The sequence below is a fragment of the Winogradskyella epiphytica genome (assembly GCF_003217215.1).
GTDB lineage: Bacteria > Bacteroidota > Bacteroidia > Flavobacteriales > Flavobacteriaceae > Winogradskyella > Winogradskyella epiphytica.
This window is the reverse complement of record NZ_QJTD01000001.1, coordinates 173,015-288,357: the sequence shown is the minus strand read 5'-3', so window position 1 is coordinate 288,357 and position 115,343 is coordinate 173,015. Positions and strand designations below refer to the sequence as shown.

101 protein-coding genes, 2 tRNA genes and 2 riboswitches (2 of these 105 running past the window's edge) are annotated in these 115,343 nt (G+C 35.0%); of the genes, 58 read left to right on the top strand and 45 right to left on the bottom strand.

The annotated features are described in order from the left end of the window. Positions 1-441 carry the 5' portion of an NAD(P)/FAD-dependent oxidoreductase gene (locus DFQ11_RS01265; RefSeq protein ID WP_110473819.1) on the bottom strand. 870 nt of this gene lie to the left of the window's left edge, so only the first 441 of its 1,311 coding nucleotides appear in the window; its start codon is at positions 439-441; its stop codon lies off the left edge, out of view. A gap of 118 nt (positions 442-559) precedes the next feature. On the opposite strand from DFQ11_RS01265, the gene DFQ11_RS01260 reads away from it, so the two are divergent. Then, positions 560-1,570 (top strand): glycoside hydrolase family 113, encoded by a 1,011-nt coding sequence (locus DFQ11_RS01260; RefSeq protein WP_110473818.1) that lies wholly within the window; start codon positions 560-562, stop codon positions 1,568-1,570. After that, entirely contained in the window at positions 1,570-2,301 is a 732-nt protein-coding gene (locus DFQ11_RS01255; RefSeq protein ID WP_189342969.1) for a metallophosphoesterase family protein, read from the top strand. Before DFQ11_RS01260 ends, DFQ11_RS01255 begins: the two co-directional genes overlap by 1 nt. A gap of 13 nt (positions 2,302-2,314) precedes the next feature. Here DFQ11_RS01255 and DFQ11_RS01250 read toward each other — a convergent pair whose 3' ends face one another. The 9 genes from DFQ11_RS01250 to DFQ11_RS01210 form a co-directional block, all read right to left on the bottom strand. Beyond that, entirely contained in the window at positions 2,315-3,070 is a 756-nt protein-coding gene (locus tag DFQ11_RS01250) for a TIGR04283 family arsenosugar biosynthesis glycosyltransferase (protein WP_110473816.1), read from the bottom strand. 40 nt (positions 3,071-3,110) lie between these two features. Next, complete coding sequence (locus DFQ11_RS01245; protein WP_110473815.1) at positions 3,111-3,836, bottom strand: DUF547 domain-containing protein; 726 nt, start codon at positions 3,834-3,836, stop codon at positions 3,111-3,113. Next, positions 3,833-4,714 (bottom strand): sterol desaturase family protein, encoded by an 882-nt coding sequence (locus DFQ11_RS01240; protein ID WP_110473814.1) that lies wholly within the window; start codon positions 4,712-4,714, stop codon positions 3,833-3,835. Before DFQ11_RS01240 ends, DFQ11_RS01245 begins: the two co-directional genes overlap by 4 nt. Positions 4,715-4,796: 82 nt before the next feature. Then, entirely contained in the window at positions 4,797-5,765 is a 969-nt protein-coding gene (gene arsM / locus DFQ11_RS01235) for an arsenosugar biosynthesis arsenite methyltransferase ArsM (protein ID WP_110473813.1), read from the bottom strand. A gap of 205 nt (positions 5,766-5,970) precedes the next feature. Then, positions 5,971-6,783: a purine-nucleoside phosphorylase gene (locus DFQ11_RS01230; RefSeq protein WP_110473812.1), complete on the bottom strand. Its 813-nt coding sequence runs from the start codon at positions 6,781-6,783 to the stop codon at positions 5,971-5,973. Next, positions 6,776-7,405 (bottom strand): TIGR04282 family arsenosugar biosynthesis glycosyltransferase, encoded by a 630-nt coding sequence (locus tag DFQ11_RS01225; protein WP_110473811.1) that lies wholly within the window; start codon positions 7,403-7,405, stop codon positions 6,776-6,778. The genes DFQ11_RS01230 and DFQ11_RS01225 overlap by 8 nt, the downstream gene beginning before the upstream one ends. Continuing rightward, positions 7,398-7,892, bottom strand: a complete 495-nt coding sequence (locus tag DFQ11_RS01220; RefSeq protein ID WP_110473810.1) for a rhodanese-like domain-containing protein — start codon at positions 7,890-7,892, stop codon at positions 7,398-7,400. The genes DFQ11_RS01225 and DFQ11_RS01220 overlap by 8 nt, the downstream gene beginning before the upstream one ends. A 53-nt stretch (positions 7,893-7,945) precedes the next feature. Beyond that, positions 7,946-9,001, bottom strand: a complete 1,056-nt coding sequence (gene arsS, locus DFQ11_RS01215) for an arsenosugar biosynthesis radical SAM (seleno)protein ArsS (RefSeq protein WP_110473809.1) — start codon at positions 8,999-9,001, stop codon at positions 7,946-7,948. 56 nt (positions 9,002-9,057) lie between these two features. Beyond that, a complete protein-coding gene (locus DFQ11_RS01210; RefSeq protein WP_110473808.1) occupies positions 9,058-9,393 on the bottom strand; it encodes an arsenosugar biosynthesis-associated peroxidase-like protein in 336 nt (111 codons plus the stop codon). A gap of 173 nt (positions 9,394-9,566) precedes the next feature. Here DFQ11_RS01210 and xdhC point away from each other — a divergent pair, with 173 nt between their 5' ends. The 3 genes from xdhC (at position 9,567) to DFQ11_RS01195 (ending at position 11,931) form a co-directional block, all read left to right on the top strand. Then, entirely contained in the window at positions 9,567-10,346 is a 780-nt protein-coding gene (gene xdhC, locus DFQ11_RS01205; protein WP_110473807.1) for a xanthine dehydrogenase accessory protein XdhC, read from the top strand. 89 nt (positions 10,347-10,435) lie between these two features. Next, the gene (locus tag DFQ11_RS01200) at positions 10,436-11,443 is read left to right on the top strand and encodes a hypothetical protein (protein ID WP_110473806.1); all 1,008 of its coding nucleotides are present in this window, start codon (positions 10,436-10,438) and stop codon (positions 11,441-11,443) included. Next, a complete protein-coding gene (locus tag DFQ11_RS01195) occupies positions 11,440-11,931 on the top strand; it encodes a nucleoside-triphosphatase (RefSeq protein WP_110473805.1) in 492 nt (163 codons plus the stop codon). The genes DFQ11_RS01200 and DFQ11_RS01195 overlap by 4 nt, the downstream gene beginning before the upstream one ends. Before the next feature lie 86 nt (positions 11,932-12,017). Here DFQ11_RS01195 and DFQ11_RS01190 read toward each other — a convergent pair whose 3' ends face one another. From DFQ11_RS01190 to DFQ11_RS01095, 21 genes are all read right to left on the bottom strand, one after another. Beyond that, complete coding sequence (locus DFQ11_RS01190) at positions 12,018-12,299, bottom strand: hypothetical protein (protein ID WP_110473804.1); 282 nt, start codon at positions 12,297-12,299, stop codon at positions 12,018-12,020. A gap of 2 nt (positions 12,300-12,301) precedes the next feature. Next, positions 12,302-12,661 (bottom strand): hypothetical protein, encoded by a 360-nt coding sequence (locus tag DFQ11_RS01185; RefSeq protein ID WP_110473803.1) that lies wholly within the window; start codon positions 12,659-12,661, stop codon positions 12,302-12,304. Between the two features lie 47 nt (positions 12,662-12,708). Further along, positions 12,709-12,802, bottom strand: a riboswitch (SAM-I-IV-variant riboswitch). Positions 12,803-13,007: 205 nt separating this feature from the next. Next, complete coding sequence (locus DFQ11_RS15230) at positions 13,008-13,238, bottom strand: hypothetical protein (protein WP_199446459.1); 231 nt, start codon at positions 13,236-13,238, stop codon at positions 13,008-13,010. Then, positions 13,239-13,532, bottom strand: a complete 294-nt coding sequence (locus DFQ11_RS15225) for a hypothetical protein (protein WP_199446458.1) — start codon at positions 13,530-13,532, stop codon at positions 13,239-13,241. It lies immediately after the preceding gene. Then, complete coding sequence (locus DFQ11_RS01175) at positions 13,505-14,074, bottom strand: GNAT family N-acetyltransferase (protein WP_110473802.1); 570 nt, start codon at positions 14,072-14,074, stop codon at positions 13,505-13,507. Before DFQ11_RS01175 ends, DFQ11_RS15225 begins: the two co-directional genes overlap by 28 nt. A gap of 9 nt (positions 14,075-14,083) precedes the next feature. Continuing rightward, positions 14,084-16,411, bottom strand: a complete 2,328-nt coding sequence (locus tag DFQ11_RS01170; RefSeq protein ID WP_110473801.1) for a xanthine dehydrogenase molybdopterin binding subunit — start codon at positions 16,409-16,411, stop codon at positions 14,084-14,086. Continuing rightward, on the bottom strand, positions 16,404-17,813 hold the full coding sequence (locus tag DFQ11_RS01165) for an FAD binding domain-containing protein (RefSeq protein ID WP_110473800.1): 1,410 nt from the start codon (positions 17,811-17,813) through the stop codon (positions 16,404-16,406). Before DFQ11_RS01165 ends, DFQ11_RS01170 begins: the two co-directional genes overlap by 8 nt. A 73-nt stretch (positions 17,814-17,886) precedes the next feature. Next, positions 17,887-18,360 carry a nucleoside deaminase gene (locus DFQ11_RS01160; protein WP_110474798.1) on the bottom strand — a complete coding sequence of 158 codons (474 nt, stop codon included), beginning with the start codon at positions 18,358-18,360 and terminating at the stop codon, positions 17,887-17,889. Positions 18,361-18,468: 108 nt separating this feature from the next. Next, positions 18,469-20,754 (bottom strand): translocation and assembly module lipoprotein TamL, encoded by a 2,286-nt coding sequence (tamL, locus tag DFQ11_RS01155; RefSeq protein WP_229791214.1) that lies wholly within the window; start codon positions 20,752-20,754, stop codon positions 18,469-18,471. Between the two features lie 2 nt (positions 20,755-20,756). Then, the gene (locus DFQ11_RS01150; RefSeq protein WP_110474796.1) at positions 20,757-25,844 is read right to left on the bottom strand and encodes a translocation/assembly module TamB domain-containing protein; all 5,088 of its coding nucleotides are present in this window, start codon (positions 25,842-25,844) and stop codon (positions 20,757-20,759) included. A 126-nt stretch (positions 25,845-25,970) separates the two neighbouring features. Then, positions 25,971-26,978: an alpha/beta fold hydrolase gene (locus tag DFQ11_RS01145; protein WP_110473799.1), complete on the bottom strand. Its 1,008-nt coding sequence runs from the start codon at positions 26,976-26,978 to the stop codon at positions 25,971-25,973. Positions 26,979-26,984: 6 nt separating this feature from the next. Then, positions 26,985-27,434 (bottom strand): OsmC family protein, encoded by a 450-nt coding sequence (locus DFQ11_RS01140; protein WP_110473798.1) that lies wholly within the window; start codon positions 27,432-27,434, stop codon positions 26,985-26,987. A gap of 145 nt (positions 27,435-27,579) precedes the next feature. Then, the gene (locus tag DFQ11_RS01135) at positions 27,580-28,878 is read right to left on the bottom strand and encodes an O-acetylhomoserine aminocarboxypropyltransferase/cysteine synthase family protein (protein WP_110473797.1); all 1,299 of its coding nucleotides are present in this window, start codon (positions 28,876-28,878) and stop codon (positions 27,580-27,582) included. A 140-nt stretch (positions 28,879-29,018) separates the two neighbouring features. Then, positions 29,019-29,142, bottom strand: a riboswitch (SAM riboswitch). 227 nt (positions 29,143-29,369) lie between these two features. Continuing rightward, positions 29,370-30,638, bottom strand: coding sequence for a threonine ammonia-lyase IlvA (ilvA, locus tag DFQ11_RS01130; RefSeq protein WP_110474795.1), 1,269 nt, complete (start codon positions 30,636-30,638; stop codon positions 29,370-29,372). A 52-nt stretch (positions 30,639-30,690) separates the two neighbouring features. Beyond that, on the bottom strand, positions 30,691-32,190 hold the full coding sequence (ilvC, locus tag DFQ11_RS01125) for a ketol-acid reductoisomerase (RefSeq protein WP_110473796.1): 1,500 nt from the start codon (positions 32,188-32,190) through the stop codon (positions 30,691-30,693). 68 nt (positions 32,191-32,258) lie between these two features. Beyond that, positions 32,259-32,792 (bottom strand): acetolactate synthase small subunit, encoded by a 534-nt coding sequence (ilvN, locus tag DFQ11_RS01120; protein WP_110473795.1) that lies wholly within the window; start codon positions 32,790-32,792, stop codon positions 32,259-32,261. A 67-nt stretch (positions 32,793-32,859) separates the two neighbouring features. After that, the gene (gene ilvB / locus DFQ11_RS01115; RefSeq protein WP_110474794.1) at positions 32,860-34,605 is read right to left on the bottom strand and encodes a biosynthetic-type acetolactate synthase large subunit; all 1,746 of its coding nucleotides are present in this window, start codon (positions 34,603-34,605) and stop codon (positions 32,860-32,862) included. A gap of 40 nt (positions 34,606-34,645) precedes the next feature. Beyond that, a complete protein-coding gene (gene ilvD / locus DFQ11_RS01110) occupies positions 34,646-36,325 on the bottom strand; it encodes a dihydroxy-acid dehydratase (RefSeq protein WP_110473794.1) in 1,680 nt (559 codons plus the stop codon). A gap of 389 nt (positions 36,326-36,714) precedes the next feature. Beyond that, positions 36,715-37,014: a cyclic-phosphate processing receiver domain-containing protein gene (locus tag DFQ11_RS01105; RefSeq protein WP_110473793.1), complete on the bottom strand. Its 300-nt coding sequence runs from the start codon at positions 37,012-37,014 to the stop codon at positions 36,715-36,717. A 20-nt stretch (positions 37,015-37,034) separates the two neighbouring features. Beyond that, positions 37,035-37,556 (bottom strand): YqiA/YcfP family alpha/beta fold hydrolase, encoded by a 522-nt coding sequence (locus DFQ11_RS01100; protein ID WP_110473792.1) that lies wholly within the window; start codon positions 37,554-37,556, stop codon positions 37,035-37,037. Positions 37,557-37,740: 184 nt separating this feature from the next. Then, a tRNA-Phe gene (locus DFQ11_RS01095) sits at positions 37,741-37,816 on the bottom strand. 103 nt (positions 37,817-37,919) lie between these two features. Between DFQ11_RS01095 and DFQ11_RS01090 the strand changes: the two genes are divergently transcribed. The 7 genes from DFQ11_RS01090 (at position 37,920) to DFQ11_RS01060 (ending at position 45,880) form a co-directional block, all read left to right on the top strand. Next, complete coding sequence (locus DFQ11_RS01090) at positions 37,920-38,648, top strand: type III pantothenate kinase (protein ID WP_110473791.1); 729 nt, start codon at positions 37,920-37,922, stop codon at positions 38,646-38,648. Then, the gene (locus tag DFQ11_RS01085) at positions 38,648-39,970 is read left to right on the top strand and encodes a hypothetical protein (protein WP_110473790.1); all 1,323 of its coding nucleotides are present in this window, start codon (positions 38,648-38,650) and stop codon (positions 39,968-39,970) included. The genes DFQ11_RS01090 and DFQ11_RS01085 overlap by 1 nt, the downstream gene beginning before the upstream one ends. Positions 39,971-39,984: 14 nt before the next feature. Next, positions 39,985-41,379 (top strand): tetratricopeptide repeat protein, encoded by a 1,395-nt coding sequence (locus DFQ11_RS01080; protein ID WP_110473789.1) that lies wholly within the window; start codon positions 39,985-39,987, stop codon positions 41,377-41,379. Then, a complete protein-coding gene (gene lptC, locus DFQ11_RS01075) occupies positions 41,379-41,954 on the top strand; it encodes an LPS export ABC transporter periplasmic protein LptC (protein ID WP_110473788.1) in 576 nt (191 codons plus the stop codon). Before DFQ11_RS01080 ends, lptC begins: the two co-directional genes overlap by 1 nt. 33 nt (positions 41,955-41,987) lie before the next feature. After that, positions 41,988-42,179 carry an LPXTG cell wall anchor domain-containing protein gene (locus DFQ11_RS01070; RefSeq protein ID WP_110473787.1) on the top strand — a complete coding sequence of 64 codons (192 nt, stop codon included), beginning with the start codon at positions 41,988-41,990 and terminating at the stop codon, positions 42,177-42,179. Between the two features lie 3 nt (positions 42,180-42,182). Next, positions 42,183-43,472: a hemolysin family protein gene (locus DFQ11_RS01065; RefSeq protein WP_110473786.1), complete on the top strand. Its 1,290-nt coding sequence runs from the start codon at positions 42,183-42,185 to the stop codon at positions 43,470-43,472. Between the two features lie 260 nt (positions 43,473-43,732). Continuing rightward, positions 43,733-45,880 (top strand): peptidylprolyl isomerase, encoded by a 2,148-nt coding sequence (locus DFQ11_RS01060; protein WP_110473785.1) that lies wholly within the window; start codon positions 43,733-43,735, stop codon positions 45,878-45,880. 123 nt (positions 45,881-46,003) lie between these two features. On the opposite strand, the gene DFQ11_RS01055 is transcribed toward DFQ11_RS01060, so the two are convergent. Both DFQ11_RS01055 and DFQ11_RS01050 read right to left on the bottom strand, forming a co-directional pair. Then, on the bottom strand, positions 46,004-46,939 hold the full coding sequence (locus DFQ11_RS01055) for a GYDIA family GHMP kinase (RefSeq protein ID WP_110473784.1): 936 nt from the start codon (positions 46,937-46,939) through the stop codon (positions 46,004-46,006). Between the two features lie 46 nt (positions 46,940-46,985). Continuing rightward, positions 46,986-48,332 (bottom strand): hydroxymethylglutaryl-CoA reductase, degradative, encoded by a 1,347-nt coding sequence (locus DFQ11_RS01050; protein ID WP_262508280.1) that lies wholly within the window; start codon positions 48,330-48,332, stop codon positions 46,986-46,988. Positions 48,333-48,614: 282 nt separating this feature from the next. Between DFQ11_RS01050 and DFQ11_RS01045 the strand changes: the two genes are divergently transcribed. The 4 genes from DFQ11_RS01045 to DFQ11_RS01030 all read left to right on the top strand — a co-directional run bounded on the left by DFQ11_RS01045 (position 48,615) and on the right by DFQ11_RS01030 (position 55,151). Then, entirely contained in the window at positions 48,615-50,789 is a 2,175-nt protein-coding gene (locus DFQ11_RS01045; protein WP_110474793.1) for a S9 family peptidase, read from the top strand. Between the two features lie 11 nt (positions 50,790-50,800). Continuing rightward, on the top strand, positions 50,801-52,387 hold the full coding sequence (locus tag DFQ11_RS01040) for a peptide MFS transporter (RefSeq protein WP_110473782.1): 1,587 nt from the start codon (positions 50,801-50,803) through the stop codon (positions 52,385-52,387). Between the two features lie 47 nt (positions 52,388-52,434). Continuing rightward, on the top strand, positions 52,435-54,516 hold the full coding sequence (locus DFQ11_RS01035) for a peptide MFS transporter (protein WP_110473781.1): 2,082 nt from the start codon (positions 52,435-52,437) through the stop codon (positions 54,514-54,516). An 86-nt stretch (positions 54,517-54,602) separates the two neighbouring features. Beyond that, positions 54,603-55,151, top strand: coding sequence for a thioredoxin family protein (locus DFQ11_RS01030; RefSeq protein ID WP_189342981.1), 549 nt, complete (start codon positions 54,603-54,605; stop codon positions 55,149-55,151). A gap of 7 nt (positions 55,152-55,158) precedes the next feature. On the opposite strand, the gene DFQ11_RS01025 is transcribed toward DFQ11_RS01030, so the two are convergent. The 5 genes from DFQ11_RS01025 to surE form a co-directional block, all read right to left on the bottom strand. Then, positions 55,159-57,189 (bottom strand): ComEC/Rec2 family competence protein, encoded by a 2,031-nt coding sequence (locus DFQ11_RS01025; RefSeq protein ID WP_110473780.1) that lies wholly within the window; start codon positions 57,187-57,189, stop codon positions 55,159-55,161. A gap of 32 nt (positions 57,190-57,221) precedes the next feature. Beyond that, complete coding sequence (locus DFQ11_RS01020) at positions 57,222-57,731, bottom strand: C40 family peptidase (protein ID WP_110473779.1); 510 nt, start codon at positions 57,729-57,731, stop codon at positions 57,222-57,224. 97 nt (positions 57,732-57,828) lie between these two features. Further along, positions 57,829-58,941: a lipid-A-disaccharide synthase gene (gene lpxB / locus DFQ11_RS01015; RefSeq protein WP_110473778.1), complete on the bottom strand. Its 1,113-nt coding sequence runs from the start codon at positions 58,939-58,941 to the stop codon at positions 57,829-57,831. A 1-nt stretch (position 58,942) separates the two neighbouring features. Continuing rightward, positions 58,943-59,227 carry a hypothetical protein gene (locus tag DFQ11_RS01010; protein ID WP_110473777.1) on the bottom strand — a complete coding sequence of 95 codons (285 nt, stop codon included), beginning with the start codon at positions 59,225-59,227 and terminating at the stop codon, positions 58,943-58,945. Positions 59,228-59,284: 57 nt separating this feature from the next. After that, on the bottom strand, positions 59,285-60,052 hold the full coding sequence (surE, locus tag DFQ11_RS01005) for a 5'/3'-nucleotidase SurE (RefSeq protein ID WP_110473776.1): 768 nt from the start codon (positions 60,050-60,052) through the stop codon (positions 59,285-59,287). Between the two features lie 255 nt (positions 60,053-60,307). Between surE and DFQ11_RS01000 the strand changes: the two genes are divergently transcribed. Together DFQ11_RS01000 and DFQ11_RS00995 are read left to right on the top strand one after the other, a co-directional pair. Then, positions 60,308-62,485 carry a carboxy terminal-processing peptidase gene (locus tag DFQ11_RS01000; protein WP_110473775.1) on the top strand — a complete coding sequence of 726 codons (2,178 nt, stop codon included), beginning with the start codon at positions 60,308-60,310 and terminating at the stop codon, positions 62,483-62,485. Positions 62,486-62,540: 55 nt separating this feature from the next. Continuing rightward, the gene (locus DFQ11_RS00995; protein ID WP_110473774.1) at positions 62,541-63,635 is read left to right on the top strand and encodes an ABC transporter permease; all 1,095 of its coding nucleotides are present in this window, start codon (positions 62,541-62,543) and stop codon (positions 63,633-63,635) included. Between the two features lies 1 nt (position 63,636). Here the strand turns inward: DFQ11_RS00995 and yihA are convergent, their stop codons facing one another. Beyond that, a complete protein-coding gene (gene yihA / locus DFQ11_RS00990) occupies positions 63,637-64,257 on the bottom strand; it encodes a ribosome biogenesis GTP-binding protein YihA/YsxC (RefSeq protein WP_110473773.1) in 621 nt (206 codons plus the stop codon). 113 nt (positions 64,258-64,370) lie between these two features. After that, positions 64,371-65,135 carry an alpha/beta fold hydrolase gene (locus DFQ11_RS00985; RefSeq protein WP_110474791.1) on the bottom strand — a complete coding sequence of 255 codons (765 nt, stop codon included), beginning with the start codon at positions 65,133-65,135 and terminating at the stop codon, positions 64,371-64,373. A 285-nt stretch (positions 65,136-65,420) separates the two neighbouring features. Between DFQ11_RS00985 and mraZ the strand changes: the two genes are divergently transcribed. The 18 genes from mraZ to DFQ11_RS00895 all read left to right on the top strand — a co-directional run bounded on the left by mraZ (position 65,421) and on the right by DFQ11_RS00895 (position 85,259). Further along, positions 65,421-65,891 carry a division/cell wall cluster transcriptional repressor MraZ gene (mraZ, locus tag DFQ11_RS00980; RefSeq protein WP_110473772.1) on the top strand — a complete coding sequence of 157 codons (471 nt, stop codon included), beginning with the start codon at positions 65,421-65,423 and terminating at the stop codon, positions 65,889-65,891. Then, positions 65,878-66,774, top strand: a complete 897-nt coding sequence (gene rsmH / locus DFQ11_RS00975; protein WP_110474790.1) for a 16S rRNA (cytosine(1402)-N(4))-methyltransferase RsmH — start codon at positions 65,878-65,880, stop codon at positions 66,772-66,774. The genes mraZ and rsmH overlap by 14 nt, the downstream gene beginning before the upstream one ends. A 46-nt stretch (positions 66,775-66,820) precedes the next feature. Next, on the top strand, positions 66,821-67,141 hold the full coding sequence (locus tag DFQ11_RS00970) for an FtsL-like putative cell division protein (RefSeq protein WP_110473771.1): 321 nt from the start codon (positions 66,821-66,823) through the stop codon (positions 67,139-67,141). 57 nt (positions 67,142-67,198) lie between these two features. Further along, entirely contained in the window at positions 67,199-69,157 is a 1,959-nt protein-coding gene (locus DFQ11_RS00965; protein WP_110473770.1) for a penicillin-binding protein, read from the top strand. After that, positions 69,154-70,617 carry a UDP-N-acetylmuramoyl-L-alanyl-D-glutamate--2,6-diaminopimelate ligase gene (locus tag DFQ11_RS00960; protein WP_110473769.1) on the top strand — a complete coding sequence of 488 codons (1,464 nt, stop codon included), beginning with the start codon at positions 69,154-69,156 and terminating at the stop codon, positions 70,615-70,617. Before DFQ11_RS00965 ends, DFQ11_RS00960 begins: the two co-directional genes overlap by 4 nt. Before the next feature lie 13 nt (positions 70,618-70,630). After that, a complete protein-coding gene (gene mraY / locus DFQ11_RS00955; protein WP_110473768.1) occupies positions 70,631-71,872 on the top strand; it encodes a phospho-N-acetylmuramoyl-pentapeptide-transferase in 1,242 nt (413 codons plus the stop codon). Between the two features lie 43 nt (positions 71,873-71,915). After that, entirely contained in the window at positions 71,916-73,253 is a 1,338-nt protein-coding gene (murD, locus tag DFQ11_RS00950; RefSeq protein WP_110473767.1) for a UDP-N-acetylmuramoyl-L-alanine--D-glutamate ligase, read from the top strand. Positions 73,254-73,297: 44 nt separating this feature from the next. Further along, positions 73,298-74,485, top strand: a complete 1,188-nt coding sequence (locus tag DFQ11_RS00945; RefSeq protein WP_110473766.1) for an FtsW/RodA/SpoVE family cell cycle protein — start codon at positions 73,298-73,300, stop codon at positions 74,483-74,485. Between the two features lie 15 nt (positions 74,486-74,500). Beyond that, entirely contained in the window at positions 74,501-75,604 is a 1,104-nt protein-coding gene (gene murG / locus DFQ11_RS00940; protein ID WP_110473765.1) for an undecaprenyldiphospho-muramoylpentapeptide beta-N-acetylglucosaminyltransferase, read from the top strand. Further along, the gene (gene murC, locus DFQ11_RS00935) at positions 75,605-76,957 is read left to right on the top strand and encodes a UDP-N-acetylmuramate--L-alanine ligase (RefSeq protein WP_110473764.1); all 1,353 of its coding nucleotides are present in this window, start codon (positions 75,605-75,607) and stop codon (positions 76,955-76,957) included. Next, positions 76,944-77,666 (top strand): cell division protein FtsQ/DivIB, encoded by a 723-nt coding sequence (locus tag DFQ11_RS00930; RefSeq protein WP_110473763.1) that lies wholly within the window; start codon positions 76,944-76,946, stop codon positions 77,664-77,666. The genes murC and DFQ11_RS00930 overlap by 14 nt, the downstream gene beginning before the upstream one ends. A 3-nt stretch (positions 77,667-77,669) precedes the next feature. After that, positions 77,670-79,007: a cell division protein FtsA gene (gene ftsA, locus DFQ11_RS00925; protein WP_110473762.1), complete on the top strand. Its 1,338-nt coding sequence runs from the start codon at positions 77,670-77,672 to the stop codon at positions 79,005-79,007. A 64-nt stretch (positions 79,008-79,071) separates the two neighbouring features. After that, positions 79,072-81,060 (top strand): cell division protein FtsZ, encoded by a 1,989-nt coding sequence (gene ftsZ / locus DFQ11_RS00920; RefSeq protein WP_110473761.1) that lies wholly within the window; start codon positions 79,072-79,074, stop codon positions 81,058-81,060. A gap of 161 nt (positions 81,061-81,221) precedes the next feature. After that, a complete protein-coding gene (locus DFQ11_RS00915) occupies positions 81,222-81,671 on the top strand; it encodes a GatB/YqeY domain-containing protein (protein ID WP_110473760.1) in 450 nt (149 codons plus the stop codon). Between the two features lie 30 nt (positions 81,672-81,701). Then, a tRNA-Arg gene (locus DFQ11_RS00910) sits at positions 81,702-81,775 on the top strand. A gap of 298 nt (positions 81,776-82,073) precedes the next feature. Then, positions 82,074-83,234 carry an alpha/beta hydrolase-fold protein gene (locus DFQ11_RS00905; RefSeq protein WP_110473759.1) on the top strand — a complete coding sequence of 387 codons (1,161 nt, stop codon included), beginning with the start codon at positions 82,074-82,076 and terminating at the stop codon, positions 83,232-83,234. A 176-nt stretch (positions 83,235-83,410) separates the two neighbouring features. Next, entirely contained in the window at positions 83,411-84,343 is a 933-nt protein-coding gene (locus DFQ11_RS00900; RefSeq protein WP_110473758.1) for a serine hydrolase, read from the top strand. A gap of 106 nt (positions 84,344-84,449) precedes the next feature. After that, entirely contained in the window at positions 84,450-85,259 is an 810-nt protein-coding gene (locus DFQ11_RS00895; protein WP_110473757.1) for an alpha/beta hydrolase, read from the top strand. A gap of 127 nt (positions 85,260-85,386) precedes the next feature. Here DFQ11_RS00895 and DFQ11_RS00890 read toward each other — a convergent pair whose 3' ends face one another. The 3 genes from DFQ11_RS00890 to DFQ11_RS00880 form a co-directional block, all read right to left on the bottom strand. Beyond that, complete coding sequence (locus DFQ11_RS00890) at positions 85,387-86,274, bottom strand: SdiA-regulated domain-containing protein (protein WP_158524972.1); 888 nt, start codon at positions 86,272-86,274, stop codon at positions 85,387-85,389. Between the two features lie 172 nt (positions 86,275-86,446). Then, positions 86,447-87,712, bottom strand: coding sequence for a sensor histidine kinase (locus DFQ11_RS00885; protein ID WP_110473755.1), 1,266 nt, complete (start codon positions 87,710-87,712; stop codon positions 86,447-86,449). After that, a complete protein-coding gene (locus tag DFQ11_RS00880; RefSeq protein WP_110473754.1) occupies positions 87,712-88,383 on the bottom strand; it encodes a response regulator transcription factor in 672 nt (223 codons plus the stop codon). Before DFQ11_RS00880 ends, DFQ11_RS00885 begins: the two co-directional genes overlap by 1 nt. Before the next feature lie 252 nt (positions 88,384-88,635). Here DFQ11_RS00880 and DFQ11_RS00875 point away from each other — a divergent pair, with 252 nt between their 5' ends. From DFQ11_RS00875 to DFQ11_RS00860, 4 genes are all read left to right on the top strand, one after another. Further along, positions 88,636-89,004 (top strand): hypothetical protein, encoded by a 369-nt coding sequence (locus DFQ11_RS00875; protein WP_110473753.1) that lies wholly within the window; start codon positions 88,636-88,638, stop codon positions 89,002-89,004. Positions 89,005-89,103: 99 nt separating this feature from the next. After that, entirely contained in the window at positions 89,104-89,613 is a 510-nt protein-coding gene (locus DFQ11_RS00870) for a hypothetical protein (RefSeq protein WP_110473752.1), read from the top strand. Between the two features lie 121 nt (positions 89,614-89,734). Continuing rightward, the gene (locus tag DFQ11_RS00865) at positions 89,735-90,175 is read left to right on the top strand and encodes a PepSY-like domain-containing protein (RefSeq protein WP_110473751.1); all 441 of its coding nucleotides are present in this window, start codon (positions 89,735-89,737) and stop codon (positions 90,173-90,175) included. Positions 90,176-90,303: 128 nt separating this feature from the next. After that, positions 90,304-90,948 carry a DUF2490 domain-containing protein gene (locus tag DFQ11_RS00860; RefSeq protein ID WP_110473750.1) on the top strand — a complete coding sequence of 215 codons (645 nt, stop codon included), beginning with the start codon at positions 90,304-90,306 and terminating at the stop codon, positions 90,946-90,948. Positions 90,949-90,993: 45 nt separating this feature from the next. Here DFQ11_RS00860 and DFQ11_RS00855 read toward each other — a convergent pair whose 3' ends face one another. Both DFQ11_RS00855 and DFQ11_RS00850 read right to left on the bottom strand, forming a co-directional pair. Continuing rightward, positions 90,994-93,243, bottom strand: coding sequence for an FUSC family protein (locus DFQ11_RS00855; RefSeq protein ID WP_229791213.1), 2,250 nt, complete (start codon positions 93,241-93,243; stop codon positions 90,994-90,996). A gap of 195 nt (positions 93,244-93,438) precedes the next feature. Continuing rightward, positions 93,439-95,028 (bottom strand): FMN-binding glutamate synthase family protein, encoded by a 1,590-nt coding sequence (locus DFQ11_RS00850; RefSeq protein WP_110473749.1) that lies wholly within the window; start codon positions 95,026-95,028, stop codon positions 93,439-93,441. A 440-nt stretch (positions 95,029-95,468) separates the two neighbouring features. Here DFQ11_RS00850 and DFQ11_RS00845 point away from each other — a divergent pair, with 440 nt between their 5' ends. The 18 genes from DFQ11_RS00845 to DFQ11_RS00760 all read left to right on the top strand — a co-directional run. After that, entirely contained in the window at positions 95,469-96,317 is an 849-nt protein-coding gene (locus tag DFQ11_RS00845; RefSeq protein ID WP_110473748.1) for an META domain-containing protein, read from the top strand. Between the two features lie 58 nt (positions 96,318-96,375). Next, positions 96,376-97,443: an AOC03_06830 family ribosome hibernation factor gene (locus DFQ11_RS00840; protein WP_229791212.1), complete on the top strand. Its 1,068-nt coding sequence runs from the start codon at positions 96,376-96,378 to the stop codon at positions 97,441-97,443. Positions 97,444-97,466: 23 nt separating this feature from the next. Next, on the top strand, positions 97,467-98,279 hold the full coding sequence (locus tag DFQ11_RS00835; RefSeq protein ID WP_110473747.1) for an SDR family oxidoreductase: 813 nt from the start codon (positions 97,467-97,469) through the stop codon (positions 98,277-98,279). A 73-nt stretch (positions 98,280-98,352) separates the two neighbouring features. After that, on the top strand, positions 98,353-99,360 hold the full coding sequence (locus DFQ11_RS00830) for an NAD-dependent epimerase/dehydratase family protein (protein WP_110473746.1): 1,008 nt from the start codon (positions 98,353-98,355) through the stop codon (positions 99,358-99,360). 10 nt (positions 99,361-99,370) lie between these two features. Continuing rightward, the gene (locus tag DFQ11_RS00825; protein WP_110473745.1) at positions 99,371-99,790 is read left to right on the top strand and encodes a DUF2141 domain-containing protein; all 420 of its coding nucleotides are present in this window, start codon (positions 99,371-99,373) and stop codon (positions 99,788-99,790) included. A gap of 73 nt (positions 99,791-99,863) precedes the next feature. After that, a complete protein-coding gene (locus DFQ11_RS00820) occupies positions 99,864-100,502 on the top strand; it encodes an HdeD family acid-resistance protein (RefSeq protein ID WP_110473744.1) in 639 nt (212 codons plus the stop codon). A 57-nt stretch (positions 100,503-100,559) separates the two neighbouring features. Continuing rightward, positions 100,560-101,018: a GNAT family N-acetyltransferase gene (locus DFQ11_RS00815; RefSeq protein ID WP_110473743.1), complete on the top strand. Its 459-nt coding sequence runs from the start codon at positions 100,560-100,562 to the stop codon at positions 101,016-101,018. A 691-nt stretch (positions 101,019-101,709) separates the two neighbouring features. Continuing rightward, positions 101,710-102,456, top strand: a complete 747-nt coding sequence (locus DFQ11_RS00810; protein WP_110473742.1) for an SDR family NAD(P)-dependent oxidoreductase — start codon at positions 101,710-101,712, stop codon at positions 102,454-102,456. A 13-nt stretch (positions 102,457-102,469) separates the two neighbouring features. Further along, positions 102,470-102,601, top strand: coding sequence for a hypothetical protein (locus DFQ11_RS15315; protein ID WP_262508278.1), 132 nt, complete (start codon positions 102,470-102,472; stop codon positions 102,599-102,601). Between the two features lie 11 nt (positions 102,602-102,612). Further along, a complete protein-coding gene (locus DFQ11_RS00800; protein WP_110473741.1) occupies positions 102,613-103,515 on the top strand; it encodes a DMT family transporter in 903 nt (300 codons plus the stop codon). Between the two features lie 285 nt (positions 103,516-103,800). Continuing rightward, the gene (locus DFQ11_RS00795) at positions 103,801-105,192 is read left to right on the top strand and encodes a flavin-containing monooxygenase (RefSeq protein ID WP_110474787.1); all 1,392 of its coding nucleotides are present in this window, start codon (positions 103,801-103,803) and stop codon (positions 105,190-105,192) included. Positions 105,193-105,336: 144 nt separating this feature from the next. Continuing rightward, positions 105,337-106,791: a cardiolipin synthase gene (cls, locus tag DFQ11_RS00790; RefSeq protein WP_110473740.1), complete on the top strand. Its 1,455-nt coding sequence runs from the start codon at positions 105,337-105,339 to the stop codon at positions 106,789-106,791. 358 nt (positions 106,792-107,149) lie between these two features. Next, on the top strand, positions 107,150-108,466 hold the full coding sequence (gene nhaA / locus DFQ11_RS00785) for a Na+/H+ antiporter NhaA (RefSeq protein WP_110473739.1): 1,317 nt from the start codon (positions 107,150-107,152) through the stop codon (positions 108,464-108,466). A 196-nt stretch (positions 108,467-108,662) separates the two neighbouring features. After that, positions 108,663-109,139: a GbsR/MarR family transcriptional regulator gene (locus DFQ11_RS00780; protein ID WP_110473738.1), complete on the top strand. Its 477-nt coding sequence runs from the start codon at positions 108,663-108,665 to the stop codon at positions 109,137-109,139. Between the two features lie 19 nt (positions 109,140-109,158). Next, on the top strand, positions 109,159-110,301 hold the full coding sequence (locus tag DFQ11_RS00775) for an efflux RND transporter periplasmic adaptor subunit (protein ID WP_110473737.1): 1,143 nt from the start codon (positions 109,159-109,161) through the stop codon (positions 110,299-110,301). Between the two features lie 39 nt (positions 110,302-110,340). Continuing rightward, on the top strand, positions 110,341-113,472 hold the full coding sequence (locus tag DFQ11_RS00770) for an efflux RND transporter permease subunit (protein ID WP_110473736.1): 3,132 nt from the start codon (positions 110,341-110,343) through the stop codon (positions 113,470-113,472). Between the two features lie 25 nt (positions 113,473-113,497). Further along, complete coding sequence (locus DFQ11_RS00765; RefSeq protein WP_189342968.1) at positions 113,498-114,904, top strand: efflux transporter outer membrane subunit; 1,407 nt, start codon at positions 113,498-113,500, stop codon at positions 114,902-114,904. 90 nt (positions 114,905-114,994) lie between these two features. Then, positions 114,995-115,343, top strand: the start of a protein-coding gene (locus DFQ11_RS00760; protein ID WP_110473735.1) for a mechanosensitive ion channel family protein. The gene runs 755 nt beyond the window's last position; the window shows 349 of its 1,104 coding nt (coding positions 1-349); its start codon is at positions 114,995-114,997; its stop codon lies off the right edge, out of view.

Genomic DNA, 115,343 nt, shown 5'->3' with positions numbered 1-115,343 from the left:
CACTGCACGTTGGCATACTTTATTGTTTGGCGCAAAGACTTCAAGTTGCTCTAAATCTTGTTTGTGATACATGCCCATTACACCTTTCAAATCTTGTCCAGGCCAACCAAATTTGTTAGGCTTACTTCCTGTGGCAATAATGAGTTTATCGTATTGAAGTGAATCACCTTCAGCAAAATACAAGGTATTTGTATCGGTGTCAACTTTGTTTACATAGGCTTTTTTAAGATTTATTCGATTTTTCTTCCAAAACCAATTTTCGTAAGGTTGGGTATGTTCAAATTTCATATGTCCCATATACACATACATTAGAGCTGTACGAGAGAAGAAATAGTCAGTTTCGGCAGAAATAATTGTAATCTTTTTATCAGATAATTTTCGAATGTGTCTAGCTGCTGTAACTCCCGCAATTCCGTTACCAATGATTACAATATGCTCCATGTTTTTCGTATGAGAAGTCGATTGAATTTAAATTCTTATTTTTTTATATGTCGAAGGTTTTGTTAAAACCTTAATCCTATAGTGCTTTTTCTTTAAATTTAGGAAATATTTTAAAGGTATGCGGTGTTTTTTCAGTTCCATTTTAGTGCTTATTTTAATTGGCTGTGCCTCAGCACCACTTCCTTTAAAAAAAATGAATGGTGTTAGCTTTGTAGCTTCTCGTGACACAATTTCACAACAACATGTTCAACCCGTAGTTCAACTGAACGCAAACTATGCTGCGATTATGCCGTTTGGTTTTATTAAGGAATTAGAGCATCCAGAAATAATACATAATACCGAAAGACAGTGGTATGGTGAAACACGATCTGGTGCTAAACAGTATATCGAAACTTTAAAAAGTGAAGGCATTAAAATTATGATCAAACCACAGATTTGGGTTTGGCGTGGTGAGTTTACCGGTTTAATAAAGATGAATACCGAAGAGGATTGGAAAACTCTTGAAACATCGTATACTGACTTTATTTTAGAGTACGCTGCTTTGGCCGAAGAAACTAATTCTGAATTGTTCTGTATTGGTACCGAATTGGAAAATTTTATTGCAGCACGACCAGAATTTTGGAAAGGTTTGATTACGAAGGTTAGAGAAATTTATAATGGAAAACTCACCTATGCTTCAAATTGGGATGAATATAAACGAACACCATTCTGGAAAGAAATAGATTATATTGGTATCGATGCTTATTTCCCATTGAGCGACAAACAAGCACCTACCGTTAAGGATTATATCGAAGGATGGAGCAAACATAAACCCCAAATTGAAGCATGGTCGAAACAACTGAATAAGCCCATCTTGTTTACAGAATACGGTTATCGGAATATGGATTATGCCGGTCGAGAGCCATGGTTAAGTGATCATAAAATTAAAACCCTGAATTTAGAAGCACAAGCGAATGCCACTGAAGCTTTGTTTGAAGTATTTTGGCATGAGCCATGGTTTGCTGGCGGATTTGTTTGGAAATGGTTTCATAACTACGAAAACAGTGGAGGGCAGGGCGATAATCAATTTACACCACAGAATAAGCCTGCAGAAGAGGTGATTAGAACTTATTATAAAACATATAAATAATGCGAACATTAGTTATTGGAGATATTCATGGCGGATTAAAAGGCTTGGTTCAACTTTTGGAAAGAGCGAAAGTGACGGCTAATGATAGACTTATTTTTCTGGGAGATTATGTAGATGGATGGAGTGAGTCGGCTCAAGTGATTTCATATTTAATTGAGCTGTCTAAGACCAATTCCTGCATTTTTATAAAAGGGAATCACGATTATTGGTGTGAGGATTGGTTGGCCTCGGGAATTGAAAGTAAAATTTGGTTAGAGCATGGCGGATTGGGAGCAATAGAAAGTTATAAAGATTTTACCAAAGAGGAAAAATCCAAGCATCTCGATTTTTTTGAGACTATGGAGCCTTATCATATCGATTCTGAAAATCGTCTTTTTATTCATGCTGGATTTACGTCTATGCATGGGGTTGAAAGAGAGGTTGATAGACGAAGCTTTTATTTTGATAGAACTCTTTGGGAAATGGCCCTAACCGTTGATAAACGAATTAAGAAAGATGCCGCTATTTATCCTAAGCGATTAAAACATTATTCGGAAATTTATATTGGACATACACCGACGATTAATTATCAGCAAGACCAACCTATGAATGCGATGAATGTCTGGAATATTGATACTGGAGCCGCTTTTACAGGACCTTTGTCGGCAATAGACTTGAAAACCAAAGAGGTTTTTCAGAGTGATAAGTTAATAGATTTGTATCCGAATGAACAGGGACGGAATAGAAAATAATGTTTGACTAGTCTTAATGAATATGTTTATTATAATAAGCCAGCAAATCCTCGGCTGAAGCACCCAACCATTTTTTTACATAAATAGTCCAAAAGTGATATTGAAGATTCCAAACACCATGGGTTCTATACAATCGAGCTGAGTTTTTTAATTTTTTATTGATGACTTTAAATTCCTGTCGGGCGTAGAGCTCGTTAATTAGAATATTGTCTTCATAGATAATATAATTTTCGTCGTATCCACCAATATCATCGAACAGTTCCTTGGTTATAAACTGACTTTGATCACCACCTCGGCAAGCACGCCAAGAAAATTGGGTTAACCAACTAGCAAGTCGTAACCACCAATGATTAGAATCAAATTGCATTCTAAAACAACCCGCTTTATTTCCTTTTTGAACCTCGTTAATAATAAATTGGTCAAAATCTTTAGGTGGAAAAGAATCGGCATGAAGAAAATATAAAATGTTCCCTTGGGCATTTTTGGCACCAAGATTCATTTGTTTTGCTCTTCCTTTTAAAGAGTCAATTAGAATAATGTTTGGTTGATGCTTTAATTTTGAATTCGCTATAGAATTGGTTTTTTCAGTATGATCTATTTTACTGAAAGATCGAACAAGGTCTAAAGTTCCATCTGTGCTTCCGCCATCAACCACAATGATTTCTGAAATATGTGTTGCGGTGGAATTGTTAGATAAATAACTCAAAAGATTTCCAATAATTTCAACTTCATTCAAAACAGGAATTATAATTGAAATTTGGTGAGTCATAGTCTTATCTGTTCTTGCTGGGAGTTACGAAAATTAAAAGTTAATCATTCAAATCCCAATTGTAATCAGTATATCCTATTCGTGCCTTGGCTGAAATGCTAATGTCAGAATACTGATTTAAAAAATCAATTAAACTGCCATGGTGTTCAAAGTCTTTTTTAAACCATCTAAATATTTTGGATATTTTGATCTTGTCTTTGGAAAGTTCATTCTTCGTTTTATCTGATAAAAACTCCTTGGTCGCTTTTGTTAATTGTTCATCCAGGTGAGATTCAGAAAATGCAGTATTCTGTAATTTAGGGCAAGAAACAGAAGCGCAAACTATGGCGAAGTGAATTCGAGGTTCATTCATTTTTCTGAGAATTTCGTGCTCTATATCAGAAAGGTTCAACCATTTATCGCCAAACTTCCATAAACGCTGATCCCATGGGTTTTTGATGTCTTTTATGCTTTTTAAAGGGTAATTCTGAAGGATTAAATCAATTGTTAAAGCATTATAAGCATTTATCCAATAGGCGAGTTTTTTGTGCTTAGACCAAGAGGCATTTGGCCTTTGCATTTGCAGTGATTCAATATATTTTTTTAGTTCTTTTGAATCGGATTGAAACCCTTCATAGTCTACCGTTCCTTGTTTTGAGACATGTTTTTCTAATAATCGATTAAAAATCGAATGATTGAAAATGTCAGGAATATTTTCATTATTAGGATGTCTTCCAAATGAAGTTGAAACAATTAGGGTAGATACTATGATTAAGAATGATTTCATTTTTTTAATGGATATAATTCCTGACTCACAAAGTCTTCCGGAAAGTTTTCGTCTCCTTCAAAACCTAATTCAATATCTCTACCATCGTGAGGAATATAGTCTGTTTTGAAGATATAATCCCATAGACTTAGAGTTATTCCAAAATTTACACCATATTTTCGTTCTTCAGGTAAAGCTTTTGAGTGATGCCAAATATGCATTTTTGGGTTGTTGAAAATGTATTTAAACCAACCATAATCCCAACCAATATTAGCGTGATTTAAATGTCCAATCGTAATATTAAAGAAATGGACTAAGGCGACATCTTGTGCCGAAAAACCACCTATAATAGCCAATGGAATATATTTTAAGGAGTTATAGACTACGGGTTCCATCCAATGATATCGTAAATGTGCAGCAAAGCCCATTTCTTTTACAGAGTGGTGAACTTTATGGAAATTCCAAAGAAATTCAGATTTATGTAATAGCCTATGTGTCCACCATTGTACAAAATCAATGACAATAAAAAAGATTAATATTCGAAGCCAAAAAGGAAGTTCGTTAATGTCTAACAATTGAAAACTTGAAACGGATAAACCAACCACGCTTAGAACATCATTAAATAGGGCTTCAGCCGTATTTGATAAGGCAATCAGTACAATTAAATTCAACAAAAAGAAATTGAAAAACATGTAAAAGGTGTCTAGCCAAAAGTCCTTACGAAACAACGATTGGTTTTTTCGCCAAGGAAAAAGTGCCTCTAAACCCCAAACAATAAGTGAGATGATAATTAATCCGTAGAAGTAATTCTCCCAGTTCAATTCCATTAAAACAGATTGTTTAATGTAATTCCAATAGCCGGAATAAGAATTTTTAATAATGTCAATATACTTTCCCATCATTAATTCCTTTAAAACGGAACAGTTAATTAGTATTTATATGAGTTCAATCTTTTTCTAAATGTTTAAATAAGTACATTGTTTAGCAGCATCCACCTCCATCATAGTGATAGGTACTTTCTGAAATGAAAATATCGTCTCTGCCTAATGCTTTTAAATCGCCAGCTGTTTTATCGCAAATAGCTAAAGGTTGATTTTTCAGTAAAACATGTCCAGCCTTATCGTCAAAATAATCCTCTTCGCCATAATATATAGCAGCTTTTCCAGTAAAAATACACGGTCCATCTGCAGGCATAGGATCCTTAATGGCTGCGACTTCTATAGATTCAATATATATTAAATCATCTGTAGGATAGTTTTTCGGATCCAAAATTCTATACGGTTTTCTAGCTCTAATTTCTATCGTTCCAAATCCTGCATCAGTTAAAGCCTTTACATATTCTGCAATAGGTAGGCTTCCACTTAAACATAGAGCGCGTAATCTTTCGTCGTTACGTAATTCTTCATTCATGTCTTGCTCACAAGTAGGGTCACTCATCACTAAACGTCCGTGAGGTTTTAAAACACGATACATTTCAGCAATAGCCTTTTTTAAATCATCAGCTTTAAAAATGTTGAATAAGCAATTTTGTGCAGCAACATCAACACTATTATCCTCTACAGGAAGATTCATAGCATCGCCTTTTTTTAAATCGACAAATTCCGATTTAAACCAAGGATTTAATTCTTCAGCGATTTTAAAATTTTTACGTGAAGCTTCAAGCATTTCGTCAACTACATCAATACCAATAACACCTCCTTTTTGACGATTGAAATAAGCAAATTGTAATAACTCCATACCGCCACCAACACCAACATAAAGCATTTTTGGATTGTTGGTTAGATCGCGCGCATGAACCGTAGAACCACAGCCGTAGTTCATTTCTTGCATGATTTTCGGGATTTTTAAACCAGGTAATTCCCAAATTGGATTGGTTGTGCAACATAGACCAACATCTGGTGTAAGTGCTGCTTCTTTATAAACGTTGTGTGTGGTATCTAAATAACTCATATTTTTTGTGCCTGCGTAGGCAGGAATCTTTTTTTTTAATTCTGTTTTTCTTTCCGTTCATTTAGTCTTGATAAGAAACAAATCAAATAATGTTCAAAGCTCGACAATTGATTTAGGACTGAAATCTAATTCTTAAAAGCCCTCTCTTATCTTAAAATAACAATTATTAACTTTTTCTGTAAACAATACTATGTCTATAAACTTTTTAAAGTGTTTTAATTATTTCCTTAAAAAGAGTGATCATATTCGGTTCTGCTTTTGCAGCCATGGCAATGATTTCACTAATATCTACCGGTTTTAAATCGTCTGGATTGCATTCGTCGGTTAAAACAGATACGGCAGCTGTTTTTAGTTTTAAGTGATTAGCTACAATAATTTCAGGTACTGTACTCATTCCAACAGCATCAGCTCCAATTGTTTTAAGCATTCGGTATTCTGCTCTAGTTTCTAATTGTGGTCCAACAACACTGGCGTAAACCCCTTTGTGCAATTGGATATTATTTGCTTTTGCAATACTTTCAAATTTGGAATTCAATTCAGAATCATAAGGCGCACTCATATCTACAAATCGTTCACCTAGTTCTGAAACACCTTTAAAAGCCAATGGTGAACTGCCTTGTAAATTAATATGGTCGTCAATCAGCATGATTTCACCTTTTTTGAAATCTAAGTTAATGGCTCCTGCGGCATTGGAAACTAATAGAGTTGTAATGCCTAGTTTTTCCATTATTCTTACCGGAAAGGTCACGTCTTGCAAGGAATAACCCTCATAAACATGAAAGCGACCTTGCATCACGACTACTTTTTTGCCTTCCAGAATTCCATATATGAGTTTTCCTTTATGGAACTCCACAGTTGCGGTTGGAAAGTTTGGAATATGATTATAACTGGCTTCGGCAAGTATTTCTATCTCACCAATAAGTTGCCCTAATCCCGTTCCTAAAATGATGCCTACTTCAGGAGCATCAAAACCTTTATTTTGTAAATATTCTGTGCTTTCGGTTATTGCTTTAATCATTGAGTTGCTGTATTTTTTCTTGTAATTTTAAATTCGATTTATAAAAATCAGAAGCTATTAAATCTTCATAAGTATCAATATCATTTAAAATGGCTAAGGTACTCACAGAAATTTCTTTGCTCTGTAACTCTTGTAACGTTTGCTTTAATAAATTAGGCTGACTCCAGGGTTTATTTAAGAAAATATCTCTGTTCATTTTAGATAAGCCAACCAAATAGTAACCTCCATCTTCTGCTGGACCAAAAACAACATCGTTAGTATCTAAGGCTTCAATTCCCATTTCAATGTGTGTCGAATTAATATCGGGTAAATCAGATCCTATTAAGACTATCTTTTCATAACCATCGTCAAATCCATCTTGAAAGGCATTCATCATACGCTCACCTAAATCAACACCAGTTTGAACGGTTTTAAAATCCTTAGGCCATTGAGAATCTACGACAGCATTAGAAAAGTATATGCGTTTGTCAAATTCGATTTCTTCGGTTGCTTTTTCAGTGATTTTAACCAATTCAGTATAAACTTCAAAAGCACCTAAGTCTCCTATAGTCTTGGCTAATCTTGTTTTTACAGTGCCTAATTTGATGTTTTTTACAAAAACGATTACCAGTGCTTTAGTCATAAATTTTAATACCTTTTAATAACCATTTAGCCCAATCCTTGGAGTGAACATGTACTTTTTCTGTTTCCTTATTGTCGGAATTATAGATTGGGAAATCGTTGTTTTTCCATTCAAAAATACCACCAAATAAATTATAAACATCGGTGTATCCATATTGTTTAAGTTGTTCTGCAATACGCTCGGAACGGACACCAATTGTACAATACACCACAATAGCAGTAGAGGTTTCAGGAATGTTTTTCTTTAGCGTTTTTAAATCAAAATTATCATAACCAACATGAATTGCGTTTTTAATATGACTAACGGCATATTCTTTATAATCTCTTGCATCGAGTAAAATGGCCTCCGTTTTCGGCATGGCTAATTCTTGTACAGATATATAAGGAACGCTATGGTTGTTATACTTTTCAAGCAGTTCTGAAATTGATTCTTGAGCAAAACTTATGCTAGAAAGACATATCAGTAGATATAAAATTTTGTTTTTCATAATATAAGTTGAGTTACGCTAAACCTTCCAAGTCCTACTTTTTTATGGATTACTTAAGCAACACTACCTTGACAACTGCTTCCTGCTCCTGCAGTGCAACCATAACAATGTTGCGAAATTACAATGTTTCGCCCTTCTAATAATTTTTCATTAAATTCTGAAATATGTTTCGACTTACTGTTCACCGGTAATTCTAACATTTGGTTAAAATCACAGTCAAATAAATAACCATCCCAACTTATAGATAAAGTATTTGTACACATGACATTTGTTACTGCCGCAGGATTATACGCTTCAACTAAAGAATACATATAATCTTCATAATTATCTGAAGCTATTAAGTAATCTAGAAAACGTGCAATTGGTAAATTGGTAATCGCAAATAAGTTGTGAAACTGAATTCCGAAATCTTCCAATAAGGCCTTTTTGAAATCTTTTTCCATCGAGGTTTGGTCACCAGGTAAAAAAGCACCTGAAGGATTATATACTAAATCCAATCTCAAGTCGCTATCTGGCATTCCGTAACCAATGGCATTTAAATCTTGTAAGGCTTTAATTGACTTGTCAAAAACACCATCGCCACGTTGTTTATCTGTTTTTCCACGTGTCCAGTGTGGCATAGAACTTACCACATGAACGTTATGCCTTTTAAAGAACTCAGGTAGGTCGTGATATTTTTTATTCGCTCTAATGATTGTCAAGTTAGAGCGTACGATAAAGTCTTTAATTCCAACTTTTGCTGCTTCTTCTACAAACCATCTAAAATCAGGATTCATTTCAGGAGCACCACCAGTTAAATCAAGCGTATGTGCTCCAGAATTTCTTATGACTTCAAGACATTGTTGCATGGTCTCTCTAGTCATAATTTCCTTCCGATCTGGACCAGCATCAACATGACAGTGATCGCAAACTTGGTTGCACATATAGCCAACATTAATTTGTAAAATTTCTAATTTTTTAGCTTTAAGGGGAAATTGGTTTGTTTCCGATATCTTGTCTTTAAACGTTGGCAGTTCACCATTTTTAAAGATACCATTGGAGAGTATTTCTAATTGTTTATTGCTTTGCGCTAAATCGCTTCCTAATTTATGTAAGGATTTTGTTGCCATTAATTGGGGTCTCTTATTTGTAATTCTTGTGAAATTATTTGGTTGAAGCTCGAATTCTAACCGTCTAATTTATTCACTTTATTCATCATCTGTACACCATGTACTAAGGTTGCTCCACTTTTTATAGCAGCACCAACATGAATAGCTTCCATCATTTCTTCTTTGGTAACACCGCGTTGTAAAGTGTCTTTTGTATAAGCATCTATGCAGTAAGGACATTGTTCTGTATGTGCTACAGCCAATGCGATAAGTGATTTTTCTCGTGCGGTTAAAGCGCCTTCTTCAAAGACTTTTCCGTAGTAATCAAAGAATTTATTTCCAAGTTCTTCACTCCATTCCGTGATCTTTCCAAATTTTCGTAAATCTGCTGGGTCGTAATATGTTTTAGACATGAAATTGTTTTTTATTTAGAAAAATCAATATACAGTATTCTGTCGAAGTTAATTCTTAAAGATTACAGAAAATTTCAAAAGATTACACTATTTAAAGGCTTTTACTCTAATTTGAAAATCAATTAGGACTTACCTCAAAAAGCCTTATTTTTAAATTCTCTTTTGTATTTAAAATGAATAACTGGATCGAACTATTATCAGAGTTTAAAAGAAAGCATACACCTGTGGCTTTTATAACTGTTACTAAATGTTTAGGCTCAACACCTTGCGTGGTTGGTTCTCGTATGTTGGTCACAAAAGACAAGCAAATTTACGGAACCATAGGAGGAGGGAAGTTGGAATTTAAAGCCACTGATGAAGCGATGCTCGCCTTAGATGAAAACCGAATAATAGAATCTTCATATACATTAGGTCCAGAATTTGAACAATGCTGCGGCGGAAAAGTAGAATTTATGATAGAACCTATGAATCAATCACCAGAATTATTTTTATTCGGCGCAGGCCATATCGGAATTGAAATTGTTAAGCTTTTAGAAGGCACTCCTTTTAAAGTAAATCTTATTGACTCTCGAGAAAATTGGTTTTCAAATTTAGATTTAAACGAAAGTGTTATTACCCATCAAGTCAGTGAAACCGATTTTAAAACATTTAAAGACGCAGTGAAATGGGGGACTAATTGTTATGTATTGGTATTGACTCATAATCATGCTATCGATTTTGATATTATTTCCATGGCTTTACAAAACGAAACTAAATTTCTAGGATTAATAGGAAGTAAAACCAAGAAAGTGCGATTTAATAATATGCTTATCAAGGAGATGAATATTCCTGAAGGAATGACAAATGTAGTTTGTCCTATTGGTTTAGATATTGGTGGCGATACACCTAAAGAAATCGCCATTAGCGTGGTTGCACAGTTACTGCAAGTGCATTATAAATCCGTTGCTAAATAATGTATAGCTAAGATGTTTGATGAGGATTGTTCCCTCGAGGGGACTTTAGGGAGTCATAAATTAGATTCATACTTTCACAGGAAGTAAACATGAAAAGAAACAAATCCATCATAGATAAATTAACTGCGCTTTGGGCTTTAAATGAGTCTGGATTAGGTGGTTTTTTACATGTGTTCAATTCGCCCTTCACAGGACTGATTGTAGGTGGTGTTTCAATTTTGCTCATTAGCTTAATCGCTTTTTATGCCGAAAATAAATGGCAATCCATATTAAAAGCATTGATTATAGTTTTAATCATAAAAATGGCGGTGAGTCCGTATTCGCCTTTTGGAGCTTATGTCGCTGTGAGTTTTCAAGCTCTTGTTGGAGCACTTTTATTATCGAATTTTTCTTGGAAAGGTTTGACTTTGCTGGTTTTAGGAATAGTGACTTTTTTAGAATCAGCGCTTCAAAAATTACTCATCCTGACTATTGTTTATGGAACCAATCTTTGGGATGCGATTAATATTTATGGCGCTTGGGTTCAAAAGAAATTAGACTTTGTTTCAGAAACGTCTACAACCACATTTTTAGTCACGCTATATTTAGTGGTTTACGGAGTGGCAGGACTGTTGGCAGGATTGTTCATTAAAAGCATCATCAAAATTATAGCAAATAAACCCGAAGAGGAGTTCTATCTAAAGTCAAAACCTTTAGAGGATTCTGATCGTAAGAAAAAAGTCCCTTTTAGAACCAAAGTTATTTGGGTTTGGTTAGGAACTGTGGCTGTTATGGTATTAGCATTTTCATTATTTGGCGGAACATTATTTGGTTGGCAAAAAGCCACTTATATCGTCTTACGGAGTTTCTTAATTTTAATGCTTTGGTATTTGGTGATTGGACCTTTTTTATTGAAATTAATTCGAAAATATCTGCAAAAAAAAGAATCTAAGTACGAAGAGGATATTAGTAATGCGATGGATTTATTTCCGTATTTCCGACAGATTATTGCCTTCACTTGGAAAGAAACAAAACACTTAAAAGGTTATACACGATTTAAGTATTTTATGGCGAATAGCATTTCTAATTGTATTCATTTTAAAATGTCATCAAAATGATTTACATCTTTACAGGAGAAATTAGATCAGGAAAAACAACGGCATTATTAAACTGGTCTAAAAATCGAACTGATGTCGATGGCTTATTATGCCCGGATAATGAATCGGGAAAACGATATTTCTTAAAAGTAAAATCTAAAGCTGAATTTGAATTAGAAGTTATAAATGAAGTTGAAGCTGAAGAGCTAATTCAAATAGGGAATTTTAAATTTTTAAAAGCGGCTTTTAAGCATGCCAATGAATATTTGATTTCTAGAGCGTCTAAATTGGAAGGAACCTATCTAATTATTGACGAACTCGGAAAGTTAGAATTGAAAAATGAAGGTCTGCATAGGTCAGCTGAAGTGTTAATTCCAAATTTCAGTACGAATAAGCACCAACATCTAATACTGGTCGTTAGAGACTATTTGCTTCAAGATGTTTTGACACATTATTCCATTTCTGACTATCATGTTTTAACGAATGCAGATTTGAAAACACTCAATTAAAACCTTATGTTATTTCGATACGGCTTAGCATGAGTGTTTTAAAATCTTTAGATTAAAGGTTTTTAGGCTCTAAACTTCAGCTTGGCCTAATTTTCCAATATTCTAATATGCCCATCGACCACTTCAATAGGTCCTACCAAACCTAGAATATGATTCAAGAGATATACAGGGCTTTCTTTTAAACGTTCTTTAAACTCTTGTCTTAAGGCTATTAAAAGTAATGCTTGCATATGCACGCCTACAATTCCGCATTTAACTTGTCTGTTATAAGAGTTCACTAATTCCTCCATAGTTTGAACTTCAAGTTTCTTTTTATAATCTGAAATAATCTTATCATCAGATTCTTTTCTAAAATATAAGTGTTCCATCTTTAAATATGTAAATTATTTATTTGATTTAATTCAATGTTGTGAGGTAGTCTTAAAAAAAGGATGTTCTTGTATTGTGTTTGTAAAGTAGAATTTCCATTGCCGTTTTTAATACTATAAGATGCGCCTTTGAAAAATAAGTCATCGTCAAAAAACAAGAGGAGATAAGGGGATACTTCTGTTAAGTTTAATGAGGTAATCATTTGGTGGTGTTCAAGTTTAATTAAGGCTCCGAAATAATCCTTGTTGAGATAATAGGACATATCCACAAAAGAAGAGTCTATGGTGATAATGGAATTAATGTCTACTTGTTGAGAGGCACTAATGGCGTTCTCGTTAAAATTAATTGTAATAGATGTCATAAATGCATAGTTTTAATTGTTATGCATCAGGATAGTTGTAAAACAGGGAGAAATCATTTTTTTGACCGAACTGTCCGTATTCTAAACCACCGTTGCTTTTGTGCTCGGTTGGTACGCCAAATGGCGTTCCTGATACTTGGTCAAACTTAATAAAGTTTATTATAATTCACAAGAATATCCACAGAAAATCTGTGAGAGTTAGTTGTGTAAGTCGTTAATTAGGAGTGATTTTGTTATTTCGACAGAGTGAAGATTGAGTGACGATTTACCTTCCGACTTTTACTAATATTCGAAGCAAAAAAGAGAATTTAATTCTTATTTATGAGTTTCCTGCTTTCGCAGGAATTTAACTAAATAGTGTCTCGCTTAAAGCATAATAAATTGCCATAAGAGCAGAGAATATAGCACTTCCAACAAAACGCCATTTTACTTTAAATCGATTTTGGATAATATAATTCGCTATAAATGATATTGGGATATTTACTAAAAACGACCAAAATGCGATTTCTAAAAGGTTAAATCCAATGGCACTCAACTCACCGGAAAACAATTTGATAAACAATAAATGTCTCGCCACTCATAAAGGATTAAAATACAGTATGGCCAGTATAGTTTTAGTTAAGGTGGCTTTAAGACCTTTTAAGCGGTAGGTCTTTTTTACAATCCAATCGAAATAATTCGGGATTTCAAAAGCATAAAAGGTGGCGCCAATAATCACCATGCCAACTAAGCGATGCCATGAAAACTCATTGAGTAATAGGGCAGCAATAGTATCACCAGCACTATAAATTAGTGCGCCTCTAAGGATGTTTTGTTTTCTGTAATGAAGTGCGATAATTGATGTTATTTTAAATCTGATTCTAACAAACAATAGATTTCACTATCCAAGAATTGACCGTTGTAATAGAAATTCTCTCTAAAATATGCTTCTAATTTAAATCCGAAGTTCAGTAGTAGTCGTTTTGAATTTTCATTGTCAATATTAACATTGGCTTCGTAACTATGAAGATTTAATGTCTTAAATCCAAAACGAATTAAGGTAGCCATAGCTTCCGTCATATAGCCTTTATTCCAAAAGTCAGGATGAAGAATATAGCCGATTTCACCTCTTGCATTTTTCTTATCGATGCGCCAAATCCCAAAATCACCAATATGTGTGTTGCTTTGTTTCTCAATAATAGCCCATATGATTCCGTTGTTCTCTGTAAAAGCTTTTTGATAAGTTTCAATTCGTGTTTTGGTATCATCAGAGCTTTTCGGAATATCCGTGTCCATATAAGTAGCAACCTCTTTATGGCTTCTAATTTTGAAAAGTGATTCTGCATCTTCTAATGTATAAGCTCTATACAAAAGTCGATCGCTTTCTAATTCTGGAAATGTATCAAAAACGCTTTCATTTACTTGAGTTTCCATGGCTTTAAATTAGGGATTCTGATAAAGAGCCATCAAAACTTTTTCAGCCGTCATTGGCGCATGAAACTCTAATTTATAATTAGGATTAAATGCTTTAATTGCATTTTGAAGTGCGAAATAAGCACCAATTCCATACATTAAAGGTGGCTCACCTACAGCCTTAGATTTTAAAATAGCTTGTTCATGACCTTGGGTTTCTAAAGGAATAGCTTCAATGCTTTTTGGAACAGAAAATACATCAGGAACTTTATATGTGGATAAGGCATTTGAAAGTAGTCTTCCATCCTCGTTATAAGCTATTTCTTCTAATGTCATCCAACCAATGCCTTGAACTAGTCCACCTTCAACCTGACCTAAATCAATACCTTCACTCATACTTTTTCCGTAATCATGAATAATTTTAACCGAATCAAATTCGTAAGTGCCGCGGGTGCAATCTACAGTTGTGGTAACGATAGCTGTTCCGTAAACATGATAAGCAAACGGATGGCCTTTTTCTTTGGTTTTATCAAAGTGAATTTCTGGAGTAGCATAATGTGCGTTTTCTGTCAATGCCACACGTTTCAGCATGGTTTTACTAATGAGTTCCGTCCAGTTTAATGTCGATTTTTTATCATTTACATAAACGAATTCATCTTTTAAATGAATGTCTTTTTCAGGAGCATTCAATTCTTCCGAAGCCACTTTTTTCAATCTTTCTAAAAGAGCTTTACAGGCTTTTAAAGTCGCTTTTCCATTTAAATCGGCTGTTGCACTCGCCGCAGAAGGCGAAGTATTCGCAACTCTAGTGGTATTGGTACTTTCAATTTTAATTTTTTCAATGGGAATAGAAAACACATGAGCCGCCACTTGCATAATTTTGGTGTTTACGCCTTGGCCCATTTCAACAGCTGCCGTACTGATGCCAACACTGCCATCTAAATAAATATGAACCAAGGCGCGAGCGTGATTCATTGGAGTGTTGGTAAAAGAAATTCCAAAAGTTATTGGCATTAAAGCAAGTCCCTTTTTGAAATTTTTATTCTTTAAATTGAAGTCTTCAACCTCTTTTTCTAAGGCTTCAATATTGAAAAGTGTTTTTGCCGAATGCCATGCGTTTTTGGCTTCGACTTGTTTGGCAATTTGGCCATAGTAAAATTCGTCATTCTCTTCGAGCAGATTTGCTTCCTGAATTTCACGTGGACTTACACCAATTTCGGAAGCAGCTTTCGCTATTGCCGATTCTATGACAAACATACCTTGTGGTCCACCAAAACCTCGAAACGCTGTATTGGGCGGTAAATTGGTTTTACAACTTAATACGGTTGTCGATACATTAGGAATAAAATAACTATTGGTCGCGTGAAATAAAGTGCGTTCTGCTATGGCAGGTGATAAATCAGCTGCGGCACCAGAATTTTGAAGAAACTCTGCTTGGTAGGCTAAAATTTTTAAATCTTTGGATAAGCCAATTTTATAGGAACTTTCATAAGGATGACGTTTTCCTGTCATTCTAAGATCGTCATGACGATTCAAAATTAATTTCACGGACTGATTCAAATGATAAGTAGCCAAGGCAGTCATCACCGCATATGGTGTTGCTTGATCTTCTTTTCCGCCGAATCCACCACCAAGTCGTGTGACGTCTATTTCAATTTTATGCATTGCTACTCCTAATACTCGAGCTGCAGTAGCTTGAACAGCTGTTGGACCTTGAGTAGAGGAGGTGATTTTTATATTTCCGTTTTCTAAAGGTTCGGCATAAGCACCTTGAGCTTCAATATATAAATGTTCTTGACCGTTTGAAAAGGTTTCGCCTTCAAAAACATAATCACATTCTTCAAAAGCTTTTTCAGTATCACCTAAACTAAATGATCTTGGTGCATTGATAAAACTGCCTTTTTCTTTCGCGTCTTTAGCAGTGGTTATAACCGGTAAATCTTCAATTTCTATATCAATTAATTGTCTAGCTTTTCGTGCAATAAATTCCGATTCGGCTACAATTAATGCGATTGGCATTCCCCAAAAATGAACTTCATCCTCAGCAAACAAAGGTTCATCGGCGATGATGCCACCAATCTGATTTTCGCCAGGAATATCTTTATAAGTAAAAATACGTTCCACGCCTTCTAAGGCTTCAGCTTTAGAATAATCGATATGTTTGATTTTTCCATGTGCTTTTGGAGAATTAAAAACAACAGCATGAAAGGTGCCTTGTCTTATATTTACATCATCTACATAAAGAGATTCACCACGAACATGCGTATAAGAATCTAAGTTTCTTATGCTCTTCTTTAAAGCATTGGAAACTTCATTTTTCTTAGATTCTAAAGCCGTATATGTCTTTTTCTTATGCATGTTGAACAAAATCGTTTAAGGTGAATTGTTTCGGGAAGGATTCTGTAAAATGGGCGAAGAATAATTGCCTTGCCAATAAACGTTTATAATCGCTAGACCCACGAACATCACTAATTGGTGAAATTTCATTTTGAAGGATATCGCTAGCTTCTAAGATCGTTTTTGAGGTCAACGATTTACCTGTTAAAAATTTAGAAGTTTCATGCAAATACTTCGGTATGGCAGCAACGCCTCCAACAGATACATGTGCTTCTGAAATTTTATCATTGTCAACTGAAATATGAATAGCAGAATTCACACTAGCAATATCTAAGTGAGTTCGTTTGGAGACCTTTTCAAAGTTGAAATACGATTGTTGTGATGGAAGTTCGAAGCTAATAGCTTTTAAAAGTTCACCTTCCTTTAAGTCATAGGTTTTATAACCTTGATAGAAATCTTTCAGGGCTAGAGTTCTTTCCGACTGATCGGGTTTTAAAACAGTGATATCACTATTTAGGGCTAAAAAGAAAATGGTCATATCACCAATCGGAGAAGCATTTACAAGGTTTCCGCCAAGAGAAGCCATGTTTCTAATTTGCTCTGATGACACTAGTTTTAAGTGTTTTTTAAAATTAGGAAAATAGCTATTTAATTCTGAGTGATTCCATAAGTCTGAAACGGTTGCATTTGTACCTATGGAACAGCTTCCGTTCTTGATAGAAATCCCTTTGAGGTATTCTTTTTCAGCAATGAGTCTAACAGAATTATCGATTAAATTATCTGCTTGCTGAACGTATAAATCGGTGCCTCCAGCAACATATTTTCCTTTAGGTTGATCTAAATCTTTAGCCTCAATATCTTTTAATCGTTGTGGAATGTTTTTGAAATAATCCGGAATAAATTCATTCTGAATCAACCACTCAAATGTGTTTTCTTTTTTATCCTGAAGTTTTTCAACGACTTCATTTGCGGCTCTTTCAATCGACTTATAGCCCGTACACCTACAAATGTTTCCGCTAATAGCGTTTAGTGCGTTTTCATAATTGTGATTAGAATTTGATAAAGCAAAACCTGTTAAAGCGACTACGAATCCCGGTGTGCAAAAACCGCACTGTGTCGCGTAATTTGACTTCATTGCATTTTGTGCAGTCGTTAATTTGATTTGAAGATTAGTCCCTTCAACCGTAACAATATGTTTGCCGTGTGCATTTCCTAAAGGAGAAATACAAGACGTGATACTTTGATACTCTACGTTATCATTTTTTAAAGTCCCAACTAAAACTGTACATGCTCCACAATCACCTTCACGACAACCAATTTTAGTTCCTGTAAGTCGCTGTTGGTAACGAGCAAAATCCAATAAAGTCATTCCGGAATTTTCCGACGTCTTTATGGTTTTGTTATTTAAGATAAATGTGATCATGCGATGTGTTTTAATTGAATTTGAATCATCCGGACAGAGATGTCGGGATGTTCAAACTGATAATATTTAGAGTTTAATACTCTGTTTTATCTTCCTTTTTACTCCAAAGTTTGAAAGCTTCAATAGCTACTTCAGGAGCGACTCTTTCAAAAGGAATACTTCTTTTTTCGTATGGTAAAGGGATTTCCTTGTAGATAAACTCATCATCAAAACCTATGTCTGCAGCTTCTTGTTGGCTACTTCCATAATAAACTTTGTCTGGTCTTGCCCAGTAAATGGCGCCTAAACACATCGGACAAGGCTCGCAAGAGGTGTATATTTCACAACCGTCCAATTGAAACGAACCTAAATTTTTACAAGCATCTCTAATGGCTGTAACTTCGGCATGAGCTGTTGGGTCATTGCTAGAGGTTACTTTATTGTTTCCTTTTCCAACGATTTTACCATCTTTTACGATTACGCAACCAAAAGGTCCGCCTTCGTTGTTATTCATTCCTTTTAAAGCTGCATTTACAGCTTCCTGCATAAATTTTTCTTTCTCTGTCATAATATAATAAGTGTCTGTTTTACGAAACAAGATGTTTCATAAAGATATTAAATTCAAATATAATGAGGTATTTGTTAGGCTTAGAATTTCCTGTAGGTAAACTTCGGATTAAAATGAATAACCAATAGCGAAGTTAAGGACGGGCTCATCAAATTTAAAGTCGAAGCGTTCGCCTTCTGGTAATGATGGATCGTGAAAAGGTGCGGCCAAATCAAAACGAATAACAAAACCTTGTACATCGATACGTAATCCAACGCCTGTTCCCATTCCTAATTCATTTATAAAATTGGAAGTGAATTTGTCCTCCCCATTAAATGCCGGATTAGGTTTAGAGTTCCAAATATTTCCAGCATCGGCAAAAACGGCACCTTTGAAATATGAAAATAGGGGAAAACGATATTCAACATTAGCTTCTAATCTAATATTTGCAGTTTGGTCAAAGTAGGTGCCTTCACCTTCTGTATCGGCAGCTTCGTTATAAGTTCCTGGACCTAAAGATCGAATTCGGAATGCCCGAACGCTATATGGTCCACCAGAAAAATACTGCTTTACATATGGAATCACTTCAGAATTACCATAAGGCAAGCCATATCCTGCAAATAATCGTGTTGCTATAGTATGATCCTTATTTTGTCCGAAATTGTGATGAAGTCTTAAGTCGACATCAGCTTTTGCATATTGTGCATATTGTAAGCCTAAAAACGATTTTGGTTCACCTGCTTGGCCTTCTTTGCCAAATAAACTCAGAGAATTACCTGCAACATCTAAAGTCGCATTTATAAAAAATTGATTGGTGGCATTGGCATCAACCATACCATTATATGTAAAAGAAAACATCAATCCTGAAATGAACTGCTGATCAAAACTTCGTTTTAAGAAAGGGTTTTCATCTAAGACGTCTTGAAATTCAGGTGAGGTTTTTAGCAATTCGGTATAGCTTATGGATATTGGGTTAAACTGATACGTGATGTACCGATTGGCATTCCATGTATAGCCGAAAAGGGCATTTCCAGAAATTAAGGTATATAATTTACTTCGGTTGAGGTAATTTATACCAAGACTTGTCTTTGTTTTTGGAACTGAATATTCAAAAAAGTCCTCATTTATTTTAAATGGGAAAAGCATTCGCGGGTAAACAACTTCACCTTTCATTCCTAACTCTAAACTACTTAAACCTGCATTCTTACCACTGCCAAACTGGTTTTCGTAACCAATATTAGCACTGAGATTTAATACTTCTCCACCATTGTAAAGGTTTCTGTTACTATAGGTTAAAGCTAAATTAGGTCCGGCAAAATTATTAGATTTTGTTACAGCTTGTAATTCAGCGCGAATAGCACGCTTAGTTAATGGTGATAAGAAAATGTTGGTTTCAAGCAGGCCTAAACTATCGGTTTGAAGCGAGTCAATTTCTTTATATTGAATATTAATATACTTATAAGCACCAATAGAAGATAGACGTCTTGATGTGTTTTTAGAAGCTGTAGGATTATAAATATCACCTTCATGTAATGTGATGAACTTATCGAGATACTTTGGTTTTAAAAACACCGTATCTTGTAGGTAGTTCTTATTATTGAAACGTTCAGATTTGTGATATGTTGAATCCGCTAGACTGTAATTAGGATAGACATTAATCTTTGAAATTTTGTAAGGGATAGTGGCTTTTTTTGGGACTTCAGCCTTAAGTTTTAGAAATAAGTCGAAACGCTTATTATCGTATTGGTTAGTATCAGCTTCGAAAATGAAGAAGTCCGGATTCATATTATAATACCCCTTATCTTTTAGAATCGCATCAATTCGTCGTCGTTCTAGTTTCATATTGGACAAATCAAAACGCATATCCTTTTGAAAAGGGGAGTCGTCTGTGGCTAATTTAACATCTTTGTATAATGGCGACGGCAGAGAGTCTAACTGATAGCTTGCCATTCTATAAGGTTTAGGAACTTTTAATTTATAGCTTATTGACGCTTCAAGTTCTTTTTCTATAAATGATGAGGTCGCCGAACTATAGAAAAATCCATTATTCTCTAGTCTGTTTCGTAAAACATCTTCGACTTCAAAAGGCTTGACGTCTGATTGGTACACGGGTTTTTGTCCAAATTTTTTATACAACCAACGATTAATGAAGCCGGGGTTTTTCTTTTGTGTTTTGTAGTAATAATATAATCCTAAATGCATGCCTAAGAACTTAGCATTAGGCTCTGGCCTTAGAATGGTTTGTAGTTCTGCTTTGAGTTCTTCTTTATTTTTTATTGAAGAATCGGCTTGAATTTCTATAGTGGCTCCTGTATAAAGTCGTTCGCCTTCTGGGATGTGTTTTTTAATACTGCAAGAGTAAAGTATACACCCTAAGACAACAAAATAAACACTATGTTTAAAGATTTTTTTCAAGTTTAGTTCTGTTTTTCTTCTATACTTTTATCTGTCGCTTTTTCTTTAGCTTCTTGCTTTTCTTCAGCGGCTTCTCGTTTAGCTTTTCGTTTTTCTTTTCTTGCATCTCTAGCGCCAATAATAGCATCCCAAAGCTGACTCACGTGGTTGAATTCTTGGGTAAATATCAGCGCAATGCCACTAACAATGGTTTGACCATCGATAACATTTTCAAATTCACTTTTTCTGAATCCTTTTAATCGATATCTGCCATCTTCGGTTATGGCATATTCTAAACTTACATTGCCAATTAAAGGTGCTTCTTCTCCTGTATTACTACTACCTTGAATATCGACTTCGCTACCAACTCTAACGGTTAATCTATCATTGAATAATTTCTTTTGTGCCGCAATATCTAGTTGAGTACGATCCGTTGGGGTATCACCTTGATAATCTGTATAACTATTAAGACCAAAATCGAGTTCTATACCAGAACTTCCAAGTAATTTGTCAGAAAACATATTTAGCTGATCGGAAACAGCGTCGTTTAAGTTGTTTCTTGCTATAGTTGCAAAACCACCTGAACTACCATCACTTCCGGAATCTGGATAAAATCTGTTGAGTACTAAAAGCGAAAATACTTGACGGTTGAGTTCTCCTTCTTGCTGATTTACCTGCTGTACTCGTCCGTAAACCTGTCCGCCAATGGCTCCTTGATTTTCTTCAGGCATATCTAATCCAAATGAAATTTTAGGTTGTAAGAGTTCGCCATCAATATTGAGATACACATTGAATGGTAGTACCTGTTTATATTTATTTTTTACTGAAGGATCTGCATTCACCATTTGTGGCGCCATCAGTGCAGAAGCTGAGGTTTCTAAATTATAAATGGCTCGTACGTCTAATTTGGCATCAAATGGGTCTCCAGACCAAGTCACGCGACTGCCTTTAGCAATTAAAAATTTACGATTCACTAAGTTGTACAAATTGAGTTCATAATGCCCATCTGAAATCTCATAAGAACCTGTAAGAGTGAGACGACCGTTAGGTAACATGGTGAAAATGAAATCACCTTCGCCTGACACTTTAAAATTATCACCAGTTTCTTCATCGATAACAATTGTAATAGCTGCGTCTTTACCTATATTTAGCAATGCTGAAATATCAAAGCCTTTAATTGTTGCTGTTTGCTCTTCGGTCTGAGTGAGAATAGCATCTGGATCTTCTCGATTGACAAAGGTGACCACACCATCTCGTTCTTCAATACTGGCTACTGACGAAGGCATAACATAAGTAAAATCAGTATCTGAGCTTAAGTTTAATTTGGCATCTAATTTCGGAATTTGTAAGTCACCTGTGAGTTTAGCATTGGCATCGAAACTCGCTTTTCCATAGAATGCTTCATTATCTTCTTTCGTGGCGTTTAAGACCTGAAAGTTAGTGGCATTTATGCTTAAATCGAAAGAAGGATTAACAAAACTCTCTGTTCCTATATTTCCGGAAAGCACTAAAGTATTCTCATTTTCATCTCGAATGGTAAAGTCGGTCATGGAAATCCCTTCATTATTAATATGAAGTGTTTCATTTGCCATAATAAACTTAGTGTTAAGTTTTGAGATATTAAAACCAGCATTATCAAAAATAAGTGTGCCATCATACCTTAAATCTGAAACAGAGCCAGTAACTTTAAAGTCGCCTGAAAAACTTCCTTCTGAATCTTTAACCTCGCCTAAAGATAAAGTATTGAGTGCTTTCATTTTAAACTCATTAATGTCAAAATCGAGATCGAGATTTGCTTTATTGTTGGTTACGGTATAATCACCTACTAGATCGAAATCGACATCACCGCCTTTAAGACCTGCATTGAAGGCGTAACTATCGTCACCTAATGAATTCCCATTAATGCTTAATGTGCCTAAATCAGTTTTAAGAACTTTGAATTGTTTAATACTTAAATCGGCTAAGATTCCTGTGTTTACAAATGGATCTTCAAGAATAAAATTTCCATTTAACTCACCCGTTGCAAGTTGTTCTTTGGGATTTAAATAATAAAAAACTTCATTGATATTAAATCTCTCAAACTGTAGCGCAATATGTTTACTTTCAATTGTACTTAGTTGATTTGTAAGTGCAATGGACTGGTTATTTCTCGTGATTTTAAAATCATAGAACTCAAGGTTCTTTTCGGTTAGAATAATTTCATTTCCTTTAGGAATGGTCCATTTTTCCTTATTGAGCACTAAACTATCTGGGTTTATAGAAAGTCTTAAGCGATCCCGATTACCCGTGATTTTGCTATTCACGTTCATTAGCTTTTCATCCTTATAATATCCCAAGAAGTTTAAAGATAACTCTTGATTAGTCTGATTCCCAGTTATAATAGTTTTAGGAACATCCAATGGTCCTGCATTGATATTTTTAAATCCAAGATAAAAGTTGAAATTGTCTTTATCTGTATTCATGGTAAACATGAGACTATCTAATGTATTGCCACTATAGTTAATATGAGGCGCTGTGATATTGGCATCAAGTTTTCTGGCTTTTTCGTTAAAATTAACATCAATATCGATGGTGTCTACATCTCTAGCGTTAACCAAAAACACATCATTAAGCAATGGCGATTGTGAAATATTACCAGTGAGCTTCAGGTTTACAAAATTGGTGATGCTGTCTGATAGGGTTTCATCTCTATAAAAATAACTCATCACATGTCGTCTGATAGCCTTGCTAAAATGTTGCGGATCAGAATTCGATTGTAAGTCCATATTTATCATCTTATTTTTTACAAAAACAGATGTGGTGTCTTTATCTACATGTGCCTGAGCGTTTACATCTCCTAATAAATAAGTTCTATTATCGTAAACAATAACGCCATTGTCAACAAATGCACTGGCATCATAGATTTCAGCATTACCTTTAAAGTTAGCTTTTACCTTCATAGCCGTTCTCACATTACGGCTCATTAAGCCGAGCGATTGAAGATTAGCGCCAATAACATCAAGTTCTAAATTGACTTCTGGTGAAATGGAATCTAAGACGATCCAAGCATCTAAATTTGCATTCAAATTATGGTCTTTATAAGCCGAGTGAATATGACCAGAGCCATCTTTTAATTTACCTGTAAGCTGAAGGTCTTTTATCTCATAATTATTCAGTTGGAATTTTGAAATGGACCCCTCGAATGTAGCATTAAGCGAATTCATGTCTTTCCCATTTCCTTCAGATGTTAAGCTTAAGCTTAGCGCACCAAACTTAGGATTATTTAGTAGTTCATTGACTTTATAATCATCAATAGTCACTGTGGCGTCATATTCAATAGTATCTGAATTACTAAAACTTCCATCTACCGTAGCAATACCTTGCGTGGTCGTTAATTTTGCATTAGTTGAAATAGATTCAAGATTTCCCTTGAGTTGCGCAATAAGTTGAACGTCTTCTGGTAAGCTGGCACCTAATTCTTCTTCACTTACAAATTGAAGGAGATCAGCTCGTTTCGTAATTGCTGTAAACTCAGGAATATTAAATGACAACAATTCCGGATTGCTTATATTTTGAAGGTTGCCATTAGCTGAAATTCGAGTTGTTTTTCCCCAGTTCAACCTTACATTGGTTAAATTAATTGAAGCTAATGTCCCTGTAGCGTTTAAGTGACCTGATAACTGTTTTTTACTTAGACTGTTGAGGTATTCATTATTTTTTAGGCTGGGTTGAAATTTAAATAGTTCCGATAATGACAGAGAAAGTGTTGGTAAATTGAGATTTACACGCGTCGATTCCGGATGTTCGATGAGCTGAGAAAGCGAATGATAATTTAAATGAGCAAAACCAGAAATTCGATTATTATTTAAACTGAAATTTAAGTTGTCAAACCTCATTTGATCATTTGTGGCTTTATAATTAACAGCTAATTGTTTGAGGTTTAACCCAGAAGTTTCATTGAAGTTAAACTGACTTATATCAAGTGTGGCTTTCTTGTCTTTTAAGGATAGATTTTTAGCCTGAAGCGTTAATTCAGATAAGGAAATAGCATTAGGATTAAAAACCCCTTTTTTTGATGTTGCACAGCCAACATTATAATTAATGCTGTTGTTTTCAAAATCTATAGCATCGACATTTAATTTTAGTTGCGGCCAATCGAAAGTAGCGATATCAGCTTTAGCTTCATCTTTTACTTCATCAATTTTTTGACTGAGTCCATTAAATTCGGCTTCAGTAGTTAAACTGATTTTAGAATTTTTAAGGGTTATTTTTTTAAGGTTGAAATCATTATCTACTAAATTAATAATCGGAACTTCAGTAGAAAATTCGGATATGTCTACATCTGCAATGATTCGGTCTGGTTGTGATTCGTAGTAGGCGACAACATTCTTTAGAGATATATTTTTAAAAGATAATCTTGGTAAGGGAACATCTGAAGTTGTGGTATCTATAGCCACGGGTTTTTGTATAAACTTAATAGTAGCATTGCTAAGCTCGAGGTTACTCGCCTGAAAAATCATGTCTTCAACATTGGTGGTTTCCATGTTGGCCTTCAACTTTCCTATTTTAAACTTAGAATCAATTCCTGCTACGGCATCATTAAATACGATATCAAAATCTTTGAAATTTAAATGACCAATAACCAGATTGAGTGGAGTAGAAGTAGTGTCCGTAGCAACCGTTGTGGTATCGGTTGTAGCAAATGCATCAATGAGGAACTGAAAATTATATCCTGAAACACTGTCTTTTCTAATAATGTTGGCACGAAGGCCATCCCAATCAAGAGCGTCAACACCAATGGCTCCGCCTTTAATCATTTTTAATAATGGAATATTCGCTTCAACCGATTTCGAATAGACTAAAGTATCGCCTTTTTTGTCTTCTAGATAGAGACCGTCGAGTTGGATATCGCCATCGAAAGTGATAAATAATTTATCTATGACAACTTCAGTACCTGTTTTATCAGAGATATAATTAATAGTTTTATCTACAATAATGCTTTGTCCCCAAGGACTTCTTACGAAGAGAACAATTAAAAATAAGAGTAAAGCGATACCTAGCAGAATACGTATTATTCTGCGAAACCAACGAAATTTTCGTTTTTTTGGTGCTTTGTCTTCGGTCTTATTCAATACGCTAATATATGCCAACAAATTTAGGGTATTTACTTTAATCAAAATCGATATTAACCCTTTTGTAAACTTATATATTACTTAAATTAATTTGAAAGGACCTTTTTTATAATTAGTTGTTCGGAGTCACGCTACAAATTTTTTCTTTAGAATGGCAACTTTGGCTTCAACCTTAAAAATAGGTTTCAAAAATCGAGCTAATTGATCATATTCTATCAAGAATGCATCATGACCATGAATAGATTTTATTTCGTGAATAAAAACGTTGTCTTTCAAACATTTTAATTCTACAAAAGATTCCCAATTATCATCTGGTTTAAAAAACAAGTCTGAGTTGATGGTTATAATATGAATATTACTTTCAATTTTTGAAGCTACAGCTAAGAATGAATTTCTGCTTCTCGTAATGTCTATGGTTTTTAAAATTTGGTTCATCAGTTTGTATGCCGTCACCTGAAAACGATTATCTAGTGCCTTACCGTGATATGATAACCAAGACTCAACATTAAAGAGAGCGTCTACTTTTTTAGAGCGTTCAAATTTTTCCTTTAATGATGCAGGAGTACGATATAATGTCATCGCGTGCATTCTTGCATCAACCAAGGGTTGAGAGGAATTGTTTAGAATCGCATCTTGAATGTGACAATTTGCAATAATCCAATCTGTAGATTTCCAATCAGTAGCAATAGGAATTAAATGTTGAATTAATCGTGGTTTTAAGGCTGCCAATTCCCAAGCGATTCCGCCTCCAACCGAGCCACCAATTAATGCGAATAACTGATGAATACCCAATTGTTCGAGAGCTAAAGCAAATAATTTAGCGATATCTCTAGCTGTAAAATCTTTGTAATTTTCAATCAGGTGTCCTGGAATATTATCATAGCCATTCCCTGGAATATTGAAGCTAATTATGGTATATTCATCTGTGTTTATGCATTTGTTTTTTCCGATAATATCATTCCACCAACCAGTTTCTCCAGTCACATTTGAATTGCCGGTAAGAGCATGGTTTACTAGAATAATTGGTGCGGTATATAATGCTTTGCCAAAAGTTTGGTAAGACAAATTTAAAGTGAACGTCTTAGCATTTTCAGTTCTGTAATTTTGAATTGTTATATAGTGTAGTTGTGCCATTTCTTATCAATTTTTAGCCGCAAACTCTTTTTCTACGGAAATTTTTAAAGCTGTTTTATATTGAAGGCTGTCTTTGATAGGGCAACGTTCCTCTACAATTTGAAGCCATTTTGCTAAATCTATAATACTGGCATTGCACTCAGGTATAAAATTGACATGAATCGATTTGAAACTTGCATCCTGATTAGTATATAACGATGGTTTCGGTAATAATTCGCCAGATACTTCAATTTTTAAATTTTTAATTGTGAACCCTAATTCATTAGCTGCTGAATGTCCAATCACATTAGCAGTACCTGCAAATCCAGCTAAAATATATTCTAAGGGATTCGCATTAGCGTCAGAGCCACTTAAATCTTTAGAGTCGTCAACTATTAAGGTAAATTGTCTTGATTGTCCTATGAATTGTGTCGCAGATAAACTGTCTCCTACGACAGAGAATTTTAAATCACTCATTGTTTGTTTAATTTTGAAGGTTGAAATTGAATACCAAAAGTCCTTTGAAATGTAACTGAGAGCTAAGTTGAAGCATAAGTTAATTGTGATGTTTCAACACTACTCAGACAGACATTACTTCAAGGAAGTTTGAAAGAAACTTTAATTAATGTTGAAGCTTTTTTTGTCGTTTTACGAAGGAAAAAGCATTTTTCAAATCATCTTTTAAATCTTCAATATCCTCGATGCCTACAGACAACCGAATTAAATCTTTAGTGACGCCAGCACTTTCTTGGGCTTCATCACTTAATTGCTGATGAGTTGTACTTGCAGGGTGAATGATGAGTGATTTGGTATCTCCTATATTGGCTAATAGTGAAAATACTTTAGTGTTGTCGGAAATAGTTTTTGCAGCTTCAAAACCGCCTTCTATTCCAAATGTTACAACACCACTTTGCCCTTTTGGTAAATACTTTGTGGCTAATTTTCTATATCTGCTTGATTCTAAACCAGGATAATTCACCCATTTTACTTCAGGCTGCTTTTCTAACCACTGAGCTAATTCTAATGCATTTTTACTGTGCTTTTGAATTCTAAGCTCTAAAGTTTCTAAGCCTTGGATAATTTGAAATGAATTAAACGGACTCAATGCAGCGCCATAATCACGTAAGCCTTCAATTCTAACTTTTGCAATGAAGGCAGCTGTGCCTATAGCTTCACTATAAATTAGACCATGATACCCGGCGGAAGGTTCAGTAAATTCTGGAAATTTTCCATTGGTCCAATCAAAAGTGCCAGCATCGATAATAATACCGCCCAGTGATGTGCCGTTTCCAGTAATATATTTTGTTAAAGAGTGAATAACGATGTTTGCGCCATATTCAATCGGTTTTAATAAATAAGGAGTGGCAACAGTATTGTCTACAATTAAAGGAACTTTAAAGCCTTTAGCTTCTTTAGAAATCGCTTCGATATCTAAAACATCTAACTTCGGGTTACCTAAAGATTCTACGAAGAATGCTCGGGTGTTTTCTTGTGCTGCCTTTTTGAATTCTTCAGGATTCGAGGCGTCAACAAATGTTGTAGTAATTCCATGCCTTGGCAAAGTAACGCTCAATAAATTGTAGGTTCCGCCATACAAACTGCTCGAAGCCACAATATGATCTCCTGCTTTTAAAAGTGTTAATAAGGTCGTTGAGATGGCTGAGGTTCCGGAAGCTGTAGCAACTGCTGCAATTCCGCCTTCTAGAGCTGCTAAACGCTGTTCTAAAATGTCTGTCGTTGGATTGTTTAAACGGGTGTAAATAAATCCTGGAACAGATAGATTGAATCGTCCGGCTGCATCCTCTGAATCGTTAAAAACATAAGATGAGGTTTGGTAAATAGGAACAGCTCTTGTTCCTGAAGTTTGACTTACGTCGTGACCTGCGTGCAACGCTTGAGTTGCAAATTTTTGTGTACTCATTTTTCTAAGATTTTGAGTTAATTAATAATTAAACCAAAAGCCAAATAAGCCTCAATGCCTTGATTATAATCGAAGGAAGAAGCATACTAATAGAAAAATGTTATAAAGAAAATGCTAATTACAGATGGGTAATTAGTCTTGAGTTATCTATCCAATATGTCGATAAATGAATCGATATATTAAGTAGAATTTAGCACCTTCTCAGTAAATCTAAGGGTTGCTAAGGCTTCGTTGGGTCTATCCCTCCACCTTTCTTGATAACATTTCAGTAAGTGTTTGAACTTTGTGAGCACAAATATTGCAATTCAAAAGTAACAAATCCAAATTTATTTGTTCTTTTATGAAATATTAAAAAATATGAAGTGCTCTTATTTTGATTTATTTGTTCGATTCTTATAGGGAAATCGGAGGTCTTTGCCGATTTCCCATATCAGAATCTTGTTTTTGATTTACTTGAAATTATTCCTAAATAGTCACAGTTGAATTCGGATTTATACCAAGAATTGGAATAAATCAGGCTTATTGTTAAGGTAATCTCCGTAAAAGTGATGCAGTTTCATCTTTGTGATTAAAGGCTCTAAGTCTGCAGGAGATTTTAGCTCTAAACCTACGACAGCAACTCCATTTTCACGGCTTCCTTTTTTAGTGTATTCAAAATGTGTGATATCATCTGTTGGACCGAGAATATCAACAACAAATTCTCTTAAAGCTCCTGCTCGTTGTGGGAATTTGACAATGAAATAATGCTTCAAATTGGCATATAAAAGGGCGCGTTCTTTTATTTCGGTTGTTCGTGTAATATCATTATTACTTCCGCTAATCACACAAACCACATTTTTACCTTTAATTTCTTCGGCATATTGGTCTAATGCTGAAATGCTCAACGCGCCTGCTGGTTCTACAACTATAGCTTCTTTATTATAAAGATCTAAAATCGTTTGGCAGGCTTTTCCTTCGTCAACTAATAAAATGTCATGAAGGTTGTCTTTACAGATATCAAAATTTAAATTACCAACACGCTTTACAGCAGCACCGTCTACAAAACTGTCTATCGATTTTAATTCGGTATTTCTGTTGTTTTTTATAGATGTAGACATAGAAGCTGCACCTTTTGGTTCAACGCCTATAATCTTAGTTTGAGGAGATAAGATTTTGAAAACTGAAGATAATCCAGCAGATAAACCACCACCACCTATTGGTACAAAAACATAATGAATAGGATGCGCTGTCGCTTGGTCAATAATTTCTAATCCAACCGTGGCTTGACCTTCGATGACTTTTTCATCATTAAAAGGATGAATGAATGTTTTATTTAAACGCTCACAAGTTTCCATTGCAGCGTGATAGGCATCATCAAAAGTGTCTCCTACTAAAATCACATCGACATATTCTTCACCAAACATTTTAACCTGTTCAATTTTTTGAAGAGGTGTCGGTGTAGGCATATAAATCGTTCCTTTTATTTTCAGAAGTTTACATGAAATTGCTACACCTTGTGCGTGATTACCGGCACTTGCGCAAACAATTTCATTTTCAATTTGAGTAGAATTTAAGGAAGAAATTTTATTATAAGCACCTCTTATTTTATACGATCGGACTTCTTGTAAATCTTCACGTTTAAAATAAATATGAGCATCAAATTGTTTAGAATATCGCGCATTTTTGAGCAGAGGTGTTACTATAGCAACGCCTCTTAATTTATCCGCAGCAGCTTCCACAGCTTCTAATGTGGGTTTGTAGGTTGTGGTGGTGTCTTTCATATACATTTTTTCAAAAGTTTGTGATTATCCGTATAACTTGTCACTGTTGAGATTATGCCAATACAGAATCTTCAACTTCAGCGGTTTTAATCACCTTCATCGCTGTCATTGCAGCACGTAAACGCTGACCAACAGATTCGATAGGATGATTTCTTATAGCGTCATTCACCCTTATTAACTCTAAATTATCTACGGCATTGGTATTAGAAAAGGGTTTTCCAATTAGAGACGAGTCTACCGTTTTCATAAACTCGGCTAATAGAGGTTTACAAGCATGGTCAAATAAATAGCAACCATATTCTGCTGTATCAGAAATCACACGATTCATTTCAAATAATTTTTTTCTAGCGATAGTATTCGCAATTAAAGGGAGTTCATGAAGTGATTCGTAATAAGCAGAATCTTCTATAATACCTGCGCTTACCATAGTTTCAAATGCTAGTTCTACACCCGATTTTACAAATGCCACTAGTAATAAACCATGATCAAAGTACTCTTGTTCCGAAATATGATCTGTAGTTAAAGGTGTTTTTTCAAATGCCGTTTCGCCTGTTGCAGCTCGCCATTTTAATAAATTCACATCATCATTTGCCCAATCTTCCATCATAGTTTTAGAGAAATGACCTGAAAGAATATCATCCATATGTTTCTCGAAAAGAGGACGCATAATATCTTTTAATTCTTCAGATAATTCATAGGCTTTAACTTTTGCAGGATTAGATAAACGATCCATCATATTGGTGATACCGCCGTGTTTTAATGCTTCGGTAATGGTCTCCCATCCAAACTGAATTAATTTAGTAGCATATTCGGCGTTCACACCTTCTTCAACCATTTTATCAAAGCTTAGGATGGCTCCAGTTTGTAGTAAACCACAAAGTATGGTCTGTTCTCCCATTAAATCCGACTTTACTTCAGCAATAAAAGAAGATTCTAATACACCAGCTCTGTGACCACCAGTGGCAGCTGCATAAGCTTTAGCTTGGTCCCAACCCTTGTTTTCTGGGTCGTTTTCAGGATGAACGGCAATTAATGTTGGTACCCCAAAACCACGTTTGTATTCTTCTCTAACTTCGGTTCCAGGACATTTTGGTGCCACCATAATAACGGTTAAATCTTCACGTATTTTTGTGGCTTCTTCTACGATGTTAAAACCATGCGAATAGCTTAATGTCGCTCCTTTTTTCATTAAAGGCATGATGGCATTAACCACGTTAGTATGTTGCTTGTCGGGTGTTAGGTTTAGTACTAAGTCGGCCGTTGGAATTAATTCGTCATAAGTGCCAACGTTGAACCCGTTATCCGTCGCGTTAACATAGGATGGACGTTTTTCATCTATGGCTTGTTGACGTAGAGCATAGCTAATATCTAATCCGGAATCACGCATATTTAAACCTTGATTTAAACCTTGTGCGCCACAACCGACAATCACAATTTTCTTTCCTTTTAATGCATTTACACCATCTTCAAATTCTGAAGCGTCCATAAATCGGCATTTTCCTAATTGTTCTAATTGTTTTCTTAATGGTAATGTGTTGAAATAATTTGACATTGTTCTATGTTTTTTAGATGTCTTAATAATTTTAAAAAATCTTCAGTCTATTTTCTTTATCTAGCATTCTAGTGATGCTGTAACTCCTGAAGTAACGTTGATATTTTCATTTCGTCTTTGGTTACCGCAATTCGTCCCGCACGAGTGAATTGCATAATACCAAAAGGACTTAATTCCCTGTAGAGTCGATCAATTTCTTCCTTTTTACCTGATTTTTCAATAACGAAGAATTCTGCTTCAACAGTGACTATTTGAGCCTTGTTTTCATTAATTATAAGCTGAATTTGTTTGCCATCAAATAATAAACTCGACTTCATTTTAAAGATACACGACTCTTGATAAATGGTTTCAGCTTCAGTATGATAATAGGCTTTAATCACTTCGACTTGTTTTTCAATCTGACCGATTATTTTCTTCATTCGAACTTCGGAAAGATTAACCACCATAATCCATTTAGTGACATTTTCAATTTCTGAAACCGAAGAATTAATACTTTCAACATTGATATGTCTTCGTTGAAAAATACCCGAAATTCGATTCAGTAATCCGATATTATTTTCAGTATATATAGTTACAGTATATAGTGTATTTTGTTCGCTCATTTTGCTTATTTGTTTTACTCGCCGTGCTTAGCTTTGAGTGATTTTTTTGATTTTTTAGATGTGTGGCTTATTCTAATCTCATATCTGAAACACTTGCTCCTGTTGGAATCATAGGAAAAACATTGGCTTCCTTTTCAACACGAACTTCTAAGAAATAAGGACCATCGTGGTCAATCATTTCATTAACAGCAGCTTTTAGATCTTTTCTATCCACTACTTTTTGAGCTTTAATATCATAGCCTTTTGCTATGACCACAAAATCTGGATTAACCATTTCGGTTGAAGCGTAGCGTTTATCGAAAAATAACTGTTGCCATTGACGCACCATTCCTAAAAATTCGTTGTTTAACACCACGATTTTTACAGGAACCTGCTGTTGAAAAATAGTTCCTAATTCTTGAATAGTCATTTGATAGCCACCGTCACCAATGACAGCTACAACCTCACGATCAGGAGCACCCATTTTGGCGCCGATTGCTGCTGGAAGTGCAAACCCCATTGTTCCCAGTCCTCCTGAGGTTATATTACTTTTACTTTGGTTGTAGTTAGCATAACGACATGTGATCATTTGATGCTGACCAACATCGCTCACTATGGCTGCATCTCCATTAGTTTTAATGTTGATTTCTTTTAGTACCTCTCCCATAGTAATACCTACTTTAGTAGGATGAAGGTCGTCTTGAATTACTTTTTCATATTCAAGAGCATATAAGTCTTTGAATTTCTGATGCCACTCTATATGAGAATTAGGGTTTAATAGAGGTAGCAAGTTTTTTAAACTGTCTTTAGAATCTCCTAGAACAGCAACATCAGTCTTTACGTTTTTGTCAATTTCAGCAGGATCAATATCAAAGTGGATCACTTTAGCTTGTTTGGCATAGGACTCTAAATTTCCTGTAACGCGATCGTCGAAACGCATTCCAATGGCAATAAGGACATCACACTCGTTGGTTAGCACATTGGGTGCGTAATTTCCGTGCATCCCAACCATACCTACGTTTAATGGATGTGTAGAAGGGATTGCGGATGCGCCTAATATGGTCCATGCGGCTGGTAATCCTGCTTTTTCGATAACGGCTTTGAATTCGGCTTCCGCTTTACCTAGAATTACACCTTGTCCCCAAACAACTAAAGGCTTTTTGGCATTGTTAATAAGTTCTGCTGCTTCTAAAAGCGCGTTTAAATTAGTTTCAGGCACAGGTTTGTAACTTCTTATGGTTTTACATTTTTTATAAGAAAAGTCAAATTCTTCAAATTGGGCATCTTTAGTGATATCAACCAAAACAGGTCCTGGTCTTCCACTTCTTGCGATATAAAATGCTTTAGCTAAAACTTCAGGAATTTGTGAAGCCTTTGTGACTTGATGATTCCATTTGGTAACAGGCGTTGAAATTCCAACGATATCTGTTTCCTGAAAAGCATCGCTTCCTAATAAATGTGATCCTACTTGGCCTGTTATGCAAACTAGAGGAGTACTATCTATTTGCGCATCTGCAATTCCTGTGATTAGATTGGTGGCGCCTGGACCTGAAGTTGCTAAACAAACGCCAACTTTTCCAGATATTCTTGCATAACCTTGAGCAGCATGTGTTGCCCCTTGCTCATGCCGTGTTAAGACATGATGTAATTGGTCCTGATATTTATATAATTCGTCATAAACAGGCATAATCGCTCCTCCAGGATAGCCATAAAGAATATCTACACCTTCTGCTAATAAACATCTTATAACGGCTTCGCTACCGGAAATTCGCTCTGTAGTTTGAGTGGATTTCTGAGCTTGTGTTTTGTTTTGTATGGTTTGCGTTGTTTTCATACGATTTGTATTGGAAGTTGGTTTGTTTTTAAGGATTTGATTAGAATTCATCGGTGACACAACCTTTTGAAGCTGATGATACTGTTTTTGCATACTTGTAAAGCACACCACGTTCAAATTTTAAACTAGGAGCTTTCCACTTGGCTTTCCTTTGTTGTAGTTCTTCTTCTGAAAGATCGACCGAAATTTTATTGGTTTCTGCATCTATAGTGATGATATCTCCATCTTTTACTAAGGCGATTGTTCCGCCTTCTTGTGCTTCGGGAGTGATATGTCCAACAACGAATCCATGAGTTCCACCTGAGAATCGACCATCTGTGATTAGTGCTACATCTTTACCTAATCCAGCACCCATTATAGCTGCCGTAGGTTTTAACATTTCAGGCATTCCGGGGCCACCTTTAGGGCCTTCATAGCGTATAACTACCACATCACCTTTTTCTACTTTACCATCTCTAATGCCATCGTTTGCTGCATATTCACCTTCAAATACTTTAGCTCTTCCTTTAAATCTTAAGCCTTCTTTACCTGTAATTTTTGCAACACTGCCTTCTGTGGCTAAATTTCCATAGAGCATTCTTAAATGTCCTGAAATTTTTATAGGCGCTTCGATTGGCTTAATCACATCTTGACCTTCAGTCAAATCAGCCACGTCTAATAAGTTTTCGGCTAGTGTTTTTCCTGTAACTGTTAAACAATCACCATGGATGAGTCCTTTCTTTAATAAATATTTTAAGACGGCAGGAATACCGCCAACACGATGAACATCTTCCATTAAATATTTTCCACTTGGTTTTAAGTCGGCTAAAAACGGAGTATTGTCACTTATATCTTGAAAATCTTTTAGCGTGAAATCTATTTGTGCTGCTCTTGCAATGGCTAAAAAGTGAAGTACAGCATTGGTTGAACCTCCAAGTATGGTAACTAATCGTACAGCATTTTCTATTGATTTTCTGGTGATGATATCAGAAGGCTTTATGTCCTTTTCTAATAATACTCTAAGAGCTTCACCTGCTTTTGCAGACTCTTGTTTTTTCTCGTCGCTTAGAGCTGGGTTTGAAGAATTGAAAGGTAGTGTCATTCCTAAGGCTTCAATCGCTGAAGCCATAGTATTTGCCGTGTACATACCGCCACAGGCTCCAGCGCCTGGACAGGCTTTTTCGACAATATTCTGATATTCCGTTTCGGTCATGGTTCCGGCAACTTTTCCACCCCAAGCTTCAAAAGCTGAAACGATATCTAGTTTTTTTCCATTATGACATCCCGAATCTATAGTACCTCCATAGACCAATATACTTGGACGATTTAAACGAATCATTGCCATTAAAGCGCCAGGCATATTTTTGTCGCATCCAACAACGGTAATTAAACCATCATAACTCATAGCTTGAACTACAGTTTCCATGGAATCTGCGATAATATCTCTTGAAGGTAGGGAGTAGCGCATTCCTGGAGTTCCCATCGAAATTCCATCACTCACACCAATAGTATTAAAAATAAGACCAACGAGATCTTCGTTTTTGGTTCCTTGCTTAACGAGTTTAGCTAAATCGTTGAGGTGCATGTTGCACGGATTGCCTTCGTAGCCAGTACTTGCAATTCCAATAAAAGGTTTGTTGAAATCTTCTTTCGTTAATCCTATGGCATGCAACATAGCTTTGGCTGCCGGTTGTGTTGGATCTTGAGTTACGTTTTTACTGAATTTGTTTAATGGATTCATGTTGTTTGTTATTGCAAATGTGATTTGTAGGATAATGATTCCGTATTACAAGTTGATGTAATGGGATTGATTAAATCTGAAATTTTGTTTGTGATAGTGATGTGGTGTTGTTTTCATTTGGCTTAATTTTTTGCATAAAAAAAGCCTTCCGAAAGGGAAGGCTTAAATAAATTTATATGTTTGAATTTATTATACCATCCCTTGGCAACGAGAAATAATCGCGATGCTAATAATAGAAATGATAATAATAACTTGCTTGTTCATAAGTGGTATAAATATTAAATTTTATTTTTTATAATCCTAAAGTATTTAGTTAATTATAAAAAAATAGTTGATTCTAAACGTATTTATGTTTGTACTAAAACCTTGAAAACAAAGAGGTAATTGTACTAATTCTTTGAGTTTAAAAATTTAATATAATTATCCAATAGTCCTTGAATTTGATTGGCGGCAACAGGATTTGAAGAATGTACTTTAAATTGAAGTCGTCTTAAATCTAAGCCTGATTCGTAGACCAACCACTTTGCAGCCGCTAATCCGTCGGGAGCGAGATTTCCATTTTCATCAAGTCCGAGATCGTTATCGAAACTTATAAATTCAGGAAGTCCATAAGTGGTAATGTAGTTGACAAAGTCATCATAGGATCTAACAATATCGAATTCCGATTCAAAGGTTTTTTCATAAACCATCTCTACGGATCGTATATCATCTAAAAAGAGTCTTTTTTTTTAGAAGTTTTAATGTTTAAGTTTTCGAAAAACAGCTTTACTTCTTTTTCAAAAACAGGGAGAGGAATCCGATGTGCTAAATCATTATGGATATTTATTTTGAATTCGGGATTATGTACTAAAGTTTTAGATAGAAAATTTAGCGTTTTTTTAGGATCGACGACATCATCTAAAGTTCCTAAAACAATTTGTTTGAATGCACTTGTTTTATGTTCTATGTCAGGAATATTCTGAAAAACTGGACGTTCTGCCAAAGCAGGATTAAACAGTAGAGCGGGACATTGAAATGCATTTGAAACATAATATCCGGAAAATCCTCCCATACTACTTCCTATGACGACGTCTATATCTTCTGATTGGAATGAGTTGATTAACCCGTTTATGGCACTTGAATCAGACATATAATCAATGGATGGTGAAAAGGCCTCGCCATATTTTTCTAAGATGGCCCTTTTTTCAGGGTTTAAACTGCCTTTTAAGCCGTGTATATATAAGATTTTCATATAAAGTAGTAAGTTTTAGGATATAAAATTCCGACTAATAAATTATTTATCCTAGATAAATTATTCAATTATTAAACAAGTTTATGGGATAAATGATTGCTTGTAAGTAAGGATAGGAGGTAATGGGTGTGCATAAGGATAGCTGTAAAAACCAAGAAACCCGGACGTTTGTCCGGGTTTTTAGTGGTGGTGCCTCCAGGAATCGAACCAGGGACACAAGGATTTTCAGTCCTTTGCTCTACCAACTGAGCTAAGGCACCAATTGCTTTGTTAAGCGGTTGCAAATATAGTTGCATTTTTAATATACACAAAAAGATTTTACTAAAATTTGATTTTATAAATTTGCAACTAATAAAAATTTATATGAATCTTATTGTAGATGTGGGGAATACGTATGTGAAATTTGCTGTTTACGACAAGCAAAATTTAATTCACAAAATGAGTTTTGAGCTTTCTGAGTTCGAAAACCAATACAAAATCGTAAAGAAAAGCTTCCCAGATTTAAAAAAAGCTATTATTTCTTCGGTGGGTTATTCGTCTAAAGAACACGTATCTTTTATTAAAAAGGATATGAATGTTCTTTTGTTAAATTCAGAATTAAACTTTCCTTTCATTAATAAGTATCAAACGCCAAAAACTTTAGGTGTAGATCGTATGGCTTTGGTGAGTGCCTCAGTGGATAAATACCCTAATAATAATGTTTTAATTATTGATGCTGGTACCTGTGTTACCTACGACTTTGTGACTAAAGAGAATCATTATTTAGGCGGAGCAATTTCACCTGGCATTAGATTGCGATATAAGTCTTTAAATAATTTAACAGCAAATCTTCCGTTATTAGATACTGAGCAACCAAAACATATTATTGGAGACTCTACGGAATCCTCTATTCATTCTGGTGTAATTAATGGCATTGTCCAAGAAATTGATGGTGTAATAGGTCAATATCAGGAAGATTACTCAGATTTAACAGTGATTTTAACAGGAGGAGACGCTAAATTTTTGTCAAACCAATTAAAAAATAGCATATTTGCGAATTCAAATTTTCTATTGGACGGTTTGAATTTCATTCTAGAATATAATTCAAAATAATGATAAAAAAACTCATTGTAATCTGTATTACAATTATAAGTTCAGCGGCTTTTGCTCAGCAAGGAACAGGTTCACCATACTCTTTTTATGGTATAGGAAGTCTTAAATTTAAAGGTACTGTAGAAAATCGAAGCATGGGAGGTATCAGTGTTTACTTAGATAGTACTCACGTTAATTTACGTAATCCAGCTTCATATGCGGGTAAAAATGTTGAAGCCTTTCCGTTTGATGGAGAGAGTAGACCAGTGAAATTTGCTGTCGCTGGTACCATGTCCGACGTTAAAATGAAAAGTAATTCGGCTGATGCTAAAACAAATAGCACAATGTTTGAATATGTGGCTATGTCAGTTCCTATTGGTAAATTTGGTTTTGGCTTTGGATTATTACCATTTACATCTGTAGGATATAAAATGGATGATGTTAATAATGACAATATTTTAGTTAACCGATTTACAGGAGAAGGAGGCGTAAATAGAGTGTTCGCAGGGGTAGGTTATCAAATTTCTAATTCACTTAGTTTTGGGGTTGACTTTAATTATAACTTCGGAAATATCCAAAACACAGCGGTAGAAGTAAAATATACGCCAGAAGGAGAACTTGTGCAATATCAAACAAGGGAGTATAATAGATCTGATTTGAGTGGACTTAATTTAAATTTTGGTCTAGCTTATAAAACGAAGATTTCTGATAAATTAGAGTTGTCGGCTACAGCAACCTATGCGCCAGGAAGTGACTTAAACTCAGATAATGAAAGAAGAATTTCTACAGTAGCGTTAGATGCTAATGATTTTGATGTAACATTTGAGTCTAATAGTATCGATGTTGATTTAGAAGCGCAAAATTTAGCTGAAACAAAACTCACTTTACCTTCACGTTTATCTTTTGGTGCGGGAATAGGTGAACCACAATCATGGTTTGTAGGAGCAGAATATACACTTCAAAATACAAGTGATTTTTCTAATCCAGTTTTTTCTAATCAAATTTCTAGCTTCGAAAATGCCTCTCAAGTATCCGTTGGAGGCTTCTATATCCCAGACTATAAGGCGTTTTCAGGTTACTTTAAACGTGTAGTTTATAGAGCAGGTTTTAACTTTGCTAACACAGGTTTAGTTGTAAAAGATGAAACAATAAAGGAGTTTGGCATATCTTTTGGTTTAGGTTTACCAGTTGGAGACCGAAGATTATTTTCAAATGCTAATTTTGGCTTTGAATTTGGTAAGCGAGGAACAACTAATCAAAACTTAATCCAAGAGAATTTTGTAAACTTCAGTGTAAGTTTATCTTTAAACTCTAGATGGTTTAAACAAAAGAAGTATAACTAACAATAAAACAAAAGATGATGACGAGAATTACTATACTGCTACTGGCTTTCTTTGCTAGTGTAAACATAGGGTTTGCTCAGCAAGATGAGGAATGTATGAACAACCTATCAATTTTTGATAGCTATGTGAAAAGCAAAAAATATGATGAAGCTTATGGACCATGGAAAATAGTCCGTGAAAAATGTCCAAAGTTCAATAGAGCTATTTATGTACATGGAGAGAAAATTTTGAAGCATAAAATTGAAAACTCAACTGGGGCAGAACAAGTGGCACATATTAAAGACTTAATGTTACTACACGATCAAAGTAGAGAGCATTTTGAATCGAGATATGAACTTGGTGAAGTTTTAGTTGATAAAGCAAATTTAGCTTATAAGTATAGAACAGAACTTCAAAAGACGGATAAGCAAGTTTACGATATGTTTGACGAAGCTTATAAAAAGGATGCTAAAAACTTTAAAAGTGCAGTAGGTCTATATACCTATTTCTCTTTAGCAGTAGATTTATATGATGCAGGTTCTAATTCGTCTGAAGAAGCGCAGAAAATGTTTGATAAGTATGATGACGTTAGTGAAATTATAGATGGGCTTATCGCTGGGTATACAACGAAATTAAACGAGTATGCTGAAAAAGAAGAGGCAGGTCAAGAGCTTAGTAAAAAAGAAGAAAGATATAGATCATCTTTTCTTTCAAATATAGAAGCGTTTGAAAACCAAATTCTTGGTAGTATGGATAAAAAGCTTGGTGATAGAGCGAATTGTGAAGTGTTAATACCATTATATGAAAAGGATTTTGAGCAGCACAAAGAAGATACGGTTTGGTTACAGCGTGCTATGAATAAAATGGGTGAGAAAGGTTGTACTAAAGAACCATTATTCGAAAAGTTAGTAGAGCAAAAGAATAAAGTAGAGCCAGATGCAAATGCTGCTTATTACTTAGGTGTATTAAAAGAAGAGCAAGGTAATATGGCTGAAGCGGATAAATATTATGCGCAATCATTGCAATTACAAACTGACCCATTAAAGAAATGGAAATTAGTTATGCGAGTAGCTGAGAAAAATTATAAGAGAGGAAATTTCGGTAAAGCGAGACAACAATATATGGAAGCTCTAGATTTAAACCCTTCAAATGGTTTACCTCACTTAAGAATTTCTGCGATGTATGCTAAAAGTGCAAATAACTGTGGAGATACCAACTTTAACAAAAGAGCGGTATTTTGGTTAGCTGCAATAGAAGCTGAAAAAGCGGGTAGAGTTGATGGTCGTTTAAAATCAACTGCTTCTCAAACAGCATCTAGCTATAGAGCAAGTGCACCATCGAAATCGGATATATTTACTCAGGGTAATGCTGGACAAACTATTAAAATAGGATGTTGGATAGGCCGATCAGTAACTGTTCCAAACATTTAATGAGTAAAAGCAATTTACATATCATAAGAAACTTAGTCACAGCAATTGTTGTGACTTTGTTTTTTTCATGTAAAAATGACTTTGAGGATATACAAAAGGTTGGGGTCCTTCAAAATCAACCCATAGGTGAAGCAGAGCATATCGACTTAAAATATACGGAGTTTAAAAATGATACTGTAAAGTTAATAGCCAATCTTCTAAGTCCTAAAATGCTTGACTATTCTAATCGTGGTTTTGCCTTTTCGGAGTTTCCTAATGGCATTGAGCTGAGAACCTACGATGCAAATAACAATAAAACCACCATCACCTCAGATTACGCCATATTCTATACCGATACAAATATTATAGATTTAAGAGGAAATGTGGTTATAGCTACCCATCAAAAGGACAGTTTGTTTACTGATCAGTTATACTATAACCAAAAATTACAATGGGTGTTTACAAACGAACCTTGGTTGTTTAAACGTTCGGTTGGTCCGCTACACGGAATTGGTTTCGATTCAGATAAAGATTTTAAGAACTTCCAAATGTTAGAAATGGGTGGAGACTTTGAAATTATCGAAACTGATAATTAACTATCTTTGTTTAATAATCATATTACTTAATACATGAAAATACAGAAGATTTTTCAATGGGCTTATCTAGTTTTTGCCGTACTATTTATATGGGATGGGGTTTCTAAATGGTCAGAAGACAGTACAGGAGCCTATATTTCATTAGGACTTGCTGCTTTAGCCATATTTATGTTTTTCTTTAGAAAACGATTCAATAAGAAAATTGAAGATCGTAACAATAAGTAACCGATGACTGCTGATATAGTCATAATCATAATTACCCTTATACTTTCAGCTTTTTTCTCTGGTATGGAAATCGCTTATGTATCTTCTAATAAGATTCATATTGAAATTGAGAAAAAGCAGGGAGACTTTTTAGGAAATGTTCTAGCTAAACTTACGGCCAAGCCCTCTAAGTACATTGCTACAATGCTCATAGGTAATAATATTGCTTTAGTTATCTATGGTTTTAAAATGGGAGAAGTGTTGGTGAATTGGTTTCAATCCATGTTGCCATCAGATAGTTCTACTTTAACCTATATGCTTGTAGATTTACAATTACTTTCACAAACTGTAATTTCAACTTTAGTGATTTTAATTACAGCAGAATTTTTACCTAAAGTCTTTTTTCAAATCTATGCGAATACCCTATTAAAGGTCTTGGCGCTTCCCACCTATATATTTTATGTATTGTTTTCTTGGGTGTCAGATTTTATTATTTGGATTTCAGATGCCATATTAAAATATGTATTTAGAGCGGAAGGCGAAGATGTGGTTTTGGCCATGACTAAAGTAGAGCTCGGGAATTATATCAGCGAGCAAATGGAGTCCGTTGAAGATCATGAAGATGTTGATAGTGAAATACAAATATTTCAGAATGCATTAGAGTTTTCGGATGTCAAAGCCCGTGAAGTGATGATTCCTCGAACAGAGATTACGGCTGTAGATATTTCTGAAAGTATCGAAAATCTAAGACAATTATTTATAGAAACAGGAAAAACTAAAATCCTTGTTTACAAAGATAGTATCGATGATATTTTAGGTTATGTCCATTCATTCGAACTCTTTAAAAAGCCAAAAAATATAAAGTCAATCATCATTCCAGTTGGTTTTGTTCCTGAAACTATTCTTATTAAAGATGTGCTAAATATTTTAACTCGGAAACGCAAAAGCATAGCTGTGGTTATTGATGAATATGGTGGTACTGCGGGAATTATGACGGTTGAAGATATCATTGAAGAGCTCTTTGGTGAAATTGAAGATGAACACGATACAATTGAACTAGTAGAAGAACAATTAAGTGAAAATACCTATAGATTTTCAGCAAGATTGGAAGTAGATCATATCAATGAAGTGTTCAAATTAAACCTTCCCGAGAGCGAAAACTATGAAACCTTGGGTGGTTTAATCGTTAATGCTACCGAAGAAATTCCACAGGTTAATGACGATGTTATTATAGACCATTTTAAATTTACAATTGTCGAAGTATCTTCCACAAAAATCGACGAAGTAATCGTTAAAGTTTTAGAAGTAGATTAAACAAAATTAGATCCTTACGAATCTAGAATTTGCCTAATCATAACGAATTATCCTATAGGTGAAGTTCCATTTAACATCAAAATACATATAAATTAAGTGCTTTATTTGAAGCAAAAGTGGTGTTATACATAGATAATACAACTAAAATTCGAATATTGCCGATAACACTTATAAAAACTACAGTTCTACTTTTATTATTTGCTATAAAATGCTATTTTCGCAGACTTATTTATACCAAACTAAAGACTATATAAAAAGACATGGCAGTTTTAAATAAAATTAGACAACGCTCGCTGATATTAATATTAGTAATTGCATTAGCTTTATTTTCATTCGTTATTGGAGATTTATTCAAAAACTCTGACGCTTTAACTGGTGGATCACAAGACGTGATTGCAACGGTTAATGGGAAAGATATTAACCGAATGGAGTTTCAGCAAAAAGTAAAAAACTACCAAGATAGAGTAGGTGGAAGAATGACCTCTACACAATCTATGAATGCAATTTACAATGAAGAGCTTCGTAAAATTGTTTTAGAAACAGAATTCGACAAATTAGGATTGTCTGTTGAAAAAGACGAAATGAGAGACTTATTAAAAAATAGTTTTTCTTCATATCCTGAATTTCAAGATGCCAATGGTAATTTTGATGTCAACCGTTTAAACGCTTATATCGCAAACTTGAAAGATCTTAATGGCGAAACTGCACCATTAGGAAACTTCCTTGTTAACTATGATAGCTGGACAAACAATGAGCAAACAATTGCAACTAATGCAATTCAACAAACTTATTACAACTTAATTAAAGCAGGTATTGTAACTACAATCGCTGAAGCAGAAGCTGAATATTTAGGTGATGCAAAAACAGTTGATATCCGTTACGTACAAATTCCTTATACTTCTATTTCTGATGATCAAGTTGAAGTTTCAAAAAGTGAAATTCAAGCTTATATCAAGAAACACAAAGATACTTACGAAGTAGATGCAAGTAGAGAAGTTGTTTATGTTGAATTTAAAGAAGCACCTTCTGCCGCTGACGAAGACAAAATCAAAGCTGAATTAGTAGCATTAAAATCAGATAGAACTGAGTATAATGAAAGCAGTAAAAATACTGAAACTATTCCTGGATTTGATTCTGCAACTGATATAGAGGAATTTGTGAATTCTAATTCAGACATAAAATTTAATGATGCTTTTTTAAGAGCTGATCAATTACCAGCAGTAGCTAAGGATACTTTATTGAATTTAAATGTAGGGGATTACTACGGTCCTTATAAAGATGGTGAGTTTTACAAATTAACTAAGGTTTTGGAGGCAAAACAATTACCAGATTCAGTTAAAGTACGTCATATTTTAGTACCTCATGTTGGTGGTCAAAGAGCTGATGCAAGTGTGACTAAGACTCCTGAACAAGCTAAAGCGACTGCAGATAGTATTTTTGCAAAAATTAAAGCTGGAACTAAATTCATGGATTTACTTGAATTATCTTCAGATAAAGTAAGTAATGAACAAGATGGTGAAATTGAGTTCGACTATAGAGCAGGAATGGCTCCAGAATTCAAAGCTTATGCCTTTGATAATAAAGTTGGAGATATCGATGTGGTTCAAACCTCTTTTGGATACCATATTATTGAAATCTTAGAGCAAAAGAGTTTTAATAAAGCTATTAAAGTGGCAACATTAGCACGTAAAGTAGAGCCTTCTGACGAAACACTACAAGACGTTTTTAACAAGATGTCTAAATTTGAAATCGCTGCGAAAGATGGAGATTTTAATGCCTTAGCTGAAGAGAATGGTTTAACCGTGAAGCCAATTACTTTTAATGAGTTAGATGAAAATATCCCAGGATTAGGAAGTCAGAGAGAGGTTGTAAGATGGGCATTCAGTGAAGATACTAAAACAGGAGCCTTCAAAAACTTCCCAGTGTCTAATTTCGGATTTATCGTTGCTAAATTAGTAGAGAAAAAAGATAAAGGGCTAATGAGTGTTGAAGACGCTTCAATAACGGCTTTACCGGAAATTAAAAAAGAAAAGAAAGCTAAACTAATCCGTGAGAAATTGACAGGAACAACTTTAGCTGATATAGCAAGTAATCAAGGTCAAACGGTAAGAACTGCGGCTGCGCTTACTATTAAAAATACAACGCTTTCAGGAGCTGGTGTTGAGCCTAAAGTGGTTGGTGCTGCATTTGGTTTAGCAGAAGGTACAACATCGAAGCCAATCGATGGTGATAAAGGTGTTTATGTGGTTGAAGTAACTAAAATTACTGAAGCAGCTAAATTAGATAACTATAACGCAATGATGAATAGATTGAATTCAGAGCGTCGTAATGGTGTACAGTCTAAAGTTTATACCGCTTTAGAAAATGCAGCTGAAATCGAAGATAACAGAGCTAAAACGGTTTACTAAACCAATAGCAATAAAATTAAGAATGGCTTTACAGAAATGTGAAGCCATTTTTTTATGCTCTAACTTGAGTGCTGCTGACGATTGAGATAGAAAGTCTTTGGAATAATTTAGTGAATAGGTACTCTATAATGCCATATCATTATAAGAAATGATCGTCTCTAAGCCCTTACTATTGAAATAGGCTGAAGGATTTTCCTTTGAAGTTGCCATAATAAAGTCACCTCCCCAAGCACCTAAACTTTTTATACTGCCGCTGAAATCTGAAAATAATCTGGTTTGGATTGGCGTTTGATTTATCAGATGTGCAATGATTAATTCATGAGTTTCAATGAGTTGTTGAAACTCCTCTAATGATGAACATTTAATCATTAATTCGGTAATAGAATTAAGCTGATTTATGATATCAGAATTAATTTTATTATGTTTTTTATAAGCTGAAATACCATCCCTACTATTTTGCTTTTGATTCAAGTAAACAAAATATAGCTGATCTTTAAATGAGGGTTGAAAATCTACAGGTTTTACCAAAGGTTTGTCCTGAGATTGAAGCTGAAAGCTAATCGGAGTATTATTTTGAGCGCAAGCGATATCATAACCGCTTCCTCCAAAAGTTCTTTCTAAGAGTTCAAAGGCATCAACCTGAGCCCAATCTGCAAAATTATTAATTAAAGTAGAAGAGGTGCCTAGACCCCAAAGTCGATTGAAATCTTGATATGTAGAAATAGTAAAGCCTGTATTCGTATTTAGAAATTCTGAATTTAAGTGTCGTATGGCATTGAATATTTCAATAAGTCGTTTGGAAATAGCGTTCTGTGAAGTGGAACTTATATTAAACGTGGTCGTCGTGTTTTCGATTGTAAATACATCTTCAAACCAAACCTCCCCCAATTCATTATAACTTTTCCAATGGATTTGATTTGACTTAGAATTAGATGCAACATTTAAACTTTGTCCATATGTAGTTGGAATAGCTAAAGCTTTGGCGCCATCCAAAACGGCATACTCAGCAGTGAGCAATAATTTTCCGTGACTTCTATATGTTAAGGACTCCGATTTCAATAGTTGCTATTTAAAATGATACTGATGAGCTCAGCATTATTAAGATTTATTTACGAATACGCTCTATGGCTTCCACTACGGCACTATGTGTAACAACATTCTTTTTAAAATGCTCAATGAGCTTCACTTTTTCAGTTTCGGTAGCTTCAAACTGGTTGAGGATATTCATTAAGTGCATCTTCATATGTCCTTCTTGAATTCCTGTTGTCGTTAAAGATTTTAAAGCTGCAAAATTTTGTGCTAATCCTGCAACAGCCACAATCTTCATTAAGTCTTTAGCTGTTGGTTTCTGAAGCATTTCTAAAGAAAACTTCACCAGAGGATGTAAACTCGTTAATCCACCAACCGTTCCTAAAGCTAATGGTATTTCTATCCAAAATTTAAAAATACCATTCTCTACAGAGCAATGTGTTAAGCTGCTGTATTTTCCGTCTTTTGAAGCATAGGCATGCACTCCGGCTTCAACGGCTCTAAAATCGTTTCCTGTGGCTAAAACAACGGCGTCAATACCATTCATGATACCTTTGTTATGTGTAACTGCTCTGTAGGTTTCTACTTCGGCAATTTGAACCGCTTGTTTGAATTTTTGAGCAAACTCTTCAGGATTTGGAATATCCTTACTCTTTAAATCTTCAACCTTACAAGACACTTCTGCTCTCACTAAACATTGCGGAACATAATTAGAAAGAATACTCATAACAATAGAAATATTCTTTTCTTCAGTCGTAAAGTTTTCAAAAGATTGTGCTTCGTTTTTAAAAGTCGAAGCAAATTGTTCCAAGCACGAATTAATAAAATTCGCACCCATGGCATCTAAAGTTTCAAATGTGGCGTGGAGCTGATAGTAATTAGGTAAATCTGAAGTCTTGTCGCGCAATTCAATATCTAAAATCCCTCCACCACGACGTTCCATGTTTTTGGTAATAGAAGCGGTTTCGCTAATCAGCTTAGGTTTTACATGTGCAAAAAATGATTGAAGTTTTTCAAAATCACCTTTATAAATAAAATGAACCTGACCAATTTTCTCTGTAGATAAGACTTCGGCTTTAAAACCGCCACGATTTAACCAAAATTTAGAGGCTTTACTAGCAGCAGCAACAACCGAACTTTCTTCAATCGCCATAGGAATGGTGTAGAAGGTATCGTTAATTAAAAAATTTGGAGCAACACCGAGAGGTAAATAATAATTGGTTATGGTGTTTTCAATAAATTCATCGTGTAACTTCTGAAGTTTTTCATCGGTATTCCAATAGCGTTGAACTAGAGTTCTTGCACTGTCTTTATCTGAGAAATAAGTGTTTAAAAGCCATTCGATTTTTTCAGATTTTGAAAACTTAGAAAAGCCAGAAATGGTATTGCGCATGTGGGTTTTATTTTTTGAAAAGACAAAGATACTAGGATTGCCATAAAATGCGAGTATAATGGACTGCAAATGCCGATTTACTGTTAATAAAAGCGATTTTTTCCATAATTTTTAGTAAACTTGGCCTTGCTTTTTTATAGACCTGCTATTTTGTTAAATCTGATCGATTAGAACATTCAAAATGGTGAATTGAACTAATTCCCTTATTTTAGCGAGAACTTTAGTTTGATATTTTAAAACTGTAAAAGTTATTTTCAATTGAATAGCTTTTTCGGACACCCGAAAACTATTCATTAAATGAGTTTATATTTTATGAAATTGAGATCCATTGTGGCCATTTTTGGCTTTTTAATTACAGCGTTAGTAACTGGTCAAGACAAACAAATCACACTTCAAGAGATTTGGAACGGCCAATTTAGAACAGAAGGAATGCAAGCTTTGCATTCAATGGCTAACGGAAACCAATATTCAGTTTTGAATTTTGATCGCCAATCGGGAGCATCCACTATAGATATTTATGATTATAAAACCTTAAAGAAGGTGAAAACATTGGTGTCTTCTGAAGATATTCCAGAGATTCAAAGATTTCTTAATTATTCATTCAGCAAGGACGAATCGAAAGTGATTTTAACTACGGATAATATCCCCGTTTTTAGAAGATCTACTTTGGGGCATTATTATATCTACGATATAGCTTCTAAAAAGTTGACGAAGGTGTCTGAAGATTTGATACAAGAGCCAACATTATCACCTGATGGGACTAAAGTTGCTTACGGATTTGAAAACAATTTATACGTTAAGGATTTAAACTCTGGAAACGTAGAGCAGGTTACTACAGATGGTGAAAAGAATAAAATTATCTACGGCATCACGGATTGGGTTTATGAAGAGGAATTCTCTTTTGTAAGAGCGTTTGATTGGAATGCTGAAAGTAATCAAATTGCATTTATTAGATTCGATGAAACTGACGTTCCTGAGTTCTCTATGGACGTTTATGGTTCTGATTTGTATCAAACTCAACATGTGTTTAAATATCCTAAAGCTGGAGAGGCCAACTCTAAAGTTTCATTACATCTTTATGATCTTAATTCTAAAAAGGTGGAAGAGTTAAAAGTGGATAAAGCTTATCATGACTTTTATATTCCGAGGTTAAAATGGACGAATGATGCTGATGTCTTAAGTGTTCAATACACGAATCGTCATCAAAATGAATTAGACCTTTGGATGATAAATACCAAAACTAAAACTTCAAAAGTAGTATTAGCTGAAAAGGATGAAGCTTATATTGATGTAACTTTCAACCTTACGTTTTTAGAGGATAATAGTTTTATTTGGACAAGTGAAAGAGATGGATACAATCATATCTACCACTATTCAAAAGAAGGAAAGCTCATTCAACAAGTGACAAAAGGGAATTGGGAAGTCACCAATTATTATGGTTTTAATGAAAAGGCAAATACAATTTATTATCAATCAACTGAAAATGGATCGATTAATAGAGATGTATATTCTATTAAATTAAATGGTAAAAATAAGAAGAGGCTAACTGAAAAGGAAGGTACAAATAGTGCTTCTTTTAGTGCGGATTTCACTTATTTTATCAATACCTATTCAAGTGCTACAACACCTCAAGAATATACACTTCACAATTCAAAATCAGGTAAGCTTGTAAAGCAAATCAAGGACAACAAGGCTTTGTCTAAGCAATTAGAAAGCTATGTACTGTCTGAAAAGGAATTTGGAACGATTGCGGTAAATGGAAATGATTTGAATATGTGGACGATGAAACCAGCTAACTTCGATCCGAATAAGGAATATCCATTATTCATGTTTCAGTATTCAGGTCCAGGTTCACAGCAAGTAGCTAACCGTTGGAACAGTGCTAACGATTATTGGCACCAACTTTTAGCACAACAAGGTTATATTGTGGTTTGTATCGATGGAAGAGGGACAGGATTTAAAGGCGCTGAATTTAAAAAAGTGACTCAAAAAGAATTAGGTAAATACGAAGTAGAAGACCAAATCGAAGCCGCAAGAATCTTAGGTCAACGCGACTATATTGACGCCTCAAGAATCGGAATTTGGGGTTGGAGCTACGGCGGATTTATGAGTAGTAATGCTTTATTAAAAGGAAACGATGTGTTTAAAATGGCTATTGCTGTTGCACCAGTAACAAGTTGGAGATTTTATGACACTATTTATACAGAGCGTTATATGACTACTCCGCAAGAGAATCCAAGTGGTTATGACGAAAATTCACCTATTAACCATGTAGATAAATTGAAAGGTAACTATTTATTGATTCATGGATCTTCAGATGATAATGTACATGTACAAAATACAATGCTTATGGTTGAAGCCTTAGTTCAGGCCAATAAGCAATTTGAATGGATGATTTATCCAGATAAAAATCATGGTATTTACGGTGGGAATACCAGGTTACATTTATACACCAAAATGACTAACTATATTAAAGAAAACCTATAAAAACAGAACTTATGAGCCAGGAACAAGATCCAGCGTTAATTGCGCATCTCGCGAATAAAGGTATTGACGATAAAATGGTAATGGGGCACCCAGCAGGGTTGTTCATATTATTTTTTACAGAAATGTGGGAACGATTCAGCTATTATGGAATGCGCGCCTTATTAACGGTATTCTTAATTACAGAAATAGCTGCAGGAGGTTGGGAATGGGACAATGCCGATGCTATGCAGTTATATGCTTGGTATACAGGTTTAGTTTACTTAACTCCGCTATTAGGGGGTATTATTGCAGATAAATTCACAGGATTTAGAAAAGCAATATTATTAGGAGCTTTGGTAATGACATTAGGGCATTTATCTATGGCTTTTGAAGGGATTAACCCATATTTCTTCTATGCAGGTTTAGTACTTATGATTTTAGGAAATGGTTTATTTAAACCGAATATCTCTTCTATGGTAGGGAATTTATATCCAGATTCAAGTTCTAAAAAAGATGCAGGTTATACTATTTTCTATATGGGTATTAATGCAGGTGCTTTCTTAGGAATGTTACTATGTGGATATATCGGTGAAAAAATAGGGTGGCATTATGGATTCGGATTAGCAGGAGTATTCATGCTATTCGGAATGTTACAGTTTTACTTTGGTACAAAAATCTTTGGAGATATTGGGGCGAAACCAGAAAAACACACAAAAGAAGAATTAGAAAAAATAGCAGAAGAGTCTGATGAAGAAGTATTAGCACCTAACGTTGTAAGAGATAGATTAGTTGTAGTGGGAGTGTTAATGGTTGCGAGTATCTTTTTCTTTTTTGCTTTTGAGCAAGCAGGAGGGTCTATGACTGTTTTTGCTAAAGATTATACACAAAGAGTTTTAGAAGGTAGCACAGGAACCATATTTAAATGGGTAGATGCTATTTTAACTATTTTCCCAATTATAATTGTTACTTGGGTACTTTATGGCTTAGGCAAGAAAATTTATAAAGCGTATCCTTTAACTATCATTTTTACAGCCATATCTTTTGTTCTTATTTGGATATTAGGTGTTTGGAAAGTGTACAGAGAATTTAGCCTTGAGCAAACAGAAGTAACTGTTTCTTGGTTTCAGATTTTAAATTCGTTCTTCATTATTACTTTAGCTTCGTCTTTTAGTAAGTTATGGGAGAAAGTATGGAATCCATCTGGACCTGTTAAATTTGCTATGGGATTAGCTTTAGTAGGAGTAGGTTTCGTGGTGTTATCGTTAGGAGCTAACAGTATTCCACAAGGAGCAACATCGGCATCCGTAAGTATGATCTGGTTAATTTTAGCATATTTCTTTCATACAACAGGAGAACTTTGTTTATCACCAGTGGGATTATCTTATGTTTCAAAATTATCTCCAAAACGTTTAGCAGGATTATTATTCGGATTATGGTTTACAGCTTCTGCTATAGCAAACTTTATTGCTGGAATGACAGGATCTTATATTGATAAAATATCTGAAACATACTCTATGTCAACTTTCTTCTTAATTATTGCGGCAATTCCTATGGGAGCAGCAGTGATTTTATTGCTATTAAATCCTAAATTAAAGAAAATGATGCACGGAATTAATTAATTCTTAAAAATCACTAAACTAACTTGAAGATAAACCCATTTTTAACTATGGCAACAGTTGATACGTCTCAGCATGACGAATTTTTTAAAAGTAAAGTATTAGGTCATCCTGCAGGACTATTTGTACTCTTTTTTACTGAAATGTGGGAAAGATTCTCATTCTACGGTATGAGGGTGCTATTGATTAACTTCCTTACAATGGCCGTTATTGGAAGTAATCCAGGTTGGGAGTGGACAGCAGAAAATGCTGGGGCACTTTTTGGAACCTATGCTGGTTTACTCTATTTAACACCAATCCTAGGTGGTGTAATAGCTGATAAATTTACCGGATATCGTTGGGCAGTACTAATCGGTTGTGTTATTATGACCTTAGGACATGCATCTATGGCATTTGAAACAGAGTTTTCATTATATATGGGCTTAGCTTTGTTGGTGATTGGTACTGGTTTCTTTAAGCCGAATATCACGTCTATTATTTCCGAAATGTATACCTATTTACCTGAGAAAAAAGATGGTGCTTATACTATTTTCTATATGGGTGTAAATGCAGGTGCTTTCTTCGGAATGATGCTTTGTGGTTATTTAGCAGAACGTGTTGGATGGTCATGGGGATTCGGGTTAGCCGGAGTATTTATGCTATTTGGAACCTTACAATTCTTGTTAGCTAAACCTCTTTTTGGTAAAATTGGTGCTGCACCAAAACGCCAAACTAAAGAAGAGAAAGCTGCGGAAGTTAAAGATTATAAAGAAAACAAATTCACAACTTTAGACAAGGCTCTAATCGTTGTAACTTCTATAATTGGATTACTTTACTTAATTAATGACCCAGTTTCAAAGATTGGTGGATTAAACCTTCTACCTGAAGAATTTATCTTTTCTAAAGATACCTTGTCAGGTCCATTAGTAATTACATTAATAGGAATGGCTTTATTTCTTTTTCTTGTTATTGGACGTATTGTTCGATATGAAAAAGTGGTTAGAGATAGAATGATTGCAGTAATTATATTTGCCTTCTTTACAGTGTTGTTTTTCATTCCTTTTGAACAAGCAGCAACATCAATGGTTATTTTCGCTAGAGATTATACTGATAGAGTTTTAACAGGTAATGCAGCGTTAATTTTCAATATAGTTAATACATTATTAACCGTTATTCCTTTAATGATTATCACTTGGGTATTGTACTTATTAAAGAAACAATCTTTCAGTAAAATTCCAGGAAGTAATGTTGTTTTAGCGCTATGTTTCGCACTTGTATGGGGTATAGTTATTTGGATGCTTGCACAAGATTTTTCAACTAAATCTTACGATGTGCAATACCAGGCTGTAGCAGTAGAACAGGTTGTTGATGGAAAAAAACAGGTGGTTTATGAGCCTATTACAGAAGCTCGTCCATTAAAGCCAGGTGAAACAACTGAAACACAAATATTAAGTATATCTTCTAACAATGAGTTAGCAATAGGACAGCCTGTTGGAGCACATTTAGAGTTAGGGAAATATCAATACTTAGATGAAGAGAAGCAAAGTAAATTAGCTTCAGACTATGCCGCTAAAGGCCTTAAGTCTCAGGTGGTTGTTGGAAAAGTGGCAGAAGTAAAGGAAAATGAAGTTGAAATTACAGTATCTTGGTTTAGTATTTTAAACTCATTCTTTATTATTGCATTTGCTTCATTCTTTTCTAGATGGTGGGAAAGTAAATATAACCCATCAGCTGCTCAAAAGTACGGCTTAGGTCTGTTTGTAATGGGGATTGGTTTTGCTGTTTTAGCTTATGGCTCTAGCTTTATTCCTCAAGGAGCAGAAGCTGGTGTTGTTCGTGTAAGTATGATTTGGCTGATTTTAGCATATCTTTTCCATACTATAGGGGAGCTTTGTTTATCTCCTGTTGGACTATCTTATGTAAGTAAGCTAGTTCCAGCTAGAATGATCGCCCTAATGTTTGGAATGTGGTATTTAGCTATTGCGATTGGTAATAAGATAGCTGCTTCTTTAGGAGGGATGGTAACTCAAATACAAGAGGAATATAGTCTATCTACATTCTTTTTAATCTTTACTATTATCCCTGTAGTTGCTGGTTTAGTAATCACTTTATTAAACCCATTACTTAAGAAACTAATGCACGGTGTTCGTTAAACAATACCGTTAAAAATATCAAAAATGCTCCTCTTTAGGAGCATTTTTTGTAAGTTCGGCCCATTGTTTGCTACAAAACGATTATGATGAAAAAAATAACCTTTGGACTAATAGCTATTTTTGCCTTTTCAATAGCGGCAATAGCACAAGAGATTAATTGGGTAACTTTAGAAGAAGCTTTAGAACTTCAAAAAAAAGAACCTAAAAAGATTTTTATGGACGTTTATACCAACTGGTGTGGGCCGTGTAAAATGTTAGATAAAAACACCTTTCAAAATAAAGATGTTGCCGATTACATTAATAAACATTATTACGCGGTAAAATTTAATGCAGAAGGGAATGACAAGGTAACTTATAAAGGGCAAGAGTTTAGTAACCCCAATTATGATCCTGCAAAGGCCAACAGAAGAAATAGTGCGCATCAATTCTCACGATTTTTAAGAGTGCAAGCCTATCCAACTATGGTGTTCTTTGATGAAACTGGAAATTTTATTACGCCTGTGTCGGGTTATTTAAAACCACAACAATTAGAATTGTATTTAAAGTTGTTTGAAAGCGATAGCCATAAAGAAATGACAAGTCAGGAACAGTTTAATGAATACTATAAGTCATTCAAGCCAACATTTAAAGAATAAACTAGATTTAATCAAGTATAAATGCTCCCTTTTCATTCGTTTGATGGAAAGGGATTTTTTTGGCCTCACATGTCGCCTTCCATCGTTTTAAATAAGATTTATAATTACTAGCATCTGCTATTATTTTCTGTGGTTTTAAACTGTCTATAACTCTATTGAGATTGAGTCGAGGTGAGTTTCTTAATAAGATATAATTAGGTTGAAAGGAGAGGCCTTTGTAAACAGACATACTATCAATAATAAGTAGCGTTTTATTCTTATGCATAAAAACAGAATGCAAACTATCGGAAGTTATCTCACGAATAGACTCTCCAACTTTGTAGTTTTTCAAAATATTATCTGAGCTGAAACTAGCAGAATCCAAATTGTGATAAACATTAATTCTATTATTCTGAATTTGTCCTAGAAGGGAATACCGACTCTTATTAAAAACAATTAAGGCATCGTTTCTAGTCTTGAATTTGTTATAAAAGTAAAAGCATTGAAAGCTTATAATCCCAATAAGGCTTACCATTAGCCATTTAAAATTTGGATGCTTGAAGAACTGTATTAAAGCGATTATTATCAGATAAGAGAACAGCACATGTGTCAAAGAAAATGGGATATCTCTAAATAGAAATGCTTCAAATTGAGCTATCCATGCTATGAAATCGTTTAAGGAATCAATAATAAAACTATAGGCTAGAACTAGGATGTGCGGCAATACATTTAATAAAGCTAACGCTATAATTAATAGGCCAAATCCAAGTATGATTCCTAAAAATGGAATAACAACGAGATTCGAAATGAAAAACAGTCCAGGGAACTGATGAAAATAGAAAAGGCTAATGGGAACAACTCCAATTTGTGCTGCTAACGTCACTGTGAAAATTTGCCAAAATTTGTGTGGAATATAATACCTCGGCTGCCAAAGCTTGTAAATTAATGGTTGAACACTTACAATGCCAAGAACCGCTAAATAGCTCATCTGAAAGCCAACAGCAAATAGCATAGTTGGCTTCACGAGTAATATAAAAAATGCGGAAATGACTAAAGTATTATAAATATTCGTCGGTCGTTTAAGATGCATGGCAATACTCAATATGCTAAACATAGTTACGGCTCTAGTCACCGAAGGTGACAGGCCAGCTATCACCGCAAAGCACCATAAGAACGCTACTAAAATTATAGGTTTTATAATTCGGCCAATTTTAAGTCGAAGTAATGGATTCAAAAGGAAATCAAGTATTAAGAGTATAATACCCACATGTAGTCCTGAAACTGCTAAAATGTGAATAGTGCCAGAATTCACATAATTATTATAAATGCTTTTGTCAATTGTTTGTCGTTGACCTAATAATAAAGCATTCATAATACTGAGTGCATCACTCTTAAATCCAGAGGCAGTAAGTTTAGCATTAATTTTAGTCCGAAGATGATCGGCATAACCATAAATCGAAATCTTTGAATTTGAGAGTTGTAATACTTCGTCAGATTTAAGATAAACCTGATGATACACTTGATTTAATTCTAAATAGCTTCTATAATCAAATTGATGTGGATTTAATGGCTGTTGTACCTCTTGTAATTCCGTAGATGTGAAAATAATATCATCAACATTATAGTGCTTAAGACCACTATCGTGTCTGAAGTTTACTAATACCTGCCCAGTAGCTTGTTCTTTGTTAAATGCTATAATTTTAGCAATATACTTATCATTATAAGCATCGGGTTTTAATCGTTCTCTAATCTGAAGTGTTAGGACGCTAAGAGAGTCTGATGGGTTTAAGTTTGTATAATGATTCGGTCGAAGTTTTTCGTCTTGGATATAATAGGATGTCATTCCAATTCCAGCCAACGCCAAAAACGCTAAACATCCGAAAACAGGCGATCTGCTGATTTTAGATTTAATAGTTAGCCAATAAATTCCTAATAGTATAACAACTCCTATGGTAATTAATACGACCGTTTGGAAATCTAAATTTAGGTAATGAGCCAATAGAATTCCAACAACCAAACAAATGGTTAATTTTATTATGGTGAAATTTAGTAACTGCATGATATTCAGTTGCTAATATAGTAAATAAGTGCTTAGAGTACGCGTCTCGCTTGTACGAAAGCAAAGTACCAATATTTTTCAGCTAAAGAAGATGTCATAACACCTCTACTTGTTGAAGCGTGAATAAATTCAACGTTGCCAGGTCTCACATTCGTCACAATACCAACGTGATTCACTTTACGACTATTTTTGCCGGTTGCAAAGAATACCAAATCTCCAACATTAACTTCTTTGATGTCTATCCAAGTCCCTGCGCTTTTTAGTCCAGATGTAGATCTTGGTAAACTGATATCATGTTCTTTATAACTCGTGTAAATTAAACCAGAACAATCCATTCCGCGTTTTGTTGTACCGCCGTATTTATAGCGTGTTCCATCAAAAGTTTGGGCATATTTGACGATTTTTTCAGCCTCTTTAGTAGGTTTTGCTGTTGTTTTTACATCTATGGTATGAGTTTGTCTACTCTTCGAAGAATACGATTTTTTAGATTTACAGCTGCTTGCAAGCAGTAGTAATAAAAGTATAGGTAAGAGTTGTTTCATGCTATAGGATTTGCTTTTGTAGAACTGATAATTCTAATGATTTGGAATAAGGTCTAAATTATAAGATTTATGATACTATTCAAATTGAAATCACCATTTAATTTTTAATGGCCTCGTAAATCAATTTAGCTGTGGTATCACTAGCTCCTCGACTTCCTAATATTTTTTCCAATTCGAAATATTCTAAAAAGAGTTCTTCACGTTTTTTAGTATCTAATATGGCTGTTAGTTCCTTTTTAAGTCTCTTTTTGTTTAAATCGCCTTGAATTAATTCTGTGACTACTTCGCGATCCATTATTAAATTCACAAGGGAAATGAACTTTAGCGTAATAATGCGTTTTGCAATGTGATACGAAATGGCATTCGCCTTATAACAAACTACCTGAGGTACTTTAAATAGTGCCGTTTCTAATGTCGCTGTTCCTGAAGTCACTAATGCGGCATAAGAAATACTTAATAAATCATAAGTTTTATTAGAAATGAACTTAATATTTTCTTGCTTAATAAAAGGCTTATAAAATTCATAATCTTGACTTGGAGCACCGGCAATTACAAATTGGTAGTCTTTAAAGTCTTCAACCAAACTCAGCATGACACCAAGCATTTTCGTAATTTCCTGTTTTCGACTTCCCGGTAATAAGGCAATAATCGGTTGTTCGCTTAATTTGTGCTCTTTTCTGAAGTCTTCAACTTTCAGTTGAGGTCGGTCTGCAATAGCATCAATTAATGGGTGACCAACAAAATTAACTTCGTAATTATATTGTTTATAAAACTCTTTTTCAAACGGAAGAATACAATACATAGCATCTACATCGCGTTTGATCTTTTCAACTCTACTTGCTCTTGAAGCCCATACTTGAGGCGAGATATAGTAATGTGTTTTAAAGTTCTGTTCTTTGGCCCATTTTGCAATTCTTAGATTAAATCCCGAATTATCGATAAAAATGATGACGTCTGGTTGAAACTTTTCAATATCTGATTTACAGAATTTAATCAGGCCTAAGATCTTTTTAATATTAAAAATCACTTCAGCAAAACCCATAAATTGGCGTTCCTTATAGTGCATGACCAATTCACCGCCTACACTTTGCATAAGATCACCTCCCCAAAACCTTATGTCGGCTTGCTCATCTTGTTTGAACAACGATTTCATAAGATTGGAACCATGTAGGTCGCCCGAAGCTTCGCCAACAATGATATAATACCTCATCTTAATTCGTGAATTTAATTATCATGGTGGTAATTAATATGAGAACAGTAGCTATTAAAACGCCTTTGGCTCTGAGGTCTTTATTTTTCTTTAAAAAGATAAAAAATGCTCCTAAATTTAAAAGAGCACCTATACTCATAAGTTTGGTAAAAAAGCCTTGTGAAATTGCCTGTTGAATTACAACGCCCCAATCATCTGACTTACCAAAAATTTGGATTGCGAAAATAAAGCCAAAAACAGCGGCGATAACGCCAACTGCAAAACCTATTAAAATTTCTTTCTTCATTCTATGCCGAATTTATTTCGGATGTTATTTAATTATGTTAGTCAATATTGTAATCGGTTACAGATTCCAAGTATTTAATTTTTGTATGGTGTGATGTGCTGTTAAATCGAACTGAACAGGAACTAAAGAAACATAACCGTGCTCTAAGGCCCATTCATCAGTATCTTCACCCTTATCCATATTAACGAATTCACCAGATAGCCAATAATAATCACGTCCAGAAGGATTCGTTCGCTTATCAAATTTTTCTCTCCAGTTAGCACGAGCTTGTCGGCAAACTCGAATGCCTTTGATTTTGTCTTTATCTAAATTTGGAATATTCACATTAAGAACCACGCCTTCAGGTAAACCATTTTCTAGAACTTGTCTAGTGATGGTCTCCACATAAGTTTTGCAATGTTCAAAATTCGCTCCCCAATTATAATCTAAAAGTGAAAATCCAATAGCGGGAATGCCTTCAATTCCAGCTTCTAAGGCGGCGCTCATAGTTCCTGAATATATCACGTTAATTGAGGAATTGGAGCCGTGATTAATTCCCGAGACACAGATATCTGGTCGTCTTCCTAAAATTTCGTTGACCGCTAATTTTACACAGTCGGCAGGCGTGCCAGAGCAACTATATTCAGGTTGTTTGCCATCTATAGTCACTTTCTCCATGTGTAAAGTTGAGTTGATGGTAATGGCATGTCCCATGGCGCTTTGCGGACTGTCAGGTGCTACGACTACCACATCTCCAATGGTGTTCATTACAGAGATTAAGGTGCGTAGACCAGGTGCGGTTATGCCGTCATCATTGGTGACAAGAATTAAAGGGCGCGTAGACATTTCGTACAAAGTTTTAGTGAACCGTAAAAATACTAAAAAAGGCTTTGTTTCAAGGATGTTATTGGCTTTAACAAAAAATTAGTGTCGCTATTTTTTATGGCACGGTTTTTTCGTCTATTTTAGTGAAATATTGAAAACCTACTTATTAATCTTAAAGAAAAGGAAAATGAATAAAGCCAACAATTTGTTTCAGTTTTAAAAACAATCTACATTGGTACAATCATTTTTCAGCACAACAATATAAAATACGATAACATGAAAGGGAATTATAAATTTTTACTACTCGCACTGCTCATAGCATTTGCATCCTGTAGTTTTACGAGCAAGACATTTGACGATCCAGATAAAGATAAGTTACTCATACAGTTAATTACATATTTATTAGATCAAGGGCATTTTGAACCTAAAGATATTGATGATAATTTCTCAGCCAATGTATTTGATGATTATTTGAATAATATAGATCCTTTTAAACGCTATTTCTATGCTTCAGATATTGAGGAGTTTAGTGCTTACAAGGATAAAATAGATGATCAAATTAGAGCATATGATGTGTCATTTTTCAATTTGACGCATGAGCGTTTGCTTCAAAGAATAGCAGAGTCTAAAGCAATTTACACGGAAATTTTAGAGAAGCCTTTTGATTATACTAAAAAGGAAGAATATAATGCAGATTATAAAAAACTTAATTATGTAGCCAATAAACGTGAGATGAAAGAACGTTGGAGACAGCAACTTAAGTTTTCTACAATTGCTAATTATGACGAAGGGAAGACAAACCTAAAAAAGGAACTAGAATCGAATAACATAATAGATAAGGATACTTCGGAGGAAATTGAGAAGCCTAAGTCTAACAAGAAAAAAACCTTAAAAGAAATAGAAGCAGAAGCAAGATTGACGACTAAAAAGTCTCTTGACGAGCTTTACGATTATATTGATGATAGAACTCGTAACGATTGGTTTGCCGTTTATATTAATGCTATTGTAGAAGAGTTCGATCCACATACATTTTATTTCGCCCCAGAGGACAAGGAGCGTTTTGATAGAGATATCTCAGGGAAGTTTGAAGGAATAGGTGCTCGTTTGCAAAAAAAGATTGACGGTATAATGGTCAATGAAATTATTAGTGGTGGACCCGCATGGAGAGCTAACGAATTGGAAGTCGGTGACCAAATTCTAAAAGTAAGACAAGGGGATGAAAAAGAGTCGGTGAATGTAGTTGGAATGCGTTTAGAGGATGCAATCAAATACATCAAGGGTCCAAAAGGAACAGTTGTGGTATTAACCTTAAAAAAGGTAGATGGAACCATTCAAGATATATCTATAAAAAGAGACGTTGTTGAATTAGAGGAAACTTATGCTAAGTCGTCTGTTGTTGAAAAAGATGGGCAATTGTTTGGCGTTATTAACCTTCCAAAATTTTACATCAGTTTTGAAGATTATAATGAGAGAAATGCAGCCTCAGATATTAAACAAGAGATTTTAAGATTAAAAGAAGAGGGTATTGAAGGCTTGGTAATGGATCTTAGAAATAACGGCGGTGGTTCACTACAAACCGTAGTAGATATTGCAGGATTGTTTATTGAAGATGGCCCAATTGTTCAAGTGAAAACAACTGGTGAAGCTAAAGAAGTTCTTAAAGATAAAGATAAGTCTATTGTTTGGGATGGTCCATTGGTGATTTTGGTGAATGAATTATCAGCTTCCGCTTCGGAAATTTTAGCAGCGGCAATGCAAGATTATAAGAGAGGTATTGTTATTGGTAGTAAGCAAACTTATGGAAAAGGAACCGTTCAAACTGTTTTCGATTTAAACCGTATGGTGAGAAATAATACCAAGGGTGATATGGGAGCATTAAAATTCACCACTCAAAAGTTTTATAGAATTAATGGTGGCTCAACACAATTAGAAGGAGTGAAGAGTGATGTGGTAGTTCCAGACCGTTATAGCTATATTAATATCGGAGAGAAGGATCAAGAAAACCCATTGCCTTGGGATAAAATTGATGCTGCAGATTATACCGTTTGGGATAATTACTGGGATTACGATACAACGATTTCTAAAAGTAAAGAGCGAATGGCGGCTAATGAGCAGCTAAAGCTGATTGATGCTAACGCACAATGGGTGAAAAAAATAAGAGATCGAGAAAATTATTCCTTAAACTATGAGGAGTATAAAAAAGCAATGGAAATTAATGAAGAAGAAGCAAAGCGCTTCTCACAGTTATCTGAATATACAACCAACTTAACCTTTACCTCATTGCCATATGAAGTGAAGCTCATGGAACAAGACTCAGTACTTAGGGAGAAACGTGATCGCTGGCATACTGCTTTATCTAAAGATGTTTACGTTGAAGAGGCGATTAACGTGCTTCACGATTTAAAAAGGTCGAAGGCTATAGAAAGTAACGTTGCAAATTCGGTAAAGAATTAATACATACTTAGCGTTGTTTTTACGCTCTAAATAAAGTTATAATTAACTGAGATGGATGTCTAATAAAAATAAGTCATTATCAAGCTTAGCGCTTCAAAAGTTCAAAAAGAACTTTTGGGGCGTTTTTAGCTTGGGTATAATTATCTGTATTGGTTTAATTTCAATTTTTGCCTATGTGTTCGCTCCCGATGGGTCTAAAAATGCGAACCAAATGCATTTGTCTATTCATTCTAAATGGCCTGGTTTTGAAGTACAGATGCTAACCATTCCGTCTCAGATTGAAACAAAACAGTCCTTTTTTTCTAAACTGTTTTTCGGTAAAGAAAATACGGATACCGAGATTCCTATTCAATCCTACGAAGTTAAAAATGATGTTTTACATTATGTGGAATATGCCTCTGACGGCTTAGAAGGTCTTGAAAAACAAATAGAATTATCTCGATTTCCAAATTCAAACTATCAAGAATTCATCGAAAACAGGAGTTTTTTATTTGGAACAGATAAGTATGGTCGGGATTATCTAAGTCGGGTCTTGATTGGCTCACGAATATCATTCTTTATAGGGTTTGTGGCTGTTTTTATTTCTCTTATTGTTGGACTCTTTATGGGAAGTTTGGCTGGTTATTATGGCGGAAAAGTCGATGCATTTATAATGTGGATAATAAATATCACCTGGTCCATTCCTACCTTATTATTAGTCATTGCTATCACTTTAGCTTTGGGTAAAGGCTTTTGGCAAGTTTTTATTGCTGTTGGTTTAACTATGTGGGTAGAAGTAGCAAGAGTGGTTAGAGGGCAAATAATTAGTGCTAAGGAAATGCAATACGTCACCGCAGCAAGAGCTTTGGGGTTTAATGATTATCGAATTATCACAAAACACATACTTCCTAATATTTTTGGACCCTTAATCGTGATTTCAGCGGCAAATTTTGCAGCGGCTATTTTAATAGAAAGTGGTTTAAGCTTTTTAGGAATTGGTGCGCAGCCTCCAATGGCGAGTTGGGGGGCGATGATTAAAGACCACTACAATTATATTATATTAGGTAAACCGTATTTAGCATTAATACCAGGCTTTTGTATTATGCTGTTAGTGATGGCTTTTATGTTAGTTGGTAATGCTTTGCGCGATGCTTTAGACGTAAAAACCTAATCTATAAGCTCTCTTTTCTTAATTGTTCAATTTCCGCATTTGTAGAATCAATAAACTCAAGTACTTCATCTCTTCCAATAGTCTTAGATGAAGAGGTGACAAAGTAGGGTGGTAACTCTTCCCAGAATTTATATAATTCCTGGCAATATTCATCGACATGGCGTTCGATAGCTTTTGGTTTTAACTTATCAGCCTTAGTGAAAATGATACCGAAAGGAATCTGACTCTCCCCCAAATATTGCATAAACTCTAAGTCGATGGGTTGAGGTTTATGTCTAATATCAACTAGTACAAAAGCAGAAACTAATTGCTGACGTTGCTCGAAATAGTTGGTAATAAACTTCTGAAATTTTTGTTTCGAGCTTTTTGATACGCGAGCGTAGCCGTAACCTGGTAAATCGACTAAATACCAATTATCGTTAATTATAAAGTGGTTAATTAGTTGTGTTTTTCCAGGACGTCCTGAAGTTTTTGCTAAACTTTTACGCTCTGTTAGCATATTAATCAATGACGACTTCCCCACATTACTACGACCTATAAAAGCGTATTCAGGTAAGTTGTTTTTTGGACATTTTGCCACGTCAGAATTACTAACTTCAAATTCAGCTGATTTTATCTTCATCTTCTAGTCCCCGCGAAAACGGAAATCTTATTTTAAGCCCATCTGTTCATTAATACAGTTTCCAAGTGGAAGAAGGCTGGTTTAATTATTATATTACTATCTGTGCTTTGTGGTTAAAACCCACGTTTTTCAAGCCAGCTATTCATAATTTGATTGAATTCATCTGGATGTTCCATCATAGCTGCATGGCCGCACTTATCTATCCAAAACAATTCCGAATCTGGAAGCAATTCGTGAAACTCTTCCGCAACTTCAGGCGGAGTTACCGTATCATTTCGTCCCCATATAATACAAACCGGCGTTGTCATTTTTGGTAAATCTTTAGCCATATTGTGTCTGATAGCGCTTTTAGCAATTGCTAAAGTTTTAATCAACTTATTACGATCGTTTACAGTTTCATAAACCTCATCCACGATTTCTTTTGTCGCTACTTCAGGGTCGTAAAATACCTCTTGAGCTTTTTTCTTCATCACCTCGTAGTCGCTTCGTTTGGTGTAACCACCACCCATTGCGCTTTCATAAAGTCCGGAGCTCCCCGTGATAATTAAAGCTTTGACCTTTTTCGGATACATTTTAGTGTGGTACAATCCAACATGTCCACCAAGGGAATTGCCTAATAAAATAACATCATCTAAGCCTTTAAACTCTATGAAGTCTCTCAGGTAATTAGCAAAACTTTTAACATTGGTCTTTAGTAAAGACATGCTGTAGATAGGCAACTCTGGTATAATTACTTTATAGCCATTTGAACTAAAATATTTAGTCACGCCGTCAAAATTACTCAAGCCTCCCATTAGGCCGTGTAATACAATTATCGGTGTGCCTTCACCTACTTCAATATATCTAAATTCCTTTTCTTTTTTTAAAAGGTGTGCCATGTGCATGTACGTGCTTATCTATTAGAAACAAATATAACTAAATCCTTTAGAATATAAATATTCTGTAAAAAATATCACAACATTTTCTCTCAAGACTATTGAGTTTGATTATGTTAATAATTCCCACTTCCAAAACCTAGCTCGAAAGCTAATTTTATTAGGGTTGAAAAAACAGGAGTGGTATCTCATGGAAAACTTATCAACAAAAGTGGTATAATGTGGTAAAAAGTGGTGATTTTTTCAATATCTTTGAATCTTAAGCGTTAAAGTGGTAAATAAAACCTTTTGAATTCATTTATAGGAACATACGAATGTAAAGCTGATGCCAAAGGGAGGCTAATGATACCTGCTATATTGAAAAAGCAGCTTTCATCTGCCTTGCAGGATGGCTTTGTTTTAAAGCGAGCTGTTTTTCAGCCTTGCTTAGAGTTGTATCCTATGGCCGAATGGAACAAAATGATGGAAAAAGTGAATGGACTTAATCGCTTTAATAAAAAGAACAATGATTTTATCAGACGTTTCACAGCTGGAGTTAAAATTGTTGAGGTAGATAGCGCAGGTCGTTTATTGATACCAAAGGATTTAATTAGCTTTTCTGGTATTAGCAAGAATGTTGTTTTAGCATCTGTTGTTAATATTCTTGAAATCTGGGATAAAGATAAATACGAACACGCTATTGACGATGCGGCTTCAGATTTTGCTGATTTAGCCGAAGAAGTAATGGGACAAGATGATAATGGCAATGGAGTATCATAACGCAGTATTATTAAAAGAAACAGTAGACGGTTTGGATATCAAACCAGAAGGTGTTTATGTAGATGTCACCTTTGGAGGAGGAGGGCATAGTCGTGAGATTTTGTCTCGCTTAGGTACTGAAGGGAAACTATACGCCTTTGATCAGGATAAAGATGCATTGGCAAATGCTATTGATGACGAGAGGTTTGTGCTTATCAATGAGAATTTTAGATTCGTAAAACGCTTTTTGAGATTCTATGGCGTGAAGGAGGTAGATGGGGTTTTAGCTGACTTCGGTGTTTCATCGCATCAGTTTGATGTTGCAGAGCGTGGGTTTTCTACACGATTTGAGGCTGACTTAGATATGCGAATGAATCAGGATAGTAAGCTTTCTGCTTACGAGGTGGTAAATAATTATGATGAAGAGCAAATACGTGCCGTGCTTTCTCAATATGGTGAATTACGCCAAGCGCCAGCAATGGCTAAGTTAATTGTTGAAGAGCGAAAGAATGCTGAAATAAAAACAAGTGAGCAATTAAAAGCGGTGTTAAAACCATTTTTAAATCATCAAAGAGAAAATAAGGTGTTAGCTCAAATTTATCAGGCTATTCGTATTGAGGTGAATCAAGAAATTGAAGTATTAAAAGAGCTATTGCTTCAAACTCCTGAAATCCTAAAGAAAGATGGGCGCTTAAGTTTTATCTCGTACCACTCTTTAGAAGATAGGTTGGTCAAGCGATTCATTAGAAATGGACTCTTTGAGGGGGAGCCAGAAAGAGATGTGTTTGGGAATTTTGAAGTCCCATTGAAAAAAGTTGGTGGGCTAATAGTGCCGACTAAAGAAGAAATTAGAGCAAATAATAGAGCGCGAAGTGCAAAACTTCGAATTGCTAAAAAATTATAAGTCGACCTAAGGGAATAGAATATTTCTACTTAAGTGGAATGTGAAGATGAAGAAAAATATCTACAGCATATTAAAAGGTAAGTTCTTAATCGGTGATGATTCATTCAAGAATTGGGGTGTCATTATCTATATATCTGTGTTGGCTATTGTAATGATTGCAAGCTCTCATAGTGCTGATCAAAAGGTATATGAAATTGCGAAATTGACTAATGAGGTTAAAGAATTACGATCGGCATTTGTAGATAAAAGAGGGGAATTAATGCAGCTCAAAAAAGAATCTTTTGTAGAGCGGGAAGTCAAGGAAAAAGGAATAGTAATTTCTTTAAATTCACCAACAAAAATAATAGTAAAATCAAACCAGAAATAAACATTGGCAATAACCGAAAAAAACATATTGAACAGATTGTACTTCGTAGCAGGCTGCATGTTTGTCTTCGCATTGGTTGTGGTGTTCAAGCTGGTGAGCATTCAGTTTGTGCATGGTGATGATTATAGGGCTCTTGCTGAAAAGCGAACGGTAAAGGATTTTGATATTCCAGCGAATCGCGGTAATGTATATTCGGCAGATGGGAGTTTGTTGGCTACTTCAATTCCAAAATACACGATAAGAATTGATGCTATTCAAGCAAAAGATGCTGTGTTTGAAAAGAATATCGATGCTTTAGCAGATTCACTTTCCGTATACAAAGAAAAACCAGCTTCCTATTATAAGAATGTGATTCGTAAAGCGCGAAAAAATAAAAATAGATATTTTCTGTTGGCGAGGAATATTAGCTATTCGGACTATATACGCATGAGAAATTTTCCTTTATTGAAACTTGGTGCCATTAAAGGAGGTTTAATTGTAGAGCAGAAAACAAGAAGAGAGCATCCTATGGGTGGTGTAGCAGAGCGAACAATTGGTTATGAGCGAACCGATGAGCAAGGTAATGTAACGCGTCCGGGAATTGATGGTGCGTTTGGGGTGAAATATCTTCAAGGTACAAATGGGAAACGGCTCAAACAAAAAATTGGCAATGGACAGTGGAAGCCAATTGCAGATTTTGATCAGGTAGAGCCAAAAGATGGGTATGATGTATATACCACTATAGATGTAAATATTCAAGATATCGCACATCATGCATTGCTTAAGCAACTGGAATTGTATGAGGCTGAGCATGGCTGTGTTGTGGTTATGGAAGTAGCTACTGGCGAGATAAGAGCGATATCAAACTTGGGAAGAACAAGTAAGAATACCTATTATGAAAAATTAAATTACGCGGTTGGAGAGTCCCATGAGCCGGGTTCTACGTTTAAGCTAATGGCTTTAATGGCTGCCTTAGAAGATAGAGTGGTTGATACGTCTACGGTAATTGATACGAAAAAAGGAAGAAAGGTGTTCTACGGACGCTCAATCTTTGATTCGAAGCATGGCGGTTATGGTGAAATTTCGGTAGCTCGATCTTTTGAAGTGTCTTCCAATATAGCTTTAGCTACCATTATAGATGATAATTACGCTAAAAACCCAGATAAATTTATAAACCGACTAAAGAGCTGGAATTTAGATGAGCCCCTTGGGCTGTCAATTATTGGTGAAGGAAAACCTGTTGTTCCTGGTCCTGGTCATAAGCTTTGGAGTAGAAATGCATTACCTTCTATGGCCTATGGGTATAATGTAAGGATGACACCGTTGCAAACCTTAACTTTTTATAATGCCGTTGCAAACAATGGTGTAATGGTGAAGCCGCGATTTATAAAAGAGGTAAAGGAATTTGAGAAGACAATAGAATCTTTCGATAGGGAGATAATCAATAATAAAATCTGTTCGGATAAAACCTTAAAAGAGGTTCAGGAAATTCTGAAAAATGTGGTAGTAAGAGGAACTGGTAGTAGTTTGTATTCGCCACACTTCTCAATGGCAGGGAAAACAGGTACAGCCCAGACAGAGTATTGGATGGAAGACTGGAAAGATAACCGTAGATACGTGTCCACATTTGCAGGGTATTTTCCAGCAGATCAACCTAAATATTCTTGCATAGTTGTTATTCATAAGCCAAGCACTAAAAAAGGCTATTATGGTGCGGATGTTTCTGGTCCGGTATTCAAAAGAATTGCACAAAAAATATATACAGATACGCCAATTATTCATGAAGTGCATGAGCTCGATTTTGATAATAAGCCTGTAAAGGAAGAATTTGAAAGTTATTATGCAAATGCTCAAAAATATAAAACACTTATGCCAAGTCTTGTTGGGATGCCAGCAATGGATGCGATTGCGTTATTGGAAAATTTACAAATAGACGTTAAGGTGAAACTGAACGGAAGTGGTATTGTCAAAAGACAATCAATAGAGAAAAACAAAAAATTACAAACCAATCAAACCATAGTTTTAGAAGCCTCATGATGCTATTAAAAGACATATTATATAAGGTTACAATTAATGCGGTTGTTGGTAATACAGCGGTGACTATTGACAAAGTTGAATTTGATTCACGTCAAATTAAAGTCAATGATGTGTTCGTGGCCATAACAGGTGTTTTAACTGATGGACACCACTTTATTAGCAAAGCTATTGATAGCGGGGCGATTGCTGTAGTTTGTGAAACACTACCTGAAATTCTTGTTGATGGAATTACTTATATAGAAGTTGAGAATTCTAATCAAGCATTGGCCTATATGGCGACCAATTATTATGGTCATCCTTCGGAAAATTTAAAGCTTGTCGGCGTAACAGGAACTAATGGTAAAACAACGGTTTCAAGTTTGCTTTATCAGTTATTTAAAAAAGCAGGGTTTAAAGTAGGTCTGTTATCTACGGTTAAAATTATGGTAGATAATGTGGAGTATAAAACTATGCATACAACACCAGATTCTTTAACCATAAATAAATATTTAAAGTTGATGAATGATGAGGGTGTGGAATTCTGTTTTATGGAAGTGAGCTCGCATGGTATTCATCAAAGAAGAACAGAAGGCTTAAAATTCGCTGGAGGGATTTTTACGAATCTTTCGCATGATCATTTAGATTACCATGAGTCTTTTGCCGAATATAGAGATGTTAAAAAGACGTTTTTCGACCAATTACCTAAAGATGCTTTTGCATTGACAAACATTGACGATAAAAATGGTTTGGTGATGTTCCAAAACACATCTGCAAAAAAATATACTTATGCTTTAAAGAGCTATGCCGATTATAGAGCTCAAATTTTAGAAAATGAGTTTAGTGGTTTGTTGTTAAAGCTGAATGATAGTGAGTTGTGGACGCGATTAATTGGAAGTTTTAATGCTTATAATATTTTAGCCATTTATGGCGCTGCTGAATTACTAGGCTTAGAAAAAGTTGAAATTCTAAGGTTGATTAGTGAGCTGGATAGTGTGGCAGGGCGCTTTCAATATTTTATATCAGAAGGACGAGTAACGGCTATTGTAGATTATGCACATACGCCTGATGCTTTAAAGAATGTTTTGGAGACTATTAATGATATCCGAACTAAGAATGAAGACTTGATAACGGTTGTTGGTTGTGGTGGAAATAGAGATAAAACAAAACGACCAAAAATGGCACATATCGCATCGTCATTAAGCACTAAGGTGGTTTTAACCAGTGATAACCCAAGGCATGAAGTTCCAGAGGTTATCATTGCGGATATGGAAAAAGGGGTAGAGCCTCAAAATTTCAAGAAAACATTATCAATAACAGATAGAAAACAAGCCATTAAAACAGCTTGTCAAATGGCCGGACCTAATGATATAATACTTATCGCTGGAAAAGGGCACGAAACCTATCAAGAAATTAAAGGAGAGCGCTTTGATTTTGATGATTATAAAATCGTTCAAGACTATTTAAAACAATTGGAAAAATAAACACTGACGTAGAATGCTATATTACTTATTCGAATATTTAGAACAACACTTCAAAATACCAGGAGCTTCTCTTTTTGGGTTTTTAACCTTTAGAGCAGCTGTGGCTATAATATTGTCGTTGTTGATATCAACAATTTTCGGTAAGCGCATCATTCGGTTTTTACAGAAACAACAAGTTGGTGAAACTATTAGAGATTTGGGCTTAGATGGTCAGGTTGAAAAAGCGGGTACGCCTACAATGGGGGGTATCATCATCATATTGGCAACATTAATCCCTGTGCTTCTATTTGCGAAACTTGAAAATATTTACATCATCCTTCTTATAGTAACTACAATTTGGATGGGGGCAATTGGGTTTCTCGATGACTATATCAAAAAATTCAAAAATGATAAGGAAGGTTTAAAAGGTCGCTTTAAGGTTCTAGGTCAAATTGGCTTAGGAATTATTGTCGGAGCAACCTTGTACTTCCATCAAGATGTTACCATAAAGGAAAAGTTGCCAATTGAACAACAAAAGGAAATTAGAGCTCAGAACCCGGATGTTCAGGCTACGAATTTGTTTAAAGCTGAAGAGAAATCAACGAAAACGACGATTCCATTTGTAAAAGGAAATGAATTTGATTATTCAAGTTTAATCACATGGATTGATCCAGGCTTAGGGAAATATGCATGGGTTGTGTTTATTCTAGCAACGATATTTATAATAACGGCGGTTTCAAATGGTGCTAATCTCACCGATGGAATTGATGGTCTCGCAGCAGGAACCTCTGCGATCATAGTATTAACCTTAGGGATTTTTGCTTGGGTTTCAGGAAATATCATCTTTTCTGAATACTTGAATATTATGTATATCCCAAAAGTTGAAGAAATAACTATCTATATAGCCGCTTTCGTGGGTGCTTTAATTGGTTTTCTATGGTATAATGCCTATCCAGCGCAAGTGTTTATGGGAGATACGGGGAGTTTGACTATAGGAGGAATTATTGCTGTGATTGCAATTGCAGTGCGGAAAGAGTGGTTAATTCCTGTGCTATGTGGAATTTTCCTCGCCGAGAATTTATCAGTGGTCATGCAGGTGAGTTATTTTAAATATACTAGAAAAAAATATGGTGAAGGACGACGCATTTTTAAGATGTCACCTTTACATCACCATTATCAAAAGTCGGGATACCACGAAAGTAAGATTGTAACTCGTTTTTGGATTGTTGGAATTCTGTTGGCAATTATAACAATTGTCACTTTAAAAATCAGATAACCATTTGGTGTACCGAAGTTGATGAGGAAACTATAAAGAAGAAATGACGAACAAGAGATTAGTCATATTAGGCGGTGGAGAGAGTGGAGTAGGAACTGCGCTTTTAGGAAAAGCAAAAGGATACGATGTTTTTGTATCTGATAAAGGAAAAATTAAAGATAAATATAAAGACGTTCTTTTAAATAATGAGATTGAATTTGAAGATGAACAGCATACAGAATCAAAAATTCTAAATGCAGACATTGTCATGAAAAGTCCTGGTATTCCAAATAAAGTGGCTTTGGTAAGGCAAATTCGTGAAGCTGGGATAAAAGTGGTTTCAGAAATTGAGTTTGCTTCACATTATACAGAGGCCACTTTGGTAGCTATCACGGGTAGTAATGGTAAAACAACCACAGCAACCTTGACTCATCATCTTTTAAAACAAGAATTAGATGTTGGATTAGCAGGAAATATTGGAGACAGTTTTGCGAAGCAAATTCTAAATGAGAATCATGAAAATTATGTACTAGAGGTGAGTAGTTTTCAGCTAGATGATATTGTGGATTTTAAACCAAATATCGCTGTAATAACCAATATTACTCCAGATCATTTAGGTCGTTACGAGCATAAGTTTGAAAACTACATCGCTTCAAAATTTAGAGTGGTAGAAAATCAAACGGAAGAGGATTATTTCATATATGATGTCGATGATGAGGTCATTGTAGAATACATGAAGACGCATAAAATTCAATCCAAAAAATTGCCTTTTTCACTAACAAAAGTTGTAGAGGAAGGGGCTTATTTAGAAAACAACAAGATAGTAATAACAATAGGAAATAATAAAATAACTATGTCAACAGATAATCTAGCATTAGAAGGTAAACACAACGTTAAGAACGCGATGGCAGCTTCTACTGTAGCGCACTTACTTAAAATTAGAAAACAAACTATTCGTGAAAGTTTAGAGAATTTTCAAGGTGTAGAGCACCGCTTGGAAAATGTATTAAAAATCAATAAGGTGCAATACATTAACGATTCCAAGGCAACAAATGTTAACGCAACTTACTTTGCTCTTGAGAGTATGAATGCACCTACTGTTTGGATTGTTGGTGGAGTTGATAAAGGAAATGAATATAAAGAGTTGTTTCCGTTTGTAAACGAGAAAGTAAAAGCGATTATCTGCTTAGGTGTTGATAATGCTAAGATTATGGAGTCGTTTAGCAATATGGTTGATGTGATTGTTGAAACTCAGTATATGAGTGAGGCTGTAAAAATAGCATACAAACTGGCTAATGCTGGCGATAATGTGTTGCTATCACCTGCTTGTGCTAGTTTCGATTTATTTGAAAACTATGAAGATAGAGGGCGTCAATTTAAGGATGCGGTTCGTAATTTGTAATAAGATGATGTTCTGTGATTAAAAGCAGAAGTTTAAGATAGAAAATGCAAAATATATTTAAACAAATAAAAGGAGATCGATCAATTTGGGCCATTGTTGGCCTATTGGCCATATTTTCTTTTTTACCTGTGTATAGCGCTTCTAGTAATTTAGCTAATAGCGGTAGTACAAGTACGTTTTCATTTTTTATAAAACATTTTATGCATTTGTTTTTAGGCTTCGTCATCATGTTTGGTATACATAAAGTACCGTATAAATATTTCCGCGGAATATCGATGATAGCTGTTCCTGTTGTGTTGGTTTTGTTGGTAGTTACGATGTTACAAGGGACCACTATTGATGGCGCAAATGCAAGTCGGTGGATACAGATCCCTATAGTTGGTATGTCCTTTCAGACATCCACCTTGGCAGCGGTTGTTCTTATGGTTTATGTTGCGCGATACTTATCGAAAATAAAAGATCAAGAGGTTAAGTTTAAAGAGACGATTCTACCACTGTGGTTGCCCGTATTTTTGGTGCTTAGTTTAATTTTACCGGCTAATTTTTCCACAACAGCTATCATTTTTACTATGGTAATGATGTTGGCTTTTATTGGAGGTTATCCTATAAGATACTTAGTAGTGATGGTGCTTGCCGGATTTGCAGCCTTGGCCATATTTATTTTGGTCGCTAAGGCTTTTCCAGATGCTATGCCAAATAGGGTGGATACTTGGATGAGTAGAATTGATAACTTTACAAATGGAGAGGATACTGAAGCTGACTATCAAATTGAAAAAGCAAAAATTGCCATCGCAACGGGAATAGCACCTTTAGGTCCTGGAAAAAGTATACAGAAGAATTTCTTGCCACAGTCTTCATCAGATTTTATTTTTGCAATTATTATAGAGGAATATGGCTTAATAGGAGGTGGTTTTCTGTTGTTGTTATATATGTTGCTCCTATTCAGAATTGTAATTGTAAGCCAAAAATCAGATACCATTTTTGGAAAATTACTAGTGCTTGCTGTTGGATTGCCAATTGTGTTTCAAGCATTATTAAATATGGGTGTAGCTGTAGAATTATTTCCTGTTACCGGACAAACCTTACCCTTAATTAGTAGTGGAGGAACATCGATTTGGATGACCTGTCTTGCATTAGGAATTATTCTTAGTGTAAGTGCAAAGCGAGAAGAAATTAAAGAAAAAGAAAACGGGGAAGTTAACCCATTAGACGTTTTAAGAGAAGCGATTTAAAAGAATATAAGGAAGTTGACACAAAGCAAAACATATCGATTTATCCTATCAGGAGGTGGTACAGGAGGACATATTTATCCTGCGGTTGCGATTGCAGATGAGTTAAAGTCGCGCTACCCTGATGCTAAATTTCTATTTGTAGGAGCTTCAGATCGCATGGAAATGGAAAAAGTACCACAAGCAGGATATGTAATTGAAGGCTTATGGATTTCGGGAATTCAGCGAAAACTGACTTTAAAGAATTTAGCATTCCCTTTTAAATTGATGTCGAGTTTAATACGTTCTAAAAAGATTATTAAAAATTTTAAACCAGATGTAGTTATTGGAACAGGAGGCTTTGCAAGTGGACCATTATTACAAGCAGCGACCTCCCGAAATATTCCGAGTTTAATACAAGAACAGAATTCGTTTCCTGGTATTACAAATAAATTATTAGGTAAAAAAGTAAATACCATTTGTGTCGCTTATGAAGGTTTGGAAAAGTTCTTTCCTAAGCATAAACTTAAATTAACAGGAAATCCAATTCGTAAAGATTTACTTAAAGTTAGTCAAAAACGGAATGAAGGGAAAAAGACATTTGCCTTAGAGGATGGTAAAAAAACGCTGTTGGTTTTAGGTGGAAGTCTAGGTGCAAAGCGCATTAATGAATTAATTGACGCGAACCTTGAATTTTTTGAAGATCAGAATACTCAAGTGATTTGGCAATGTGGAAAATTATACTATAATCAGTACAAGGGTAATGGCGATCTGAAAAATGTACAGGTTCATGCCTTTTTAAATCAAATGGATTTGGCTTATGCTGCGGCTGATATTATTATTTCAAGAGCAGGTGCTATTTCGGTTTCAGAATTGTGCATTGTAGGGAAACCGGTGATTTTTATACCATCACCAAATGTTGCTGAAGACCATCAAACGAAAAACGCAAAAGCGGTTGCAGATAAAGATGCAGCGATTTTAATTAGAGAAAATGATTTGGAGGCTGATTTTCAAAAAGAGTTCTCTGAATTGATTTCAAACGAAGAAAAAAGAAATAAGTTAAGCAAAAATATAGAGGCTTTAGCGCTTGTGAATGCTACAAGTGATATTGTTGATGAAGTAGAAAAATTATTGAAAAAGTAAATGAATTTTGGTGCAATAAATAACGTTTATTTTGTTGGTGTCGGTGGCATCGGGATGAGTGCGCTTGCGCGTTATTTCGTGGCTAACGGTAAGCAAGTAGGTGGTTATGATAAAACGCCAACTGAAATCACAAGATCTCTAGAAGAATTGGGGATTTCAATTCATTTTGAAGATGATATCAGTTGTGTGCCATCCCTATTTTTGAATCCTGAGGATACACTTGTGGTATATACGCCCGCAATTCCAAAGGAGCACACGGAGTTCAGCTATTTTAAAGATCAGAATTTTAAAGTTTTAAAACGCTCTGCTGTTTTAGGAGAAATCACAAAACAAACGGTTTGTTTAGCTGTTGCAGGGACGCATGGAAAAACGACCACAACAAGTATTTTAGGTCATTTAATGAATGAGTGTCATGTTCCTGTAACTGCATTTTTAGGTGGTATTAGTGAAAATTATAATTCAAATTTAATTTTAAATGGAACCGAGGTCACTGTTGTAGAGGCCGATGAATTCGATCGTTCGTTTTTAACCTTATCACCAGACTTGGCTTGTATCACCTCAATGGATGCCGATCATTTAGATATTTACGGCAGTGCAGAAGAATTGGTTAAATCTTTTAAAGATTTTTCAGAAGGTATTAAACCTCATGGTAAGCTATTTATAAAGAATGGTTTGCCGTTAAAAGGTATTACCTATGGGGTAGAAGATGATTCAGACTATTCTGCGCAAAATATTAAAATAGATAATGGAAGTTATGTGTTTGACGTAAAAACACCTCAAGGATTACATAAGGACTTCAGATTTAGTTTGCCGGGAAGACATAACCTGTCTAATGCTATTATAGCAATTGCCATGGCTGCAGAATATGGCTGTTCTTATCAAGATCTTGCTAAAGCTTTAGAAACATACCGAGGAGTAAAACGTAGGTTTACGTATCAGATAAAAACAGATGATTTTGTTTTTATAGATGATTATGCGCATCACCCAGAAGAAATTAATGCGGTGCATCAAGCGGTGAGAGAAATGTATCCAAATCAAAAAGTCTTGGCTATTTTTCAACCACATCTGTTTAGCAGAACAAAAGATTTTGCAGACGCTTTTGCTGAAAGTCTATCTAAATTCGATGAACTCATGCTCTTGGATATTTACCCTGCAAGAGAATTACCAATCGATGGCGTGACTTCAGAATGGCTTTTAAGTAAGGTTAATAATTCAAATAAAAAATTAGTTCGAAAGACAGAAATTATTCAAGAAATAAGGAAATCAGAGGCTCAAATTGTTCTGACAATTGGGGCGGGAGATATTGGAGAGGAAGTAAAACATATTAAAGAAGCGTTTTATGTCAAAAATTAATTGGAACTATATAAAAATCATAGGTTTAGTTGTTTTGGTGAGCTTTTTATTTGCTTTTTCAAATCAAAGAAATAAAACTCGAAAAGTGAGCGAACCAAAAATCACTTTTTTAGGTGAAAACAAACTATTTATCACGGATGACAATGTTAGTAAATTGTTAATACAAAATCAGGAACCAGTTTCACAACTCCCTAAAGATATTATAGATTTGAACGAATTAGAATCTGCCCTGAAATCTAATCCAATGATAAAGACAGCGGAAGTGTTTATGTCAGTAAACGGTGAGCTTTCGGCTGAAATTGAACAAAAACGACCTATTGCAAGAGTCAACACAAATGAGTCATATTATATAGACGATGAAGGTGGGTTTATGCCTTTGTCCTATAATTATGCGGCAAGAGTGATGCTCGTTACTGGTAATATTGAGAAAAATGACCTAAAAACAGTCTTTGAATTTGCTAAAGCTGTCGATAGTGATGACTTCTTAAAGAAACATATCATTGAAGTACGTCAGAATGACGATAAAACCATTGATTTTAAAATAAGAAAAAGCGATTTTACAGTTCATGTAGGAACTTTAAAAAACCTTGAAAAGAAGATAAATAATTTTAAAGCCTTTTATCAAAAAGCTTTAGAAGATCAAATCTTAGATGACTATGCACGAGTTAATCTAAAGTTTGACAAACAAGTAATTTGCACCAAAAAGTAAGCTATGGAAAAGAGTAATATATCGGTAGGTCTAGATATAGGTACCACGAAGATTGTGGCCATGATTGGTCGCAAAAATGAATACGGTAAAGTTGAGATTTTAGGTATAGGTAGAGCTAAAAGTTTAGGTGTTCACCGAGGAGTGGTTAATAATATAACCCAAACTATTCAATCTATACAACAAGCTGTACAAGAAGCGGAAGCTGCTGCATCAGAAAAAATAGAAGATGTCACCGTAGGTATTGCTGGTCAGCATATACGCAGCTTACAACATAGTGATTACATCACAAGACCCAATTCGGAATTGGTGATAGATGAAGATGATTTAGATCGTCTCATTAATCAAGTGCACAAATTGGTTATGCTTCCTGGTGAAGAAATTATACATGTTCTACCTCAAGAATTTAAAGTCGATGGTCAAGGTGAAATTACCGAACCAATCGGTATGTATGGTGGTCGACTTGAAGCAAACTTCCACGTGGTTGTCGGACAGGTGTCTTCAATCAGAAACGTAGGTCGTTGTATAAAATCTGCCGATTTAAATTTAGAAGGCATCACTTTAGAGCCGTTAGCTTCAGCCAATGCGGTGTTGAGTAGAGAAGAAAAGGAAGCAGGTGTTGCTTTAATTGATATAGGTGGTGGAACAACAGATTTAGCCGTTTTTAAAGATGGAATTATTCGTCATACGGCGGTTATTCCTTTTGGTGGTAATGTAATTACAGAAGATATTAAAGAGGGCTGTTCAATCATCGAAAAACAAGCAGAGCTTTTAAAAATTAGATTTGGATCGGCCTGGCCAGGTGAGAATAAGGATAATGAAATTGTGTCTATTCCTGGACTAAGAGGAAGAGAACCGAAGGAAATCACTTTGAAGAATTTGTCTAAGATTATCCACGCTAGAGTGGTAGAAATCGTAGAACAAGTTTATGTTGAAATTAAAAACTACGGTCACGAAGAACAAAAGAAAAAACTAATAGGAGGTATTGTGTTAACAGGAGGTGGCGCTCAGTTGAAACACTTAAAACAATTAGTGGAGTATATCACAGGAATGGATACTAGAATTGGCTATCCAAATGAGCATTTGGCTGGTGATAGTGATGGTGAAATAGCAAGTCCGTTATACGCAACAGCAGTTGGACTAGTGATGGACGGCCTGAAGCGTCAAGAACGTAAGAAGGCTGAAGCTATAGAAGTAGAAGAAGCGGTACTGGCCGAAGAAGAACAAGTACTAGACCAAACTTCTGAGGATGATGTGGTCGTTGAAGAACCAAAAAAAGAGCGACGTACATTCTTAGATAAACTCACGGAGCGTGTAAAAGAATTTTTAGATAACGCCGAGTAGGGACAACTGAATAAAAGTCCGGAGAATAAAAAAAGAGTATAGAAAACCCATAATAAAAAGTAAAATGAGCAACAGCAACGAATTTGGAAACATTTCATTCGATTTACCTAAGCACCAATCAAACGTCATTAAGGTGATTGGTGTTGGTGGAGGTGGTAGTAATGCCATTAACCACATGTTTCAGCAAGGTATCAAGGGCGTAGATTTTGTAATCTGTAATACAGATTCACAGGCACTTCACAATAGTGGTGTCCCAAACAAAATACAATTAGGAGTTAATTTAACTGAAGGTCTTGGAGCAGGAGCAAATCCAGATGTTGGAGAACAAGCCGCTTTGGAAAGTTTAGAAGACATTCGTAGAATGTTAGATACCAATACAAAAATGGTATTTATCACTGCAGGAATGGGTGGAGGTACAGGTACAGGTGCTGCGCCAATCATTGCTAAGTTATCAAAAGAGTTAGATATTCTAACCGTTGGTATAGTTACAATGCCATTCCAATTTGAAGGAAAAATGCGTAATGAACAAGCGCAACGTGGGATTGAAAAACTTCGGGCCCATGTAGATTCACTTGTGGTTATTAATAATAACAAATTACGTGAAGTATACGGAAACCTTGGTTTTAAGGCTGGTTTCTCAAAAGCCGACGAAGTATTATCAACGGCTTCTAGAGGTATTGCAGAAGTAATTACGCATCACTACACGCAAAACATTGATTTGCGTGATGCTAAAACGGTATTGAGTAATAGTGGAACAGCGATTATGGGATCGGCAACCTCTTCTGGACAAACCAGAGCTCAAGATGCTATTATGAAAGCATTAGATTCACCATTACTTAACGATAATAAAATTACTGGGGCTAAAAACGTATTGTTGCTGATCGTTTCAGGTTCACAAGAAATTACTATTGATGAAATAGGTGAAATTAACGATCATATTCAAAACGAAGCAGGTCATGGAGCCAATATAATTATGGGTGTTGGTGAAGATGAAGAGTTACAAGAATCTATTTCAGTAACTATTATTGCTACAGGTTTTGATATCGATCAACAGAATGAAATTTCGAATACTGAAACTAAGAAAGTCATTCATGCTTTAGAAGAAACAATTGAAACAAATATTAGTACTCAAGATAAGGAGCCAGCTATTATTACGCCTGATATTGTTTTAGAAGAGAAAAAGGAAGCGCCAATTGTTCGTCATAATCTATTTGAAGAGCCGCAACAAGTTGAAGTTAAATCGCAACCATCAACTCAACCTAAATCTCAGCCAAAAACTGAAGAAGATAGAGGAACAGATTTAATCGCAACAACCGATTTCTTAAGAAATATGAATGTTGTATATGATGAAGTTTTAGACTCTAAGCCACAAGCGCCAGTTCAGCCAGAGCCAGAAGAGTTTATTATCACTCCAATAGAGAATAAAGCGGAACAAATTCACGAAGAACCAGAAGAGCAAATTACATTGACTTTCGATTTACCTTTAACAAACAAGGCAGAGGATCCAATTGAGGAACCTGAATCAAAGGCTAAAGACGAACCAACGTTTTTTACTTTAGATGCAGAGGAAGATGTTAATGAAATGGAGGTAAAAGATCCAGTTGAAATTATTTCTGTAACAGAGGTTAATCAAGAAGGTGAAAAGCGTTATGTTCTAGAAGATTTTGAGCCTATGCACTCTTCGATAAATACGAAAACAGAAAAAAAGGAAGTAAAAGAAGATATAGTTTTCGAAAAGAAAACGATGCCAACTCCAGAGCCTACAAAAGCTCCTGAAGAAGAGATCGACCCGATGAATAGTCCAATTTCAGAACTATTGATTGCACGTGCAGATGAACGTAGAAGAAAGATGAAGGACTTCAACTATAAGTTTAATAACGCAAAGATTGATGAGATAGAAAGAGAACCTGCGTACAAAAGACAAGGTGTTAATCTAAGTGAAACGCAACATTCTTCTGAAACAAGAGCTTCTAGAATGTCTGTTGGAACGGATGATAATGACGATATCCAATTGCGCAGTAATAATTCATTCCTACATGATAATGTAGATTAGTGTTTTACTAAATTCAGTGAATCACTAAAATCTAGCCCATAGAGTTCCCCAACTTTATGGGCTATTTGTTTTTGATAAAAAAATGATGGTATCTGTAATTCTTCTATGAGCCTAGAAAAACTTTTTACTATCTTCGCAGCACTTATTAAAAGGATAAAATTATGAGTTTGCAAAGTGATATAATGACAGCCATGAAAACGGCGATGAAAGAAAAGGACCAAACAGCCTTAGCAGCGTTAAGAGCTGTAAAATCTGAAATATTATTAGCTCAGACATCAACGGGTTCTAAGGAAGATATTTCTGAAGAGGAAGAGATAAAAATTTTATCTAAAATGGTAAAACAACGCAAGGACAGTGCTGCTATATTTTTAGAACAAGATCGTAAAGATTTAGCTGAACCTGAATTAGCACAAGCAGAAGTCATTAGTCAGTTTTTACCTGAAGCTTTAAGTGAAGAAGAGATTGAAAAAGTAGTTGTAAGAACTATTGAGCAGGTTGGAGCAGATGGTATGAAAGATATGGGGAAAGTTATGGGAATGGTTAGTAAGGAATTAGCAGGACAAGCGGATGGAAAAACGATTTCAAGTATTGTAAAAGCCAAATTATCTTAAAAATATAGTCCTGCACTAGCAGGAATTTAAGGCCTCGTAGTTCAACTGGATAGAATATCAGATTTCGGCTCTGGGGGTTGGAGGTTCGAATCCTCTCGAGGTCACGAATAAACAAAAAACTCAAGCGTTAAATCAAGCTCGCTTGAATTTAAAAGTTTGAGTTTTTTGTTTTCAAAGCGGCGCTTTGTAGAATGCGCAGCAATTTTCACGTCTTGCAATTCCAAAACCACATTTATTCTTCTTTTAAAATTCCAAAACAGTAAACCCTGTACTTCGAGTAATTTTTACTAAATTAGATACTTAAAGCTTTATTAAGTCGAATTAAAAGCATTTATAATAGACAATATATTAAATTGTTACTAAATATTCCCCTTGTGTGTAATTAAAGATAATCGATAAAATATGATAAAAAACATTGTTTTAATTATCCTAATCATATTTTATACAAGTGCGATATTTGGACAAGATATAGCAAGGGTTGAAAATGTAAAAATCGAGTCAGAAGTCTTAGGCCAAGAAAGAGAAATTTTAATTTACACACCAGTCGATTACGACTGGAGAGAAAATGAATCTTTTAGCGTTATTTATGTGTTTGATAGTCAAAACAGAGAGTTCTTTGATTACACGAGTTCAATGATTTCGTTTTTGACTGATAATACAAAATCATATATTATTGTTGGGATAACTTCACCTTACAATGAAAAACTTGATTACTCAAGAAATAATGATTTGCTGCCTGTATTAGAGACAAAAGGTGCAAAGGACAGATATGGAAAATATTCTGGTAATGCTGACAATTTCTTTGGGTTTGTTAGTAATGAAATAATTCCATTTATAGATTCAAACTACAGAACTTTAAGTATTAGGATAGCAGTAGGACATTCATTAAGTGCTTCATTCGTTTTAAGCACTTTTATTAAAAATCCAAATTTTTTTAATTCATACATAGCAATTTCGCCCAATCTCGCATATGACAACGATAAATTAGCAAACGAACTTGTAAATTTTGATTATTCCAAAATAGAAAAGCCAACCTATTTATATTTAAGTAATGCTAATGAGGGTACAGACTATTGGAAAGAGTGGAAGCCTGCAAATGAGAAAGTATATTCTTACTACACACAAGAACTAAAAAACAACAAGCTTATAGTTCAAATGAATGAATTCACAAAGTGCAATCATTGGAGTACGTATCCGCCAAGTTTAAACAAAGGATTTGATTTTTATTTGAAAGAAATACTAGCTTTACAAGAGAAAGAATTAAGTAAAGAAGAATATAAAGCCACAATTAAAGTGAAGGTTCTTAAAAAAGAGAAAGCAATATACATAACGGGTAATCAAGATAATTTGGCAAATTGGAATCCTAAAAAAATTAAAATGGAGAAAATTTCTGATTTTAAGAGACAAATAACTCTTAAATTGAAAAGTCCTGCTCAATTTAAATTTACAAGAGGAAATTGGAAATCAGAAGCGGAAGTAACGGGAACTTATGGAAATATCACTATAAGACCTGAAATACAAACCGAATTTGAGTATAGGATTGAAAACTATATTGACAAGTAATAACTAAAGACATCAATAGCTGTAAACTAGTGTTTATTCTGGTCTACTTCTTAAAATCCTCACGGATTTTCTGTCTGGTTTGTGATTGCTAAATTAACCGCTTACTCACACAACTACTTAGAGCCGAGACGTTGTGCGTTATTTTACCAAACTAATCAACTGAATAACACTCATTTATGAAAATTAAACCATTCAGAAAACCAGTTTTAGCTTTCCTCGTAGTATTTCTATCTTGTAATACTAATATTAAAGAGAATAGTAGTCTTGAGAGTCAATTAAATGAATTGATAGAAAACTTCGACGGCAACGCTCATTTATACGCAGAAAATCTTACAACCGGACAAATTATAGATATTGATGCAAGTAGTATTCATAATGCTGCAAGTGAAGCAAAACTTTACATTTTACTAACTTATGCCGAACAGGTTATCAGCGGCACTTTAGATCCAACCAATCGAATAACACTTACAGAAGAAGACAAAGTTTTAGGTTCCGGAGTGTTGCGTTTCGAAATACCGGGAAATCAAGTTTCACTATCATTTGTAGCATACTTAATGATGTCTATTTCTGATAATGTTGCAACTAATATATTATTAAGGGAAGTTGGAGGAATAGAAGCTGTCGATAATTTTTTGAAAAAAATGGGTATTAATGATTCCGAAGTTAAAGGCGAAGTTTTTAGAGGTGATTGGATTTCAACTTCAGCAAAGTCATTAGCAACTGCAGCTCAAATATTAGCTCAACCAGAAAAATATGGGTATTTGAAAAAAGCAGCTGATTTATGCAAAAGCATTATGCTAAAACATTATGAGGATAATGGACTTGCTCGTCACTTGCCATGGAGTCCATTTGTTGAAGAAGTGACAACTATGGAGGTCTTCGGAAAATATAAACCAATATACGCTGGTATTGAATTGTATAGCAAAGCAGGATATACGCCAGGTTATCGAGGAGATGTTGCTTATATAAAAACATCGAAAAGTGAATATGTTATTGGACTAAAATGTACAAATGTGAATGATTCAAAACCACTAAATTCAACGAATGCAGGATTTGAGTTTTCAGCAGAAATTGGTAGACTCTTTTATAATTATTGGGGAGAAAAATAGAAGTACGTTGAAAATACGAACGCTATAAAAATGTATAATAGCATCTTGAGGGGTGTTACGACACCTTGCACGAAAGGTTCATACTCAATAAAGAAAACGAACAATTATGAAAAAGATAATAGTCTTTCTATTCATTGGAACTTTGATAGTTAACAGTCAAAACAGAGGGGTAGTTCACAATGACTTAATCCCAGATCACGATACTTTAATTATCAGTTCCAAAGCTTTAAACGAAGACCGAGTTGTCAATATATGGACGCCACCAAGCTATAATGAATCAACCGATAGCTTCCCTGTTCTTTATATGCCAGACGGTGGAATAAAGAAAGATTTTTCACATATAGCAAATACATTAGCTAAGCTGATTAAACAAAATAAAATACCTCCTTATATTTTGGTCGGAATTGAAAATACGGAAAGAAGAAGAGATTTGTCGGGACCTACTGAGATTGAATACGATTTAAAGATTGTGCCCAATCCAGGTGGCTCAACTAATTTTAGAAATTTCATAAAAAATGAACTTTTCGAAGAAATAAATACCAAATATCGTACAGAAAATAAAAGAGCGATAATTGGAGAATCTGCCGCGGGAATATTTATAATAGAAACCTTACTTTTGGATAATGATATGTTTGATTACTACATAGCAATAGATCCTGCTTTGTGGTATAACGAACAATACTTAGTCAAAAATTTTGAGTCATTAGCAAAAGAAAATTATGAACAAAAAAAGAAACTTTGGTTTGCAGGTTCTAATACTGTAGAGATATCCGCACATACCAGAGAATTAAATAAAAAACTAGAGAATTTGAATATTGGCTTGATATGGAAATATTCAGACGAACCTAAAGAACAGCACCATACAATCTTTAGAGCTACAAAAGAAAAAGCTCTGATTTGGACGCTAAATGATTAGAAAATAAATGCCATAGTAGCGTTTGATTTATGATTTACTCTCAACTGAAAAACCTTATTGTAGATTATACATCTCCAAATCTATATCATAGTGATGACAGCCATATTGATGAAAAAATTACCAAGCCTTATTCTTTCAATTCCACCTCTAAGATATTACCATTGTCATGTTTGTTTCCCGCTTCATTTGAGATAAACAGACGACCATCATCACTAAAAGTAATGCCTTCTGGTTGTGCAAATTTACGCTTGTCCAAAGGAAGTGCTTTTAAAATCTCACCTTTCATATTTAAAACCATAAGCTTGGGCTTTTTTCCATCGACGAGATAAATCTCTTTAGTTATGGGATGGATGGCCATGCCTGAAGGATTAAATGTTTTGTGTATTTTTTTATGTCTAAATGGCTTCAGTTTTTCAGATTTTAAATTAATTTTAATAATAGGCATACTATCCATTCGCATTGTTTTCAAAGGAATTTGATAAATGCCCTTTATATTTTTTGTAATTAAATCTTCCTCTTTTGGTGCGGTGAGTAATCTGTTATTATCAGGATCATAATTGAGGCTTTCAATATCGTTATCGGATGAAAACGGTGTTTGAATTTCTGAAATCTCTGGATGTTCAGAGCGGTAATTTTTTACAACAAATAATAAGCCATCACTTCTCATCACATAAGCATCATTCTCATTAATGGCTATGCCTTCATAATCGCCAGAATTAGCAAATTCGATCTTATCTTTGATTTCATTTTCAGCGACATCGTACACATATATAAAACCATCTTCATCCTGTATGCTAGCAAAAGTGTTTTCGTCTAACCATACTATACCACTGATTTCTCTTAAAATATCAGGTAGTGTAAAAGTACTTTTAATGGTATAATGCACGGCATATTTCGCATTTAGTCGATCACTCTTCTTTACTAGGGCTTTTGTCACCGGTCCTTGAAGGGCTAGTAGAATAGCACTAAAAATGAGCGTTATAATAACAGTAACATTCGATTTTGTAATTTTCATAAGAATTATTAATAGATTCATCCTAAATGTAAAATATGATTAAGCCAAGATCAATTGGTTACTACTATGCTGAATTTTACAATGGGCTTGAAATTAACATTAAAATTTTATTTAAAACTCGAATTCCATAAGAATTAGTATCTCAAAAGTAAAGATTCTTAATTCTATAACTTTAGTCAAAATGAATTAAAAAAGTATGTAAGTCATTGAAATTATAAGATAACTCTAAGTCGTACTTATTAGCAATCGCTTTATTGATAGCCAATCCTAATCCTGTTGATTTTGTATTACTTCCAATTTTTCTAAATCGTGTAAATAAGAGGTTCTGATTTAATGCTTCTGGAAGTCCAATATTGGTTATGGACCATAAATTATTATCTAGACTTATATGGATTTCAGAATTCGGCTGGCCATGAACTATGGCATTTTTAATGAAATTGGTCAATAAAATAATGGCGAGATCCTTATTCATCTTAATTTTAGGAGCAGAGTTGCTCTCAAAATTAATGCCCATTCCTTTATGAGCTAATAAATCTTCAAAGTCGTGAATAATAGTTTCCGTCAATTCTAAGAAATCAACAGATTCTTCATCTAAAAACTGTTTGTTCTCAATTTTTGAAAGTAGGAGTAAAGACTTATTTAATCGAGTCAGTCGATCTAAATTATCTAGGATCGATGCTAATGATTTTGTTTGCTCTTCATCTAATGGATTGTTTTCTATGAATAGCTCTAATTTATTTATACTGATGGCTAATGGTGTCTGAAGTTCATGCGAGGCATTTTCAATAAACTGTTTTTGCTCGATATAGCTATCGCTCGATTTTTTAATAAGTTTACTGATCGTTTCATTCAGTAGCTTAAATTCATCTATATGTGTGGGTAAGGTAGTTATTTTGTTCTCCTTTTCTATTTTAAAATTTTTAAGTTGACCAATAGAGTGGTAAAAGGGCTTCCAGATTTTCTTTAGAATGAAATTATTCAACAATAACAAACTTACCACTAGTAGGATATACAGCCCAATAAGGTATTTGATTAAATCCTGTGCGAGATCATCAACTTCAACCATAGAGGTTATAATCTTTAACTTGTAATAGTTGTTGTGATGCTCTATTGCGCTTTCATGGACACGCACAGGTTCAAAATCCTCCTCATTGTACATATACATTAAAGTGTCGTGATAACTTTCTTTAAAATTGTCATAAATCTCCTTATTAATAGGATCAAAAGTATACACGTGTTTGTCAAAGTCTGAATTCTCTACAATACTGGGCTCTTTTTTTAACCTTTTTAAAAGTAACACCTTCTGATTTTCTAATCCATCGTCCAAACTATCGTATATTTCATCTAACATCGCATAGTAAAATGCGAAAGCCCACAATGTGATTAGCGGTAAGAGGAGTACGGATAAATGTCTTGAGGTGTGGTTAAGAAGCTTCATCAGGCAATATTAAGTTTATAACCTACGCCATATACGGCCTCAACAGTAATATTAGATTTTGATAATTTTTTGCGAAGATTTTTTATCTGTGAGTAGATAAAATCAAAACTATCTGCTTGATCTATATGATCGCCCCAAACGTGCTCGGCTAAGGCCGCTTTAGTAACCAATCTGTTTTTATTAGTAATCATATACATTAATATATCGTATTCTTTTCTATTGAATTCAATTTGGTCACCATCAACAATTATTTCTCTGTTTTCAGGATGAATAACCATATTTCCAATCTCAATATGTTTATGACCATCAAAATATAAGCGTCTTAATACAGCCTTTACACGTGCATTCAACTCCGCATTATGAAAAGGCTTAGCTAAGTAGTCGTCAGCACCTAAATTAAGTCCTTTTAAACGGTCGTCTAGAGAGTCTTTAGCTGAAACAACAATTACACCACCTCCCTTACCTTGAGATTTAATTTGTGCTAATAATTCTAAACCATCACCATCGGGTAAAGTAATATCGAGCAGAATACAATCATATGAATACACCCCTAACTTAGTGCTTGCGGTTTTGAAATTTGTAGCCGTTTCTACATTATAATGCTCGCGCTCTAAAGTTCTACGCATATTATCAAGCATTTCGGGTTCGTCTTCAATGATTAAAATCTTCATAATTTTAATGGACTTTATACAAAAATAGGATTAAAATCTAGAAACAATTAGTAATTTCATGATTACCCCAAGTTTCGTAAATTTAGACAAGTCGCTCATTCTTTTAAGCCCCTTAATTATTAGTATTTATCAATCTAGTCTATTATAAATTTCTCAAGAATTTATAGACGAAATTTTAACATTGATTTAATAATGTGTCACTAAATATGTCACTTATATAAACGTATTTTGTAGAGTCAATTCTAAGTTATTATGTTTAAACAACTGTTAGGCGTAATTATGATTTTTGTGAGTATAGCTGTTTCGGCACATACTAATGAATTTCAAGTGCTTTATAGTGATTTAAACATAAATATAAGTACAGATGATTCAGGTGATGTACATGAATCATCGATGCGTCCTCTGATTTTTTTCGATCTACAATCAGTCGATTTTAGACTGAATTTTAATAGGTGCAACGATCCTTCATCACCTCTTGAAACTTTTGTTAATTATAATGGCTTCATTTATCATAGTTATATTTTATCGCGTGTTCGAGATGTTTATCTAATCGCCGAGCAGAATAATTTCAAAAATTTTCACTTAAGAAAAACGCTTTATCCCTTTCATAGTTTTTGGTAAAACAAGTGTAATCATATCATAATTTCTGATGATAAACTATGGTTAAATACACCATTGTTAAATCGTACACTTTAAATCTTATTAAAAACAACAAAAAAAATGGGAACGGGAATTTATATTATTGACGCGGTTATTATCGCATGCATTATTCTGCCTTTTATATTTATTATAACAGGTCGCAGAAAAAGAGAAAGCACCTTACGAAAGATATTGCAATTTGAAGCAGCTCAGAACAACTGTAACTTGGATGAGATGGAAATTCATAATAGTTTTGCTATAGGTTTAGATACTGAGGCAAAAAAACTCTTATTTCGTAAAACGACAGCTTTAAAAAAGTATACTCAAATAATAAATTTGAGTACAGTAGAGCATTGTGAATTTCTGAAAATCACACGATCTGTTAAAACTAAAACAAAAGGTGAGAAGGTCATTGAAAAACTTCATTTGACTTTTATTCATAATAACGGACAAAGAACTTCTATTTTGGAATTCTATGACCATGAAGATGAAATGATCTTAGACGATGCCGTAATTACTGGGGAAGCATGGGAAAGGAAAATAAATCTGCTCTTATTATCAGGCTCGATGGGGTTCTCTGTGGCTCGATAATTTGATTTACATATTTTAAGTGGCTAGATATTTTGTAATTTTTAACAAAATACAGCATCAAATTACTAATTCGTTACAGATTTGCACTGTTCTTTTGTTGTATAATTAAAAATATATAACAATGAAAACATTAAGAATAACAACATTAGCCATATTTGCAACAGCAGCAATATATGCACAGGATTTAAAACAAAATGAGGTACCTACAAATTTGCTTAACGCTTTTCAGAAGACGTATTCTAACGCAAGTGATGTAGAATGGGAGTTGGACAGTGAGACTTATAAGGTGGAATTTGATCTGAATGATTTAGAACAAGAAATTTGGTATACTAAAGATGGGATCATCGTGAAAAGGGAAATGGAAATCACTGAAAAGGATTTGCCGTCAGCGGTCTTGTCGGCAATTAAGTCGAAGTACGTTGGGTATAAAATTGATAGTATAGAACTCATAGAAATGGACAATAAAAAAACTTATGAGGTAGAACTTGAAAAAGGTTGGACTCAGGAATTAAAAGTAGTTTTTGATGTCAATGGAGATGTACTTAGTTCTGTTGAAGATTAAGAGTTGCCAAAATTAATAGAGAAGGCTGGATTTAGGTCCGGCCTTTTTTTTATTTAAAAACTAGATTATCTTGCGTAGTGTTTTATAAAGTAATAGTGTTTTTTTTAATCAACTGTGCCGCATCTTCCATGCTAGCACAAACCAATTATAGCGTATTGTTTGAGCCGGAAATTAGCCTAGGTTACGACGTTACTTCACGTTATTCCCATAGTTTTGGTATTGAGAATCGGAATTTGGTCTTTAACGATTCAGACCTAAAGTTTGAGATAAAACATATTGAATTAGCTCATACATCCACGTACGCCTTGAATTCTTTACAAAACATAGGCTTAGGAATTCAATTTAGATTTAAAGAAAATTTTGATACGATTAAAGAGAACGAATTCCGACTTTTACAAGAATATAAGTGGAAAAACAGTGGGGAATACCTGGATATTGCGCAGCGAATTAGAACAGAACAACGCTTTTATACGTCGATTACTACATTTAGAACACGTTATGAGTTAGGCCTTAGCTTTCCTTTACAACGTATAAAACCTCATACTCATAAAACTAATATAAGCCAGACCTATATTAAGACTGAAATGGAGTCTCTGCTAGAAGTAGCTAAAACGCAGAAACCAAAATATGAACAGCGCTTTTCAGCTTTGTTTGGTTGTTTGCTTCATGTCAAAACAGGTTTCGAAATTGGCTTTCAATATCGGTTGGCGGATTATACACAAAATATAGAGCACGAATTATTTATAGTGACTGGCATTGATATTCATCTATAATTAATTTTATTGCCGTGACACTATTTCCAATGCGATTAACATATATTAATTACCGGTTTTTAACTTTGAGGTAAGTTCTAACATTTTCTCACTAAGTGAATACAACCAGTATAATTGCTCCCAAACTAAATGTGCTTCTTTATGACTTCGTTCATTATCGGTACTGCTTATCGCGTTTTTAGTGATGCGGTCGGCAGGAAAGGTAAAAGTCCGCTTTTCAACCTCTAGCATTGTAATTTTAGTTTTAGAATTTTCAAAATTCACCGCGTTTAGTTCGCGGCAAACCCTGTCTAAATTAGCTGTTATTTTATCGGAAATCAATTTAAAATCCTCTGATGCTGCAGTGGTTTTATGATTTTGAATATAGGTGTTTAAGGAGGCTAAGGATGAAAGAAAAGTATGGTTGATAACCACGAGTTCGTAAATGTCTTCAATATTGTTTTGTTTAGATTCTGGCTCTTGTGCCATACGCTGAAACGCAGAACTTAAGTTGGACATCTGTACAAAGGCTTCCTTTCTATTTACTTTAAGACTGGTGGGAACATCGCCTTTAGTTTGATAATAATTTCGAATCGATTTAAAAAAATCCGTATTGGCTTTGAGACTATCTTTAATATTGTCTCCGATTTCCATAAACGACCAAGCTGGCCATAAAAACCGCATCGCAACATAAGAGAGTCCAGCACCGATCAAAGTGTCAATCACCCTGAACTGAATCACTTTTAGGACATCGGGTTGTAAGATGGCGTAAATAAAAATGACACTCAAGGTAATAAAAGTTGCCGAGGCTCTGTAATTCTTCTGAACCATTGAAAAGGCAATTACCAAAGATAATACGCCTAGAACACCGTATACATAGGGGCTATGGATTAAGAACACAATACCACTCGCTAAGACGGCACCAATTAGTGTACCTATTATGCGATCTTTAGAACGGGTTTTGGTAAGTCCGTAACTCGGTCGCATTATCACAATAATCGTAAGGATTATCCAATAAGGGTTTTGAAAATCGAAATACAAACCAATAGCATGACCGAGAGTTACAGTAACCGCTAAGCGTAGTGAGTGCTTAAATATGGTGGATTTAAAACTGAGGTTTCTAAATAATAGTTTGGGGTCATAATCTTGGGAGACTATAAATCGACTTAGATTGTGTTTGCGAGTTAAGTCGTCTGTGGATAACTCTGGATTATCTAAAACCCATTTAATTTTTTTTATTTTTTCAGATTGCTTTTTTTGATAGTCTAAGAGGTTCTGAAGCATCAAATAGTCTTCGTAATCTTCAGTCTGTGTATCAATTTTAAATTCTAATATGTCTTTTTTAAGTTTTTCTAATACATCCGAAATTTTACGGTGTGATGGAAAGCGATTCGGCTTGTTTATATTTCGAGCAATTGATCGCAATTGAAATGAAAATTCAGACAATAATTGCTGAAAATCAGATTTTAATTCTGGATGAGTCGAAAACAGAGCATCCATTTTATCATAGTTTACCGGATTGGCAACCGCTGTTTCAAGCATTTCTATAAGTTGAATAAAGACTAATAAGCGCTTATTCTGATAATTAGATCTTCCTGAGCTAATACGAGAAGAAATAAAAATCTCCCTTAAGGTTTCATGGTTTTCAATCAATTCACTTTGTAAGTCCATAAGCTGCGTTTGCAACTCGCTCCTGTTCGGTTGCTCACCGATAAGTTGGCGCCTGGTATCTATAAAATCGGCCGTTAGTAAAAAAGTTAGTGACAGCGTTTCTTCGGTTTGAGCTTTGGGGTTCAGATGGTACCAAATGGTGGATAATAGCAAATACCACAATCCACCTACACCAATTAATAAGGCATACTGATAAACTTCCAATTCCTCTGACGTGTGAGCAAAACTCAGTACTAAAGCTAATAATCCGGAGAAACTTATTAATGAAGCTCTAAAACCATAAACGGAAATAAAGGCTATACAAAAGGTAAGTAGGCCTAAAATGGGAAATAGAAAGTTATTTAAGAATTGTAGGTAACCACCAATAAAACTAATCAATACGACTAAAATAGAAGAAAATAAGATGCCGATCTGTTTGTGTTTCAAACTGCCATTAACGTCACTAGGTGAGCACCAAAAGGCCCCAAAACAGATTGCTAAGCCAATCTCAAAATTATCGGACACAATACCAAAAACAACAGGTATGGTAATGGCTATTCCAATCAATAGTGCTTTTGAAAAGCTTGAGCTTTTAAAAAAACCGAATAGATCTTTTGCGTGTTTCGATATAAATTTTAAAATGGTGGTCAAAATTTGATTAGTCATCTCAAAGATACAATTTGAAATAGCACGCTAAGGAAGAAAATTTGTAAAATGAATGACTTCTGATTAAGGCTTCGAATTCAAACCTAAATTTAAAATGATTTGAAAAGTAAATGCTGATATTGAAGATTCAATATCAGCATTTAGCAGTAAGGCGAATGCCTCTATTTTAAAAAAACGTATTCAGTTTATTGAGACTTACTTCATGATTCGAGTCAATTGGAAGTATCTCTTGTATTCTTCAGGAATCGTATCAACGTTTAATAGAGAACCTTCAGGAATCGTTGGGTAAAGTTCAGCATAAGTTTTAACAACGTTAAGACTCACACGCTTACTTATATGTTCTCTTTCTAATTCATCTGGACTATTTAGTCCTGCCGCAGCAACAAGCTCTAAGAAACTGTGAATAGTCGCTTCGTGGTAACGGTGAGCTCGTGGTGCTTTATCTTCAACCACTAAACCTTTAACAAGTGAAGGGTTTTGAGTGGCAACACCCACAGGACAGGTGTTTGTATTACATTGTAAAGCTTGGATACAACCAATAGAAAGCATCATAGCACGTGCACTATTACATCCATCTGCACCTAAGGCAATAGCTCTGGCCATATGGAAACCAGTAATAATTTTACCAGCTACAATAACTTTGATGTCTTTTCTTAAACCGAAGCCAACTAAAGTATCATGTACAAAAATTAGGCCTTCTCTCAATGGCATACCCATAGAGTTAGAGAATTCCACAGGAGCAGCTCCAGTTCCTCCTTCACCACCATCAACGGTAATAAAATCAGGAAGAATACCCGTGTAAATCATAGCTTCACAGAAATCCATGAATTCTTGCTTACGTCCAATACATAGTTTGAAACCTACAGGCTTTCCATCAGAAAGATCTCTTAGTTTTTTAATAAAATGCATGAATTCGATAGGGTCTGAAAACGCTGAATGCGAAGGTGGCGAATGCACTGCAATACCAGGTTTTACGTGTCTTATTCTCGCAATCTCAGGTGTGTTTTTAGAGGCCGGTAAAATTCCTCCATGACCAGGTTTAGCACCTTGAGATAATTTAATTTCAATCATCTTAACTTCTGGACGTAAGGCATTCTCTCTAAAGGTAACTTCGTTAAAGGTTCCATCGTCATGTCTACAACCAAAATAACCGGTACCGATTTGCCAGATTAAGTCACCACCATATTTTAAATGATGATCGCTAATAGCACCTTCACCTGTGTTATGAGCAAAATTACCCATTTTAGCACCTTTATTTAGAGCTAATACGGCGTTATTACTTAAAGAACCAAAACTCATTGCTGAAATATTCAACAAACTTGATGAGTACGGTTGTTTACAGTCTTTACCTCCAATCACTAAACGTGGAAATTCACCAATATCTTTTGGATTGTGTTTAGCATACATAGAATGTTCTAACCATTCGTAACCGGAGTGGTATAAATCCATCTGTGTTCCAAAAGGCTCAGTATCGTTTTCACCTTTTGCTCTTCGGTAAATTAGAGATCTTAATATACGGTTAAGTGGACGACCTTCGGTGTCAGTTTCAACAAAATACTGCATGATCTCTGGTCGGATCGACTCTAACATATATCTAAATCTCCCAATTAATGGAAAATTACGTCGAATCGTATGTTTCTTCTGAAAGATATCAAAAACCCCTAATAAAATCAGTGGCGCAACCAGTAAAAACGACCACAAAATAGGTTGCCAGAAAAAGGCAATGCCAACAATGGCCACCACAAGAACTGTAGAAATTGTAATAAATAGTTCACGAACTTTCATATTGCTATTTTTTAGACTGCGCAAAGATAAGATTACGCGAGCAAATATTAAATTATAATTGAGTAGTTTGTTATTTTTTACTAAAAATTTTTCGAAATCATTAAATATTCTTTTTGAGAATCTGAATCTCATAATGCCGCTTTAGATAAAAATATGATGCCTACGGTCTTGAATACAGGATTTTAATAGCAATTTTAACAAGATTTCTTCAAATTTTCTATCTGCTTTTATGACGAATAAATCGTCCAATTATAATAGACTAAGCCTTATCTATAATCAAATGTCTATGCTATAAGGGGAGATTCAACTTGTGAATTCAATAGATAGGAGAGATTTAAGCCCGAAAAAGAGAGGTTTTAACAATATTTTAGTATTAATTAGTTCGGAATGAAACGAACTAATCGTATATTTGTTAGGAACTTATAAAACACTAAAAATAGATGAAAACTAAATTAACATCACTTGCTATTGTATTATTAACCATAGTGAGTTGTAACGATTCAAAAAAATCGACTTCAGAAACTTCAGAAAATAAAGAAGAACAGGCTGTAGAAGCGCAAGCCACTTCAGACGACATTTCTATTGAAGATACAAAATGGGTAATCACCACCTTAGAAGGAGCCGATATGACTAATAAGGAAGTAAGCGAACAGGAGATTTATTTCACTTTAGATTCTGAATCGAAACGTATTAGTGGAAATGCAGGATGTAATACCTTTATGGGAACTTATACCTTGGAGGAAGGTAATCGTATTTCATTTTCAGAATTAGGACTCACAAGAATGATGTGTCCAGATATGAAAATAGAGGAATCTCAAATTCTTAGTGTTTTTGAACTTGCGGACAATTTCACCATAGCAGATGGAAAACTTTCATTAAACAAAGCCAAAAGAGCGCCTTTAGCAGAATTCAAAAAAGTGGATTATTCTAATGAGCCTATCGTAGAAAAATATTGGAAACTTAAAACCTTAGAAGGTAAAGAGGTGACCATGTCAGATAACCAAGAACGCGAAGTGTTTTTTACTTTAAAAGGACATGATCAAACGGTAACTGGGTTTGCGGGCTGCAATACTATTAGTGGAGGATATACTTTGGAAGACGGAAACAGAATTCGTTTCACTCAAATGGCGACGACATTAAAAGCGTGTCCGGATGTAGATTTCAACGAATCTGAATTCTTAAAGATTTTCGAATTGGCAGATAACTATACTATTGACGGCGACACACTCTCGTTAAATGTTGGTAGAAGAGCGCCATTAGCGGTTTTTGAAGCCGTATACATGCAGTAAGTTTTGCTTTAGATTCCTTTGTGCCACTCTTATAATTAATCCATTAAAATCTCTTATTATGAATACAACATTAAAAAAGCTAAAAAATATTAGTTCGGAAAACTGCATTACTATTATAATGAATTCACATAGGACTAAGCCAGGTTACTTAAAAGACGAGTTAACGCTTAAGAATTTAATCAAAGAAGCGGAAAATAGACTAAATGAAAACACGGTTAAAAAAGAAGCTGATGCATTAGTTGATAAGCTGCAAAAACTTGCCAATGATATAGATCACAGTCACAATTTAGATAGCTTAATGTTATTTGTGAATAAGGATACTGCAAAAGTGGTTAAGCTTCCGATTGAGGTTACAGATCGTGTAATTATTGATAATAATTTTGCAACCCGTGATTTGGTGAGAGCCATGCATATAGAAACTAACTATTTTGTTTTAGTACTGAGTCAGGAAAAAGTGCGATTAATTGAGGCTTTTAATGATAAGGTAGTGCAAGAATTTGATGCTCCATTTCCAATGGAAAACACGTTTCCTATGAATAAGCCAGAAGTGACCGTATCCTCTCGAAAAACCAATTTGATTGCCGAATTTTTTAATCAAGTAGATAAAGCTGTAAACCTTATTAGAAAAGAAAATCCACTACCTGTTTTAATTTGTACTGTAGAAGAAAACTACGCCGAATACTTAAAAATCGCAGATGAAAAACACAGCATTTTTACCACCTATTTAAATAAGAACAGAATTGCTGAAACGGATCACGCTATTGTAACGGAAGCTTATAAGATTGTTGAAACTTATAAAGCTAAAAGAAATAAAGAGCGAAAGGCTGAATTGGATAAGGCGATTTCAGAAAATAAATTCTTAAGTAATACTTACGATATCTATAAGGCGATTAATGAAGGACGAATACAGACACTGTTTATTGAAGAAGGACTATTCCAACCTGCAATAATAACTAAAGATGATGTTGTATATGTGTCCGATTTTCAGAGAAACGACTCCAATGTGATTGACGATGTTTATGATGAGTTAATTGAGATGAATATGAGATATGGAGGTGATGTTGTATTTATGCCACAAGGTAAATTGGATCGATTTAATGGTTTTGGTGCCATCACCAGATATTAATAAATTATTAAAACAGGAGTGAGATGAAGAATCAAAAGGAATTAATTGTCATCACTGGAGGTGCTGGTGGAATAGGTCAGGCTTCAGCACGAGCCTTCAAAGGTCAACCACTTATTTTAACTGATTACTCACAAGAACAAGTGGGTAAGGCCGTAGAAACGCTTCGAAAAGAAGGGTTCGATGTGTCAGGAATAGCTTGTGATATCACTGATAAGGACGATATTAAAAAGTTAGTTCAATACGTAACCGATAAGGGGGCTTTAAAAGCCTTAGTGCATACCGCAGGAGTAAGTGGAACTGTGAAAGATTTAAAAAAAGTATTTACCATAGACCTCATAGCGACTGAGTATTTGGTTGAAGCTTTTTACCATATTGCTGAAAAAGGTTCTGTGGCCATTTTATTGTCTTCTATGATGGCTCATGCCGTTCCTGCTCATAACGACTATGATGAAGCGCTTAGAAATCCACAAAACTCGGAGGCCTTTGAGGTGGTCAGTAAATTTGTAAATAATGATTCTGACACTATGTACAATTTCGCAAAACGAGGTGTGCAACTATTAACGCATAAACATGCGAATGATTGGGGCAGCAAAGGGGCGCGAATTGTTTCAGTTTCTCCTGGAGTGATAGAAACACCGATGGCACTTAAGGCTGCTGAAGAACATCCTGAGCGTATGGAAATGATTAAGCAAGCAACACCATTAAAACGTAACGGTCAGCCTGAAGATGTCGCAAACGTTATCTACTTCTTGGCGAGTGATGCAGCTAATTTTATTACAAGTACTGATATTTTGGTAGATGGAGGTGTGATTCATAATATAAAAGCGATGTCTTAAAAAGGCGTATGACTTCAAGATTGAGGTGTTGTTTTATGGAACATAAGTTTAAGATAAATTTTTAATGAATAGAATGGAGAGGAAAAATATTTTACTCACAGGAGCTTCAGGAACCGTTGGTTTTGAAGTTTTAAAACAATTGGTAGAAAAAGACCGTTATAATATTACAGTTTTTGACCAAAAGACGAAGAATTCTGTGGAGAAATTCCTGCCATTCAAAAATGATGTTCGACTTATTTATGGAGATATTACCAATCCTGAAGACCTAAAGGCTATTGAACATATAGATGTTGCCATACATCTGGCGGCAATCATTCCGCCTTTGGCAGATGAAGCTCCAGAATTAGCTCATAAGGTGAATGTAGAGGGGACTTTGAATCTTATCCAACAATTAGAAAACCAGTCTCCAAAGGTCTTCTTTATGTACAGTTCGAGTATTTCGGTATATGGAGATCGCATTGACAATCCGTATATAGAGGTAGGCGATCCACTAATTCCTAGTGAAGGAGATGCTTATGCCGTAACTAAAATAGAGTCCGAAAGAAATGTACAAAAGAGTGCATTAGATTGGACTATTTTTAGGTTAGCGGCGATTATGGGGAATCATAAAATGAGTAAGTTGATGTTTCATCAGCCTTTAGATACGGCCTTAGAAATTGCAACACCTAGAGATACAGCTCGGGCATTTGTAAATGGAATTGAGAAACAAGACCAATTATCTAAGCACATCTTTAATTTAGGAGGAGGGGAGTCGTGTAGAATGACATACGATCAATTTCTAGAACGCTCGTTTGAGATTTTTGGATTAGGCGAATTAGACTTCCCTGAAAAAGCGTTTGCTGATAAAAATTTTCACTGTGGGTATTATAAAGATGGTATGGATCTTGAAAAGATAGTCAACTTTAGGCAAGATACTATCGAGGATTATTTTGAAATGGAAGCGTCAAAAGTGTCAACATTAAAGAAAACCGCCGCCTCCATATTTCAAAAACCTGTAAAATGGTATTTGTTGAAACAGTCAGAACCTTACCAGGCCTATAAGGAAAAGGACCAAAAAGCAATGAAACATTATTTTAATTAAAGTAACACTTATGAATAGCATACTTCTTTTTTTTATTTCAGTACTCGCCGGAGTTTTCACTCAGAATAGTTCTGAATTAACCATCAATATCACAAATATAGAATCCATAAAGGGCGAGATTATTATCGGCGTGTTTAATACGGATAAGAATTTTTTGAAGGATGGTTCAGCTATTAAAAACTATTCTATCAAAGTCGAAAATCATTCCGAACAAATAATAATCACCGATTTACCCAAGGGTGAATACGCCATTTCCATGTATCACGATGAAAATTCAGATAATGAATGTAATCGGAATTTTTTAGGCATTCCAAAGGAGCCTTATGGTTTTTCTAACAATATAAAACCAAAATTTTCGGCTCCGGCTTATGAAGATTGTAAGTTCATACTTGACGGGGAGAAAGAATTGGAAATTAAATTATTGAACTAATTAGTTTAATATAAGTACTCAGAGATTTAATAGGAGATTCATTTTAATATTTAATTAACTAAATACATTCAGTATGGAAACTTCATTTTTAAAATCGATTAAAGATGTGATTAAGCATTGGTATATTCCACTTTTGGTCGGTGTGTTTTTTGTAATCGTAAGCATTGTGACATTTACGTCGCCGCAAAGTTCTTTATTGGCCTTATCTATTTTATTTGCCCTGTCCTTTCTGCTCGGTGGACTTTCGGAAGTCGTTTTTTCCGTTGTAAATAGACATCAAATGGACAATTGGGGATGGTCTTTAGCTTTTGGAATCATAACGTTTATCGTTGGATTCTCCTTACTCATTCACCCAGCTTTATCATTAAGCGTATTGGCATTTTATATTGGTTTCGTTATTCTGTTTCGTTCTGTGGCGTCCATTAGTTTTGCCTTAGACTTAAAACGCTATGGCAGTCAAAATTGGGCAGGTTTATTAGCATTGGGGATTCTAGGCGCTATATTTTCGTTTATTCTTATTTGGAATCCTGTTTTTGCAGGAATGAGTATCGTCATATTAGTGGCGTTGAGTTTTCTATTTGCAGGGCTATTTAGCATGTATTTCTCGCTTCAACTGCGAAAACTATACAAAGCGGCTAAGCCAATTTCGATTGAACTTAGACAGCGTTATGAAAGTCTAATGGACGACATTCGTAAAGAAATGAATGATTAGAAGGGAATGATTTTTTCTAGTTAAATATCTTTTTATAATAAAAAACACATAACTTATATGCTCAAGTTTCGACAAGCAGAATTAAATGATCTCGAAAGTATAATTGCGATTGAGCAACAAATTTTTAGTACCGATAGTTATCCTGCTTTTGTGGTAAGACAACTTTTTGATATTTCAGGTCATAATTTTGTAGTTGCAGAAGAGCATAATCAAATTTTGGGCTATGCTTTAGGTAGTGTCAATTCTAAGCGAAAGCAAGGGTGGATTTTATCTATGGGCGTGGATAAAGTAGCAAGAGGAAGGGGTTTAGGTAAGCAAGTTACAAAACACCTAATGGAAGTTCTAAAAGCTGAAGATGTCAAGGAAATCGCTTTAACAGTATTCCCTGAAAACGCTACAGCCATAAAGATTTATAAGAATTTAGGTTTTCAAAAAACCCAAGTCTTAGAGAACTACTTTCTAGATAACGAAGAACGAATAGTAATGACTTTAAGGGTTAATGAAGATAGGAAGTAACAGTCTTTAAGAAATAAATTATTAAGAATCCTAAACCAAAACCAAAACCAAAACCTAATGTTAATCCTAAGGAATGTCCCCTCGAGGGGACTTTAGGGGTGTTAATAAATAGATTACTAAAACTGATTATCCATTTGAGCGACCTTAATGTTAATAAAATGATCACAGATGGGATGTCCCCTTGAGGGGACCTTAGGGGTGTTGTTAAATAGGTCATCAAAATAGATGTTCCCTCGAGGCTAAAGAGAAGCAAAATAAATTTAGATTCGAAGTTACCGAGCGCAGCACATTAGTGGTGTTAATAAAATGATCACAGATAGGATGTCCCCTCGAGGGGACTTTAGGGGTGTTAATAAATAGATTACTAAAACTGATTATCCATTTGAGAGACATTAATGTTAATAAAATGATCACGGATTGGATGTCCCCTCGAGGCTAATGAGAGGTAAAATATATTTTGACTCGAAATTACCGAGCGCAGCTCATTAGGGGTGTTAATAAATAGATTACTAAAACTGATTATCCATTTGAACGACTTTAATGTTAATAAAATGATCACGGATAGGGTGTCCCCTCGAGGGGACTTTAGGGGTGTTTTAAAATAACTTTAACAAATTAAAAGACCATCAGATCAATACACAAATACACAAGGTATTTCAAATACTGATTTAACCATAAAACATAAATTAAAATGAAAAACTTAAAAGACAAAGTAATCATCATCACAGGAGGAGCCGCTGGTATAGGTGGCGCAATGACTACTGAATTAACAGAAAGAGGTTCGTGTATAGTTGCGGTCGATTTGAACGAGGAGGCTGGGAAGGAAAAGGTCGCATCGAATCCAAAGCAAATTGCTTTTATAAAAGGTGATATATCGAAAGAATCGGTTGCAAAGGAAGCGGTAAGTTTGGCCATTTCTAAATTTGGGAAATTGACAAGCGTGGTGAATAATGCGCATGCGTCGCGTCAAAAACCAATTATGGAATTGACCGATGAGGATTGGGAATTATCGATGAATACAGGTTTAAAAGGAACGTTAAACTTTATGAAAGCCGCTTATCCTGAACTTAAAAAAACGAAAGGGTCTATTGTGAATTTTGGTTCTGGTGCAGGTTTACTGGGGCAAAAAAATCAAGGAAGTTATGCGGCAGCGAAAGAAGCTATTCGAGGTTTGTCTCGTGTGGTGGCTAATGAATGGGCGGAAGATGGTATTAGAGTAAATGTTGTTTGTCCTTTAGCGTTTACCGAAGGTGTAAAGCAATGGAAAGAACATTTCCCTGAGCAATATGAAGAGATTATAAGTAAAAATCCATTAGGACGTTTTGGTGATCCTCAAAAAGATGTAGCGCCAATAGTCGCTTTTTTATTGAGTGATGACAGTCAATATATGACTGGACAAACACTGATGGCTGATGGGGGAGATATAAAACTGAGATAAATATTAAGACATTATGACTACTGCGGATTTATTCAGCCTTAAAGGAAAGACAGCCATTGTAAGAGGTGGTATAAATGGCATGGGAAAAGCCACGGCTTTACTTTTAGCAAAGCATAATGCTACTAACATCACTTCTGACGTTTAATTGGCTTTATCATGGGTAAACTTATCAATAACCGTTGGATTTTATTATTAATCATTACTCTAACCTGGGGAAGCTCATTTATATTGATTAAAAAATCATTGGTGGCCTTTACTCCGTATGAGATTGGTTCCTTACGGGTTATTGGTTCGGGATTAATTCTATCGGTGATAGGGATTCCTGCGATTTTTAAAATGACAAAAAGCACCTTGATTTGGGTAAGTATTGTTGGGTTCTTCGGGAACTTCCTACCTATGTTTTTATTTCCAATCGCCCAAACTAGGGTCAGCAGTTCGTTGGCGGGGATTTTAGATTCTTTAGTGCCCGCCTTTGTTATGATATTTGGTTATATCCTATTCGGGATCAAAAGTCAATGGTCACAAGTATTGGGTGCAATTATCGGGTTTCTAGGAGCCGCTAGTCTTATATATTTCTCCGATGCCGATACCGAAACGTCTCAGTTTGCTTATGCGATGTTAATTGTTTTAGCGGGTGCGTCCTATGGAATCAACGCTGTTGTTATTAAAGAGCGAACGGCCAAAGTCAACGCCGTGCAACTCACAGCGGCTATTTACACCATCTGGGCCATTCCGTCTTTGGTGATTTTATATTTTACAGGATTCGTTCAGAATTTTGAAATGAAACCGGAGTATCTAGAGCCCATAGGTTATTTAACATTTTTAACCGTCTTTGGGACTGCTATCGCTATGCTATTATATTATAAATTGATTCAAAATACTTCGGCTGTTTTTGCAAGTTCGGTAAGTTATTTGTTGCCTATTGTTGCTGTCATTTGGGGTATAATTGATGGTGAAAAATTCACCTTCTGGTACATTTTAGGTGGTGTCATGATTTTAATAGGGATATACCTCATACGCGAGAAAAAGAAAAATCCAAAATTAGCCCCACGAACCTAAGATTATAGGTGATTAATATTAAGCGAAAAGAAATTGTGTCGCCAAAAATTAGGAAATTAGTGTTAGAAATATTATATTCTTCGCTTCGGATATTCACAGCTATTTCATTCAAATTAGATAAGAATAATTGCATTTTTTAGCGCTTATTCAACTGAAATATGTGCTGTTTCCAAAACTGCCTGAGGGCAGTCTTTAAGTTTTAATTAAATTTTTTATTAATAATTGTTTGTAGGTCTAACTTCGAGATAAGTTAAACGTATGAGCGCAAAAAAGTATTGTTATAATATGAACAAAAAACGTGTAGGAATTATTGGAGCTGGTCCCAGTGGATTGGCGCAATTAAGAGCTTTTGAAGCTGCAAAGAATCAAGGATTAGAAGTGCCAGAAGTGGTTTGTTTTGAGAAACAAAGTAATTGGGGCGGGATGTGGAATTATTCCTGGAGAACAGGAGTAGGGAAATACGGAGAACCAATTCACGGTAGTATGTATAAATACTTATGGTCTAACGGTCCGAAAGAGTGTTTGGAGTTTTCTGACTATTCTTTTGATGAGCATTTCAAAAAGCCGATTTCATCGTACCCACCAAGACCTGTTTTATTCGATTATATTCAAGGCCGAATAAAAAAGAATAACGTTCGGGATTATATCCGCTTTGATACCACCGTGCGTTGGGTAAATTATAATGAGGAGACTAAAAAATTCCAAATTGTATTAGATAACTTAAAAATTGATAAGACCTATACCGAGGAGTTTGATTACCTCGTCGTAGCTTCAGGTCACTTCTCTACGCCTAATATGCCTTATTTTGAAGGTATTGAGGAGTTTCCTGGTCAAGTATTGCACGCCCATGATTTTAGAGGGGCAGATCCATATAAAGACCAAGACTTATTAATTATTGGAAGTAGTTATTCAGCTGAAGATATTGGTGTACAATGCCATAAGCATGGTGCTAAGTCGGTCACCTTAAGTTATAGAAGTAATCCAATAGGGGTTAATTGGCCTGATGGTATAAAAGAAGTACCATTATTAAAACATTTCGATGGGGATGTGGCATACTTTAAGGATGGAACATCTAAACGGTTTGATGCGGTAATTATGTGTACTGGTTACCAACATAAATTCCCATTCTTACCAGATGAATTACGTTTAAAAACAAAAAACAACTTGTATCCAGATCACTTATATAAAGGGATTTTCTTTAACGACGCCCCTAACTTAATTTATTTAGGCATGCAAGATCAGTATTATACCTTCAACATGTTTGATGCTCAAGCTTGGGTGGCACGTGATTTTATTATGGAAACCTATAAAATTCCATCAAAACCAGAACGTCGTTTAGACATTAATAAATGGTTGGTGGAAAATGACAAATTAAAGACTAGTTTCGATCACGTAGATTTTCAATCGGCCTATATCAAAGACTTGTTAAGGCTATCAGATTATCCGGATTTCAACGTGGATAAAGTCGCCGAAATGTTTAAAGAGTGGCTAAAAGATAAAGATGAAAATATCTTGACGTATAGAGATAAAACCTTCCAAAGTGTAGTGACAGGGACGATGGCCGAAACACATCATACCGAATGGATGGACGAGTTAGACGATAGTAAAGAACGTTACTTATATGCAGAAGATAAAGAAGAGGTGGAGGAAGATGTATTAGAAAAAGAACCTGTATGAGCTTAAAAAACTCTGTTTATAATAATGTGTTTTTTAATTTTAAACCTCACGTATAGCCATGATACGTGAGGTTTATTTTTTTATTAAATTGAGGTCAGGCTTAAAAAAAGTCTTAATTTAACAACACCGTAAATACAAGGGTATATGAATTGGATTATAATAGGAGAAATCCTCTATATTCTCCTAATGATTTTTGTCATTTCTCGAGCACTTTATGAGACACGTAGCAGCACAAAAGCCTTAGCATATATCTTGTTCATCATCTTTGTGCCATTTATTGGTATGATTTTCTACTTCACTTTCGGAATTAATTATCGAAAGCGAAAACTCTACAGTAAAAAAATAGTTAAAGACGAACCTTTAAGAGCGCGTATCAGAAATAGAATGAATACCTATTCTGAACAAATTAGAAAATCAGGCTTAATTCGAGAAAAGCATCGCAATTTAATAGAATATATAAGACTTGCAGGAAGTAGTCCATTAACGGCGAGTAATGATGTAAAATTATTGATTAATGGTGAAGAAAAATTTCCAGAATTACTGAAAGCTTTAGAGAGCGCAACTTCGCATATTCATATCGAATATTATATCTACGAAGATGATATTACCGGTAACCAGATTGCTGATATGCTGATAAAAAAAGCAAAAGAAGGTGTTGAGGTTCGCTTTATGTATGACGACTTTGGAAGCCATAGCCTCAGAAGATCGTTTATTAATAGACTAAATGAAGCTGGAATCCAAACCGCACCTTTCTATAAAATTAAATGGTACGCTTTCGCCAATAGGCTGAATTATAGAAATCATAGGAAGATTGTAATTATTGATGGAATCGTCAGTTTTATTGGAGGTATCAATATGAGTGATAAATACCGTAACGATCTCAAGGAAAAGGATCCTTTATTTTGGAGAGATACACATCTCATGATTAAAGGACAAGCCACCGCATATTTGCAATACTTATTTATGTGTGATTGGAATTTCAGTAGTGCGACAAACATGGAATATTCGCCAACTTATTTTCCGGATCATACAGAAACGATGGATATAGAAAATAAGGTGGTTCAATTTGCTGCATCGGGACCAGATAGTGTGCAGCCTGTAATTTTTTATTCCCTATTAGAAGCCATCAATTCCGCAAGGCAAAGTATTTATATTACCAGTCCGTATTTTATTCCTGGCGAAAGTTTAATGGATGCCTTGATTATAGCCATTCAATGTGGGTTAGATGTAAAAATCATTATCCCAGGAGTGTCAGATTCAAAACTAGTGGATGCGGCTGCAAGTGCCTATTATACAGAATTGCTTCAGTATGGGGCGAAAATTTACAAATACAATAAAGGATTCGTACATGCAAAAACCATGGTCATTGATAATGTTTTGGCGGTGGTAGGTTCAGCAAATATGGATTACAGAAGCTTTGATCTTAATTTCGAAGTCAATGCTATGGTTTATAGTGAAACTTTGGCTCAGCAATTAACAAGTGCTTTTGAAGATGACTTAAAAGAATCAGAATTAATCGATGGAGAAATGTGGTTAAATCGCCCAACCTATATACATCTATGGGAAAAAACCGTACGACTATTATCTCCGTTTTTGTAATTAGAGTAGATTCTTATTAAGTCGATTTTTTTGGGGTTTTAGTCATGTGAAACCACCAAATGGTTCAACTGATTTTATGAATAGAGACGAACGAGAAGGGGTAAACATGGTTTACGCTAAAATTTAATGAATAATTAAAGCCAACTCAAAAGTTAAAAGAAATAATTTCACTATATTTTCACATCATTAATCTTCAAGGGTACGAGATTTTTAGAAATTTAAAAGATGTAATGTGCTAATTCACAGAGGTGTAATAATTTTTAAGTTAAATAATATTTAAAACTAAATTTCTATTTTCATCTTTGTTATCTCGAAATATTATCTTTGATATAGATTGCTTAGATACAAACCAACGAATATGATTAAAAAAATATTTCTCACTCCTTTTCAGAAGTTTTTTAAACTTTCCAGTTTTAGCGGTATTTTATTAATGTTAGCAACAGTGTTAGCCTTGGTTTGGGCTAACTCTCCCTTTGGCGATAGCTATCGCGAACTGTGGAATTATGATCTTGGTATAGTAACAGAATCTTTTGAATTTAAGATGCCATTAATTATGTGGGTTAACGACCTATTGATGGCCATATTCTTTTTTCTGATAGGATTAGAAATTAAACGAGAACTGTTAATTGGTGAGCTTAACTCCCCAATGAAAATTGCATTTCCACTTGTTGGTGCTTTAGGGGGAATGATTGTTCCTGTAGTTTTCTTTTTAGTCTTAAATGAAAATCCTGAAACTACAAAGGGTTGGGGTATTCCAATGGCGACAGACATCGCATTCTCATTAGCGATTTTGAATGTATTAGGAAATCGAGTGCCTCTAAGTTTAAAGATATTTTTAACCGCCTTCGCTATTGTTGACGATATTGGTGCGGTTCTAGTGATTGCCATATTTTACAGTGGAGACATTAATATTAACTCATTAGTAATTGCTTTGGCGCTATTAAGCTTCTTATATTACTTATCGTACAGAGGTTACTATTCAAAATTCCTCATGTTTTTCTTAGGGATTGTGGTGTGGAGTCTATTCCTTCAAGCTGGAATTCACCCTACGGTAGCCGGTATCATGTTAGCATTTTCGGTGCCTATTAGACAAAAGATTGATACCTCCACTTTTACAACGCATTTAGAAATAATATATAATGATATAAAGAATTCAAGCCGATTACAAAAGCCGATTCTTTCAGATGAACAAGTGCATCTTGTGCATGATTTACAAAATTGGACACGTAAATTCCGCTCACCATTGCAAAATTTAGAACATAACTTACATGGTTGGGTCGCTTATTTTATTCTACCGATCTTCGCTTTAGCAAATGCAGGTGTATACTTTGATAGTTCGGTTAGTCTAGAATGGGCTTTAGTTATCAATATCATTGTAAGTTTAATTTTAGGTAAGGGTATTGGTATTTCACTGATTGTTTTAATTGCCAAAAAATTAAAGATTATTGAAGTGCCAAGTAGTATCAATTTTGTTCAAATTATTGGTGTGGCATTCTTAGCAGGTATAGGTTTTACTATGGCAATATTTATTGCAAGTCTCGCATTTGCAACACATCCAGAGTATGTGGATTCAGCTAAAATAGGTATACTTATTGGCTCATTTATATCTGCAATTATTGGTTATCTCATTCTGTTTTTCGACTCAAAAAAACGAGTGAAAGAAGAAATCGCATAGAACATATAACTTACAGACTTGTATAATAAGTCTCAAAAATAGAAACCTCTTTTAATTAGAAAGAGGTTTTTTTTTAGTGAGTAGGGCGACTCTAAATTTTCTGAGTAATATTTAACAAATACTTAACGTTGATTAGTTCGATATGAAACGAACTAACTATAACTTTGCGAAGTTAAATTAATGATTGTTGGAAAAAATGGAATTGTCAGACGAAAAAAAGCAACTTATTGAAGAAGTTGGTATTCATTTAGAAGAGCGGGCCAATTTATCGCCTTTAGCTTCGCGAATCTACGCTTTACTTATTCTGTCTTCCTATGACGGAATGAGCTTTGAGAAGATTGTGAATACCATGCAAGCGAGTAAGAGCTCTGTGTCTAGTAATATAAATGTGCTATTGCAGTTGCATTTTATAGAATACTACACAAAGCCAGGGGATAGAAAGCGATATTTTAGAACTTCGGATTTCTATCTTAAGAATACGATGGAGCAACAAGCTCATAGTTTAGAGAAAGCCCTAAGAATTGTTCAAAAAGTCAATCATTTTAATGCAGATCATAACCCTGAAAAGTTTAAAAAAGAAAGGTCAATGGGCTCATTATATGAAAGCCATTTAAATGAACAAATAGAACGAATAAATCATACCCTAACAGAAATCGAAAAATTAAAACAGTAAGCTTAAAACACTAATAATAATGAATACAATCACCAAAAACATACTGCCGCTTTTAGTACTATTTTTAGTAACATCATGTGGAAACGATCAAGCATCTAAAAACCCTATGGTTGGTCAGCAAAGAGCTATGCCATTGCCTGTAATAGAAGTGCCTACGAAGACGGTAACTACCTATAAGGATTATCCAACACGTCTCGAGGGCGTTATTAATAGTGAGGTTAGAGCTAAAATTTCGGGATATATTACTGATGTTTTAGTGGATGAAGGTCAAAAAGTAAGAAAGGGACAAACCTTATTTAAAATAGAGACCCAATCTATGAACCAAGATGCAGCAGCAGCTAAAGCTAATGTTAATGCAGCGCAAGTTGAGGTGGATAAATTAAAGCCTTTGGTGGAGAAAAATATTATAAGTGCGGTTCAGTTAGAGACTGCAAAAGCCAAATTACAACAGGCAAAAAGTAATTATAATAGTATTGCTTCAAACATTGGATATGGTACTATAAAGAGTCCAGTAGATGGTTATGTAGGTGAAATACGCTTAAGAAAAGGATCTTTAGTGAGTCCTTCTACCCAAATACCTTTAACTACCGTATCAGATATAAGTAATGTATTCGCTTATTTTTCTATGAATGAAAGCGAGTATATCGATTTTATCCAGAATGCGAAAGGGGATTCAAAAGAAGATAAGATTAAGAATCTTTCTGAAGTGACCTTAGTTTTAGCTAATGGGACGGAGTATTCAAAGAAAGGTAAAATTGAAACTATAAATTCCCAAGTGAATATGAAAACAGGTACGATTTCATTTAGAGCCTTGTTTGATAATGCGAATGGAATTTTAAATAGTGGAAACAGCGGTACTATTAAAGTGCCAACCGTATTTGAGAATGTTTTAGTAATACCACAATCGGCCACTTTCGAAAATCAGAATAGTAGATTTGTTTATACGGTGAAGAAAGATTCTACCGATGCTATGATTGCGTCATCAAGAGCGATTTCAATCAAAGGTAAAACAGATAACTTATTCATCATAGATTCTGGTTTAGAAGAAGGTGAGACGGTCATCGTTACTGGCGTTGGGAAATTACGTGAAGGGACACCAGTTCAGCCTCAAAAAACAGATTTTGATAGTGTTACTGAACCTATCAAAGCCGAGTTTCAATAATTTATAGCGATTCATTACGAAATCAAAACATAAACGACCATGTTAAAAACATTTATTACGAGACCTGTATTGTCTACAGTGATCTCTATCATTATAGTTATACTGGGAATTCTAGGATTACAATCCCTTTCCGTGACCCAATATCCAGATATTGCACCGCCTACCATTAAAGTGTCGGCATCTTACCCAGGAGCAACAGCTGGAACCGTATTGGAAAGTGTTATTATTCCAATAGAAGAGCAAATCAACGGGGTAGAAGGGATGACTTATATCACCTCTACGGCAACAAACAGTGGAACAGCAGATATTACGGTATATTTCGACCAAGATGTCGATCCTGATATTGCTGCGGTAAACGTTCAAAACCGTGTGGCACGTGCCAATCCATTATTGCCAGCAGCCGTAAGACAAACAGGGGTATTAACACAAAAGCAACAAACAAGTGCTTTAATGTTTATTAGTTTCTTCAGTGAGAACGAAGCTTATAATGATACTTACCTTCAAAACTACTTAAAAATTAATGTCGTTCCTGCCTTTCAACGTGTTAAAGGTGTGGGTGATGTATCCATTTTTGGTGGAAAAGATTACGCGATGCGTATTTGGATTAAACCAGATAAGTTAGCGGCTTATGGCTTAGCGCCTTCAGATATTACAGCAGCAATTAATGAGCAAAGTCAGGAAGTAGCAGCTGGTACCTTAGGTGAAAATAGTGGGGAAGCCTTTTCTTATGTGATTACCTATGAAGGTCGTTTTAGTGATCAAGAACAATATGAAAATATCATTGTGAAATCTTTAGGGAATGGTGAGTTCTTAAGACTTAAAGATGTGGCTGAAATCGAACTCGATGCTATGTCTTATGCCTCAAGTGCTAAAACAAATGGTAATCCAGCCGTGGCTCTAGGTGTTTTCCAAACTAAAGGTTCGGATGCACAAGCGATTATTGAAGAAGTAAAAGCAGAATTAGCCACTTTAAAAGAGAGTTTCCCAGAAGGGATTAATTATATCATTCCTTATGATACCAATGAGTTTTTAAATGCATCTGTAAATAAAGTAGTTTCTACTTTAATTGAAGCCTTTATTTTAGTATTCCTAGTAGTGTTTTTATTCTTACAGGACTTTAGATCTACTTTAATTCCTGCTATTGCCGTTCCGGTATCTATTATAGGTACCTTTTTCTTCCTGAATTTATTCGGGTATTCGATTAACTTACTAACGCTTTTCGCACTGTTATTAGCCATTGGTATTGTGGTGGATGATGCCATTGTTGTGGTGGAAGCCGTCCATGCTAAAATTGATGAAGGCGCCAAAGATATAGAGCAAGCAACGATAACGGCCATGAGTGAAATCTCTGGAGCTATTGTGTCTATTACCTTAGTAATGGCGGCGGTGTTTGTGCCAGTAACCTTTATTACAGGACCAACGGGTGTATTCTACGAACAGTTTGGGGTGACCTTAATTGTGGCGATTTTAATTTCAGCCGTAAACGCATTAACACTGAGTCCAGCATTATGTGCTATATTCTTAAAACCACATTCTGAAGAAGAAAAGAAGAAAACAAGATTACAACGTTTCTACAGTGCCTTCAACAGAGGTTTCAATGCGATGACTTTAAAATATGGGAAGTCCTTAAGTTTCCTATACAAACACAAATGGATTAACGTGTTAATTCTTGTGGCAGCAGTTGCTGGTATTTGGTATGCCTCTACAACAACGCCAACAGGATTTGTTCCAGATGAAGATAGAGGAATTATTTTTACCAATGTTGAATTGCCTTCTGGTGCATCTATAGATAGAACTGCTGAGGTCAATGAAATGTTGAGTAAGAAAATTAGACAAATTAATGGAGTTGAAGCGGTAACATTAGTTAACGGTAGAAGTTTAATTAGTGGTGGTGGTAGTAACTATGGTCTTGGTTTTATTAAGTTAAAAAACTGGAGTGAGCGTACAACTGATGATTTGTCCGCAAAAGCAATTATTGGACAGTTATTCGGAATTGCAGCAACCATACCAGAAGCGAATATTATTTTCTTCTCGCCTCCAAGTATCCCAGGATTTGGTAACTCGGCAGGTGTAGAGTTGAACTTATTAGATAGATCTGGGGGTAGTTTTGCCGACTTAGATAAAACGAATCAAGAGTTTATTAGAAACCTGAGTCAACGACCAGAATTTCAATATGCCAACTCATCCTTTAGTACAAAGTACCCGCAATACCGAATGGATATTAATGTACCATTGGCAAAAGAATACGGTGTAAATATCAATACCATTTTCAATACAATGCAAGGGTATATTGGTAGTGTTTATGCGGCAGATTTTTCACGTTTCGGAAAACAGTATCGTGTGTATATTCAAGCGAAGCCTGAAGATAGAAAGGACAGACAAGATATCAGTAATCTGTATATCAAAACAGGTTCTGGAGATATGGCCCCTATTACACAATTTGTGACTTTAGAGCGTGATTTTGGTCCACAATCGGTAACACGTTTCAACTTGTTTAACTCGACATCTATTACTGGAGCTTTAAATCCAGGATTTAGTACAGGAGATGGTATTGCAGCTGTGAATGAAGTAGCAAAGTCATTACCTAGTAATTACTCGACAGTCTATTCTGGTTTAACGCGTGAGGAACTTGCAGCAGGGAACCAAACGGGAATGATTTTAATACTAGTTGTGGTATTCGTGTATTTCTTATTAGCGGCACAATATGAAAGTTATATGATTCCATTTGCGGTTATCTTCTCTTTACCATTGGGAATCTTTGGCGCCTTTATCACTACGAAACTAGCAGGTCTAGAGAATAATATATATTTCCAGATCGCCCTAGTGATGTTAATTGGTCTGTTAGCGAAGAATGCCATTCTAATTGTAGAGTTTGCGCTTCAAAGAAGACGACAAGGATTAACTATTGTTGATGCGGCCATCGAAGGTGCTAAAGCACGTTTAAGACCAATCTTAATGACTTCTTTAGCCTTTATATTTGGTTTAACACCATTGGTAATTGCATCTGGTGTTGGAGCAGAAGGTAACCGAGCGATTGGTACTGGAGCTGTAGGAGGTATGTTAATTGGTACTTTATTAGGATTATTTATTATTCCAATTCTGTACATACTGTTCCAATGGTTACACGAGAAAGTAAGTACAAAACCATCAGTAGTTAAAGAGGAAGCATAAGCAACAATTTGAAAATAGTAAAGTAATGAAAAATACAATCATAAAATTCAGTTCAGTCATTGCGCTAATGCTCACGCTTCAATCGTGTTTCGTAGCAAAAGAGTATACGCAACCTGAACTCACGGAATTAAATATAGACGAAGCCAAGTTTAGAACCGATCAAATTTCTGAAGATAGCTTAACCTTGGCCGATGTGTCTTGGAAAACCTTATTCACTGATCCTGTTCTAACTCAATATATCGAAAAAGGCTTAGAGAATAATATAGATATTAGAGTAGCACTCCAACAGATAATTGCTTCTGAAGCTTACTTTAAGCAAGGTAAAGCCGGATACTACCCAACTCTAGGAGCCAATGCAAGTTATATGCATCAAGAGCCTTCAGAAAATGGTCAATTTGGTGCTTTGGGAAGCTCCTTAGATCAGTATGAATTATCTGGAGCCTTGTCTTGGGAGGCCGATGTTTGGGGGAAAATTAGATCTAATAAACGTGCGTTTCAGGCACGCTATTTACAAACCGTGGCGGCACATAAAGCGGTTAAAACACGTTTGATAGCTAATATTGCTTCTGTATATTACCAGTTGCTTTCTGTAGATGAGCAAATTAAAATCACAGAACAAACGATTATAACGAGAGAGAATGGTTTAGAAACTTCTAGAGCCTTAAAGGAAGCTGGAAATGTTACTGAGGTGGGGGTTAAACAAACCGAAGCACAGTTGTATACAGCACAAGCTATTTTAGTAGACCTTAAACAACAATCGCATATCCTAGAAAATACCTTGGCAATCCTTTTAGGTGAAATGCCACAGGAAATGGAACGCTCAACGCTTGCAGAACAAGAAATTACCACGGATTTAACGCTAGGTGTACCGTCTCAATTATTGAGTAATAGACCAGATGTGGTAGCGGCTGAATTTAACCTTAGAAACGCCTTTGAATTGACGAATGTAGCGCGAAGTAATTTCTACCCATCGCTAACGTTATCGGCAAATGCGGGCTTACAAAGTTTAGATATAGATAATTTATTCAATGCGAATTCTTTATTTGCAAATATTATCGGAGGTGTAGCACAACCTATCTTAAACGGTCGAAAAATTAAGACCCAATACGAGGTGTCTCAAGCTCAACAAGAACAAGCCCGATTAAACTTTGTACAATCGCTATTAGTGGCTTCAAAAGAGGTGTCTGATGCGATGTATGCCTATAATTCTGCAACGGAAAGAATAGAGATTAAGCAGAAAGAATTTGATGCTTATGAGGTGGCTACGACTTATTCTGAGGAATTATTAAACAATGGTTTAGCGAACTACCTCGAAGTATTAAGAGCCGAAGAGAATGCATTAAATTCTAGTTTAGGCTTAGTAAATGCTAAGAACAGTCAATTACAAGCGATTATAGATTTATACCAAGCCCTTGGTGGTGGTTGGAAGTAAATCCTTATTGTTTTTACGCTGAAATAATTAGGCGATAGTGTCATGATTTCCTATTATCTTTGATAGGATTAAATAAAAAACGACAAAAACATGACGGAATTTTTCGAAGCGTACAGATCACATTTAATTTATGCAGCAATAGTCATTTCGGTGGTATTGCTGCTTAATTGGTTAACAAATGTACTAAGTCGTTGGATGCTTAAAAGGGAAGTGAAACGCTTTTCTGAAGCTCCAGTAAGACGTACCCGTTTTATTAAAAGAACCATAAAAACCTTATGGTATGTCTTAGGGATAATTGCTTTAAGCTTTGTGTTTGTTAGTCGTGACAAGGACCAATTATTAGTGGGTTACTTCAGAATTACAGCCTATCTTGGGATTGTTACAGTAGCCACAATCATTGCCGCCACCTTATGTAATTATTGGTTTAAACATAAGATTC

Bases quoted from the DNA above. Each gene is read 5' to 3' on its own strand.
- rsmH (WP_110474790.1), top strand. From the start codon at position 65,878: ATGGAGTATCATAACGCAGTATTATTAAAAGAAACAGTAGACGGTTTG.
- DFQ11_RS00825 (WP_110473745.1), top strand. From the start codon at position 99,371: ATGAATAGCATACTTCTTTTTTTTATTTCAGTACTCGCCGGAGTTTTC.
- DFQ11_RS00765 (WP_189342968.1), top strand. From the start codon at position 113,498: ATGAAAAATACAATCATAAAATTCAGTTCAGTCATTGCGCTAATGCTC.
- DFQ11_RS01045 (WP_110474793.1), top strand. From the start codon at position 48,615: ATGAAATTGAGATCCATTGTGGCCATTTTTGGCTTTTTAATTACAGCG.
- DFQ11_RS00875 (WP_110473753.1), top strand. From the start codon at position 88,636: ATGTTTAAACAACTGTTAGGCGTAATTATGATTTTTGTGAGTATAGCT.
- DFQ11_RS01170 (WP_110473801.1), bottom strand. From the start codon at position 16,411: ATGCATAAGAAAAAGACATATACGGCTTTAGAATCTAAGAAAAATGAA.
- DFQ11_RS00895 (WP_110473757.1), top strand. From the start codon at position 84,450: ATGAAAAAGATAATAGTCTTTCTATTCATTGGAACTTTGATAGTTAAC.
- DFQ11_RS01010 (WP_110473777.1), bottom strand. From the start codon at position 59,227: ATGAAGAAAGAAATTTTAATAGGTTTTGCAGTTGGCGTTATCGCCGCT.
- DFQ11_RS00880 (WP_110473754.1), bottom strand. From the start codon at position 88,383: ATGAAGATTTTAATCATTGAAGACGAACCCGAAATGCTTGATAATATG.
- DFQ11_RS01020 (WP_110473779.1), bottom strand. From the start codon at position 57,731: ATGAAACAACTCTTACCTATACTTTTATTACTACTGCTTGCAAGCAGC.
- DFQ11_RS01240 (WP_110473814.1), bottom strand. From the start codon at position 4,714: ATGGGAAAGTATATTGACATTATTAAAAATTCTTATTCCGGCTATTGG.
- DFQ11_RS00830 (WP_110473746.1), top strand. From the start codon at position 98,353: ATGGAGAGGAAAAATATTTTACTCACAGGAGCTTCAGGAACCGTTGGT.
- DFQ11_RS01035 (WP_110473781.1), top strand. From the start codon at position 52,435: ATGGCAACAGTTGATACGTCTCAGCATGACGAATTTTTTAAAAGTAAA.
- DFQ11_RS00890 (WP_158524972.1), bottom strand. From the start codon at position 86,274: ATGAAAATTACAAAATCGAATGTTACTGTTATTATAACGCTCATTTTT.
- DFQ11_RS00840 (WP_229791212.1), top strand. From the start codon at position 96,376: ATGAATACAACATTAAAAAAGCTAAAAAATATTAGTTCGGAAAACTGC.
- DFQ11_RS01225 (WP_110473811.1), bottom strand. From the start codon at position 7,405: ATGACTAAAGCACTGGTAATCGTTTTTGTAAAAAACATCAAATTAGGC.
- DFQ11_RS00900 (WP_110473758.1), top strand. From the start codon at position 83,411: ATGAAAATTAAACCATTCAGAAAACCAGTTTTAGCTTTCCTCGTAGTA.
- DFQ11_RS01135 (WP_110473797.1), bottom strand. From the start codon at position 28,878: ATGAGTACACAAAAATTTGCAACTCAAGCGTTGCACGCAGGTCACGAC.
- DFQ11_RS00775 (WP_110473737.1), top strand. From the start codon at position 109,159: ATGAATACAATCACCAAAAACATACTGCCGCTTTTAGTACTATTTTTA.
- DFQ11_RS00905 (WP_110473759.1), top strand. From the start codon at position 82,074: ATGATAAAAAACATTGTTTTAATTATCCTAATCATATTTTATACAAGT.
- DFQ11_RS01230 (WP_110473812.1), bottom strand. From the start codon at position 6,783: ATGATTAAAGCAATAACCGAAAGCACAGAATATTTACAAAATAAAGGT.
- DFQ11_RS15315 (WP_262508278.1), top strand. From the start codon at position 102,470: ATGACTACTGCGGATTTATTCAGCCTTAAAGGAAAGACAGCCATTGTA.
- DFQ11_RS01090 (WP_110473791.1), top strand. From the start codon at position 37,920: ATGAATCTTATTGTAGATGTGGGGAATACGTATGTGAAATTTGCTGTT.
- nhaA (WP_110473739.1), top strand. From the start codon at position 107,150: ATGATTAAAAAAATATTTCTCACTCCTTTTCAGAAGTTTTTTAAACTT.
- DFQ11_RS01175 (WP_110473802.1), bottom strand. From the start codon at position 14,074: ATGGAAACTCAAGTAAATGAAAGCGTTTTTGATACATTTCCAGAATTA.
- ilvC (WP_110473796.1), bottom strand. From the start codon at position 32,190: ATGTCAAATTATTTCAACACATTACCATTAAGAAAACAATTAGAACAA.
- DFQ11_RS00985 (WP_110474791.1), bottom strand. From the start codon at position 65,135: ATGGCACACCTTTTAAAAAAAGAAAAGGAATTTAGATATATTGAAGTA.
- DFQ11_RS01140 (WP_110473798.1), bottom strand. From the start codon at position 27,434: ATGAGTGATTTAAAATTCTCTGTCGTAGGAGACAGTTTATCTGCGACA.
- DFQ11_RS00795 (WP_110474787.1), top strand. From the start codon at position 103,801: ATGAACAAAAAACGTGTAGGAATTATTGGAGCTGGTCCCAGTGGATTG.
- DFQ11_RS00780 (WP_110473738.1), top strand. From the start codon at position 108,663: ATGGAATTGTCAGACGAAAAAAAGCAACTTATTGAAGAAGTTGGTATT.
- murC (WP_110473764.1), top strand. From the start codon at position 75,605: ATGAATTTTGGTGCAATAAATAACGTTTATTTTGTTGGTGTCGGTGGC.
- murD (WP_110473767.1), top strand. From the start codon at position 71,916: ATGACGAACAAGAGATTAGTCATATTAGGCGGTGGAGAGAGTGGAGTA.
- DFQ11_RS01260 (WP_110473818.1), top strand. From the start codon at position 560: ATGCGGTGTTTTTTCAGTTCCATTTTAGTGCTTATTTTAATTGGCTGT.
- DFQ11_RS00820 (WP_110473744.1), top strand. From the start codon at position 99,864: ATGGAAACTTCATTTTTAAAATCGATTAAAGATGTGATTAAGCATTGG.
- DFQ11_RS01255 (WP_189342969.1), top strand. From the start codon at position 1,570: ATGCGAACATTAGTTATTGGAGATATTCATGGCGGATTAAAAGGCTTG.
- surE (WP_110473776.1), bottom strand. From the start codon at position 60,052: ATGTCTACGCGCCCTTTAATTCTTGTCACCAATGATGACGGCATAACC.
- lptC (WP_110473788.1), top strand. From the start codon at position 41,379: ATGAGTAAAAGCAATTTACATATCATAAGAAACTTAGTCACAGCAATT.
- ftsZ (WP_110473761.1), top strand. From the start codon at position 79,072: ATGAGCAACAGCAACGAATTTGGAAACATTTCATTCGATTTACCTAAG.
- DFQ11_RS00770 (WP_110473736.1), top strand. From the start codon at position 110,341: ATGTTAAAAACATTTATTACGAGACCTGTATTGTCTACAGTGATCTCT.
- DFQ11_RS00870 (WP_110473752.1), top strand. From the start codon at position 89,104: ATGGGAACGGGAATTTATATTATTGACGCGGTTATTATCGCATGCATT.
- xdhC (WP_110473807.1), top strand. From the start codon at position 9,567: ATGAATAACTGGATCGAACTATTATCAGAGTTTAAAAGAAAGCATACA.
- DFQ11_RS01250 (WP_110473816.1), bottom strand. From the start codon at position 3,070: ATGACTCACCAAATTTCAATTATAATTCCTGTTTTGAATGAAGTTGAA.
- DFQ11_RS00960 (WP_110473769.1), top strand. From the start codon at position 69,154: ATGATGCTATTAAAAGACATATTATATAAGGTTACAATTAATGCGGTT.
- DFQ11_RS01165 (WP_110473800.1), bottom strand. From the start codon at position 17,813: ATGATCACATTTATCTTAAATAACAAAACCATAAAGACGTCGGAAAAT.
- DFQ11_RS01000 (WP_110473775.1), top strand. From the start codon at position 60,308: ATGAAAGGGAATTATAAATTTTTACTACTCGCACTGCTCATAGCATTT.
- ilvA (WP_110474795.1), bottom strand. From the start codon at position 30,638: ATGAAAGACACCACCACAACCTACAAACCCACATTAGAAGCTGTGGAA.
- DFQ11_RS01025 (WP_110473780.1), bottom strand. From the start codon at position 57,189: ATGCAGTTACTAAATTTCACCATAATAAAATTAACCATTTGTTTGGTT.
- DFQ11_RS01220 (WP_110473810.1), bottom strand. From the start codon at position 7,892: ATGAAAAACAAAATTTTATATCTACTGATATGTCTTTCTAGCATAAGT.
- DFQ11_RS00860 (WP_110473750.1), top strand. From the start codon at position 90,304: ATGCTAGCACAAACCAATTATAGCGTATTGTTTGAGCCGGAAATTAGC.
- DFQ11_RS01080 (WP_110473789.1), top strand. From the start codon at position 39,985: ATGATGACGAGAATTACTATACTGCTACTGGCTTTCTTTGCTAGTGTA.
- arsM (WP_110473813.1), bottom strand. From the start codon at position 5,765: ATGAGTTATTTAGATACCACACACAACGTTTATAAAGAAGCAGCACTT.
- DFQ11_RS00915 (WP_110473760.1), top strand. From the start codon at position 81,222: ATGAGTTTGCAAAGTGATATAATGACAGCCATGAAAACGGCGATGAAA.
- DFQ11_RS00965 (WP_110473770.1), top strand. From the start codon at position 67,199: ATGTTTGTCTTCGCATTGGTTGTGGTGTTCAAGCTGGTGAGCATTCAG.
- DFQ11_RS00815 (WP_110473743.1), top strand. From the start codon at position 100,560: ATGCTCAAGTTTCGACAAGCAGAATTAAATGATCTCGAAAGTATAATT.
- DFQ11_RS00995 (WP_110473774.1), top strand. From the start codon at position 62,541: ATGTCTAATAAAAATAAGTCATTATCAAGCTTAGCGCTTCAAAAGTTC.
- DFQ11_RS01100 (WP_110473792.1), bottom strand. From the start codon at position 37,556: ATGAAAATCTTATATATACACGGCTTAAAAGGCAGTTTAAACCCTGAA.
- DFQ11_RS01065 (WP_110473786.1), top strand. From the start codon at position 42,183: ATGACTGCTGATATAGTCATAATCATAATTACCCTTATACTTTCAGCT.
- DFQ11_RS01190 (WP_110473804.1), bottom strand. From the start codon at position 12,299: ATGGAACACTTATATTTTAGAAAAGAATCTGATGATAAGATTATTTCA.
- DFQ11_RS01245 (WP_110473815.1), bottom strand. From the start codon at position 3,836: ATGAAATCATTCTTAATCATAGTATCTACCCTAATTGTTTCAACTTCA.
- mraY (WP_110473768.1), top strand. From the start codon at position 70,631: ATGCTATATTACTTATTCGAATATTTAGAACAACACTTCAAAATACCA.
- DFQ11_RS01085 (WP_110473790.1), top strand. From the start codon at position 38,648: ATGATAAAAAAACTCATTGTAATCTGTATTACAATTATAAGTTCAGCG.
- ftsA (WP_110473762.1), top strand. From the start codon at position 77,670: ATGGAAAAGAGTAATATATCGGTAGGTCTAGATATAGGTACCACGAAG.
- DFQ11_RS01200 (WP_110473806.1), top strand. From the start codon at position 10,436: ATGAAAAGAAACAAATCCATCATAGATAAATTAACTGCGCTTTGGGCT.
- DFQ11_RS00845 (WP_110473748.1), top strand. From the start codon at position 95,469: ATGAAAACTAAATTAACATCACTTGCTATTGTATTATTAACCATAGTG.
- cls (WP_110473740.1), top strand. From the start codon at position 105,337: ATGAATTGGATTATAATAGGAGAAATCCTCTATATTCTCCTAATGATT.
- DFQ11_RS01145 (WP_110473799.1), bottom strand. From the start codon at position 26,978: ATGGCACAACTACACTATATAACAATTCAAAATTACAGAACTGAAAAT.
- arsS (WP_110473809.1), bottom strand. From the start codon at position 9,001: ATGGCAACAAAATCCTTACATAAATTAGGAAGCGATTTAGCGCAAAGC.
- DFQ11_RS01070 (WP_110473787.1), top strand. From the start codon at position 41,988: ATGAAAATACAGAAGATTTTTCAATGGGCTTATCTAGTTTTTGCCGTA.
- DFQ11_RS00835 (WP_110473747.1), top strand. From the start codon at position 97,467: ATGAAGAATCAAAAGGAATTAATTGTCATCACTGGAGGTGCTGGTGGA.
- ilvN (WP_110473795.1), bottom strand. From the start codon at position 32,792: ATGAGCGAACAAAATACACTATATACTGTAACTATATATACTGAAAAT.
- DFQ11_RS00850 (WP_110473749.1), bottom strand. From the start codon at position 95,028: ATGAAAGTTCGTGAACTATTTATTACAATTTCTACAGTTCTTGTGGTG.
- DFQ11_RS01185 (WP_110473803.1), bottom strand. From the start codon at position 12,661: ATGACATCTATTACAATTAATTTTAACGAGAACGCCATTAGTGCCTCT.
- lpxB (WP_110473778.1), bottom strand. From the start codon at position 58,941: ATGAGGTATTATATCATTGTTGGCGAAGCTTCGGGCGACCTACATGGT.
- DFQ11_RS00810 (WP_110473742.1), top strand. From the start codon at position 101,710: ATGAAAAACTTAAAAGACAAAGTAATCATCATCACAGGAGGAGCCGCT.
- DFQ11_RS01210 (WP_110473808.1), bottom strand. From the start codon at position 9,393: ATGTCTAAAACATATTACGACCCAGCAGATTTACGAAAATTTGGAAAG.
- DFQ11_RS01105 (WP_110473793.1), bottom strand. From the start codon at position 37,014: ATGGTTTATGAAAAAACCTTTGAATCGGAATTCGATATTGTTAGATCC.
- DFQ11_RS00930 (WP_110473763.1), top strand. From the start codon at position 76,944: ATGTCAAAAATTAATTGGAACTATATAAAAATCATAGGTTTAGTTGTT.
- DFQ11_RS00855 (WP_229791213.1), bottom strand. From the start codon at position 93,243: ATGACTAATCAAATTTTGACCACCATTTTAAAATTTATATCGAAACAC.
- ilvD (WP_110473794.1), bottom strand. From the start codon at position 36,325: ATGAATCCATTAAACAAATTCAGTAAAAACGTAACTCAAGATCCAACA.
- DFQ11_RS01060 (WP_110473785.1), top strand. From the start codon at position 43,733: ATGGCAGTTTTAAATAAAATTAGACAACGCTCGCTGATATTAATATTA.
- DFQ11_RS01160 (WP_110474798.1), bottom strand. From the start codon at position 18,360: ATGACAGAGAAAGAAAAATTTATGCAGGAAGCTGTAAATGCAGCTTTA.
- DFQ11_RS00865 (WP_110473751.1), top strand. From the start codon at position 89,735: ATGAAAACATTAAGAATAACAACATTAGCCATATTTGCAACAGCAGCA.
- ilvB (WP_110474794.1), bottom strand. From the start codon at position 34,605: ATGAAAACAACGCAAACCATACAAAACAAAACACAAGCTCAGAAATCC.
- DFQ11_RS00970 (WP_110473771.1), top strand. From the start codon at position 66,821: ATGAAGAAAAATATCTACAGCATATTAAAAGGTAAGTTCTTAATCGGT.
- DFQ11_RS00800 (WP_110473741.1), top strand. From the start codon at position 102,613: ATGGGTAAACTTATCAATAACCGTTGGATTTTATTATTAATCATTACT.
- yihA (WP_110473773.1), bottom strand. From the start codon at position 64,257: ATGAAGATAAAATCAGCTGAATTTGAAGTTAGTAATTCTGACGTGGCA.
- DFQ11_RS01040 (WP_110473782.1), top strand. From the start codon at position 50,801: ATGAGCCAGGAACAAGATCCAGCGTTAATTGCGCATCTCGCGAATAAA.
- DFQ11_RS00885 (WP_110473755.1), bottom strand. From the start codon at position 87,712: ATGAAGCTTCTTAACCACACCTCAAGACATTTATCCGTACTCCTCTTA.
- DFQ11_RS00945 (WP_110473766.1), top strand. From the start codon at position 73,298: ATGCAAAATATATTTAAACAAATAAAAGGAGATCGATCAATTTGGGCC.
- DFQ11_RS01195 (WP_110473805.1), top strand. From the start codon at position 11,440: ATGATTTACATCTTTACAGGAGAAATTAGATCAGGAAAAACAACGGCA.
- DFQ11_RS01030 (WP_189342981.1), top strand. From the start codon at position 54,603: ATGAAAAAAATAACCTTTGGACTAATAGCTATTTTTGCCTTTTCAATA.